At 68.9% G+C, this 111,503-nt stretch carries 107 protein-coding genes and 2 tRNA genes (2 of these 109 running past the window's edge); 58 read left to right on the top strand and 51 right to left on the bottom strand.

What is annotated here, in order from left to right:
- The 4 genes from B5X82_RS19235 to B5X82_RS19220 form a co-directional block, all read left to right on the top strand.
- On the top strand, positions 1-725 hold the 3' portion of the coding sequence (locus B5X82_RS19235) for an ABC transporter ATP-binding protein (RefSeq protein ID WP_079649791.1). Its footprint begins 61 nt before the window's first position; the window shows 725 of its 786 coding nt (coding positions 62-786); its start codon lies off the left edge, out of view; its stop codon occupies positions 723-725.
- A 51-nt stretch (positions 726-776) separates the two neighbouring features.
- Complete coding sequence (locus tag B5X82_RS19230) at positions 777-1,871, top strand: LLM class flavin-dependent oxidoreductase (protein ID WP_079649790.1); 1,095 nt, start codon at positions 777-779, stop codon at positions 1,869-1,871.
- Positions 1,868-2,830 carry an ABC transporter substrate-binding protein gene (locus tag B5X82_RS19225; protein ID WP_079649789.1) on the top strand — a complete coding sequence of 321 codons (963 nt, stop codon included), beginning with the start codon at positions 1,868-1,870 and terminating at the stop codon, positions 2,828-2,830. The genes B5X82_RS19230 and B5X82_RS19225 overlap by 4 nt, the downstream gene beginning before the upstream one ends.
- Before the next feature lie 99 nt (positions 2,831-2,929).
- Complete coding sequence (locus B5X82_RS19220; protein WP_079649788.1) at positions 2,930-5,458, top strand: TonB-dependent receptor plug domain-containing protein; 2,529 nt, start codon at positions 2,930-2,932, stop codon at positions 5,456-5,458.
- A 13-nt stretch (positions 5,459-5,471) separates the two neighbouring features.
- Here B5X82_RS19220 and B5X82_RS19215 read toward each other — a convergent pair whose 3' ends face one another.
- A complete protein-coding gene (locus tag B5X82_RS19215; protein ID WP_079649787.1) occupies positions 5,472-6,383 on the bottom strand; it encodes a LysR family transcriptional regulator in 912 nt (303 codons plus the stop codon).
- Positions 6,384-6,504: 121 nt separating this feature from the next.
- On the opposite strand from B5X82_RS19215, the gene B5X82_RS19210 reads away from it, so the two are divergent.
- Both B5X82_RS19210 and B5X82_RS19205 read left to right on the top strand, forming a co-directional pair.
- Positions 6,505-7,221 (top strand): SDR family oxidoreductase, encoded by a 717-nt coding sequence (locus tag B5X82_RS19210; RefSeq protein WP_079649786.1) that lies wholly within the window; start codon positions 6,505-6,507, stop codon positions 7,219-7,221.
- 15 nt (positions 7,222-7,236) lie between these two features.
- Positions 7,237-7,947, top strand: a complete 711-nt coding sequence (locus tag B5X82_RS19205) for an aspartate/glutamate racemase family protein (RefSeq protein ID WP_079649785.1) — start codon at positions 7,237-7,239, stop codon at positions 7,945-7,947.
- Positions 7,948-7,962: 15 nt separating this feature from the next.
- On the opposite strand, the gene B5X82_RS19200 is transcribed toward B5X82_RS19205, so the two are convergent.
- Both B5X82_RS19200 and B5X82_RS19195 read right to left on the bottom strand, forming a co-directional pair.
- Entirely contained in the window at positions 7,963-9,036 is a 1,074-nt protein-coding gene (locus B5X82_RS19200; protein WP_079649784.1) for an S-methyl thiohydantoin desulfurase domain-containing protein, read from the bottom strand.
- 13 nt (positions 9,037-9,049) lie between these two features.
- Positions 9,050-11,167, bottom strand: a complete 2,118-nt coding sequence (locus B5X82_RS19195; protein WP_079649783.1) for a TonB-dependent receptor — start codon at positions 11,165-11,167, stop codon at positions 9,050-9,052.
- A gap of 178 nt (positions 11,168-11,345) precedes the next feature.
- On the opposite strand from B5X82_RS19195, the gene B5X82_RS19190 reads away from it, so the two are divergent.
- A complete protein-coding gene (locus B5X82_RS19190) occupies positions 11,346-12,734 on the top strand; it encodes an FAD/NAD(P)-binding protein (protein ID WP_079649782.1) in 1,389 nt (462 codons plus the stop codon).
- 23 nt (positions 12,735-12,757) lie between these two features.
- On the opposite strand, the gene B5X82_RS19185 is transcribed toward B5X82_RS19190, so the two are convergent.
- The 3 genes from B5X82_RS19185 to B5X82_RS19175 are packed head-to-tail and all read right to left on the bottom strand — an operon-like array spanning position 12,758 to position 14,521.
- Positions 12,758-13,528 (bottom strand): hydroxyacylglutathione hydrolase, encoded by a 771-nt coding sequence (locus B5X82_RS19185; protein ID WP_079649781.1) that lies wholly within the window; start codon positions 13,526-13,528, stop codon positions 12,758-12,760.
- Entirely contained in the window at positions 13,528-13,971 is a 444-nt protein-coding gene (locus tag B5X82_RS19180) for an SRPBCC family protein (RefSeq protein WP_079649780.1), read from the bottom strand. The genes B5X82_RS19185 and B5X82_RS19180 overlap by 1 nt, the downstream gene beginning before the upstream one ends.
- Positions 13,972-13,999: 28 nt before the next feature.
- Positions 14,000-14,521 carry an Lrp/AsnC family transcriptional regulator gene (locus B5X82_RS19175; protein ID WP_079649779.1) on the bottom strand — a complete coding sequence of 174 codons (522 nt, stop codon included), beginning with the start codon at positions 14,519-14,521 and terminating at the stop codon, positions 14,000-14,002.
- On the opposite strand from B5X82_RS19175, the gene B5X82_RS27265 reads away from it, so the two are divergent.
- The 6 genes from B5X82_RS27265 to B5X82_RS19150 are packed head-to-tail and all read left to right on the top strand — an operon-like array spanning position 14,520 to position 20,058.
- Complete coding sequence (locus B5X82_RS27265) at positions 14,520-14,645, top strand: hypothetical protein (RefSeq protein ID WP_268878249.1); 126 nt, start codon at positions 14,520-14,522, stop codon at positions 14,643-14,645. The two genes, B5X82_RS19175 and B5X82_RS27265, sit on opposite strands and share 2 nt — an antisense overlap.
- 57 nt (positions 14,646-14,702) lie before the next feature.
- The gene (locus tag B5X82_RS19170) at positions 14,703-15,701 is read left to right on the top strand and encodes an aromatic ring-hydroxylating oxygenase subunit alpha (protein WP_079649815.1); all 999 of its coding nucleotides are present in this window, start codon (positions 14,703-14,705) and stop codon (positions 15,699-15,701) included.
- Between the two features lie 23 nt (positions 15,702-15,724).
- Positions 15,725-16,162 carry a hypothetical protein gene (locus B5X82_RS19165; RefSeq protein ID WP_079649778.1) on the top strand — a complete coding sequence of 146 codons (438 nt, stop codon included), beginning with the start codon at positions 15,725-15,727 and terminating at the stop codon, positions 16,160-16,162.
- A gap of 43 nt (positions 16,163-16,205) precedes the next feature.
- Positions 16,206-18,407: a TonB-dependent receptor gene (locus B5X82_RS19160; protein ID WP_079649777.1), complete on the top strand. Its 2,202-nt coding sequence runs from the start codon at positions 16,206-16,208 to the stop codon at positions 18,405-18,407.
- Positions 18,407-18,790 (top strand): RidA family protein, encoded by a 384-nt coding sequence (locus tag B5X82_RS19155; RefSeq protein ID WP_079649776.1) that lies wholly within the window; start codon positions 18,407-18,409, stop codon positions 18,788-18,790. Before B5X82_RS19160 ends, B5X82_RS19155 begins: the two co-directional genes overlap by 1 nt.
- On the top strand, positions 18,787-20,058 hold the full coding sequence (locus B5X82_RS19150; RefSeq protein ID WP_176152624.1) for an NAD(P)/FAD-dependent oxidoreductase: 1,272 nt from the start codon (positions 18,787-18,789) through the stop codon (positions 20,056-20,058). Before B5X82_RS19155 ends, B5X82_RS19150 begins: the two co-directional genes overlap by 4 nt.
- Here the strand turns inward: B5X82_RS19150 and B5X82_RS19145 are convergent.
- The 3 genes from B5X82_RS19145 to B5X82_RS19135 all read right to left on the bottom strand — a co-directional run bounded on the left by B5X82_RS19145 (position 20,055) and on the right by B5X82_RS19135 (position 23,124).
- Positions 20,055-20,897 carry an NTP transferase domain-containing protein gene (locus B5X82_RS19145; RefSeq protein WP_079649774.1) on the bottom strand — a complete coding sequence of 281 codons (843 nt, stop codon included), beginning with the start codon at positions 20,895-20,897 and terminating at the stop codon, positions 20,055-20,057. The genes B5X82_RS19150 and B5X82_RS19145 overlap by 4 nt on opposite strands.
- Positions 20,884-21,915 (bottom strand): D-alanine--D-alanine ligase family protein, encoded by a 1,032-nt coding sequence (locus tag B5X82_RS19140; protein ID WP_079649773.1) that lies wholly within the window; start codon positions 21,913-21,915, stop codon positions 20,884-20,886. Before B5X82_RS19140 ends, B5X82_RS19145 begins: the two co-directional genes overlap by 14 nt.
- Positions 21,916-21,978: 63 nt before the next feature.
- Positions 21,979-23,124, bottom strand: a complete 1,146-nt coding sequence (locus tag B5X82_RS19135) for a sugar-transfer associated ATP-grasp domain-containing protein (protein ID WP_079649772.1) — start codon at positions 23,122-23,124, stop codon at positions 21,979-21,981.
- 73 nt (positions 23,125-23,197) lie between these two features.
- Between B5X82_RS19135 and B5X82_RS19130 the strand changes: the two genes are divergently transcribed.
- The 3 genes from B5X82_RS19130 to B5X82_RS19120 are packed head-to-tail and all read left to right on the top strand — an operon-like array spanning position 23,198 to position 27,169.
- The gene (locus tag B5X82_RS19130; RefSeq protein ID WP_079649771.1) at positions 23,198-24,322 is read left to right on the top strand and encodes a glycosyltransferase; all 1,125 of its coding nucleotides are present in this window, start codon (positions 23,198-23,200) and stop codon (positions 24,320-24,322) included.
- Positions 24,319-25,614: a lipopolysaccharide biosynthesis protein gene (locus B5X82_RS19125; RefSeq protein WP_079649770.1), complete on the top strand. Its 1,296-nt coding sequence runs from the start codon at positions 24,319-24,321 to the stop codon at positions 25,612-25,614. The genes B5X82_RS19130 and B5X82_RS19125 overlap by 4 nt, the downstream gene beginning before the upstream one ends.
- Before the next feature lie 43 nt (positions 25,615-25,657).
- A complete protein-coding gene (locus B5X82_RS19120; RefSeq protein ID WP_079649769.1) occupies positions 25,658-27,169 on the top strand; it encodes a malonate--CoA ligase in 1,512 nt (503 codons plus the stop codon).
- 162 nt (positions 27,170-27,331) lie between these two features.
- Here the strand turns inward: B5X82_RS19120 and B5X82_RS19115 are convergent, their stop codons facing one another.
- On the bottom strand, positions 27,332-28,261 hold the full coding sequence (locus tag B5X82_RS19115) for a 2-hydroxyacid dehydrogenase (RefSeq protein ID WP_079649768.1): 930 nt from the start codon (positions 28,259-28,261) through the stop codon (positions 27,332-27,334).
- Positions 28,262-28,338: 77 nt separating this feature from the next.
- Between B5X82_RS19115 and B5X82_RS19110 the strand changes: the two genes are divergently transcribed.
- The gene (locus B5X82_RS19110; RefSeq protein WP_079649767.1) at positions 28,339-29,790 is read left to right on the top strand and encodes an MFS transporter; all 1,452 of its coding nucleotides are present in this window, start codon (positions 28,339-28,341) and stop codon (positions 29,788-29,790) included.
- A 63-nt stretch (positions 29,791-29,853) separates the two neighbouring features.
- Here the strand turns inward: B5X82_RS19110 and rnk are convergent, their stop codons facing one another.
- Complete coding sequence (gene rnk, locus B5X82_RS19105; protein ID WP_079649766.1) at positions 29,854-30,267, bottom strand: nucleoside diphosphate kinase regulator; 414 nt, start codon at positions 30,265-30,267, stop codon at positions 29,854-29,856.
- Positions 30,268-30,476: 209 nt separating this feature from the next.
- Positions 30,477-31,175 carry a peptidylprolyl isomerase gene (locus B5X82_RS19100; protein ID WP_079649765.1) on the bottom strand — a complete coding sequence of 233 codons (699 nt, stop codon included), beginning with the start codon at positions 31,173-31,175 and terminating at the stop codon, positions 30,477-30,479.
- Between the two features lie 187 nt (positions 31,176-31,362).
- On the opposite strand from B5X82_RS19100, the gene B5X82_RS19095 reads away from it, so the two are divergent.
- Positions 31,363-32,967, top strand: a complete 1,605-nt coding sequence (locus B5X82_RS19095) for an ABC-F family ATP-binding cassette domain-containing protein (RefSeq protein ID WP_079649764.1) — start codon at positions 31,363-31,365, stop codon at positions 32,965-32,967.
- Positions 32,968-32,974: 7 nt separating this feature from the next.
- On the opposite strand, the gene B5X82_RS19090 is transcribed toward B5X82_RS19095, so the two are convergent.
- The 3 genes from B5X82_RS19090 to B5X82_RS19080 all read right to left on the bottom strand — a co-directional run bounded on the left by B5X82_RS19090 (position 32,975) and on the right by B5X82_RS19080 (position 35,587).
- Positions 32,975-33,487, bottom strand: coding sequence for a phosphoribosyltransferase domain-containing protein (locus B5X82_RS19090; RefSeq protein ID WP_079649763.1), 513 nt, complete (start codon positions 33,485-33,487; stop codon positions 32,975-32,977).
- A gap of 15 nt (positions 33,488-33,502) precedes the next feature.
- Entirely contained in the window at positions 33,503-34,525 is a 1,023-nt protein-coding gene (locus B5X82_RS19085) for an adenosine deaminase (protein WP_079649762.1), read from the bottom strand.
- A 69-nt stretch (positions 34,526-34,594) separates the two neighbouring features.
- On the bottom strand, positions 34,595-35,587 hold the full coding sequence (locus tag B5X82_RS19080) for a bile acid:sodium symporter family protein (protein WP_079649761.1): 993 nt from the start codon (positions 35,585-35,587) through the stop codon (positions 34,595-34,597).
- A gap of 83 nt (positions 35,588-35,670) precedes the next feature.
- Here B5X82_RS19080 and B5X82_RS19075 point away from each other — a divergent pair, with 83 nt between their 5' ends.
- Positions 35,671-36,537 (top strand): alpha/beta fold hydrolase, encoded by an 867-nt coding sequence (locus tag B5X82_RS19075; RefSeq protein ID WP_125726342.1) that lies wholly within the window; start codon positions 35,671-35,673, stop codon positions 36,535-36,537.
- On the opposite strand, the gene B5X82_RS19070 is transcribed toward B5X82_RS19075, so the two are convergent.
- The 4 genes from B5X82_RS19070 to B5X82_RS19055 all read right to left on the bottom strand — a co-directional run bounded on the left by B5X82_RS19070 (position 36,518) and on the right by B5X82_RS19055 (position 39,645).
- Positions 36,518-37,540, bottom strand: coding sequence for a DUF2891 domain-containing protein (locus tag B5X82_RS19070; protein WP_079649759.1), 1,023 nt, complete (start codon positions 37,538-37,540; stop codon positions 36,518-36,520). The genes B5X82_RS19075 and B5X82_RS19070 overlap by 20 nt on opposite strands.
- Before the next feature lie 14 nt (positions 37,541-37,554).
- Entirely contained in the window at positions 37,555-38,496 is a 942-nt protein-coding gene (locus B5X82_RS19065) for a DUF979 domain-containing protein (RefSeq protein WP_079649758.1), read from the bottom strand.
- A complete protein-coding gene (locus B5X82_RS19060; RefSeq protein WP_079649757.1) occupies positions 38,493-39,146 on the bottom strand; it encodes a DUF969 domain-containing protein in 654 nt (217 codons plus the stop codon). Before B5X82_RS19060 ends, B5X82_RS19065 begins: the two co-directional genes overlap by 4 nt.
- A 184-nt stretch (positions 39,147-39,330) precedes the next feature.
- Positions 39,331-39,645 carry a DUF1905 domain-containing protein gene (locus B5X82_RS19055; RefSeq protein WP_079649756.1) on the bottom strand — a complete coding sequence of 105 codons (315 nt, stop codon included), beginning with the start codon at positions 39,643-39,645 and terminating at the stop codon, positions 39,331-39,333.
- 89 nt (positions 39,646-39,734) lie between these two features.
- Here B5X82_RS19055 and B5X82_RS19050 point away from each other — a divergent pair, with 89 nt between their 5' ends.
- From B5X82_RS19050 to B5X82_RS19015, 8 genes are all read left to right on the top strand, one after another.
- A complete protein-coding gene (locus tag B5X82_RS19050) occupies positions 39,735-40,136 on the top strand; it encodes a hypothetical protein (protein ID WP_079649755.1) in 402 nt (133 codons plus the stop codon).
- Positions 40,137-40,223: 87 nt separating this feature from the next.
- Complete coding sequence (locus B5X82_RS19045) at positions 40,224-42,269, top strand: TonB-dependent receptor family protein (RefSeq protein ID WP_079649754.1); 2,046 nt, start codon at positions 40,224-40,226, stop codon at positions 42,267-42,269.
- Between the two features lie 57 nt (positions 42,270-42,326).
- The gene (locus B5X82_RS19040; RefSeq protein WP_079649753.1) at positions 42,327-42,785 is read left to right on the top strand and encodes a copper chaperone PCu(A)C; all 459 of its coding nucleotides are present in this window, start codon (positions 42,327-42,329) and stop codon (positions 42,783-42,785) included.
- Complete coding sequence (locus B5X82_RS19035) at positions 42,775-43,401, top strand: SCO family protein (protein WP_079649752.1); 627 nt, start codon at positions 42,775-42,777, stop codon at positions 43,399-43,401. Before B5X82_RS19040 ends, B5X82_RS19035 begins: the two co-directional genes overlap by 11 nt.
- A gap of 103 nt (positions 43,402-43,504) precedes the next feature.
- A complete protein-coding gene (locus tag B5X82_RS19030) occupies positions 43,505-45,985 on the top strand; it encodes a PhoX family protein (protein ID WP_079649751.1) in 2,481 nt (826 codons plus the stop codon).
- 175 nt (positions 45,986-46,160) lie between these two features.
- Positions 46,161-47,387: a mechanosensitive ion channel family protein gene (locus tag B5X82_RS19025; RefSeq protein WP_079649750.1), complete on the top strand. Its 1,227-nt coding sequence runs from the start codon at positions 46,161-46,163 to the stop codon at positions 47,385-47,387.
- Positions 47,388-47,628: 241 nt separating this feature from the next.
- Positions 47,629-48,885, top strand: a complete 1,257-nt coding sequence (locus B5X82_RS19020) for a cytochrome P450 (protein ID WP_176152623.1) — start codon at positions 47,629-47,631, stop codon at positions 48,883-48,885.
- A 146-nt stretch (positions 48,886-49,031) separates the two neighbouring features.
- The gene (locus B5X82_RS19015) at positions 49,032-49,412 is read left to right on the top strand and encodes a nuclear transport factor 2 family protein (protein WP_079649748.1); all 381 of its coding nucleotides are present in this window, start codon (positions 49,032-49,034) and stop codon (positions 49,410-49,412) included.
- Between the two features lie 52 nt (positions 49,413-49,464).
- On the opposite strand, the gene B5X82_RS19010 is transcribed toward B5X82_RS19015, so the two are convergent.
- A tRNA-Ala gene (locus tag B5X82_RS19010) sits at positions 49,465-49,540 on the bottom strand.
- Between the two features lie 156 nt (positions 49,541-49,696).
- Entirely contained in the window at positions 49,697-50,017 is a 321-nt protein-coding gene (locus B5X82_RS19005) for a TIGR02300 family protein (protein WP_079649814.1), read from the bottom strand.
- Positions 50,018-50,133: 116 nt separating this feature from the next.
- Here B5X82_RS19005 and aroA point away from each other — a divergent pair, with 116 nt between their 5' ends.
- The 4 genes from aroA to B5X82_RS18985 all read left to right on the top strand — a co-directional run bounded on the left by aroA (position 50,134) and on the right by B5X82_RS18985 (position 54,734).
- Positions 50,134-51,480, top strand: coding sequence for a 3-phosphoshikimate 1-carboxyvinyltransferase (gene aroA, locus B5X82_RS19000; protein WP_079649747.1), 1,347 nt, complete (start codon positions 50,134-50,136; stop codon positions 51,478-51,480).
- Positions 51,477-52,103 (top strand): (d)CMP kinase, encoded by a 627-nt coding sequence (locus B5X82_RS18995; protein ID WP_079649746.1) that lies wholly within the window; start codon positions 51,477-51,479, stop codon positions 52,101-52,103. The genes aroA and B5X82_RS18995 overlap by 4 nt, the downstream gene beginning before the upstream one ends.
- Before the next feature lie 281 nt (positions 52,104-52,384).
- Positions 52,385-54,094 (top strand): 30S ribosomal protein S1, encoded by a 1,710-nt coding sequence (gene rpsA / locus B5X82_RS18990; protein WP_079649745.1) that lies wholly within the window; start codon positions 52,385-52,387, stop codon positions 54,092-54,094.
- Positions 54,095-54,203: 109 nt separating this feature from the next.
- A complete protein-coding gene (locus B5X82_RS18985; RefSeq protein ID WP_176152622.1) occupies positions 54,204-54,734 on the top strand; it encodes a GNAT family N-acetyltransferase in 531 nt (176 codons plus the stop codon).
- A gap of 49 nt (positions 54,735-54,783) precedes the next feature.
- On the opposite strand, the gene B5X82_RS18980 is transcribed toward B5X82_RS18985, so the two are convergent.
- The 7 genes from B5X82_RS18980 to B5X82_RS18950 form a co-directional block, all read right to left on the bottom strand.
- Positions 54,784-56,046: a capsule biosynthesis protein gene (locus B5X82_RS18980; protein WP_079649744.1), complete on the bottom strand. Its 1,263-nt coding sequence runs from the start codon at positions 56,044-56,046 to the stop codon at positions 54,784-54,786.
- Positions 56,043-57,584: a capsular polysaccharide export protein, LipB/KpsS family gene (locus B5X82_RS18975; protein ID WP_079649743.1), complete on the bottom strand. Its 1,542-nt coding sequence runs from the start codon at positions 57,582-57,584 to the stop codon at positions 56,043-56,045. Before B5X82_RS18975 ends, B5X82_RS18980 begins: the two co-directional genes overlap by 4 nt.
- A gap of 138 nt (positions 57,585-57,722) precedes the next feature.
- On the bottom strand, positions 57,723-58,301 hold the full coding sequence (ssb, locus tag B5X82_RS18970; protein WP_079649742.1) for a single-stranded DNA-binding protein: 579 nt from the start codon (positions 58,299-58,301) through the stop codon (positions 57,723-57,725).
- Between the two features lie 126 nt (positions 58,302-58,427).
- Entirely contained in the window at positions 58,428-60,293 is a 1,866-nt protein-coding gene (gene feoB, locus B5X82_RS18965) for a ferrous iron transporter B (protein ID WP_079649741.1), read from the bottom strand.
- A gap of 13 nt (positions 60,294-60,306) precedes the next feature.
- Positions 60,307-60,573 (bottom strand): FeoA family protein, encoded by a 267-nt coding sequence (locus B5X82_RS18960; protein ID WP_079649740.1) that lies wholly within the window; start codon positions 60,571-60,573, stop codon positions 60,307-60,309.
- 56 nt (positions 60,574-60,629) lie between these two features.
- A complete protein-coding gene (locus tag B5X82_RS18955) occupies positions 60,630-61,292 on the bottom strand; it encodes a COQ9 family protein (RefSeq protein WP_079649739.1) in 663 nt (220 codons plus the stop codon).
- The gene (locus tag B5X82_RS18950) at positions 61,289-62,224 is read right to left on the bottom strand and encodes a DMT family transporter (RefSeq protein WP_079649738.1); all 936 of its coding nucleotides are present in this window, start codon (positions 62,222-62,224) and stop codon (positions 61,289-61,291) included. Before B5X82_RS18950 ends, B5X82_RS18955 begins: the two co-directional genes overlap by 4 nt.
- Positions 62,225-62,280: 56 nt before the next feature.
- On the opposite strand from B5X82_RS18950, the gene B5X82_RS18945 reads away from it, so the two are divergent.
- Positions 62,281-63,336 carry an alkene reductase gene (locus B5X82_RS18945; protein ID WP_079649737.1) on the top strand — a complete coding sequence of 352 codons (1,056 nt, stop codon included), beginning with the start codon at positions 62,281-62,283 and terminating at the stop codon, positions 63,334-63,336.
- A 50-nt stretch (positions 63,337-63,386) separates the two neighbouring features.
- Here the strand turns inward: B5X82_RS18945 and ribH are convergent, their stop codons facing one another.
- The 6 genes from ribH to B5X82_RS18915 form a co-directional block, all read right to left on the bottom strand.
- On the bottom strand, positions 63,387-63,809 hold the full coding sequence (gene ribH / locus B5X82_RS18940; RefSeq protein ID WP_079649736.1) for a 6,7-dimethyl-8-ribityllumazine synthase: 423 nt from the start codon (positions 63,807-63,809) through the stop codon (positions 63,387-63,389).
- Between the two features lie 11 nt (positions 63,810-63,820).
- A complete protein-coding gene (ribB, locus tag B5X82_RS18935; RefSeq protein ID WP_079649735.1) occupies positions 63,821-65,095 on the bottom strand; it encodes a 3,4-dihydroxy-2-butanone-4-phosphate synthase in 1,275 nt (424 codons plus the stop codon).
- 60 nt (positions 65,096-65,155) lie between these two features.
- Entirely contained in the window at positions 65,156-65,773 is a 618-nt protein-coding gene (locus B5X82_RS18930; RefSeq protein WP_079649734.1) for a riboflavin synthase, read from the bottom strand.
- Position 65,774: 1 nt separating this feature from the next.
- A complete protein-coding gene (gene ribD / locus B5X82_RS18925; RefSeq protein WP_079649733.1) occupies positions 65,775-66,716 on the bottom strand; it encodes a bifunctional diaminohydroxyphosphoribosylaminopyrimidine deaminase/5-amino-6-(5-phosphoribosylamino)uracil reductase RibD in 942 nt (313 codons plus the stop codon).
- Between the two features lie 13 nt (positions 66,717-66,729).
- The gene (locus B5X82_RS18920; RefSeq protein ID WP_079649732.1) at positions 66,730-67,068 is read right to left on the bottom strand and encodes a hypothetical protein; all 339 of its coding nucleotides are present in this window, start codon (positions 67,066-67,068) and stop codon (positions 66,730-66,732) included.
- Positions 67,069-67,129: 61 nt separating this feature from the next.
- Positions 67,130-67,762: an energy transducer TonB gene (locus B5X82_RS18915; RefSeq protein WP_079649731.1), complete on the bottom strand. Its 633-nt coding sequence runs from the start codon at positions 67,760-67,762 to the stop codon at positions 67,130-67,132.
- A gap of 291 nt (positions 67,763-68,053) precedes the next feature.
- Here B5X82_RS18915 and B5X82_RS26820 point away from each other — a divergent pair, with 291 nt between their 5' ends.
- Complete coding sequence (locus B5X82_RS26820) at positions 68,054-68,221, top strand: hypothetical protein (RefSeq protein WP_176152621.1); 168 nt, start codon at positions 68,054-68,056, stop codon at positions 68,219-68,221.
- Positions 68,222-68,252: 31 nt separating this feature from the next.
- Positions 68,253-68,453, top strand: a complete 201-nt coding sequence (locus tag B5X82_RS18910; RefSeq protein ID WP_012048655.1) for a PspC domain-containing protein — start codon at positions 68,253-68,255, stop codon at positions 68,451-68,453.
- Positions 68,454-68,562: 109 nt separating this feature from the next.
- Here B5X82_RS18910 and gltX read toward each other — a convergent pair whose 3' ends face one another.
- On the bottom strand, positions 68,563-69,894 hold the full coding sequence (gltX, locus tag B5X82_RS18905; protein ID WP_079649730.1) for a glutamate--tRNA ligase: 1,332 nt from the start codon (positions 69,892-69,894) through the stop codon (positions 68,563-68,565).
- Between the two features lie 108 nt (positions 69,895-70,002).
- Between gltX and B5X82_RS18900 the strand changes: the two genes are divergently transcribed.
- The 3 genes from B5X82_RS18900 to B5X82_RS18890 are packed head-to-tail and all read left to right on the top strand — an operon-like array spanning position 70,003 to position 72,708.
- Positions 70,003-70,938: a ribose-phosphate pyrophosphokinase gene (locus B5X82_RS18900; RefSeq protein ID WP_047169929.1), complete on the top strand. Its 936-nt coding sequence runs from the start codon at positions 70,003-70,005 to the stop codon at positions 70,936-70,938.
- Positions 70,939-70,942: 4 nt separating this feature from the next.
- Positions 70,943-72,238, top strand: a complete 1,296-nt coding sequence (locus tag B5X82_RS18895) for an SDR family oxidoreductase (RefSeq protein WP_079649729.1) — start codon at positions 70,943-70,945, stop codon at positions 72,236-72,238.
- A complete protein-coding gene (locus B5X82_RS18890) occupies positions 72,235-72,708 on the top strand; it encodes a DUF2269 family protein (protein WP_079649728.1) in 474 nt (157 codons plus the stop codon). Before B5X82_RS18895 ends, B5X82_RS18890 begins: the two co-directional genes overlap by 4 nt.
- A gap of 9 nt (positions 72,709-72,717) precedes the next feature.
- Here the strand turns inward: B5X82_RS18890 and B5X82_RS18885 are convergent, their stop codons facing one another.
- On the bottom strand, positions 72,718-73,140 hold the full coding sequence (locus tag B5X82_RS18885; RefSeq protein WP_079649727.1) for a VOC family protein: 423 nt from the start codon (positions 73,138-73,140) through the stop codon (positions 72,718-72,720).
- A 56-nt stretch (positions 73,141-73,196) separates the two neighbouring features.
- Between B5X82_RS18885 and hisN the strand changes: the two genes are divergently transcribed.
- Entirely contained in the window at positions 73,197-73,961 is a 765-nt protein-coding gene (gene hisN / locus B5X82_RS18880; protein WP_079649726.1) for a histidinol-phosphatase, read from the top strand.
- 226 nt (positions 73,962-74,187) lie between these two features.
- Here hisN and B5X82_RS18875 read toward each other — a convergent pair whose 3' ends face one another.
- Positions 74,188-76,320, bottom strand: coding sequence for an AsmA family protein (locus B5X82_RS18875; RefSeq protein ID WP_079649725.1), 2,133 nt, complete (start codon positions 76,318-76,320; stop codon positions 74,188-74,190).
- Positions 76,321-76,486: 166 nt separating this feature from the next.
- Here B5X82_RS18875 and rpmI point away from each other — a divergent pair, with 166 nt between their 5' ends.
- The 5 genes from rpmI to pheT all read left to right on the top strand — a co-directional run bounded on the left by rpmI (position 76,487) and on the right by pheT (position 81,152).
- Positions 76,487-76,690 carry a 50S ribosomal protein L35 gene (rpmI, locus tag B5X82_RS18870; protein WP_022692209.1) on the top strand — a complete coding sequence of 68 codons (204 nt, stop codon included), beginning with the start codon at positions 76,487-76,489 and terminating at the stop codon, positions 76,688-76,690.
- 14 nt (positions 76,691-76,704) lie between these two features.
- Positions 76,705-77,082, top strand: coding sequence for a 50S ribosomal protein L20 (gene rplT, locus B5X82_RS18865; protein WP_012048646.1), 378 nt, complete (start codon positions 76,705-76,707; stop codon positions 77,080-77,082).
- A gap of 214 nt (positions 77,083-77,296) precedes the next feature.
- On the top strand, positions 77,297-77,578 hold the full coding sequence (locus B5X82_RS18860; protein WP_223811439.1) for a GIY-YIG nuclease family protein: 282 nt from the start codon (positions 77,297-77,299) through the stop codon (positions 77,576-77,578).
- Positions 77,579-77,694: 116 nt separating this feature from the next.
- On the top strand, positions 77,695-78,777 hold the full coding sequence (pheS, locus tag B5X82_RS18855) for a phenylalanine--tRNA ligase subunit alpha (RefSeq protein WP_079649724.1): 1,083 nt from the start codon (positions 77,695-77,697) through the stop codon (positions 78,775-78,777).
- Positions 78,774-81,152, top strand: a complete 2,379-nt coding sequence (gene pheT, locus B5X82_RS18850; protein WP_079649723.1) for a phenylalanine--tRNA ligase subunit beta — start codon at positions 78,774-78,776, stop codon at positions 81,150-81,152. Before pheS ends, pheT begins: the two co-directional genes overlap by 4 nt.
- 28 nt (positions 81,153-81,180) lie before the next feature.
- Here the strand turns inward: pheT and B5X82_RS18845 are convergent, their stop codons facing one another.
- Positions 81,181-81,825 (bottom strand): DNA-3-methyladenine glycosylase family protein, encoded by a 645-nt coding sequence (locus tag B5X82_RS18845; protein ID WP_079649722.1) that lies wholly within the window; start codon positions 81,823-81,825, stop codon positions 81,181-81,183.
- An 81-nt stretch (positions 81,826-81,906) separates the two neighbouring features.
- On the opposite strand from B5X82_RS18845, the gene B5X82_RS18840 reads away from it, so the two are divergent.
- Positions 81,907-82,224, top strand: coding sequence for a 2Fe-2S iron-sulfur cluster-binding protein (locus tag B5X82_RS18840; RefSeq protein ID WP_079649721.1), 318 nt, complete (start codon positions 81,907-81,909; stop codon positions 82,222-82,224).
- Between the two features lie 49 nt (positions 82,225-82,273).
- On the opposite strand, the gene rlmB is transcribed toward B5X82_RS18840, so the two are convergent.
- Positions 82,274-83,017 carry a 23S rRNA (guanosine(2251)-2'-O)-methyltransferase RlmB gene (rlmB, locus tag B5X82_RS18835; protein ID WP_079649720.1) on the bottom strand — a complete coding sequence of 248 codons (744 nt, stop codon included), beginning with the start codon at positions 83,015-83,017 and terminating at the stop codon, positions 82,274-82,276.
- Positions 83,018-83,142: 125 nt separating this feature from the next.
- Here rlmB and B5X82_RS18830 point away from each other — a divergent pair.
- Positions 83,143-83,228, top strand: a tRNA-Tyr gene (locus B5X82_RS18830).
- A gap of 65 nt (positions 83,229-83,293) precedes the next feature.
- Here B5X82_RS18830 and B5X82_RS18825 read toward each other — a convergent pair.
- Positions 83,294-83,539: a hypothetical protein gene (locus B5X82_RS18825; protein WP_079649719.1), complete on the bottom strand. Its 246-nt coding sequence runs from the start codon at positions 83,537-83,539 to the stop codon at positions 83,294-83,296.
- Between the two features lie 174 nt (positions 83,540-83,713).
- Between B5X82_RS18825 and B5X82_RS18820 the strand changes: the two genes are divergently transcribed.
- Positions 83,714-83,980, top strand: a complete 267-nt coding sequence (locus B5X82_RS18820; RefSeq protein WP_079649718.1) for a GlsB/YeaQ/YmgE family stress response membrane protein — start codon at positions 83,714-83,716, stop codon at positions 83,978-83,980.
- Between the two features lie 73 nt (positions 83,981-84,053).
- Here B5X82_RS18820 and B5X82_RS18815 read toward each other — a convergent pair whose 3' ends face one another.
- From B5X82_RS18815 to B5X82_RS18780, 8 genes are all read right to left on the bottom strand, one after another.
- Positions 84,054-85,826 (bottom strand): M61 metallopeptidase family protein, encoded by a 1,773-nt coding sequence (locus B5X82_RS18815; RefSeq protein ID WP_079649717.1) that lies wholly within the window; start codon positions 85,824-85,826, stop codon positions 84,054-84,056.
- 95 nt (positions 85,827-85,921) lie between these two features.
- The gene (locus B5X82_RS18810; protein ID WP_079649716.1) at positions 85,922-88,198 is read right to left on the bottom strand and encodes a TonB-dependent receptor; all 2,277 of its coding nucleotides are present in this window, start codon (positions 88,196-88,198) and stop codon (positions 85,922-85,924) included.
- A gap of 243 nt (positions 88,199-88,441) precedes the next feature.
- Positions 88,442-89,632: a pyridoxal phosphate-dependent aminotransferase gene (locus tag B5X82_RS18805; protein ID WP_079649715.1), complete on the bottom strand. Its 1,191-nt coding sequence runs from the start codon at positions 89,630-89,632 to the stop codon at positions 88,442-88,444.
- A gap of 80 nt (positions 89,633-89,712) precedes the next feature.
- Positions 89,713-91,059 carry an APC family permease gene (locus B5X82_RS18800; protein WP_079649714.1) on the bottom strand — a complete coding sequence of 449 codons (1,347 nt, stop codon included), beginning with the start codon at positions 91,057-91,059 and terminating at the stop codon, positions 89,713-89,715.
- Entirely contained in the window at positions 91,056-92,561 is a 1,506-nt protein-coding gene (locus B5X82_RS18795; protein ID WP_079649713.1) for a S10 family peptidase, read from the bottom strand. The genes B5X82_RS18800 and B5X82_RS18795 overlap by 4 nt, the downstream gene beginning before the upstream one ends.
- Positions 92,551-94,659, bottom strand: coding sequence for an amidohydrolase family protein (locus B5X82_RS18790; protein ID WP_079649712.1), 2,109 nt, complete (start codon positions 94,657-94,659; stop codon positions 92,551-92,553). Before B5X82_RS18790 ends, B5X82_RS18795 begins: the two co-directional genes overlap by 11 nt.
- Positions 94,656-95,624 (bottom strand): ornithine cyclodeaminase family protein, encoded by a 969-nt coding sequence (locus B5X82_RS18785; protein ID WP_079649711.1) that lies wholly within the window; start codon positions 95,622-95,624, stop codon positions 94,656-94,658. Before B5X82_RS18785 ends, B5X82_RS18790 begins: the two co-directional genes overlap by 4 nt.
- Before the next feature lie 17 nt (positions 95,625-95,641).
- Complete coding sequence (locus B5X82_RS18780) at positions 95,642-97,087, bottom strand: S10 family peptidase (RefSeq protein WP_223811168.1); 1,446 nt, start codon at positions 97,085-97,087, stop codon at positions 95,642-95,644.
- A gap of 289 nt (positions 97,088-97,376) precedes the next feature.
- Here B5X82_RS18780 and B5X82_RS18775 point away from each other — a divergent pair, with 289 nt between their 5' ends.
- Together B5X82_RS18775 and B5X82_RS18770 are read left to right on the top strand one after the other, a co-directional pair.
- The gene (locus B5X82_RS18775; protein WP_079649710.1) at positions 97,377-97,856 is read left to right on the top strand and encodes an Lrp/AsnC family transcriptional regulator; all 480 of its coding nucleotides are present in this window, start codon (positions 97,377-97,379) and stop codon (positions 97,854-97,856) included.
- A 90-nt stretch (positions 97,857-97,946) separates the two neighbouring features.
- Positions 97,947-98,948 carry an ATP-grasp domain-containing protein gene (locus B5X82_RS18770; protein WP_079649709.1) on the top strand — a complete coding sequence of 334 codons (1,002 nt, stop codon included), beginning with the start codon at positions 97,947-97,949 and terminating at the stop codon, positions 98,946-98,948.
- A 4-nt stretch (positions 98,949-98,952) separates the two neighbouring features.
- Here B5X82_RS18770 and B5X82_RS18765 read toward each other — a convergent pair whose 3' ends face one another.
- Entirely contained in the window at positions 98,953-99,318 is a 366-nt protein-coding gene (locus B5X82_RS18765) for a c-type cytochrome (RefSeq protein ID WP_079649708.1), read from the bottom strand.
- A gap of 261 nt (positions 99,319-99,579) precedes the next feature.
- Between B5X82_RS18765 and B5X82_RS18760 the strand changes: the two genes are divergently transcribed.
- From B5X82_RS18760 to B5X82_RS18735, 6 genes are all read left to right on the top strand, one after another.
- The gene (locus B5X82_RS18760) at positions 99,580-99,858 is read left to right on the top strand and encodes an integration host factor subunit beta (RefSeq protein ID WP_176152626.1); all 279 of its coding nucleotides are present in this window, start codon (positions 99,580-99,582) and stop codon (positions 99,856-99,858) included.
- Positions 99,859-100,448: 590 nt separating this feature from the next.
- Positions 100,449-101,087 (top strand): polysaccharide biosynthesis/export family protein, encoded by a 639-nt coding sequence (locus B5X82_RS18755; RefSeq protein WP_079649706.1) that lies wholly within the window; start codon positions 100,449-100,451, stop codon positions 101,085-101,087.
- Positions 101,088-101,119: 32 nt separating this feature from the next.
- The gene (locus tag B5X82_RS18750; protein ID WP_079649705.1) at positions 101,120-102,283 is read left to right on the top strand and encodes a porin family protein; all 1,164 of its coding nucleotides are present in this window, start codon (positions 101,120-101,122) and stop codon (positions 102,281-102,283) included.
- Positions 102,283-103,734, top strand: coding sequence for a GumC family protein (locus B5X82_RS18745; protein ID WP_079649704.1), 1,452 nt, complete (start codon positions 102,283-102,285; stop codon positions 103,732-103,734). The genes B5X82_RS18750 and B5X82_RS18745 overlap by 1 nt, the downstream gene beginning before the upstream one ends.
- A complete protein-coding gene (locus B5X82_RS18740; RefSeq protein WP_079649810.1) occupies positions 103,731-104,516 on the top strand; it encodes a CpsD/CapB family tyrosine-protein kinase in 786 nt (261 codons plus the stop codon). Before B5X82_RS18745 ends, B5X82_RS18740 begins: the two co-directional genes overlap by 4 nt.
- A gap of 49 nt (positions 104,517-104,565) precedes the next feature.
- Complete coding sequence (locus B5X82_RS18735) at positions 104,566-105,345, top strand: acid phosphatase (RefSeq protein ID WP_235862727.1); 780 nt, start codon at positions 104,566-104,568, stop codon at positions 105,343-105,345.
- Between the two features lie 96 nt (positions 105,346-105,441).
- On the opposite strand, the gene B5X82_RS18730 is transcribed toward B5X82_RS18735, so the two are convergent.
- Both B5X82_RS18730 and B5X82_RS18725 read right to left on the bottom strand, forming a co-directional pair.
- Positions 105,442-105,639, bottom strand: coding sequence for a hypothetical protein (locus tag B5X82_RS18730; protein WP_047166930.1), 198 nt, complete (start codon positions 105,637-105,639; stop codon positions 105,442-105,444).
- Between the two features lie 139 nt (positions 105,640-105,778).
- Positions 105,779-106,726 (bottom strand): MlaA family lipoprotein, encoded by a 948-nt coding sequence (locus tag B5X82_RS18725; RefSeq protein ID WP_079649702.1) that lies wholly within the window; start codon positions 106,724-106,726, stop codon positions 105,779-105,781.
- 134 nt (positions 106,727-106,860) lie between these two features.
- Between B5X82_RS18725 and B5X82_RS18720 the strand changes: the two genes are divergently transcribed.
- From B5X82_RS18720 to metH, 4 genes are all read left to right on the top strand, one after another.
- Positions 106,861-107,832: an ArsR/SmtB family transcription factor gene (locus B5X82_RS18720; RefSeq protein WP_079649701.1), complete on the top strand. Its 972-nt coding sequence runs from the start codon at positions 106,861-106,863 to the stop codon at positions 107,830-107,832.
- Positions 107,829-108,773 carry a methylenetetrahydrofolate reductase [NAD(P)H] gene (metF, locus tag B5X82_RS18715; RefSeq protein ID WP_079649700.1) on the top strand — a complete coding sequence of 315 codons (945 nt, stop codon included), beginning with the start codon at positions 107,829-107,831 and terminating at the stop codon, positions 108,771-108,773. Before B5X82_RS18720 ends, metF begins: the two co-directional genes overlap by 4 nt.
- Positions 108,770-109,831 carry a homocysteine S-methyltransferase family protein gene (locus B5X82_RS18710; protein WP_079649699.1) on the top strand — a complete coding sequence of 354 codons (1,062 nt, stop codon included), beginning with the start codon at positions 108,770-108,772 and terminating at the stop codon, positions 109,829-109,831. The genes metF and B5X82_RS18710 overlap by 4 nt, the downstream gene beginning before the upstream one ends.
- 110 nt (positions 109,832-109,941) lie before the next feature.
- On the top strand, positions 109,942-111,503 hold the 5' portion of the coding sequence (gene metH / locus B5X82_RS18705) for a methionine synthase (RefSeq protein ID WP_079649698.1). The gene runs 1,036 nt beyond the window's last position; the window shows 1,562 of its 2,598 coding nt (coding positions 1-1,562); its start codon is at positions 109,942-109,944; the stop codon falls past the right edge of the window.

Below are 111,503 nucleotides of genomic sequence, written 5' to 3'. Positions count from 1 at the left end.
TCACCCGCGCCTTCGGCGAGACCGTCGTCATCGACGGGCTCGACCTCGACATCGCGCCGGGCGAGTTCGTCGCGTTGCTCGGCCATTCGGGCAGCGGCAAGACGACGCTGCTGCGCACCCTGGCCAATCTCGACCAGGCTGATGGCCAGGACGTGACGATCCCGAGCGCGCGCGCCGTCGTCTTTCAGGATTCGCGCCTGTTGCCGTGGAAGCGGGTCTGGAAGAACGTCGTCCTCGGCCTGTCCCGCCGGGGCGCGCGCAAGAAGGCCGAGGCCGCGCTGGCCGAGGTGGGCCTGTCGCACCGCGTCGACGCCTGGCCGCTGACCCTGTCGGGTGGCGAGGCGCAGCGCACCGCGCTCGCCCGCGCGCTGGTCCGCGAGCCGCAACTGCTGTTGCTCGACGAACCCTTTGCCGCGCTCGATGCGCTCACCCGGCTGCGGATGCACGAATTGGTGCTCAACCTGTGGCGGGCGCATCGGCCTGCCGTGCTCCTGGTGACGCACGACGTCGACGAGGCGATCGCGCTCGCCGACCGGGTGCTGGTGCTCGCCGAGGGACGCTTCGTCGCCGAGGAGCGGATCGAGGCCGAACGCGGACGGCGCACCGCCAGCGTGCGCGACCTGCGCCGCCGGTTGCTCGCCCATCTCGGCGTCACCGCGCCGAGCGGCTCCTATGCCGACGCAGTCGCCGGCGCCGGTGCCGGCCTGCTCGAAGCGGCCGAATGACCGCGCCCCCTCTCACCCCATCCCTTTGATCGTCCCGCCAAGGAGACACCCATGCCCGTCAAGTTCATCGGCTATATCGGCTTCAACAATGAGAGCGAGATCCACAGCCTTCGCCAGATCCGCGCTCTCGACAAGGACTATGTCGAGGCTGCGGCCAGGGCACAGGAGGAGGGCGGCTTCGACCGCGTCCTGATCCCGTTCGGATCGAACAGCCCCGAAAGCCAGATCGTCGCAGCGCATGCAGCAGCGATCACCACGAAGCTCGGCTTCCTGATCGCGCATCGGCCCGGCTTCACCCAGCCGACCGTCGCCGCGCGCCAGCTCGCGACGCTCGACCAGCTGTCGGGCGGGCGGGTCGCGGTCCACATCATCACCGGCGGCGCCGACGCGGAGATGGCCAAGGACGGCGACGATTCGCACAAGGCGCAGCGCTATGCCCGCACCGACGAATATCTGACGGTGCTGCGCCGCGAATGGACGGCCGAGACGCCGTTCGACCATGACGGCGATTTCTACCGCATCCGCCAGGGCTTCGCCGCGGTGAAGCCGCAGAACCTGCCGGTCTTCTTCGGCGGCTCCTCACCCGAGGCGATCGACGTCGCCGGCCGCCATGCCGACGTCTACGCGCTGTGGGGCGAGACGCAGGAGCAGGTGCGCGAGGCGGTCGCCACGATCCGCGCCTCGGCCGCCCGCTACGGCCGCCGCCCCGGCTTCTCGCTGTCGCTGCGGCCGATCCTGGCCGATACCGAGGAGGCAGCGTGGAAGCGCGCCGACGAGATCGTCGAGATCGTCCGCGAGATCCGCGAGCGCAACGCCGTCGCGACCAGCGACCATGCTCCGCCCAACGCCGGATCGCAGCGGCTGCTACAGACCGCGCGTGCCGGCTATCGCGCCGACAAGCGGCTGTGGACCGGACTAGCCGCCGTGGCGGGCGCGCAGGGCAACTCGACCGGGCTGGTCGGCACGCCCGAACAGGTCGCCGATGCGCTGATCGACTATTATGACCTTGGCATCGACCATTTCCTGATCCGCGGCTTCGATCCGCTTGGCGACGCGATCCAATATGGCCGTGAGCTGCTGCCGCTGGTCCATGAGCGGGTGGCGCGCCGCGACGCCGAGCGCGGCGAGGAAAAGGCAGTCGCGTGAAGCGCGTCGGCAAGGCTTTCTTCGGCGCCCTCGCCGCCCTGCTGGCGCTCACGGCCTGTGGCCGCGACGCCGGCGGCGACACGACCGTGCTCCACGTCGGCAGCCAGCGCGGCGGCACCAGGGCGGTGCTGCTCGCCAGCGGCGCGCTCGAAGGCGCGCCTTACACGGTCGAATGGTCCGAATTCCCGGCGGCCCAGCATCTGCTGGAGGCGATCGGGGGCGGTGCGGTCGATGTGGGGGTGGTCGGCGACGCGCCGTTCATCTTCGCCTATCAGAGCGGCAGCCGGATCAAGGCGGTGGGCGCGCAGTTCGTCGAGGAACGCCCGGTCGGCGCGCTCGCGCTGATCGTGCCCAAGGCCTCGGCGGCGCGCTCGATCGCCGACCTCAAGGGCCGCAAGATCGCGACGACGCGCGGTTCGGTAGGCCATTATCTGGTCATCCGGGCGCTACAGCAGGCGAAGCTGCCGCCTGACTGGGTGAACTTCGTGTTCCTGTCGCCCGGCGACGCCAAGGCCGCGTTCAGCTCGGGTGCGATCGACGGCTGGGCGACCTGGGCGCCCTATCTGCTGCCCGCCTTCAAGGAAGGGGCCCGCACCATCGTCGACGGGCACGATCTGGTGAAGGGTTATGGCTTCGACGTCGCCAATGAGGCGGCGATCCGCGCCAAGCCGGCGATCCTCGCCGACTTCCTCAAGCGCGAGGCGAAGGCTCTGGCCTGGGCGCGGGCGAACCCAGGCCCCTATGGCGTGGTGCTCGCCCGCGAGACCGGCCTGCCGATCGAGATCGCCCGCGACTACGCGATCAAGAATGGGCGCACCCTGGTGCCGATCGACGACGCGCTGATCGAGGAGCAGCGGCAGGTGCTCGACGATTTCCACGCGGCCGGCGCCGTCAGGGGCGATCGCGCCCTGGCCGACGGGTTCGACCGCTCACTCTTCAGTGAGAAGGTCGCAAACTAGACGACCTCCATCCGACCAACAGGGGCCGACGACCGCGAAGCGAGGCGCTTCGAGGAGAGGCGGCGTGTGCCCCTACGACACGCAGATTGGGGACAAGACATGAAGACCATTCTCCTGACCGGCGCCGCGGCGCTGGCACTCGTCACTCCTGCCCTGGCCGGCGCGGCCGAGGCGCCCGCCGATGCCGTGGTACTTCCCGCCGACGACGCAGCGGCGGACGGCGGGACGATCATCGTCACCGGAACCCGCAGCCGCAGCGTCCGCACCGTCGCCGACAGCCCGGTGCCGATCGACGTGATCGAGCCTGCCGAACTGAAGGCGACCGGACGCACCGGCCTGAAGGAGGTGCTCGGCCAGATCGTGCCGTCGCTGACCATGCCCGCGCTCGGCGGCGGCGGCACCTCCGCCAGCGTGCGGCCGATCTCGATCCGCGGCCTGTCGGGCGACTATCTGCTGGTGCTGGTCAACGGCAAGCGGCGGCACACCACGTCGCTGATCAACAATCTCTCGCGCATCTCGGGCGGTTCGACTCCGGTTGACATCGATCTGATCCCGACCAACGCGGTCGGCCGGATCGAGGTGCTGCGCGACGGCGCCGCCGCCCAATATGGATCGGACGCGATCTCGGGCGTGATCAACATCATCCTCGACGACGCGCCCGAGGGTGGCGAGTTCAGCTCGACCGCGGGCCAGCTCTACGAGAAGGGCGGCGCGCTGCTCCAGCAGCAGATCGGTTATGGCACGCGGATCGGCGATGGTGGCTTCGTCCGCTTCGCGATCGAGGGCAAATATCACGATCGCGCCGACAGTTCGGCCGAGCCGGTGCCGTACATCTACCCCTTCATCAACGGCGCGCCCGACCCGCGCGAGGCCAATGCCGATCATCTGATCGCCGGCGGCTATGGCCGGTCGAACCGCGACAAGATCATCAACGGCTCGCTCAACGCCGAGCTGCCGGTGGGCGACGCGCTCAAGCTCTACAGCTTCTCGACGCTCAGCTATCGCGACATCGACGACAAGCGCGGCGCCGCCTTCGCCGCGCCGACCGGCTATGGCGGCCTCGCCAATGTCCAGGGCCAGACCGTGCTGCCGCAGCTCTATCCTTCGGGCTTCCAGGCGCGCCGGCGCATCCGCGAATGGGACGGGCAGGCGGCGCTGGGCCTGAAGGGGACGGTCGGCGCCTGGGACTTCGACATCTCGTCGAGCTATGGCCGCGACCATGTCCGGCTGGGCGCGGAGGGTACGCTCAACCCGTCGCTCGGGCCGTCGAGCAAGACCAGCTTCTTTATGGGCAAGCAGGTCCAGACGCTGTGGGTCAACAATGTCGATCTCAGCCGGGACTACGACATCGGCCTGGCCGAGCCGCTGTCGGTCGCGATCGGCGTCGAGCATCGCTGGGAGAAGTTCCAGAACATCGCCGGGGAACCCGACAGCTATCGCGACGGCGGCTATGTGATCCCGGCCGACGGCACCCCCTTCGGACAGCTCTATGGCGGGCGATCGCCGTCGCCGGGGCTGGTCTCCTTCACCGGCACCTCGCCGGCCGACCAGAGCTCGATCAGCCGCAACAACCTGGCTGCCTATGTCGACCTGTCGACCAGCATCATCAAGGGCTGGTTCGTGGGCGTGGCGGGGCGCTTCGAACATTATGACGACAGCGCCGGCGACACCGTGTCGGGCAAATTCTCGACCCGCTACGAGATCGCCCCCGGCTTCGCGCTGCGCGGCGGCGTCAACACCGGCTTCCGCGCGCCGTCGCTGGCCCAGACCGCCTTCTCGACCACGCAGAACACGGTGACGGTGATCGGCAACAACCGGGTCAGCACCATCTCCAAATTCCTGCCCGTCAACAGCGTCGCCGCGCTGGCGCTGGGCGCGAAGCCGCTCAAGCCCGAGAAATCGCTCAACTTCACCGGCGGCTTCACTTTCGAGCGGGGGCCGGTGCGGCTGACCGTCGACGCCTATCAGATCCGGGTCGACGACCGCATCGTAAAGACCGAGTTCCTGGGAACCGCGTCGAACGGCGGTACCGCGATCCGCAACATCCTGGTCGCCAATGGCGTCACCAATGTCGACAGCGCGCAATTCTTCACCAACGCGATCGACACCCGCACGCGCGGGGTCGACGTGGTGGCCGAGTATACGGTGCGCACCGCCGGGTTCGGCAGCTTCCGCCTCAACGCCGCCTATAGCTACAACAAGACGAAGATCCTGAAGGTGATCGACAATCCGGCGCAGCTCGCGCCGCTCAACGTCACCCTGTTCGGCCGCCAGGCGCAGCGCGACCTGGTCGCGGCGCTGCCGCGGACCAAGCTGGTGCTGTCGAACGACTGGAGCCTCGACCGCTTCCATGCGCTGCTTCGCGTCACGCGCTACGGCAGCTATGTCGAATCGAGCAACGTCGCCAGCGGCGACCGGAGGTTCGGCGCGAAATGGGTGACCGACCTCGACGTCAGCTACGATCTGAGCGAGCGGGTGACCTTGTCGGCGGGCGCCAACAACCTGTTCGACGTCTATCCCGACCGCAACGGGCTGATCGCCTATGACGGATCGGGCGCCTACGGCAATTTCGCGCCGTTCGGTCTCAGCGGCGGCTTCTATTATGGACGTGTGTCCGTCAAATTCTGACGGACACGCATGCTCAGAGGGCGGCGATCGATCCGAGCCGGGCGACCAGCGCGTCGACCGTCACCCTCACCCGCGGCGTCATGCCCCTGGATTCGAGCCACAGGGCATGGATCGGCAGGCGCGGCTGCGCAACGTCGAGCAGGATCGGCACCAGCCGCCCCTCGGCCAGGTCCTCATGGACCAGCCAGGTGGGAAGCTGGGCGATGCCCAGCCCGGCCCTGACCGCGTCGGCGATCGTGTCGAAGCTGCCGAAGCGATGGCGGCTCCGGACCGACAATCGCCGGAGGTCGCCCGCATCGCCGCGAAACGCCCAGGCTTCCTCCCGTCCCCGGCTGAAATGGGTGATGCAGGCATGGTCCGCCAGCGCGGCGGCCGAGGCCGGCGGCGGCGCCTTCGCGAAATAATCGGGAGCGCCGCAGATCACCAGGTCCTGGAAGCCGATCTTGCGGGCGATCAGGCCCAGGCTGTCGGACAGCGCGCCGATGCGGACCACCAGGTCGTAGCCCTCCTCCGCCAGGTCGACGAAGCGGTTCTCGAACGAGATTTCGAAGGTGAGCTGCGGATAGTCGCGGGCGAGGTCGAACAGGATCGGCATCACCCATTTCCGTCCGAACAGGTCGGGCAGGTTGACCCGCAGGCAGCCCGACGGCGATCGCTTGCGGTCCGCCAGTGCGGCCTCGGCCGCCTCCAGCTCGGCCAGGGCGCGGACGCAGCTCTGGTAGTAGGCGCGTCCCTCGTCGGTCAGGCTCAGGTGCCGCGTGGTGCGGTGGAACAGCCGCACTCCCAGCCGTTCCTCCATGCGGGCGACGGCCTTGCTGACCGCCGACTGGGAAAGGCCCAGCCGGTCGGCGGCGCGGGCGAAGCTGCCCGACAGTTCGGCCTGCACGAAGGCGCGGATGCCATTCAGCCGCTCGCTGGAGATCATCGGTTCACCTGATAGTTTTTGTCCTGATCATGATGATCCATTACCGCAAATACGATTTTCTTTCCATGATAGAGCTGCCTTGCGGCCGGGCGCCCATCGTCGGGGCCGGCAGGAGGATTCTATGTCATTGGAAAACAAGACGGTCGTGGTCATCGGCGGAGGCTCCGGAATAGGATTGCTGGTGGCCGCGAAGGCGATCGAGGAGGGCGCCCGGGTGGTCATCGGCGGGCGCGGCGAGGTGCGGCTGGCCGAGGCCGTGGCGCGTCTCGGCGAGCGATCGCGGGCGCATCGGGTCGACACCGCCGACAAGGGATCGATCCGCCGCTTCTTCGATGGTGTCGGGGCCTTCGACCATCTCTTCATCTCGGCGGCGACCTATGCGCTGGGGCCGATCGACCAGATCGACGACGAGACCGCCGAAAGCCCGTTCCGTTCCAAATTCTGGGGGCAGTACTGGTCGGTTCGCGACGCGCTGCCGCACCTCGCCAGGGACGGGTCGATCACCCTGATGGCCGGCGCGGCGGGAGCCCGTCCGCTCAAGGGAGCTTCGGCCTATGCCGCCTGCAACAGCGCGATCGAGGGGCTTGGCCGGGCGCTCGCCGTCGAGCTGTCGCCGATCCGGGTCAACACCGTGTCGCCGGGCACGATCGACGGCAATCTCTGGCGCCAGCGTCCGGCAGAAATCCGAGAGGCGGCCTTCGCGGCGATGAGCGAGATCTCGCTCATCGGCCGGCCGGGAACCGAGGAGGAGGTGGCGGACAGCGTCCTCTTCCTGATCCGGAACCGCCTGATCACCGGCTCCACCCTCTATCCCGATGGCGGCTATGTGTTGCGCTGAGCGGAGGACCGGACGGTGACGCCGCACATCCGGATCATCACGCCGCATGTGGCGCCAGTGCCGCGCAAGCTGGCCGAGGTCGACGACCTCGCCCGGCGGTTCGGCCTGCGGATCTCGCAGGCCAACATCGCCGAGGGCCCACGCGCGATCGAGAGCCGCCATGACGAGGCGCTGTGCGCGGCCGGCGTCGTCGCGGCGGCTCGGGCGGCGGAGGCCGAAGGCGTGGACGCGGTGATCGTCGACTGCTTCGCCGATCCGGCGCTGGACGCGGTCCGCGAAACGGTCCGCATCCCGGCCATCGGACCGGGCGAAGCCGGCCTTCACGCGGCCGCCCAGTTCGCCCGCCGCTTCGGTATCGTCACCATTCTCGACGCGGTCGTGCCGATGATCGAGGATCGGGTCCGCCTCGCCGGATTGTCGCACCGCCTGGCCGGGGTGCGGGTGATCGACACGCCGGTGCGGGAGATCGACGGCGATGAGGCGCGGCTCGCCGCCCGGCTGGTAGAGGCGGCGGCGCGGTCGGTGCTGGAGGATCGCGCCGACCTCGTCCTGCTCGGCTGCACCGGCTTCCTGGGGATCGACCGGGGCGTCGAGGCGGCGCTGCGCGAACGGGGGATCGCGGTGTCGGTGTTGAGCCCGCTGCGCGTCGCCGTCATGGCGGCGCTCCTCGCCCTGCAACTGGGCCTCCGGCACTATCCGACGCCCTGCTCGCCGGTGGTCGGCTGAGCCACCGGGCCTGGATCAGCCCAGCGGATCGGCATCGTCGGCCCATCCGTCCCCGGCGCGGGGCGGCAGGCCCAGCAGATCGCGGATCGGGTCGTAGAGCTCGACCATCGACATCGTCCTCGACAGGATCAGCCGCTCGCGGCGGACGAGACCGACCCTGACCGTTCGTCCCTGTGCCAGCCGGGCCGAGGGCAGCGGCTCGCCGTCCTCGCCGAACAGCATGATCAGGTGGGGAAAGCAGCTCCGTCGGCCGCCGGCCGTGACGAGCAGATATTCGTTGACGAAATCGACCCGGGTGCGGTGCCGGTCGTCGAGCACGACATGGCCGACATCGAGCCCTTCGCGTTGCCCGCAGACATATTCCGCGATCCCACCCTCGGCGATCCAGGCGAGACCCATGCCCGCCTCCAGCCCGGCCACCCCCTTGTCGAGGAATACGCGGCCGATGGCGATCGCGCGCGAGATCGCGCCGGGCGCGCCCTGCCGGGCCGCGAAGCCGATGTCGACCGGGTTGCGGGCTGCGGCGATGATCCCGCCTGCCTCGACCGCCGCGCGGGTGACGATCGCTGCGGCGCTCCCGAGCGGGCCGGTGACGACCCCTTCGACATAGCGCTCCTCCGGGCCGCCGGCGAAGGCCTGGAGCGACCGATGGTCCGGATGGCGATGGAGGCCGAGCGCCCCCATCAGCCCGGTCGGATGGGCCCGGCCGTTGCAGGCGAGATCGACCATCGGCAGGCCCGAGGACAACGACTGGAACCAGCCGTTGAGGGTCGTCTCCGCACCGTTCTCATTGGTGTTGAGCGCCGCCAGGCCGGGGCAGCCATGCGCGCGCAGCAGCGCCAGCGACCGATCGAGATGCGCGCCGCTCACCAGCGGATCGGTCGAGGAGGGCGCGCCGACCATGGCGACCGTCGCCGTGATCGCATCGACGGGGAATTCGTCGACGCTCCACAGCCAGGGCCGGCCGGCCGCCAGTGCCGCCCGCGCGCGGTCGAGCCCCGCCTCGACGAGGCCGCCGCCGCCGCCGCCGAGGATGCAGCCGCCGATCACGGCGGCATGGATATCATCGGAATCGAGCCGGTGCTTCATGGGTGGATATCGCTCAGAACTTCGCCGACAGCTCGATGCCGTAGGCGCGGGGCTGGTTCGGCTGGACGAAGGCGATCCCCGCCGCGGTCGGCGTGAAGTTCGACAGGAAGCGTTCGTTGGTCAGGTTCTGGACGAAGCCCGCGAGGCTCCAGCCGCCCCGTTCCAGCGCGATCCGCGCATCGACGAAGGTCTTGGGCGAGGTGGCGACCCGGTTGGCGAGATCGTAGAAGATCCGACCTTGGCGCCGCGCACCGACATGGAGCAGCGCGTCGACATCGGACGAGACCGGCAGGCGGTAGTCCGCGCTCGCGTTCATCGTGTAATCGGGGGTGTCGGGCAGGTCATTGCCGATGAACATGTCGGTCGCATCGAACCGCTTCACCCGGCCCAGCACCACCCCGTAGCTCGCCTGCACGGTCAGCCCGTCAACCGGTCGCGCCGAGAGGTCGATCTCCACGCCGTCCGAGGTCGCCGAAGCGATGGTGACGATGTTCTGCGAGCTGTTCCCGCCATCGGCGAGGAAGTAATAATAGGGCCTGTTGCTGAACTTGATGTGATAGAGCGAGGCGTTGAGCGAGACGCTGTTGTCGAGCAGGTCCAGCTTGGTCCCCGCCTCGTAATTGTCGGTCACCTCGGCGCGGATCAGCCGATCCGCCACCGACAGATAGGGGTTGAAGCTACCGCTGCGGAAGCCTTGCCCATAGGTCAGGTAGAAGAGCGCGTCGGGGGTGGCGTGGAAGGCCAGGCTCGCCTTGGGCTGGAGTCTGGCGAAGGTCTTCGTCGATCGCGACACCGGTCCGGCCGTCAGGCTCTCCGCCGTGCGGCGATCCTCGTCATAGCGGGCGGCCAGGGTCAGTTCCAGCCGATCGGTCAGCTTGTAGATCAGGTTGGCGAACAGCGCCCAGGACCGGCTTTTCGTGACGTCGAGGCCGTTGAGCAGGAAGGGACCCTGCAGCCGGGGATCGTCGAGCCGGGTCGGCACCGGACCGCCATCGTCGAGATAGGACGGGATCTGCGCGATGTTGAAGATGCGCCGCTTCTGGAAGAAGGCGCCGACGACGTAGCGCAGCGCCGACGATCCGTCGGAGGTGAAGCGCAGCTCCGAATTGAACGCGCGCACCCGGAAGCCGACATGCTGGGTGAGTATCTGCGCCGGGCCGAAATCGAGGTCGCCGAAGCCGGATTCGCGGCTGCGGCTGTAACCGGTCACCGAGGTGATGGTGCCCGCGTCCAGCGCATAGTCGAGCTTCAGCGACGTGCTGAACAGCCGGGTCCGCTCGCGCGAGGGAAGGTTGCTGCGGATCTTGAGATCGCTGACGTCGGGATCGATCCGGTCGGTCGTCGAATAGGGGATGATGGTTTCGTAGGCGAAGCCGTTCTTGGTGTCGGTATAGCCGATCCGCGCGTCGGCCTTGAAGTCGCCATAGACCGCGACGGTGCGCGCGCGGACGCCGTAGGCGCTGAAGAAGTCGGCCTTGGTGCCGAGCGTGACGTTGGGGATCAGGCCGTCGCTGTGGCGGCGGAAGCCGGCGACGCGGACGAAGAGGTGGTCGGGGACGATCGGACCGCCGACCCCGGCGGCAAGGCGATAGGTGTCGCCGTTGCCGTAGCTCGCCTTGGCGAAGCCCTCGAGGTCGTTGCCGGGCGCCTTGGTGTAGATGTTGATCGCGCCGGCCGACGCGCCCTGCCCGTAGAGCGCGCTCTGCGGGCCCTTCAGCACCTCGATCCGTTCGATGTCGAACAGGTCCTGGTTGATCAGGTCGAGCGCGGGCGCCTGGACGCCGTCGAAGTTGACGACGATCGGCGAGTCGCCGCCCTGCGGGGTGGAATCGCCGCGCGCGGTGAGGTTGAACACGCCCTGGCGGAAGGAGGGGAGCAGCGTGACGTTGGGCGTCAGCGCGACGAAATCCTTCACATTGTTGATGTTCGACCGGGCGATGACCTCCGCCGAGAAGGCGGTGATCGTGTCGGGAATGTCCTTCAGCTTTTCCGAGCGCATCCGCGCGGTGACGACGATGTCGGTCTGGTCGCCGGCCTCGGTGCCGCCGGCGACGGTCGTCTGCGCCTGAACCGTGCCGGCGGCCAGCGCGGCCAATCCGGCGGCGAACAGCATCTTGTATTTGGTTCGCATGTCGAGCCCCTCTTTTCTCCCATTGGAGGGACGAGTGTAGCGGCTGATCGAAATTCCTGTTTCCGCAAAGAAATCTCTTCAGTCGATACAAATAGTCTCGAATGCGGCTGGGGCCTTCCTTGCCGTCGGGCTCGATCGCGACTTTAATTATGGCGGGATTCCGTTAGGAATCAGTCTCATGAACGATATCGGCGCGCCGCCGCGCATAGAGCATGTCGCGATCATCGGCGCAGGGTTCTCGGGCAGCCTGCAGGCGATCAACCTGCTGCGGCACGACGGACCCCGCGTCACCCTGATCGAGAGGCGCGGCAGCTTCGCGCGAGGCGTCGCCTATTCGACGCCCGACGAGGCCCATCTCCTCAACGTCCGGGCCGCGAACATGAGCGCGCTGCCCGACGATCCCGACCATTTCGTCCGCTGGCTCGCCGCCGCCGGCAAGGGGCGGCCGCAGAGCTTCGCGTCGCGGCGCGACTATGGCCGCTATCTGGACGAGTTGCTCCAGGCGACGATGCGCGCCGCACCGGGGCGGCTCACGCTGCGGCGCGACGAGGCCGTCGAGCTGGCGGTGCGCGACGACGGCGTCACCGTCGGCTTCGCCGGTGGGGAGCGGCTGGCCGCCGACGCGGCGGTGCTCGCGCTCGGCAACCTGCCGCCGCACGACCCGCCCGGCTTTGCCGCCGCGACGCTGCCGGCCGACCTCTATGTCGCCGATCCCTGGGCCGGCCCCGAAGCAGGCGCGCTCGCCGCCGGGCTGGGCGCGGACGACACCGTGCTCGTCGTCGGCACCGGGCTGACCATGGTCGACGTCGTCTTGAGCCTCGAGGCGCAGGGCTTTCGCGGGCGGATCGTCGCCATCTCGCGGCGCGGGTTGGCGCCGCGCGTCCATGGCGATGCCACGATGCCGTCGTCGGCGCTGACGGAGAAGCCGGCGATGCACGGATCGGCGCTGGTCCGCTTCGTCCGCGAGCGGGCCCGCCAGGTCGGCTGGCGCGCGGCCGTCGACGAACTGCGTCCCCATACCCAGGCGATGTGGCTGTCCGCACCGCTCGCCGAGCAGACCCGCTTCCTGCGCCACCTGCGGCCCTGGTGGGACGTCCACCGCCACCGGCTCGCGCCCGAAGTGGCGGCGCGGCTCGACGCGCTCCGCGCTGCCGGCCATCTCCGCGTGATCGCCGGGAAGATCGATGCGGTCGAGGCCCGCGACGATCACCTCGCCATCGCCTGGCGGCCCCGCCATGGCGGGACGCCCGGGCACCTCCTCGTGCGGCGCGCGATCAACTGCACCGGGCCGCAGGGCGATCTGCTGCGCACCCGCGAGCCATTGCTGCTCGGGCTGCTGGCGGCAGGACAGGTCCGCCCCGATCCCCACCGCTTCGGCATCGACGTCACTGCGCAGGCCGAGACGATCGACGCGGCGGGCCGCGCCCATCCGCGCCTGCTCGCGCTCGGTCCGATCACGCGCGGCGCCTTCTGGGAGATCGTCGCCGTCCCCGATATCCGGGTTCAGAGCTGGTCGGTCGCCCGCCGGCTGAGCCATGCCCATTGGGTCGAGGGCGAGGGCCTCTGATCAGGCCGGCGGCCGGGTCCCGATCACCACAGGTCGCGCGCGCGGCGGATCGCCAGGAACCGCGCCTCCCGGCCGGCCTGGTCGAACGCCGCCCGCACCGCCGGCCGGTCGAGGCGGAAGAACAGGTTGATCTCCTCCTCCTCGGCCATGGTGGTGAAGCGCGGCGTTGCCCCGATGGTTTCGAGCAAGGCGCGCGCGGCCCGGTTGTCGGGTTCGTGCCGCAGGGTGAAGGCTAGGTTGCGGGCGAGATAGTCGTGGCCCGGATAGAGACGGGTGCGCGGGTCGAGCGTCCGGCGCAGCCGGTCGACCGTCGCGAACAAGGTGGGGCCGTGGCCGCCATAGCCGACATTGCCGACCCCGGCGCCGAACAGCGTGTCGCCGCACAGCAGGAAAGGCTCGCCCCCGCCCCAACCTTCGCCCTCGCCGAGCAGGCCGATGTGGGTCATGGTGTGGCCCGGCATCTCGATCACGCGCAGCCGGCAGCCCGTGCCGATGGCGATCTCGTCGCCTTCCGCCAGTGTCCGGTCGATCGTCTCGATCACACCGGCGGCGGCCTTCGGCGCAAGCACCTGGGCGCCGGTCGCGCCACGGAGCTGTGCGTTGCGGCCGGCATGGTCCCAATGCTCATGGGTGTTGACGATGTGGGTGACGGTCAGGCCGTTGGCGCGTGCCGTCTCCAGCACCAGGTCGATGGAATAGGGATCGATCGCGGCCGCCTCGCCGGTGTCCGCGCACCAGGCGAGATAGGCGACATGGGCGAAGGCGTTGCCGGTCGCGGTGGCGAGCAGCGGCATCAGGCCGCCTCGGCGACCACCGCTTTCACATTGTCGAAGAACAGCGCGAAGTTCATCTCCGACAGGCGCCTGGCCTCGTCCTCACCCATGTCGACCGGGATGAAGGTGGATCGCAGCAGCAGCACGCTGGCGCGGTCGCCGGCGGGGATCACCTTGGCGACGCCGCGATAGTCGGCGAAGGGGACGATCCCGCCGGTGTCGACGATCCGGTAGCGCATCTCCATCTCCGTCGCGTCGAAATGGTCGCAGCGTTCGACCACGACGCCGTCGCCGAGATGGCCTTGCGTCCGCATCCGGCGGACCATGCCCAGCCCGGCGCCAGTGAATGTCATCTCCCCGACGAAGCCGCGGCCCGCCAGCCGCTGTCCCTCGGCAGTGGAGACGAGTTCCCAGACCCGTGCCGCCGGGGCGTCGATTATCGAGGCGCGTTCGTTGACGACCATGTCGTTGCTCCCTTGGTGCTGCGTTGCATCAGCCGTTCAGGTCCCATTGCAGCTTCATCTTGTGGACCTTCAGGACCAGGCTGTTCTCGATTCCGGCGATGTCGGACTGCCCATAGAAATGGGTGGTCAGGAAGTCGCGATAGTCGTCCTGCGACTTGTGGTAGGTGGCGATGCTCAGGTCGAAGCGGCCGAGCACCATGATCAGGTAATAGACCTCCGGGATCGCCGAGAGCCGCTTCGCGACATCGTCGATCGAGGTGCCGGCGGCGACCTTGACGAAGGTCAGCCCGTTGAAGCCGTAGCCCATCGCGGCGGGCAGCGCCTCGGCCTGGATGGTGATGACATTGTCGTCGAGCAACTGGCGGACCCGGTTGCGTACCGTCCCCTCCGACACGCCGACCTGCGCCGCGATCGCAGAATAGGCCATGCGCCCGTCCTGCTGGAGCAGGGCGATGATCTTCCGGTTGAGCTCGATGCCCTCGGGCGAGCCGTCGTCGCCGCCGTCCCTGGGGGCGCGGCCGCGCTTAGGTGCGTCGGGATATATGGGCATGCGGGTGATCCTGCCTGAAGCCAATGGGGGTACTTTCTGTGCCTTACGTAGCTTTGATGCTCAATATCTGCGGAATCCGCCGAATAAAGTCAATATCATTGCGGATATCATATTTGAAGATTGACAATATGATCGAATCGTAGCCATAAGCTGAGAACATTGATGGATTCGTAGGGAAATGATGCAAGCCGTGGCCAAATCCGCCATCCAGCCCCGATCCGCTGCGCTTCTCCGCGAAGGCGAGGACGGGCTGTTCACCCAGAGCTGGTTTCCGCTCTGCCTGTCGGCCGACCTGAAGGCGGGCGAGGTGCGCGGCTTCGATTTCCTCGGCGGCCGGGTCGTCGCGCTGCGCGACGCCGACGGCGCGGCGCGGGTGTTGAGCGCCTATTGTCCGCACATGGGCGCCGATCTCTGCACTGGCGAGATGATCGACGGCACGGTGCGCTGTCCCTTCCACTTCTGGCGCTACGGGCCCGACGGGCGCTGCGTCGCGACTGAGTCCGGCGATCCGGTGCCGCCGACGGCGAAGCTGTTCGCCTTCCCGACCGCGGAGAAATATGGCTGCGTCTTCGTCTTCAACGGCACCGAGCCGCTGTTCGACCTGCCGGATTTCCCGAAGCCGCCCGAAGGGCTGGTCTGGAAAGTCGGCGAATGGGACGTCGAGATGCCGGTCGATCCCTGGGTGATCTGCTGCAACACGCCCGACATGCAGCATATCCAGGTGGTCCACGGCATCAGCTTCGACGAAGGCGAACCGCACCGGGACGTCGAATGGACCACCCATTCGATGAACTACCGCTTCCAGGGCAGGCTGCGCGATGGCACCCCGATCGGCTTCGCTGTCGGGATCTACGGCACCAGCATCTATTGGCAGCATGGCGAGTTCGACGGCCGCTGGTTCGGCTTCGTCGCGCCGATGGGCCTGCCCCGGCCGGGCCGGTCGCGCCTCTTCTTCGCGGTGGCGGTGGAGGACGATCCCGCCGATCCCGAAGGCACTCGCGCCTTCCTCGACGCGATGTACGATCTGGAGGTCGGCATCGCGACCGAGGACCTGCCGATCGTCCGGCGGGCGCGCTTCAAGCCGGGGACGCTGACCCGCAGCGATCGCACGCTGGCGCGCTTCTTCGATTATCTGCGCGCCCATCCGCGCGCCCATCCGTCCGCCAGCCACATCAGCTAGGCGACCGAAAAAGGGGAGGGGACATGAGCCTGCTGACCGAAACCGACCTTGCCGAGATCGGCGCCGTCCTGCCGCGCCTCTACGCGGCGGTTGGCTGGAACACGGCGAAGGCGCCCGACTGGGACGTCTTCCGCCGCTGCTGCCACCGCCAGGCGGTGCTGGTGCCCATGGGAAGCGGCGCGGCGACGCCGGTGCCGCTCGACGCCTTCGTCGCCGGCATGGAGGGGCAGCGCGCCTCCGGCGCGATCCGCAGCTTCGACGAGGTCGAGCTCGGCCATCGGATCGAAGGCTATGGCAACCTCGCCAGCGTGCGCAGCAGCTTCGTCGCGACGATCGACGGGATCGACCGGCGCGGCGTGACCTTCGCCCATCTGGTCCGGGAGGAGGGGCGCTGGCTGATCCTGGCGGCCGCCTGGGAGAATGAGCGCGAGGGGGCCCCGCTGCCGGCCGACCTGATCTGATCGCATCGACGCAAACCAACGCAGTCGAGGGGGGAGATTCGACATGGAACGACAGGGACATCACCGGCGCATCGTCGCCGCACTTCTGACCACGGTGAGCCTGGCGGCGCTGCCGTCGCCGGCCGCCGCCGCGCAGCCGGCCGAGGACCGGACCGGCGCCGACAATGGCGAGATCGGGACGATCGTCGTCACCGCGCGGCGCCGTGAGGAGAATCTGCAGAACGTCCCCGACACCATCACCGCCTTCTCGCCTGCGGTGATCCAGGAGCGCCGGCTCGATACGATCGGCGACTTCCTGCAGCTCACGCCCAACGTCAACATCACCGCCGACCAGGACGCCGCGACCAACAATATCTCGATCCGCGGCCTGGGATCGAACCGCAACCAGGCGGCGGCGGTCGCCTTCTCGGTCGACGGGGTGATCCTGCCCGACGCCGACGCCTTCACCATGGATTTGAGCGATGTCGAGCGGCTCGAGGTGCTCAAGGGTCCGCAGGGCGCGCTCTACGGCAAGGGTGCGATCGCCGGCGCGATCAATATCACCACGCCCCGTCCGACCGATAAAATCGAGGGCAAGGCCGAGATCGGCTATGAGAGCGGCGACATCTTCCGCGCCTTCGGCGCGATCGGCGGCCCGATCGCCGGCGACAAGATACTGGCGCGGCTGAGCGTCCTCTATCGCAACGGCGACGGCACGATCGACAACGACCTGATCGGCAAGCCCGCCAACCCGCAGGACCAGTTCCGCATCCGCGGCCGCGTGATCCTGCAGCCGAGCGACGCGCTGGAGGTCGACCTGCGCGCCTCCTGGTACGACGAGAAGGCGGGCTCGGTCTATTTCAGCGGCTTCGACGTGCTGGGTACGACGGGCGGCGCGATCACCGAGGATATCGCCGGCCGCAACCCTCGCTATGACGGCCCGTCGAGCACCCGGCGCAAGGTCGCCGACCTGTCGATGCTGGTCAATCTCGACACCGCGATCGGCACACTGACCGCGATCACCGCCTATGACGACATCAAGGTCGATTTCCACGAGGATATCGAGATATCGCCCTTCCCGCTGGTGCCCGACACCAACCAGCTCCGCCGCACCAAGGGCTTCAGCCAGGAGCTGCGCCTGACCTCGCCCGGGGACCAGAGGCTGCGCTACATCCTCGGCGGCTATTACCAGCGGACGACGCGCGCGATCCGCAACGTCGTCACGCTCGACCTCTGCCTGTTCGCCGGGGCCTGCTTCGCGCCGGGCGGCGGCTTCACCTCGGCCGGCGTGGTCACCGCGACGCTTGCCGACTATGCCTCGCGCACCAACCAATATTCGCTGTTCGGCCAGCTCAACTACGACCTGAGCGACCGGATCGAACTGACCGCCGCGCTGCGCTACGACACGATCGACGGACGGCAGAACGACAAGGCCGCCGGCATCGTCGACACGGCGACCTTCTCGCGGCTCCAGCCCAAGGTCAGCCTGTCCTATCGCCCGACCGACGACCTCACCCTCTACGGAACCTATTCGCAGGGCTTCAAGAGCGGTGCATTCAACCCGGTGTCGGCGGGCCCCGGCTTCCCGCGGGTCGTGGCGCCGGAGGTGTCGAAGAATTACGAGCTGGGCCTGCGCACCAGCCTGTTCGACCGGCGGGTACGCGCCAATGTCGCGGCCTTCTACACCCAGCATCTCAACCCGCAGATCTTCCAGCTCGACCCAGCGACCTTCGGGCAGGGGTCGCTCAATGCGAAGGAGGCGCGGATCAAGGGCTTCGAATTCGACGTCGTGGCGCGGCCGACCCGCTTCTGGGACCTCAACGTCGCCTTCGGCTATGTCGACGCGAAGATCCACGACTTCAACGGCGTCACCAACGCCTATGTCGGGCAGCAGCTTCCCAACGCGCCGAAATACACCCTCAACCTCGGGACCGGCTACCGCCTCCCCCTAAAAGACGACTTAAGCCTGCGGGTGCGGGCCGACTACAAGCTGACCGGACGCGAATCGTTCCAGGATTTCCAGTTGCCGACCAATCCCGATCTCTATCTGTACCAGAAGGCGTTCGGGCTGCTCGACGGGCAGATCGGGCTGGAGGCCGACCGCTGGGCGGTGACCCTGTTCGGGCGCAACCTGCTCAAGCGGCGCTACGCGACCTCGGCCTTCTCGCGCTACATCTTCTCGGTGGCGCTGGTGCCGCTGGGCACCGATGCGGTCCAGCCCGATCCCGGCCGGACCTTCGGCGTCGAAGCGCGGGTGCGCTTCTGATGGCGGCGCAGAGCTTCCACCTTCGCCCCGGCGGCGAGAAGGCGTTCGGCTACGCCCAGGCGGTGCGGGTCGGCGACACACTCCACATCGCCGGCTCGCTGAGCCTCGACGAGGATTTCGCGCCGCTCCATGCCGGCGACATGGGGCGCCAGATCGGCGCGGCCTATGACGCGATCCGCCGCACGCTCGCCGCATTCGGCGGGACGCTCGCCAATGTCGTGCGCGAGACGATCTACGTCACCGACATGGATGCATTCATCGCGGCGAACGACGTCCGCATGGAGGCCTATGCCGGCTGGCATCCGGCGACGACCGCGGTCGAGGTGCGGCGTCTGGCCTTCCCGGAATGCATGGTCGAGATCGAAGTGACGGCGGTCCTGTGACCTTACCCGGCCGGGTCTGGCGGGCCGATCCGCCGAGCATCCGGCCGGTGCCGCTGGAGGGCGATCTCGCCGCCGAGACGCTGGTAATCGGCGCCGGCTTCGCGGGTCTCGCTGCCGCGCTCGAACTGGCCGGGGCGGGGCGCTCGGTCGTGCTGCTCGAAGCGGGGGAGATCGGCGACGGCGCGTCGGCGGCCAGCGCCGGGCAGGTCGCGCCGCTGATGTACGGCGCGCGCCGTACCCCCGAACAGGTGGCGGCGACGCTCGGCGCCGTGCGCGGGGCGCGGCTCAACCGCAGGGTCGCGGCGTCGGGCCGCTGGCTGTTCGACCGGATCGTCGCGCTCGGCATCGACGCACAGGCGCGCCACGGGCTCGTCACCGTCCATCGCGGCGAGGCGAGCCTCGCCGCCGCCGCCGGTCTCTATGCGCAATGGGAGCCCTATGGCGCGCGGGTCGAGCCGGTCGATCGCGACGAACTGCGCGGGCTGGTCGGGTCGGATCGCTATGCCGGCGGCTATCGCTGGGTCGACGGTGGGATCGTCGATCCGGCGCGCCTGGTCGACGGGCTCGCATCCGCCGCCGCCCGCGCCGGGGCGATCATCCATACGCGCAGCCGGGTGATGGCGCTACGCCGGCTGGCGGCGGGCTGGGAAGCGCGCACCGCGGCCGGCGGCGTCGCCGCGCGCCACGTCATCGTCGCGACCGGCAGCGCCGGGCTGCCCGCCTGGCCAGACCTCGCCCGCACCGTCTATGCCGCGCCGGTCGCGATCGTGGCGACCGCTCCGCTTGCCGACCGGGCCGCCGCGTTGCTGCCCCGGGGCGGTCCGATCGCAGACCTCGACGACAAGGCGGTCTTCTCGCCGGCGGTGACGGCGGACGGGCGGCTGCTGGTCAGCTTCCTGATGAACGGGCTGCGCGCCGATCTCGATCGCGCCCCCGGCCCCGCCCGGCGTCGGCTCGCGCGCGCCTTTCCCGACTGGCCGCAACCGCCCTTCGAGACGCTGTCCTGGGGCCAAGTCGCCCTGACTCCCGACGGCCTGCCGCGATTGATCCGGGGCGGGGAGGGGCTGGTCGGCGTGACCGGGTGCAACGGTGCCGGGCTGACGCTGGGCATCCTCGCCGGGCGCGAGGCCGCGCGCTGGGCGATGGGCACGGCCGAGGACGAACTGGCCCTGCCGCTGTCGCCGGCCAGGCCCTTGCCGCTGGCGCGTGCCATGCCGGTGCTGCTGCGCAACCTGCTCGTGCCGATCGCGAACCGGATCGGCGCCTAGGCCGCCGCCTCGATCACGCGCGCCATCGTCCGCGCGCCGGGACGGGTGCCCTTCTCGCGCGCTTCGAGCAGCGTCGAGGCCACCTTCCAGGTCCGTTCGTTGTCGACGTCGATCGCGCAGGCGCCGTCGGGCAGGATGACCGGCTCGATGCGCAGCCGGAAGCGGCGGCCGATCCGCGCCAGCGCCCCCGCCAGCGACAACCGGCCGAGCAGCATCAGTGCGACATTGGCCAGGCCGGCGGCGGCCACCAATCGCAGCGGCTTCTTGGCGAACTGGCCGCCGCTGCGGAAGCTCTCCGCCGCCGTCACCGCCCGGCGGCCGGCGAAGGCGTAGAGATTGCAGTTCGAATAGGCGTCGTCGCGGAAGCGGTAGAAGCGCCGCTGCCCCTCGGGATGTGCGCCGAGCACCGCCGCCTGCGTCGCCATGGCGATCGCGACGTCGGCGCCGCGACCGAGCGTCTCGACCATGCGCCGCACCGCATGGGGGCGCAGCAGGACGTTGTCGGCGGTGGTGACGACGATCGGCCCCTCGATCCCGTCGGTCGCGGCGAACACGCTGTCGGCCAGATTGTCGGCCGCCGCGACGAAGTCGACCGGCGGCGGGCCGTCCTGCAGCAGGACGCGCAACGCGCCGAACATCGCCGGCTCGACGACGATGATGATGCGGCGGCAGCCCGGCGTAGCCGACAGCGCCGCCGCGACATGCGCGATCAGCGGCGCGCCGCCGACCGGCACCAGGCATTTGTGCGACAGGCCGTGTGCCGTGGCGAGTGGATCGACCCGGCCGGCGCGCTGCGCCGACAGGATGATCGCGGTGAAGCCTGCCTTAGGCTGCGACACGATCGGGGACCTGTCCGCCGAGCAGGCCGTGGCGGTCGAGGCTCTCGGTCAGGATCGTCTCGATCAGTTCGGCATGGCTCCAGCCGATCTGCGCCGCCGCCATCGCGATCGTCTTGCGCGACCAGAGGTTGCAGTTGAGGTTGACCTCCATGAAGCTCAGCGCGCCGGTTGCGGCGTTAAGGCGGAACTCGAAGCGGCCATAGTCGAAAGGCAGGAATTCCCTCATGATCTCGATCGACTGCCGCGTGGCCTCGATCCGGACGCGGTCGTCATCGAGCGGCCGGATCGCATAGGCCTGGTCGTCGATCAGGTTGCGCTTTTCCAGATAGGTGCGGAGATAGCCTGGGTCGTCCTGCTCGACGATCTGCACCGGCAGGACGAAGGGCTCGCCGTCGAGGGTGATCACCGACACCTCGATGTCGTGGCCGGGGATGAACGGCTCGACGATCACGTCATGGCCTTCCTTGTGGAGGCGGGTGACGGCGGCGCGGACATCCTCCAGGTCATGGGCGGCGCTGATCCCCCAGCTCGCCGAGGAGGCGTTGGGCTTGACGACGTGCCTGGCGGCCGGTGGGCAGAGCGACAGGTCGATCGGCGCGCCGCGCCGGAACAGCGCCCAGGGCGCGGTCGGCAGGCCGCGCGCGACCGCGACCCGCTTGGCGAGATGCTTGTCGTCGGACAGGCCGCGCAGGATCGGGCTGGCGCCGAGATAGGGGATGCCGCGCCGCTCGCAGAGCAGCGGCAGCAGCATCTCCGAATTGAGGAAGCCGCCGCGGTTGAGCAGCGGGAAGACGAAGTCGACGTCGGGCGCCGCGAACAGAGCCTCGTAGCCGTCGGCGAGGTGGAGATCGAGGCCCATCCCCTCCAGCACCGCGCGCATCTCGCGATGATAGGTGGCATGGGTGCCGTCGGTCGGGTGGAGCCCGCCGTCCCAATGGACGTGCCTGGCGATGAACATGATCCGCAGGGCGCGCTTGGCCGCCGCGGGAAGCGCACGGGGCGCCGCGATGCGAGTCATTCCGGTTCTCCAGGCCCGGCCCCCGGGCCGGGGCCATGGTAGGTGGGCGATGTGACGCCGCCGCTACGATTTGGTTGCGAGATGATGCGCCAGCAGCGCGCCGTAGCGGCCCTCGCCCAGCCCGCGCCGCGCCGCGCGCTGCGGCATCAGCACGCCGGGCTTGCCGTTGCCTTCGATCAGCAGCGGCCCCTGCGGCGTGAAGGCGACATCCCAGCCGATCAGCACATAGTCGGCGAAGGCGCGGGCATGGGCGTCGACCACCAGCGCAGTCGCCGCGTCCCAGTCGGGCAGCGTCCGGCCGGCGATCGGCGCGCCGGTCGCGGGGTGGATGTCATGGTCCTGCCCGCCATAGCCGAAGCAGGCGCGGCCGAGCGCGCCGTCGGCCAGCGCGACCGGCACGATCAGCCCGCCCGCCTTCATATTGTCGACCCGCGCGCGCGGGTCGGACGCGCAGCGGAAGGTGGCGCTGACCACCTCGGGCGTGCCGGCCTCGTCGATCATCGTCACGATCCGCACCGTCGGCAGCGCGCCCAGCGCGATGTCGGCGAGCGCCGGGTGGACAGTGATCAGCGGCTGGACAAGCATGTCCTGCTTCAGTCCCCGCAGCCGCGCACGAAGGGCGGCGCCGTCCGCCACCGGCCCCAGCATGTGCAAGCCCTCGCCGCCCTCGCCGCGCACCGGCTTGGCGATCAGCGGCCGGTCGGCGGGATCGGCCCGGATCTCGACCGCGCCGCCGGTCACCGTCGCCACCGTCTCGGGGCAGGGCAAGCCGGCCGCGCGGCAGCGCTCGGCGAAGCGGCCCTTGTCGGCGAGCGCGCAGCCGGCGGTCCAGCCGAGCGGGTTGATCCGCCTGTTGATCGCGGCGTCCTCGAACCGGCGGACATAGAGGTCGAGCTGGCCGGCCTCCTCGATCCGGAACAGCGCGATGTCGTTCGGGTCGGCGAAACGGGCGCGGGCGATCGCGATGGCGCGGCGGCGCCAGGCGTCGTCGAGGCCGAAGCGGCGCTGCACCCGCGCGGCGCGGCGCGGGATCCACAGGTGGAAGCCCAGGCCGACCACCGCGTCGACCGCCGCGCGCAGCGGCCCGCGTGCGGCGCGCCGCTCGGCATAATGCGGCGCCAGGAAGGGAGCGGCGACCGGACGGACGATGCCGGGGAAGAGCGGCCACGCCTTCCGCAGATAATAGAGCCTGTCGTAACCCGCCATCATCGACCCCGCAGCCGTCTCGCGGGATCGTCATATATGTCGGTTAGCGTGACGCTTTCGGGTCGGACCTGGGCGCATGGGCACTATCATCATCTATGTTCACGATCTGCGGTCGAGCGGGGTGGTCCGCGACGCGCTGATGCTGGCCGATCATATCGCCGGCCGTCACGAAACCATCCTCGTTGCCGGCCATGGCGAGGGCTTCTTCCGCGAAGAGGCCGAACGGGGCCGCTATCGGCTGGTGATCCTGAAGGATCGGCCGAGCCCGGCTGCCTCGCGCATCACCGCCGCGCAGCCGCTGCGCCGCTGGCTGCGGCACCAGCCGCCGGCGGTGCTGCTGTCGATGGGCAATCACGGCCATGCGACCGCCTATCTCGCCTGTCGCGGGCTCGGCCATGTCCGCCGCGTCTACCGGATCAGCAACGAGGTGACGCGCGGCGACGGCCTGCGCGGGGCGTTGCGGATGCACTGGATGGAGCGGCTGATCGCCGACGCGGCGCGGATCGCGATCGTCGGCACGGCGCTGCGTCGCGCGCCGATGCTGGCCCGTGCGATCGGGCGCGGCCAGGCGCTCGAGATAGCGAGCGGGGTCGACGGCGATCATGCGCGGGCGATGGCGGCGGCGCCTGCACCGCACCTCTGGCTCGACGCTGAGGTTCCCGTCGTGCTCGGCATCGGCCGGCTTCGCCCGCAGAAGAATTTCGACCTGCTGATCGAGGCGGTCGGCATCGCCCGCGCCGAACGGCGGCTGCGGCTCGTTATCCTCGGCGACGGCACCGGCGAAGAGCGCAGCCGGCTCGAACAGCTCGCCGCACGCGCCGGGCTGGGCGAGGATTTCCTGCTCGCCGGCGAAACCGCCAACGTCTTCGCCTGGGCGGCGCGTGCGGGCGTGTTCGTGCTGCCGTCGCGCTGGGAAGGCTCGTCGGTCGCGCTGCTCGAGGCGATGGCGGTCGGCGTCCCGGTGATCGCCTCGCGCCTCGCCGGTGACGCCGCGCAGGTGCTCGACGAGGGGCGCTACGGCCTGCTCGTCGGCGGAGATGACCGCACCGAGCTGGCGCGCGCGATCCTCGTCCAGCTCTCGGGCTATGCGGTGCGGCCGGGCGACCGCGCGTGCGCCTATGGCCTGCCAGGCGCCGCCTATCTCGACCTGATCGAGGCGGTGATGGCCGAGATGGACGGCACGGCGCGGGTCGCCGCATGAGCGCCAGCCTGGCGGCTCATCAGGGCGGGGCGGTCTTCGCGCGGATGGCGCGCAACCTCGCCTGGCTGCTCGGTGGCCGCGGCTTCCAGGCGGTGGCGAGCCTGCTCTATCTGGGGCTCGCCGCGCGCACCCTCGGCCCCGCCCGCTTCGGGGAGTTCACGCTGGTCCTCGCTTATGGCCAGGCGATCGCCAATGTCGCGCAATTCCAGTCGTGGCAGACGGTGATCCGCTACGGCACGATCCACATCGTCGCCGGCGCGCGTGACCGGCTCGGCCGGCTGCTCGGCCTCACCACCCTGTTCGATTGTGGAGGGGCGATCCTCGGCGCGATCGCCGCGGCGGCGGGGGTTGCGCTTGCCGCCGGCTGGCTCGGCTGGGACGCGGCCGAGCGGGGCCGCGCCGCCTGGTTCGGGGTCGCGCTGCTGCTGTCGATCGGCGCGACGCCGACCGGCATGCTGCGCCTCGTCGACCGCTTCGACCTCACCACCGGGTGCCAGACGGTCGGCCCGCTGGTGCGGCTGGCGGCGTCGATCGCCGCCTGGGCGACCGACGGCGGCATCGGCCTGTTCCTGGCCGGCTGGGCGGGCGCCGCGCTGCTCCAGCATGGCGCGACCTGGCTCGCGGCGCTGACCCGCACCGGCCTGCCGGTCGCGATCGGCCGGCGGCGCGCCCGGCGGGCGGTGTGCGAGAATGCGGGCATCTGGCGCTTCGCCCTCACCACCAACGCGGCGGGCACGATCGGGCTGCTCGGCGAACAGCTCGCGACGCTCGCGGTCGGCGGCGCGGCGGGGGCGACCGCGGCTGGCGGCTTCCGCATCGCCAGCAAGGTCGCCCGCGCGCTCGCCAAGCCGATCCAGATCGCCGCGCGCGTCCTCTATCCCGAACTGGCCCGGCTCCACGCCAGCGCCGATCATGCGACCCTCGACCATGTCATGGCGCGGGTGTCGCGCTATGCGATCGGCCTGTCGCTGGCGGTCGTCGTCGTCGCGCTGGCGGGCGGCGGGTTGCTGATCGGCCTGTTCGCTGGGCCAGGCTACGGCTTCGCGCGCGACATGCTGGCGGTGATGGCGATCGGCGTCGCGATCGACCTGTCGGGCTTCGCGCTCGAACCGTTGCTGGTCGCGCACGGCCGGGCGGGGACAGTGCTCGCCATCCGCGTCGCCGGCACCCTCCTGCTCGGGCTGCTGATCCTACTGTTGCTGCCCGGCCTCGGCGCGATGGCGGCGGCGGTCGCGACGGTCGCGGCGTCGCTGGCGATGCGGGTCGCTCTGGGTCGGGCCGCGGCCGCGTAACAGGATACTTCCACCCCGCGCGATCAGGCTCTAAGCCCGCGCGATGAGCAATCTCTATTCGCGCCTCGCCGCCGGCTTTCCCGATCCCGCCACCCCCTTCGCCCATCTGCCCGACGGCAGCGTCGTGACCTATGGCGACGTCGACCGGCGATCGGCGGCCTTCGCGCATCTGCTGCGCGGAGCCTGCGTCGGCATCGGCGACCGGGTCGCGGTGCAGGCGGAGAAGAGCATCGACATGCTGATGCTCTATCTCGGCGCGCTGCGGGCGGGGGCGGTCTTCCTGCCGCTCAACACCGCCTATACGGCGGGCGAGCTCGACTATTTCATGCGCGACGCCGAACCCGCGCTGTTCGTCTGCGATCCGGCCGCGTTGCCGGCGGTCGCGCCGCTCGCCGAAGCGGCGGGCGTGCCGCGGGTCGAGACGCTCGGCGCCGACGGCGGCGGCAGCCTCGCCGCGCTGCTCGCCGGCCAGCCGGAGAGCTTCGACGATGTCGCGCGGGACGACAAGGACCTCGCCGCGATCCTCTACACCTCGGGCACGACCGGCCGCTCGAAGGGGGCGATGCTCAGCCACGACAATCTCGGCTCCAACGCCTTCACGCTGCGCGAGGCCTGGGCCTTCACCGGCGGCGACGTGCTGCTCCACGCCCTGCCGATCTTCCACACCCACGGCCTGTTCGTCGCGACCAACACGATCCTCGCGGCGGGGGCTTCGATGATCTTCCTGCCGAAGTTCGACGCGGCCGAGGCGCTGCGCCAGCTTCCGCGCGCGACGGTGATGATGGGGGTGCCGACCTTCTATATCCGCCTGCTCGACGAGCCCGGCTTCACCCGCGACCATGTCGCGCACATGCGGCTGTTCGTGTCGGGATCGGCGCCACTGTCGGCCGACATCCACCGCGAGTTCCGCGAACGGACCGGCCACGCCATCCTCGAACGCTACGGCATGACCGAGACCAACATGAACATCTCCAACCCCTATGACGGCGATCGGATCGCCGGCACGGTGGGCTTGCCGCTGCCCGGCGTGTCGATCCGCATCGCCGATCCCGAGACGGGGGCGGAGGTGCCGCAGGGCGAGGTCGGCGTGGTGGAGATCGCCGGCCCCAATGTCTTCCAGGGCTATTGGCGGATGCCGGACAAGACCGCGGCCGAGTTCCGCGACGGCTGGTTCGTCTCGGGCGACCTCGGCCTGGTCGACGCGCGCGGCTATGTCACGCTGGTCGGCCGCGCCAAGGACCTGATCATCTCGGGCGGCTACAACGTCTATCCGGCCGAGGTCGAGACCGCGCTCGACGAGCTGCCGCAGGTCCATGAATCGGCGGTGATCGCCGTCCCGCACCGCGACCTCGGGGAGGCGCCGGTCGCGGTGATCGTGCCGCGCGACAAGGGCTATGCCGACGCCGATGCGATCCGCGCCGGCCTCGCCGACACGCTCGCCCGCTACAAGCAGCCGCGCGCCATCCTGTTCGTCGATGCCTTGCCCAAGAATGCGATGGGCAAGGTGCAGAAGGCGCTCCTGCGCGAGGAGCACAAGGATTTGCTGGCGGGGTAAGGGCGCCTGCCTGGCCCACCATCGTCATGCTGAACTTGTTTCAGCATCCGCCAGGCCGCTCAGGCTGGTCGGGAGGGAGTACGAGCCGCTGTTACAGGAACCGTTGGGGCAGGGCCCGGCCTCCCGGTGGATGCTGAAACAAGTTCAGCATGACGGCTCCGCTCAGGGCACCGGTGTCGGCAGCGGCTCGCCCGCGTAGAAGGCGGTGAGGTTGGCGAGCAGCATCTCCTTCATCCGCCGCACGGCCGCGTCGGTGGCGCCGCCGGTGTGGGGGGTGAGGATGGTGTTGGGCACGTCGGCCCAGCGCTCGGCCGGGGTCGGCTCCTGCGCATAGACGTCGAGCGCGGCGGCGCCGAGCCGGCCGTCGCGCAGCGCGGCGATCAGCGCGTCCTCGTTGACCACCTGGCCGCGCGCGACGTTGACGAGCAGCCCTTCGGGGCCGAGCGCGTCGATGACGGCAGCGGAGATCATCTTCTCATTGTCGTGATGCGCGCGCGCCGCGACGACCAATATGTCGCTCCACGCGGCGAGTTCCTCCAGGGTGTCGACGCGCGGCCAGGCGGCGTCGGGCTTGGGGTTCGGGCCCCACCAGCGCGTTTCCATCCGCATCACCTCGGCGCGGCGGGCGACGGCGGCGCCGATGCTGCCCAGCCCGACGATGCCGATCCGGGCGCCGTCGAGCGATCCGGTGATCATCTTCGCGCCCCGCTTCCATTCGCCGGCACGCACCATCCGGTCGCCCGCGACGATCGCGCGGCGCTGGGCCAGGATCATGCCGATGGCGTGATCGGCGACGTCCTCGTGATTGGCGTCGTGCGCATGGCAGACCTGGATGCCGCGGGCGCGAACGGCGGCGACGTCGACCCCGTCATAGCCGACCGTGAAGCAGGCGATCAGGCCCAGCTTCGGCATCTGGTCGATCAGCTCGGGCGGCAGCCGGAACTCGCCGGCCATGATCAGGGCGCTGACCTCCGCCAGCCGGGGCGGGTCCTTCTCCTCCCAGAGCGCGATCATGTCGTAATGCTGGGAGAGCTGGGGAACGAGCAGGCCGAGATGCGGCTGCACGACGGCGATGACGGGACGATCGGACATGGGGCCTGTCTAGGGTTCGCGTTCCCGAAAGGGAAGCGCCCCCCGCAACCGAGTGCCGCGACGGCGGTTACCCCTCCATGGAGACCCGGACCCAGCCCTCCGCCGCGCCGGTCGTCGAGACCGACGTGCCCGCCCGGCTCGATCGCCTGCCCTGGAGCCGTTTCCACTGGCTCGTCGTCATCGCGCTCGGCATCACCTGGATCCTCGACGGGCTGGAGGTGACGCTGGCCGGGTCGGTCGCGGGGGCGCTGCGCGAGAGCCCGGCGCTGCGCTTCTCCGCCGCCGACGTCGGGCTGGCGAACAGCGCCTATCTGGCGGGTGCCGTCGTCGGATCGCTGCTGTTCGGCTGGCTCACCGACCGGCTCGGGCGCAAGCGGCTGTTCAGCCTCACCCTGCTGCTTTACCTCGCCGCCACCGCCGGGACCGCCTTCGCCTGGGATCTGCCCAGCTTCGCGCTGCTGCGCTTCCTGACCGGTGCCGGGATCGGCGGCGAGTACAGCGCGATCAACTCGGCGATCCAGGAACTGATACCTGCCCGGCGGCGCGGTTGGACCGATCTCGTCATCAACGGCAGCTTCTGGGTCGGCGCGGCGCTGGCCGGCGGGGTGTCGATCGTCCTGCTCGACCCGCGCCTGTTCGATCCCGATCTCGGCTGGCGGATCGCCTTCTTCTCGGGGGCGGCGATCGGCCTCGCCATCCTGCTGCTGCGCCGCTTCCTGCCCGAAAGCCCGCGCTGGCTGATCATCCACGGCCGGCCGGCCGAGGCCGACCGGATCGTCGCCGGGATCGAGGCGCGGATCGTCGGGAGCGGCCAGGCGCTGGCGCCGGTAACGGGCAAGGCGCGGCTGCGCGGCCGCCGTTTCACACCGCTGGGCGAGGTGTTCCGCACCATAGTGTGTCGCTATCCCGACCGCGCCCTGCTCGGGCTGGCGCTGATGGCGGCGCAGGCCTTCTTCTACAACGCGATCTTCTTCACCTATGCGATGATGCTGACCGACTTCCACGGCGTCGCCGCCGATCGGGTCGGCTGGTACGTGCTGCCCTTCGCGCTCGGGAACGTGCTCGGACCGCTGCTGCTCGGCCGGCTGTTCGATACGGTCGGGCGCCGGCTGATGATCGTGTCGACCTATGCGCTGTCGGGGCTGCTGCTCGCAGCGACGGGGCTGCTGTTCCGGCAGGGGCTGCTCGACGCGACGACGCAGACCTTGTGCTGGAGCGTCACCTTCTTCTTCGCCTCGGCGGCGGCTTCCTCGGCCTATCTCACCGTCGCGGAGAGCTTCCCGATCGAGATACGCGCGCTGACCATCGCGATCTTCTACGCGCTCGGCACCGGGCTGGGCGGGGTGCTGGCGCCCTGGCTGTTCGGCCTGCTGATCGAGAGCGGATCGCGCGACCAGGTGCTGGGCGGCTATCTGCTCGCCGCCGCGCTGATGGGCGGGGCGGCGCTGCTCGCCTGGCGGCTCGGCCTCGCCAGCGAGCGGCAGCCGCTCGAAAGCGTCGCCCGCCCGCTGTCATGGCATGAGGATTGATCACCGCATCCGCTCCTCAGGATGAGCGGAGGTGGGGGCATCGGACCAGGACGCCGTTCGCCTTCAGGCTGCCTCGGCTTCCCGGCTCACCCTGGTGATGGTGAGCAGGCGGCGATGGCCGTCGCGGCCCGGCCACAGGATCGACTGGCCCTCGCGCAGGCCGATCAGCCCCGCGCCGACCAGGGTCAGGATCGAGACCTTGCCCGCATCGATGTCGGCGTCCTTGGGATAGACGAGCTGCACGGTGCGCGACGTCCCGTTCGCCTCGTCGACGAACTCGACGTGCGAGAGCATGGTGACGACGTCGGCGGGGATGCGCGCCGCCTTGTAGAGCGTGGCGCGCTCGATCTCCTCGAGCAGCAGCTCGCTGACCTGGGGAATGCGTTCCTCGGCGGCGACGGCCATGTTGGCGAGCGTCTCGGCCTCGGAATCGATCATATGGATGGCCGGACGCCGGCCCGCCTTCTTCTTCATCATGGTGCCTTTTCCGGATAGGGGTGCGCGCGCCATGGCGGCGCGCCGGTCAGTCGAAGGTTCGCCCCGGGCTCGGGGCGCGAGGCACCGGAACCCGGGGCTAGATGCCCGCGAGAAGCTGACCCGCTTGGTGGCGGAAACGGAAAAGGCAGCAGAAGCTCCGCATCAGGCCAAGATGGTGCCTGCGCCCATCTAAGTCAAATGCCGGATATTCAGGGCTGGGCTGGCTTGGCGACGGTGGGCTTGGGTGCCGCGACGCGGCGGACGCTGATGATCTTGATCGGAGCGGCGAGCATCTGGCCCTTCATCACCCCTTCGCCCAGCGTCGGGGAGCGCGGCGCGGCGAGGATCTTCTTCACCACGTCCATCCCCTCGACGACATGGCCGAAGGCGGCATAGCCGAGATTGTCGCCGGGGGCCGAGGGATTGGCGTCCATATAGGTCATGTCGCCGACCACGATGAAGAAGTCACCCGCCGCCGTGCCCGGCGCGTTGCGGCCCATCGATATGGTGCCGTCGACATGCTTGAGGCCGGTCTTGGTGGTCGGCTCGTGCGCGATGCCGGGAAGGACCTTCTTGGGATCGAACTTGATGCCGCCCTGGACCAGGCCCAGCTCGGGCGCGTTGGGCACCGCCACCGCGCGGTAGAAGGTCGTGTTGTCGAAGCGCTTGGTGTCGGCATAGCGCAGGAAGTTGTTGGTGGTGATCGGCGCGCGTTCCTTCTCCAGCTCCAGCAGGATCGGGCCCTCGCTGGTCAGGATGCTGACCTGCACCGTCGCCGGCCTGGGAGCGGCGGCGGCTGGCGGCGCGGCCGGCGCCGGTGTCATGGCGGGCTGAGCGGCTTCCTGCGCGAGGGCGGGAAGGGCGGAGAGGCACAGCAGGGCGCCGAGCGCGAGTCGATGGATCGTCATGGCGCGAGCTTAGCGCAGGAAGCGGCCGCGACAGAAGATGCAGGATGGCAGGAGGCTTGGACGCGCCGGCCGGAGCGCCTATATGGGCGGTACACGCGATGTGCGACGCGCTGTCAGATCGAGGACGAGACGATGGATTTCCACCCGACCGCAAAGCCCTTCCGCCTTGTCGTCCGGGATCATCCTCATGCCTGCCTCGATCACGCTTTCCCAATTGAGCTGGACCACGCCTGACGGCCGTCCGCTCCTCGACCATCTCGACATCGTCTTCGCTCCCGAGCGCTGCGGCCTGGTCGGCCGCAACGGCATCGGCAAGAGCACGCTGCTCCGCTTGATCGCGGGCGAGCTGGCGCCGCGCGCCGGGCGGATCGCGATCAACGGCACGATCGGCGTGATGCGCCAGATCGTCGACGTCGCCCCCGACGAGACCATCGCCGACCTGTTCGGCGTGCGCGACGCGCTCGCCCTGCTGGCGCGCGCCGAGGCGGGCACGGCGACCCTCGACGAGCTGGCCGAGGCCGACTGGACGCTCGGGGCGCGGACGCTCGCCGCGCTCGGCGCGGTCGGGCTCGACGCCGGGCCGGAGGCGCCGCTCGCGGCACTGTCGGGCGGGCAGCGCAGCCGCGCGGCGATCGCGGCGGCGGTGTTCGCCGAGCCCGATTTCCTGCTGCTCGACGAGCCGACCAACAATCTCGACCGTGCCGGCCGTGCCGCCGTCCACGATCTGCTTGCCGGCTGGCGCGGCGGCGCGATCGTCGTCAGCCACGATCGCGAGCTGCTCGACCATATGGACGCGATTGTCGAACTGAGCAGCCTCGGCGCGGCGCGCCACGGCGGCAACTGGACCGCCTATCGCGCGCGCAAGGCGATCGAGCTCGACGCGGCGCGGCACGATCTCGCCCAGGCCGAACGGCGCGCCGCCGAGACCGCGCGCACCGCGCAGGCCACGCGCGAGCGCCAGCAGCGGCGCGATGGCGCCGGCGCGCGCAAGGCGGCGCGCGGGGACATGCCGCGCATCGTCGCCGGCGGCCGCAAGCGGCAGGCGGAGGAGAGCGTCGGCGCGCAGGCGCGGCTGGCCGAACGGCAGCGGACCGAGACCGCCGAGGCGCTGTCCGCCGCCCGCGCGCGGATCGAGCGGCTCGAACCGATGCGGGTGACGCTCGCCTCGACCGGCCTGCCCGGCGACCGGATCGTCCTCCAGCTCCGCGGCGTCCGTGCCGGCCATGGACCCGGCCGGCTCGTGCTCGACGACGTCGACCTGGAGGTGCGCGGGCCCGAGCGGATCGCGCTGGGCGGCGCCAACGGTTCGGGCAAGAGCACGCTGCTCGCCGTCGTCACCGGCGCGCTCGCGCCGCTGTCGGGGGAGGTGCGCCGCGCGGCCGCCTGCGCCCTGCTCGACCAGCGGGTGAGCCTGCTCGATCCGGCGCTGTCGGTCGCCGCCAATTTCGCGCGGCTGCATCCGGGCGCCACCGACAATGGCTGCCGCGCCGCACTGGCGCGTTTCCGTTTCCGCGCCGAGGCGGCCGAGCAGATGGTGGAATCGCTGAGCGGCGGGCAGAAGCTGCGCGCCGGCCTGGCCTGCGTGCTGGGCGGCGAAACGCTGCCGCCGCTGCTGATCCTCGACGAGCCGACCAACCATCTCGACCTCGATTCGGTCGCCGCGATCGAGGCGGGGCTGACCGCCTACGACGGCGCCCTGCTGGTCGTCAGCCATGACGAGAGCTTCCTCGCCAATATCGGAATCGAGCGGCGGCTGGAGCTGTCGGACGGGCGGCTGGCGGAGGTGGGGTAGGACCGGTTCAGGCCAGCCGTTCGGGCACCACCGCCGCATCCTCGATCACCTTGTCGACCGGCGAGACCTGTTCCCAGGGGAAGACGAACCAGTCCTTGTTGGCGGTCCGGTCGATCGTGCGGAAGCGATAGTCGACCCGCTCGGCCGAGACGACATTGTCGATCAGCGTGGCGAAGCGGACATTGTCGAGCGTGCCGCCCGCGCCGCGCAGGGCCGCCTTGACATGGGTGATGGTGGTGCCGCTGTCGTTGATATCGTCGACGAACAGCAGCCGCTGTGTCGCGCTCATCGCCGCCAGCGTGACGAGCAGCCCGGCCGAGAAGTCGGGCAGGTGCGAGCTGTGATCGACCGACAGCATCGGGATGCTCGTCGCATGGCTCAGATACACCGCCGGGATCAGCCCGCCGCGGCCGATGCCGATGATGACGTCGGGTTGCCAGCCGCTTTCGCGGATGCGCGCCGCAACATAGTGGACGGCGGTCAGGAATTCGGGCTGGTCGACGGGGGTCAGGGTCGGCATGAACGGGTCCTTGGGTCAGGCGATGGCGGCGGCCGCGACATAGGCGTCGATGGTGTCGAGGTGCCGGGTCACCGCGACGTCGTCGAGGAAGGAGCCGAGGAAGCTGTTGCGCGCCAGCGTCGCGAAGTCGTGCGCGTCGAGCCGGCCGGCCGGGATCAGCGCGCGGTAATTGTCGTTCACATAGCCGCCGAAATAGGCGGGATCGTCCGAATTGACCGTCGCGCGCAGGCCGAGCCGCAGCATCCGCTCGATCGGATGCGCGTCGATATCCTCGACCACGCACAGCTTCAGGTTCGACAGCGGACAGACCGTCAGCGTCATCCCCGACCGCGCCAGCCGCGTGGTCAACGCCGCATCCTCCAGCGCACGATTGCCATGGTCGAGCCGGTCGATGTGGAGCAGGTCCAGCGCCTCGTGGACATAGGCGGGCGGCCCCTCCTCCCCGGCATGGGCGACGCGCAGCAGCCCCATCTCCCCGGCGCGGTCGAACACCCTGCGGAACTTGGACGGCGGATGGCCGACCTCCGACGAATCGAGCCCGACCGCGGCGATCCGGTCGAGCCAGGGCTCGGCGGCGGCGAGCGTCTCGAAGGCGGCGTCCTCGTCGAGATGGCGCAGGAAGCAGAGGATCAGCCGGCTGGTCACGCCCAGGTCGCGTTCGGCCTCTAGCATCCCCGCGAGCAGGCCGTCGGCGACAACCTGGAAGGGGATGCCGCGGTCGGTATGGGTCTGCGGGTCGAAGAATATCTCGGCATGGACGACGCTGTCGGCGGCGGCGCGGCGGAAATAGGCCAGGGCGAGGTCGTGGAAATCCTCCTCGGTGCGCAGCACGTCGGCGCCCTGGTAATAGATGTCGAGGAAGTCCTGCAGCCGGCTGAAAGAATAGGCGCCGCGCAGCTCCTCGACCGAGGCGAAGGGGATGGCGATGCGATTGCGCCGTGCCAGCTCGAACATCTGCTCGGGCTCCAGGCTGCCCTCGATGTGGAGGTGGAGCTCGGCCTTGGGCAGGCCCGATACGAAATGTGCGAGATCGGTCATGGCCCCCCATCCTTCCGCGCCGATCCTAACAGCGGATCGATGCGTGGCAATGGGGCGATGCGGCGCGCCTCAGGCCTCGACCGGGACGGCGGCGGTGCGGGCGTAGCGGGCGGCGACCAGCGCGCAGACGAACAGCTGGAGCTGGTGGAAGATCATCAGCGGCAGGATGATCACGCCGACCTGCGCCGGGGCGAAGATCGCGCCCGCCATCGGCACGCCGGACACCAGGCTCTTCTTCGACCCGCAGAACAGCAGGACGATCTCGTCGCCGCGCGGCAGGTGGAGGCGGCGCGCGACGAACAGGTTGACCGCCATGACGACAGCCAGCAGCACCGCGCTGAGGCCGAGGATCATCAGCAGGTCCGCTGCCTCGGTCCGCTGCCAGATGCCGTTGACCACGGCGGCCGAGAAGGCGGTGTAGACCACCAGCAGGATCGACGATCGGTCGACCGGCATGAGCAGCTTCCTGTGCCGGTCGAGGAAGCCGCCGATCCACGGGCGCAACAGGTGGCCCGCGACGAAGGGCAGCAGCAGCTGGAGCATGATCGCCTCGATCGCGTCGAGCGAGACGCCCGGTGCGCTGCCTTGCACCTCGATCAGCAATCCGACCATCAGCGGGGTCAGGACGATGCCGGTGATGTTGGACAGCGATGCGCTGCACACCGCGGCGGGGACGTTGCCGCCCGCCATCGCGGTGAAGGCGATCGACGACTGCACCGTAGAGGGGAGCAGCGACAGATAGAGCATGCCCGACAATATCTCGGGCGTGGTCAGCCCGCGCGCGCCCCACGCCAGCACCCAGCCGAGCAGCGGGAAGAGCAGGAAGGAGGCGGCGAGGACGAGCAGGTGGAGACGCCAGTTGCCGATCCCGGCAAGCACCGCCTGCCGCGACAGCTTGGCGCCGTGGAGGAAGAACAGCAGCACGATCGCCGCGTCGGTCAGCCCTTCGAACAGGCCGACGGCCACGCCCCGCGCGGGCAGCAGCGACGCCACCACGATCGTCAGGGTGAGAAGCACGAGGAAGGGGTCGAGCCCCTTCAGGAGGCGGACGATCAGGCGCATGGCCGGGGAATGTCGGCGCGCGGGGCCGCCGTCAAGCCGCGCGCGATTGTATCAGGCAGGCTGCTGCTCTACTGCCACGATCCATGATCGAGCCCCGCACCTACACGCTCGCCGTCCGGCGCCTGCAGCTCAACATCGTCGAATGGGGCGATCCGGAGGCGCCGCCGCTGATCCTCCAGCATGGCGGGCGCGATCATGCCCGGAACTGGGACTGGGTCGCGAATGCCTTCGCCGCAACCCATCGCGTCATCGCGCCCGACATGCGCGGCCATGGCGACAGCGAATGGTCGAGCGACGGCGATTATGAGATGCTCGACTATCTCGACGATTTCGCCGGCATCGTCGCCGCTCTCGATCTGCCGCCCTGCCCGATGATCGGCCATTCGCTCGGCGCCAACATCGTCACCCGCTTCGTCGGCCTCTATCCCGACCGCGCCACCCGGCTGGTCAACATCGAGGGGCTGGGCGATTCCCCCGAGGCGGCTGCCCGCCGCGCCGCGGCCGACCCGATCGAGGCGCTTCGCAAGTGGATAACGCGCCGTGCCGATGTCACCGCGCGGACGCCGCGTGACTTTCCCGACCGCGCGGCACTGGCGTCCCGGCTGCGCGAGGCCGATCACCGGCTCGATGAAGCGACGCTCGACCATCTCGCGACCCATGCCGCGCGCGCCAATGCCGATGGGTCGGTGCGGCCAAAGCATGATCCGGCGCTGGGCCCGACCTCTCCGATCGACATAAGCCAGGCGACCAAGGAGCGGCTCTGGGCAGCAATCGCCTGCCCGGTGCTGCTGGTCTATGGCGCGGAGAGCTGGGCGTCGAACCCCGCCGTCGACGGACGCGCCGGCCATTTCCGCGATGTCCGGGTCGAGCTGCTCGAAGGTGCCGGCCATTGGGTCCATCATGACCGGCGGGATGCATTCATCGCGCTGGTCAGGGCTTTCCTGGCCTGATCCCTTCCTGATCCTCCCCGTCGAGCGCGAGCAGCGCGAAGCTCGCCAGCCAGTGCTCGCCCATATAATGATCGGCCAGATGCGGCAGCGCGGCGGTGAGGTGGCGTTCGGCGGCGTCGCGCGCGACCGGGCCGACCGGATGATCGGCAGGCAGGCCGGCGGCGATCGCGCGCCAGCTCCAGGCGCGGCTGAGGTTGAGCCCGTCGAGATGGGCGATCTTGCCGTCGGTGCGGTCGGAGACGAAGGCCGGGGTCAGCAGCGTCGCCGGCACCTCGGGCAGGAAGGCGTCGAACCAGCGGTGGAAATCGGCTGGGGCGAGCACGGCGCGCATCAGATGCGCCTCGGTGAGCGCGGGCGAGAGGAACTCGTCGCCGCCCGGTTCCCACGCCTGGCAGCCGCGGTCGGCGCCGAACCATCCGACGGCGCGCGCGGCGACCAGAGCGGCGAGATCGGGATCGTGGCTGGTCGCCCAGCGATGCGCGTGGAGCAGGGCGAAGCTGCTGTTCGGATGCGCGCCGACGCGGATCGGATAGGTCAGTCGGGGCAGGTAGGCCTTGAACCGCTCGGCGAAGGCGCGGGCGAGCGGATCGAGTGCCTGCCACCAGTGCCGGTCCGCATGGCGGCCGAGTTCGTCATGGAGCGCGAGCAGCCAGGCCCAGCCATAGGGCCGCTCGAACCCGGCCGAGGCGGGCCGGTCGAGATAGGCCAGCTCGCCCGCGACCTTGTCGGGCACCAGCATCGCATCGGCACGGGCGCGGATCTCGGCGGCCTGCGGCAGATCGGGGAAGCGGCGCAGCAGCCGCATCACCTGCCACCAGCCATGGACGCAGCTGTGCCAGTCAAAGCTGCCGTGGAAGATCGGGTGGAGCGCCGAGGGTGGCAGCACATCTTCAGGCCCCGCCATCACATGGTCGAGCTTGAACGGCCATTCCAGGCCGAGATGGCCGAGTGTGAGTGCGGCGAAGCGCGCGGCGAGGTCGGGGGTGAGGGTGGTGGTGTGCATCGTCTTCCCGCCCGTCACCGGAACGCCAGCCAGTAGAGCAGCCCGATGTTCACCGCCAGCAGCGGCAGCGCGGTGGGAATCTGCGCGCGGATCACGCCGTGGCGGTCCTTGAGGTCGAGCAGCGCGGCGGGGACGAGGTTGAAGTTGGCGGCCATCGGCGTCATCAGCGTGCCGCAGAAGCCAGCGAGCATCCCGATCGCCGCGACGATCGCCGGGTCGCCGCCGGCGCCGTGGATCAGCACCGGGATGCCGACCGCCGCGATCATCACGGGGAAGGCGGCAAAGGCGTTGCCCATGACGATGGTGAACAGCGCCATGCCGAGCGCATAGGCGAGCACCGCGCCGAACAGGCTGCCCTCCGGGATCAGCCGCCCCATCAGCCCGCCGACCACGTCGCCGACCCCGGCGAGCGCGAAGACCGCGCCGAGGCTGGCGAGCATCTGTGGCAGCGCTGCCGCCCAGCCGACCCCGTCCATCAGCCGCCGGCCCTCGTCGAACGGCGTCATCGCGCGCGGCCGCAGCCAGGCATAGCCGATCGCCAGCGCGATCGTGACGCCCAGCGTCAGCGCGACCAGCGTCGCCTGCTTGGGATCGACCAGCGCCGGCATCTGCTTGAAGGCCAGCGTGCCGGCGAGCGCGGTCGCCGGGATCGCCAGCGCCGGCAGGAACAGCCGGTTGCGCCGCGCCGCCGCCTCGGCTGCGCGCTCGACGGGCGAGGTGGTGGCGGCGTTGCCGCGCCCCATCAGCCCGAAGCCGGCGATCGCGACGAGGCCCAGCACCAGCACGCCGTTGCCGAGATCGCCGAGCCGGTCCCCGGCGAGCAGGCTGAGCGCGATCAGCGCGTAGAACAGCGCATTGCCGATCCGCTTGCGATGGCTGCGATCGCGCAGCGCCGATCCGGCGAAGGCCAGGAAGATCAGCCCCGCGAAGGGATAGACGAGGTCCAGGCCGATCATGGACGCCGCTTCCGCCGGTCGAACAGCATCAGCCGGACGCCGTGGATGACGAAGGCGGCGATCGCGGTCGGGATAGCCCAGACCGACAGGTGGAACGGCTCGATGACGATGCCATAGCCTTCCAGCACGCCCTTCATCAGCAGGATCGACCCGATCGCGATGAAGATGTCCTCGCCGAAGAACAGGCCGACATTGTCGGTCGCGGCGGCCATCGCGGCGGCCTCCTCGTCGCGCTCCTCGTCGCCGCTCTGCTGCTGGGCGGCGGCCTCGGCCATCGGTGCGACCAGCGGGCGGACCGTCTGGGCATGCCCGGCGACCGAAACGAGGCCGAGCGCGGCGGTGACCTGGCGGAACAGCAGATAGCCGAGCAGCAGCCGGCCGACGGTGAAGCCGCGCAACCCCGCGATCAGCGTCCGGGCGCGCTCCTGCAGGCCGTGGCGTTCGAGCAGGCCGATCACCGGCAGCACCATGTAGATCACGGTCACATAGCGGCTGTCGTTGAACGCCTTGCCGAAGGCGGCGAGCAGGTCGAGCGGTCCGATCCCCGCCGCGAGTCCCGTCGCCAGAGCCGAGACCAGCACGACGAGCAACGGGTTGAAGCGCAGCACGAAGCCCGCGACGATGATCAGGATGCCGGAGAGGACGAGCATCAGTCCGTCCCCCCGATAATGTCGTCATGCCAGCCCCTCGACTGCCTGCAAGGCAGGCGCTCGGGATGAACTTCAGCCAAAGGCTGAAGGCTGGCATCCATGTCTGTTGTCTTCTCAGATGTCCTCTGGCCGATGAGAGACATGGACCCCAGCCTGCGCTGGGGTGACGGCCGGAGGAAGGGATTCAGATCGCGAGGGATAGGCTCACCTCGTCGCCGGCGGCGATCCCCTCGCGTTTCCGGACCGACGCCTTGAGCGGCAGGATATAGCCGCCGCTGTCGCGGTGCGGGAAGATCGAGGTGCGCCAGCAGGTCGTGCCGATCCGCACCTCGACCGGGATCGACCCGAAACCGCCGGTGCGGCCGAGCGCGGCATAGCGGATCTCGGCCGAGGTCTGCCCGTCGATGGTCAGGAAGTGCCACGCCATCGGCCGTTCCTTCCCGGCCGATCGCCACAGCCAGACGGTGGCGGTCAGCGTGAAGGTCTCGTCTCCGGTCATGGCGGGAAGAGTGCCGCCGGGCGCGGCGGGAATCAATCCTGCGACGCGGGCGATGGACTTGGCCCGGCCCTGCGGCTAGACGCGCCGCCATGACCGGGGCGGATCTCGATCGGGGACAAAGGGGCGGCAGGATCGCGTTGATCCTCGTCGCGCTGGCGCTGTTCATGCGCCTGCTGGTCCCCGCCGGCTGGATGCCCGCCGCCGATCGCGGCCTGGCGATCACGCTCTGCACCGGCGCCGGCGCGCAGCAGGCCTGGATCGACGAGCAGGGCAATATCCACAAGGGCAAGCCCGGCGAAGGCCAGGCCGACCACCCTTGCGTGTTCGGTGGCTTCGCGGCGGTGCTCGACCTGCCGTCGGGCCTCGACACGCTTGCGGCGCCGCTGCCGGCCGCGGCCGCGCTGCCCGCGCTCGCCGTCACCGCGGTCGCGATCGGCCGCGGCCTCGCCGCTCCGCCACCGCCCGCGACAGGACCACCCGCCCGCCTCTGATCCGGAGCTGACCGACCGCCTCCGCGCGGCCGGTGATCTGTCCATGGGCGGCCCGTGATCGGGCGCGCCCGATCGAGGCCATTTTCCATGAATCGCACCTTCCATTTCGCTTGCGGCGCCTCGGCGCTCGCGCTGCTCTGCCTGTCCGCCGCCGCCTTCGCCGAGGAGGCCGAGGCCGATCGCGCGATGATCGTCGTCAATGCCCAGACCGTCGCCGACGACGCCCGCGCGGCGGTCGAGAGGCGGCCGGGCGGCATCGACGTCGTCGAGGCATCGGCCTTCGCCGACAAGGTCGCCGTCAGCCTGCGTGACGCGCTCGCCTTCTCGCCCGGCGTCTACACCCAGCCGCGCTTCGGGCAGGAGGTCCGCCTGTCGATCCGCGGATCGGGGCTCAGCCGCGGCTTCCACATGCGCGGGCTGACGCTGTTGCAGGACGGCATCCCGATCAACCTCGCCGACGACAATGGCGACTTCCAGGAGCTCGACCCGCAGGTGTTCGAGCGGATCGAGGTCTATCGCGGCGCCAACGCGCTGCGCTTCGGCGGATCGACGCTGGGCGGCGCGATCAACGCGGTCACGCCGACCGGCCGGACCGCCCCGCGCTTCGAGCTGCGCGTCGACGGCGGCAGCTATGGGACGCTGCGGACCAAGGCGGCGGCGGCGTTCGCCGATGCGCGCGGCGACGCCTATGTCGCGCTGACCACCGATCGCTCGGACGGCGACCGTGACCATGCGAAGCGCGACGCGATCCGCTTCAACGGCAATGTCGGCCTGCGCCTGACCGACGCGATCGAGACGCGCTTCTATGCGACGATCAGCCATATCGACCAGGACCTGCCGGGCTCGCTGACCCTGGCGCAGGCGCTGTCGACGCCGAAGCTGTCGCTGCCCGCCAACATCGCGATGGACCAGGAGCGCGACGTCGATTCGGTCCGCCTCCAGAACCGCACCACGGTCGATCTCGGCAACGGGCGGCTGAGCTTCGGCGGCTTCTTCAACGCCAAGAAGCTGTTCCACCCGATCTTCCAGGTGATCGACCAGAAGAGCAACGACCGCGGCGTCTTCGCCAGCCTCGACCTTGCCGGCGAGCTGGGCGGCCTGCCGTGGGAGGCGACGTTCGGCACCCAGGCGCGGTTCGGCACGGTCGCGGCGAAGCAGTTCGTCAACGTCGCGGGACGGCGCGGCGCGCCGACCGCCGACCAGCGCCAGACCGCGCGGACGATCAACAGCTATGGCGAGCTGCGGCTCCGGCCGATCGAGCCGCTGACCCTGATCGCCGGCGGCATCTACACCAGCGGCGAGCGGCGGATCGTCAACCGGCTCGCCCCGGCGCGCAGCGGCGAGGCCGATTTCGACGCCTTCGCGCCCAAGCTCGGCCTGCTCTACGCGCCGTCGGCGGCGGTGCAGGTCTTCGCCAATGTCAGCCGCTCGGTCGAGCTGCCCGGCTTCAACGAGCTGAGCCAGACGCCGAACACCGGCCTGCCGGGCTTCAGCCCGGTCGGGGCGCAGAGGGCCTGGACGGTCGAGATCGGCACGCGCGGCCGCCACGGCATCGCGGCGTGGGACATCAGCCTCTATCGTGCCGACCTGAAGGGCGAGATGCTGCAATATGCGGTGAGCCCGGTCATCCCGGCGGCGACCTTCAACGCGGGGCGCACCCGTCATCAGGGGATCGAGGCGGGGCTCGATCTCCAGCTCGGCGCCCTGATCCGGCTGCGGCAGGTCTACCAGTATAACGACTTCCGCTTCCGCGACGACGCCGTCTACGGCGACAACCGGCTGCCGGTGATCCCCCGGCATCAGTATCGCGCCGAACTGCGGTTGGGCTTCGAGGGGCTCAACCTCACCCCCAATGTCGAATGGGTGCCCCAGGGCGCCTGGGCCGACTATCGCAACACGCTCCGCGCGCCGGGCTATGCGACGGTCGGCCTGGGGGCGGAGGCGCGGCTCGCGCCCGGCATCACCCTGTTTCTCGACGCGCGCAACCTGACCGGCAAGAAGGCGGTCGGCGATATCAGCGCGCTGGTCGCCTATGCGCCCGACAACCGCGCGACCCCGGCCGACGAGGGCAGCGTCGCCTTCTACCCGATCGAGCGCCGCGCCTTCTACGGCGGGCTGCGCATGACCTTCTGACAATCCCGGCGCGGGGCAGCCGTCGCGCCGCTCCGCGTCGCTTCGTGGAGAATCCCGATGATCAAGACGATGACGATCGCGTTGGCGATCGCCGCCATCGCCGCGCCGGCCGTTGCCGCGCCGGTACGGATCGAAACCCCCTGGCTGCGCGAGACGCCGCCCGCCGCCAGGACCGGCGCGGGCTATGCGCTGATCCGCAATGCCGGCACAAGCGAGGACCGGCTGCTCGACGCCCGTTCGGCGGTCGCCGAGCGCGTCGAGGTGCACAGCATGACGATGGACGGCGGCATCATGCGGATGCGGCCGGTGACCGGCGGGCTCGCCATCCCCGCCGGCGGCGCGGTGGCGCTGCGGTCGGGCGGCTATCACCTGATGCTGACCGACCTGAAGCGCCCGCTGCGGCGCGGCGATGTGGTCGAGATCCGGCTGCGCTTCGCCCGTGCGGGCGAGCTGCCCGTCCGCTTCCGGGTCGAGCCGATCGACTTCCGGCCGGAGGGAGGGCGGCATGGCCAGTGAACCCCGGGGGCCCCTGTTCCCGCTGCGCGTCCTGTTGTGGGCGGCGGTCGCGGCGGTGCTGCTCGGCTATGCCGGGCTGACGCTCTGGCCGCGCCTGCGCCCGCCGGCCGATCCGCACGCCGGCTATGCCGCCGCCTTCGGCGGGCCGTTCAGCCTGACCGACCAGAGCGGCCGGACCATGACCGAGGCGAGCCTGCGCGGCCGGCCCTTCGCCATCTTCTTCGGCTTCACCCGCTGCGCGGAGGTCTGTCCCACCACCCTTCAGACCATGGCGCGGCTCAAGCGGGCGCTGGGCCCGGCCGGCGAGCGGCTCGACCTCGTCTTCGTGTCGCTCGATCACGGGCGCGACCGGCCGGCCGACATCGGCCATTACCTGACCCTGTTCGATACGCCGATCATCGGCCTGACCGGATCGGCGGCGGAGATCGACCGCATCGTCCGCGCCTATCACGTCTATTACAAGAAGGTACCGGTCGACGGCGGCGACTATGTCATCGACCATACCGCCACCGTCTTCCTGATGGACGCGGAGGGGCGCTTCTTCGGGACGCTGGCGCATGACGAGGGCGACGCGCCCCGGCTGGCCAAGCTGCGGAGGCTGGTCGGGGCGGCATGACGCGGAAATGCCACATCATGTTCACTCCCGCGTAAGCGGAAGCGCACAAATCTTTCGCGCGCCATTGTTAGCGAGCCGGCTTCTCACCAAGGGGAGCAAGCCCATGACTGACGTGGTTCGTGACGGCTATTCGGACGGTGTCGTCGACTGCAATCCGACCGACAACCCGACGCTCGAAAGCATCGCCGCCGAGCGCTATTCGCGCCGCCAGACGCTGTTCGGCGGTATTTCGGCGATCGCCGCCGCCAGCTTCGGCGGGCTGCTGCTGACCGCCTGCGGCAGCGACAATGACGCGCCGGTCGTCAATGCCGGCGCCAACGGCCAGTCGAGCTCGGGCAAGCTGGTGACGCTGGCCGGCACCGCCACCGACAAGGATGCGCTGACCGTCTCCTGGACCCAGGTCTCGGGTCCCACCGTGACGCTGAGCAACGCCAACACCAACAGCGCGACCTTCATTGCGCCGGCGGTGTCGGCGGTGACTCCGCTGGTGTTCGAGTTCAAGGCGACCGACGACCGCAGCAAGTCCACCACCGCGCAGACCACCGTCACCGTCTCGCCGGCGGTGCTTGGCTTCACCAGCGTCGCCAAGAGCCTCGACGATGTCGTCAAGGTGCCCGAGGGCTATTCGGTCTCGGTGCTCTATCGCCTCGGTGACCCGCTCAATGCGGCGACCTCGGCCTATGCCAACAACGGCACCGACACCGGCTTCTCGGCGCGCGGCGGCGACCATCATGACGGCATGCATTATTTCGGGCTCGCCGCGACCGGCTCGGCGCGCGACGATGCCAGCAACACGCGTGGCCTCCTGGTGATGAACCATGAGAACATCACCCAGGTCTATCTGCACGCCAACGGCCCGACCTCGACCGGTGGCGTCCGCCCAGAGGGCGAGGCGCTCAAGGAGATGGAGGCGCATGGCGTCGCCGTGGTCGAGGTCGCCCGTGCCGGCTCGGGCGCCTGGAGCTATGTCCAGGGCAGTGCGCTCAACCGCCGCATCACCCCGCTGACGCCGGCTGTGTTCAGCGGCCCGGTGCGCGGCAACGCGCTGCTCCGCACCCGCTTCTCACCCGCCGGGACCGACGGCCGCGGCACGATCAACAATTGCGCCAACGGCTTCACCGCCTGGGGCAGCTACCTGACCTGCGAGGAGAATTGGGCGGGCTATTTCCGCCGTGCGACGGGCGACGATACCGCGCGCGGCGGCGCCGCCGCCAGGTCGGTGGTGGCGCTCAAGCGCTACGGCATCCCGGAGGGCGCCGGCGGCAGCTATGGCTGGGCTTCGGTCATCCCGTCCGATGCGACAAGCACCATCTATGCGCGCTGGAACGCGAGTGCGACCGGCGCGGCCGCCGACGGCACCGCCGATTTCCGCAACGAGCCGAACCAGTTCGGCTGGGTGGTCGAGATCGATCCCTACGACCCGACCAAGCCGCCCCGCAAGCGCACCGCGCTCGGCCGCTTCGGCCATGAAGGCTGCTGGCCGTCGGCGTTCGTCGCGGGCCGCAGGCCGGCCTTCTACATGGGCGACGATTCGCGCGGCGAATATCTCTACAAGTTCGTTTCGGCCCAGCCCTGGGCGGCGGCGGACGCCAGCGCGAGCGACCGGCTCGCGATCGGCGACAAATATTTTGACGCCGGCACGCTCTACGTCGCGAAGTTCAACGCCGACGGCACCGGCACCTGGATGCCGCTGGTCTTCGGCACCGGCCCGCTGACCGCCGCCAACGCCACCTACGCCTTCGCCGACCAGGCCGACGTGCTGACCAATGTCCGCCTCGCCGCCGACGCGCTGGGCGCGACCAAGATGGATCGGCCGGAATGGACGACGATCAACCCGGTGACCGGCGAGATGTACCTGACGCTCACCAACAACAACGCGTCGGTCCGGCCGCTCGACGGTACCGACGCCGCCAACCCGCGCCACTACAACGACCCGAAGGGTGCGGCGAACACCGCGCAGCGCGGCAATCCGAACGGTCATATCGTGCGCCTGCGCGAGACCGGCGACACGTCGGAGGCGACCGGCTTTAGCTGGGACATCTACCTGTTTGGCGCCGACTCGGCCGATTCCGATCCGGCCAACGTCAACCTGTCCGGCCTCGATGCCAGCAACGACTTCTCCAGTCCGGACGGCCTGTGGTTCGGCCGGCCCAGCAACGAATCGGGCCAGGTCAGCCCGCTGCTGTGGATCCAGACCGACGACGGCGCCTTCACCGACCGGACCAACAACCAGATGCTGGTCGCGCTTCCGGGCAAGGTCGGCGACGGCGGTGCGAGGACGATCACCAACAAGGGGGCCGATGGCGCCACGCGCACCCAGGCGACGATCGTCGGCAAGACGGCGACCGGCGCGACGCTCAAGCGCTTCCTGGTCGGCCCCAAGGGCTGCGAGATCACCGGGATCGATTCGACGCCCGACGGCCGCACCCTGTTCGTCAACATCCAGCATCCCGGCGAGGACGGCGGCCTGACCGCGCTGCAGAGCAGCTGGCCGGCGACCCAGGGCGGCACCAGCTCGACCGCGCGCCCGCGCTCGGCGACGATCGTAATCACCAAGAATGACGGTGGCGTCGTCGGTCTCTGACCCCATCGCTAGCGACGGAACGAGAAAGGGGGGGGCGCAGGCGGCCGCGTCCCCCCTTTCGCCTCTTGACCGGGTCGCGGATTTGACAGCCCGGACCGGGGCGGGCAGGTTCGGCCATCCCTTCCACAGCCAAGGAGCAGACGCCTGTCGCCCGGCGACAGCGATATTTTCCCTGATGACCGACCTTGCCTCGATCCCGACCGGCCTGTCCCTTCTTCCCGAAGGCGCGCCCTGGCTCGAAACGGTGATTGGCCTGTGCGTGCTCGCCGCCGTCGCCTTCCTCGCCCATCTTCTCGTCCGGAAGATCATCCTGCGGCTGGCGCTGCGCCTGCTACCCGACGACGGCGGCGCGCTGGCGGGAATCGCCGGGCGGCTCTCCGCGATCGTCCCGGCGATCATCGTCGCGCGCGGCATCGGCGCCGTCCCGCATCTGCCCGACGCGGCGGCGACCGTCGCGCGCAACGTGGTCAGCGCCTTCGTCATCCTGACGGTGATGCTGGCGGTCAACGGCGCGCTCGACCTTGCCAACCAGCTCTACCAGCGCCGTCCCGACGCCGCGAGCCGCCCGATCAAGGGCTATGTCCAGGTGGTCAGGATATTGCTGTTCGCGGGCGCCGCGATCCTGATCGTCGCCGCGTTGATGGAACAGTCGCCATTGCTGCTCCTGTCGGGTCTCGGCGCGATGGCCGCGGTGCTGATGCTCGTGTTCAAGGACACCATCCTGTCGCTGGTCGCATCGGTCCAGCTCACCTCCAACGACATGTTGCGGGTCGGCGACTGGATCGAGATGCCGCAGCTCAATGCCGACGGCGACGTCATCGACATCGCGCTGCACACGGTGAAGGTGCAGAACTGGGACAAGACGATCACCACCATCCCCACCCATCGCCTGATCGCGGAAAGCTACAAGAATTGGCGGGGCATGCGGGATGCTGGCGGGCGCCGCATCAAGCGGTCGTTGTCGATCGACCAGACCAGCATCCGTTTCCTGACCGGCGAGGAGCAGCAGGCGATGCGCCGCTTCGCGCTGATCGACGATTATCTCGACCGCAAGCGTGCCGAGCTGGACCGGTGGAACGAGCAGCTGGCGGCAGCGGGGCGCGATCCGGTGAACGGCCGCCGCGCGACCAACATCGGCACCTTTCGCGCCTATGTCGTCGCCTATCTGCGCAGCCATGCCCGCGTGTCGCAGGACATGACGATGCTGGTCCGCCAGCTCCAGCCCGGGCCGCAGGGCCTGCCGCTCGAGATCTACTGCTTCACGGCGACCACCGCCTGGGCGGACTATGAGAGCATCCAGGCCGACATCTTCGACCATCTGCTCGCCATCCTGCCCGAGTTCGGCCTGCGCCTGTTCCAGGAGCCGAGCGGACAGGACGTCCGCAGGCTGCTGGCGGCATAGACCTCGCCGGGCCGGCCTCGGCCTGATCGTCCGTGGCGGAAAGGGAAGGCGCCCGTGGACGGCGGCGTCCCTTTTCCTGTTTAGGTGCTTCCGCCCCCAATCCCGCGCGAGCGACGCCTAAACCGTCCGCGGCGGCTGCTTTATGCTCGACGGGTCGGGCCGGCCAATGAAGCGACAAAGATCGCGACGCCCGCCAGGCAAGGTGCCAACGTCCCAAAGTTCCAGATCATGGAGAGCGAACATGTCCGATCAAGCGGCACTGCACCGGGAGGTGCCGATCGAGTCACCGCAATTCTATCTGGACGATCCCTGGCCCACCTTCGCTTGGATGCAGCGCGAGGCTCCCTTTTATCATTATGCGCCGCTCGACACCTTCGTCATCACGCGGCACCGCGACATACGGACGATATCGTCGCGCGCCGACATCTTCAGCAATGCCCGTGGCATCTTCCTCAACGAGATCAAATATCGCGACGCGGCCGGCGGCACCAATTTCTCGGAGGGATTCTGGCCCGAGGGCGGTGAGCAGATCGGCAATACCGATCCGCCGCGCCACCAGGAGCTTCGCCGCGTCAGCCAGGGAGCCTTCACGATTCCGGCGATCCAGTCGCTGCAGGAAAGGCTGACGGCGCATGTGGGGCACGGGCTCGATGCGCTGGGGGAGCGCGGCGACGTCGATTTCTGGGAATTCGCCGCAGGCGTTCCGGTCGAAGCCGCCTGCCACCTCATCGGTCTGTCCGCGACGGACCGGGCGCGCGTGCAATTCTGGAGCGACGAGCTCGAGAAGCTGGGCGCGGACATCTCGTTCGAGGAACTGCAGGCGGCGGTCGCGGAGTTCGACAGCCTGAAGGACTATATCACCGAGAATGTCGAGCGCCGCAAAGCCGAGCGCGCCGCCGGCGACACGCAGGGTCTCGACCTGATCTCGGTCCTGCTCGATGCCGAGCTCGACGGGCAGAAGGGCGTGAAGCTGCCCAACGTCATCACCTTCGCGATGACGGCGATCGCGGCGGGGGCCGACACGACGCGCGCGCTGTTGCTCGGCCTGCCCTATTATCTCGCCCAAAATCCCGACCAGTGGCGCCTGCTCAAGGAGGACCGCTCGCTGGTGAAGAACGCGATCGAGGAGACGCTGCGGCTGGTGACGCCGGCGCGGGCCTTCCTGCGCTACGTCGCCGCCGATACCGAGGTGGACGGACAGGCGATGAAGGAGGGCCAGCACGTCTACCTCATGTACATGGCGGCGAATCGCGATCCCGACGTGTTCCCGGACCCGCACGGATTCGACGTGCGGCGCGCCACCGCCTCGCGCCAGCTCGCCTTCGGTGCGGGTCCGCATCTCTGCCTTGGCCAGCGCCTGGCGCGGATGGAAGGTGCGCTGGTGCTGGAGGCGATGCTCGATCGCTTCGAGCGGATCGAGCTGACCGGCGAACCGGTTCCGGTCGTCCACATCATCCGCAACAGCTGGGAAACGATGCCGGTGCGCCTGGTGCGGTGAGACGCTGCGGGGCGGTCGAGCCGGGGCACGGGCCCGGCGCGTCGAGGATGTCCGTCGTTCAGTATCGGCATGACGACCATTCAAATGACTTGGCGCCGGTCGCGATATAGCCTGGCCCTCCACGATGGTTCGGGAGGGATGTTCGCATGGATGAGCAATCGTTGATCGCCGCCGAGCACCGGCGGCGGCGGCTTTCGGTCGAGGGCGACGCCGCCGGGCTGGAAGCGATGATGGCGGACGGCTTCTACTATGCGCATCTCAACGGGCTGACCGACGACCGCGAGTCCTATCTGGCGCGGATCAGGGCCGGCGAGGTCCATTATACGACGATGACGGCCCACGACCTCGACGCGCATCTGATCGGCTCCGCCGGCTGGATCCGGGGTGTCTCCCGCGTCGGCTATCGCCGGCCGGACACTGGCGAGGAAGGCTTGGCCGAGACACTGTTCCTCTCGGTCTGGGCGCACGAGGACGGAGGGTGGCGGATCGCCGCCTATGCCTCGACGCAGCTTCCGGCGCAGGGCTAGCCCGTCGGCCGCTTCACTGGGTGAAGGTGATGTTTCGTGGGGAATGGGAAAATGGTGGAGCCGAGGGGGATCGAACCCCTGACCTTCGCAATGCCATTGCGACGCTCTCCCAGCTGAGCTACGGCCCCGTGCCATTTTCGGTCGCTCGCCGGTTGGGCCCGGCGGCGGAGCGCGCCCTTTAGGTCAGGTTGCGGGGCCCTGCAAGAGCCCTTTTGCATGACGGACGGCTTTTTCGGTGAAAGGGCGCCGGAATGCCGCATCGCTGGGCATTCCGGCGGGCCCGATCAGTTCTCGTCGTCGTCGTCGGCCGTGTTCAGGCCGATATCGTCGTCGCCGCCCAGGTCGACGTCGTCGTCCGGATTCTCCTCGGCGTCCTCGTCAATGTCCAGATCGTCGTCGGACAGGTCGGAATCGACCGCCTTCGGCTCGGGGCCTTCCTTCTTGGGCGCGTCGAACGGCAGCGGCTGCTTCGACTTCAGGATGGGATCGGGCTCCCACGCCGTGCCGCATTCGATGCAGGTGACGGGATCGTCCTTTTCCAGGTCATAGAAGCGGGTGCCGCACTTCGGGCAGGTCCGCTTGGTGCCCCATTCCGGTTTCACCACGGTCGACAAACTCCAGATCGAAAATGAAGATGAATTCCCGGCCTCCCGAGTCAGCGGAAAGCCTAAACGCCGGGCGCCTTGCCATAGCGGAGCGCCGCTGTCAAAAGCCGCGCCCTATGCATGCACCCTCGCCCCGACCCGCCAGCTTCTCGGCTCCCGGCCCGCTTCGCGGCAGCATTGCCGTGCCGGGCGACAAGTCGATCTCGCACAGGGCGCTGATGTTTTCGGCGCTGGCGATCGGCGAGAGCCGGGTCGAAGGGCTGCTGACCGGCGAGGACGTCCTCGCCACCGCCGCCGCCCTGCGTGCCATGGGCGCGCAGATCGAGCGCGGCGAGGACGATGTCTGGCGCATCCACGGCGTCGGCGTCGGCGGGCTGCTCCAGCCCGAGGGCGCGCTCGACATGGGCAATTCAGGGACGTCGACGCGGCTGCTGATGGGCCTCGTCGCCAGCCATGCGATCACCGCCACCTTCACCGGCGACGCCTCGTTGTCGAAGCGGCCGATGAACCGGGTGATCGAGCCGCTGTCGCTGATGGGCGCCGACGTGACCGCTACCCCGGGCGCCCGGGGCGGCACGCTGCCGCTGATGCTGCGCGGGATCAGTCCGGCGGTGCCGATCGACTATCGGCTCCCGGTCGCCTCGGCGCAGGTCAAGTCGGCGGTGCTGCTCGCCGGGCTCAACACCCCCGGCATCACCCGCGTGATCGAACCGGTAGCGACCCGTGACCATAGCGAACGGATGCTCAGGGGCTTCGGCGCCGAACTCGACGTCGAGCAGGGCGCCGACGGTGCCCGGATCATATCGATTCGCGGCGAGGCCGAGCTGCGGCCGCAGCATATCGTCGTGCCGGGCGATCCCTCCTCGGCGGCTTTCCCCGCGGTCGCGGCGCTGCTCGTGCCCGGGTCCGAGGTGACGATCGCCAATGTCGGCCTCAACCCCACCCGCGCGGCGCTGTTCGACGTGCTGCGGATGATGGGCGGCGACATCCAGTTCGCCAATCCGCGCGAGGTCGGCGGCGAGCCGGTCGCCGACATCGTCGTGCGCCATTCGGCCCTGAAGGGCATCGAGACCCCGGTCGACACGGTCGCCTCGATGGTCGACGAATATCCGATCCTGTTCGTCGCGGCGGCGCTGGCCGAGGGGCGCACCGTCGCGCGCGGGCTGGAGGAGCTCCGCGTCAAGGAATCGGACCGGATCGCGGTGATGGCCGAGGGGCTGCGCGCGATCGGCGCCCGCGTCGAGGAGCTCGAGGACGGGCTGATCATCGACGGCACCGGCGGCGATCCGCTGCCCGGCGGCGCGACGATCGCAGCGCGGCTCGATCATCGCATCGCGATGAGCTTTGCGGTCGCGGGACTGGTGTCCAGGGCGGCGGTGACGATCGACGACATGGGCCCGGTCGCGACCAGCTTCCCGGGCTTCACCCGATTGATGGGCGAACTGGGGGCGGTAGCGGCATGATCATCGCGGTCGACGGGCCGGCGGCATCGGGCAAGGGCACGATCGCCAGGGCGCTCGCGCGCCACTACGGGTTGCCGCATCTCGACACCGGGCTGCTTTATCGCGCGGTCGGCGTGTCGGTGGAGCGTGCGGGCGGCGATCCCGCCGATCCGGCCGATGCGCTCGCCGGCTGCGACTTCGATCCCGCGCTGCTCGGCGATCCGGCGCTCAAGACCGAATCGGCGGGACGGGCGGCTTCGCTCGTCTCGGTCCATCCGCCGGTGCGCGCGGCGCTGCTCGACCGGCAGCGCGCCTTCGCCGGCCAGCCGGGTGGCGCCGTGCTCGACGGGCGCGACATCGGCACGGTGATCGCGCCGCAGGCCGACGCCAAGCTGTTCGTCACCGCCAGCAGCCGGGTGCGTGCCGAGCGCCGCTTCCACGAACTGGAGCGGATGGGCGCGGACGTGCCGTTCGAAGCGGTGATGGCCGACATCATCGCCCGCGACCAACGCGATGCCGGACGGTCCACCGCACCGCTGCGGCAGGCCGACGATGCCGACTTGCTCGATACCAGCGATCTCGGTATAGACGCGGCCGTCCAACGGGCGATTTCGCTCGTGGAGGCCCGGACGGCAGACCGCTAGAAGGCGATCGCCAGCAGGCGCGACAGGGGGTCGGCAACAGCCGATCCTTTGCCGTGCCTTTTATGCTTTCGGGGCTTCGCGATCGGAATCGTGCGGCGGATGCCGCGGAGGCATGGGGCTTCCGGGGCGGTTCTGGCCCACGATCTTGATCGAGCCGAGAATGAGCTCGGCTCGTGAATCACGATCGCAAATCCCGATGAAAGCCTGATCCCGATCAGGCTTTTAGACCTCCGGAGACAACCGGATGGCCGGAATAAATCGAAACAGGAAGACATTCGTCTATGGCCACTACGGCAAATCCGACCCGCGACGATTTCGCGGCTATGCTCAATCAGACCCTCGGCGGCGAGAATGAAGGCTTCGAAGGCCGCGTCGTCAAGGGCACCGTCACCGCGATCGAAAACGACATGGCCGTCATCGACGTCGGCCTGAAGTCGGAAGGCCGCGTGGCGCTGCGCGAATTCGCGCCCGCGCCCGGCCAGAAGGCCGACCTCAAGGTCGGTGACGAGGTCGAGGTCTATGTCGACCGCGTCGAGAACGTCCATGGCGAAGCGATGCTGAGCCGCGACCGTGCCCGCCGCGAAGCCGCCTGGGACAAGCTCGAAGCCGAATTCTCGCAGTCCAGCCGCGTCGAGGGCGTGATCTTCGGCCGCGTCAAGGGCGGCTTCACCGTCGACCTGAACGGCGCCGTCGCCTTCCTGCCGGGCTCGCAGGTCGACATCCGTCCGGTTCGCGACGTCACCCCGCTGATGGACATCCCGCAGCCGTTCCAGATCCTGAAGATGGATCGCCGCCGCGGCAACATCGTCGTGTCGCGCCGCGCCGTCCTCGAAGAGACTCGCGCCGAGCAGCGTTCGGGCCTGATCCAGTCGCTCCATGAGGGCCAGGTGATCGAGGGTGTCGTCAAGAACATCACCGATTACGGCGCCTTCGTCGACCTGGGCGGCATCGACGGCCTGCTGCACGTCACCGACCTCAGCTACAAGCGCGTCGGCCACCCGAACGAGATGATCAACATCGGCGATGTCGTGAAGGTGCAGATCATCCGCATCAACAAGGACACGCAGCGCATCTCGCTCGGCATGAAGCAGCTCGAGAGCGATCCGTGGGAGGGTGCGGCCGCCAAGTACCCGATCGGTGGCAAGTTCACCGGCCGCGTCACCAACATCACCGAATATGGCGCCTTCGTCGAGCTCGAGCCGGGCATCGAGGGCCTGGTCCACGTCTCGGAGATGAGCTGGACCAAGAAGAACGTCCATCCGGGCAAGATCGTCTCGACCAGCCAGGAAGTCGAAGTCGTCATCCTCGAGGTCGACGCCGACAAGCGCCGCATCTCGCTGGGCCTCAAGCAGGCGATCACCAACCCGTGGGAGGCCTTCGCCGAAGCGCACCCGGTCGGATCGGTGGTCGAGGGCGAGGTCAAGAACGCGACCGAGTTCGGCCTGTTCGTGGGTCTCGACAACGATGTCGACGGCATGGTCCACATGTCGGACATCGCCTGGGGCGTGACCGGCGAGGAAGCCCTGTCGCTCCACCACAAGGGCGAGACCGTCAAGGCGATCGTGCTCGACATCGACTCCGAGAAGGAGCGCATCTCGCTCGGCATCAAGCAGCTCGAGCGTGGCGGCGTCGGCGCGGCGACCGCGGACGGCTCGAAGCTCAACAAGAACGCGATCGTCACCGTCACGGTCCTCGCGATCACCGACGGCGGTCTCGAGGTGCAGGCCGGTGACGACGGCGCCGCCGGCTTCATCAAGCGCAGCGACCTCGGCCGCGACCGCGACGAGCAGCGTCCGGAGCGCTTCCAGGTTGGCCAGAAGTTCGACGCGATGGTGACCGGCTTCGATCGCTCGAAGAAGCCGACCTTCTCGGTCAAGGCGATGCAGATCGCCGAAGAGAAGCAGGCTGTCGCGCAGTACGGTTCGTCGGACTCGGGTGCTTCGCTCGGCGACATCCTCGGCGAAGCCCTCAAGGCCCGCCAGAACAGCTAAGCCTGTTCCACCGGAAAGGATCGGGGCGCGGAAGACATGCTTCCGCGCCCCTTTTCTTTTGCCCGCGACAGGCTTGACCTCGGCCCCCCGTCGCCTCCAGTCAGGCGGGATGACCGCAACGATCCGCATCGCCCGGCCCGAGGACGCCGCCGCGCTGGCCGCGCTCAAGCTCCGCACCTTCCGCGAGACCTTCCTGGAGGAGGGCTTCGCCATTCCCTATCCCCCCGCCGACCGCGAGGTCTTCGAAACGGCCTCCTATTCGGCGCTGGCAGTGGCGGCGGAACTGGCCGATCCAGCCAGGCGGACCTGGGTGGCCGATAGCGGCGACCGGCTGCTCGGCTATGCGCAGGTCGGTCCGTGCAAGCTGCCGCACCCCGAAGCCGGCGAGGAGCAGGGCGAGCTTTACCAGCTCTATGTGCTGCGCGAGGCGCAGGGGATGAAGCTCGGCAAGGCGCTGCTCGACGCCGCGCTCGGCCATCTCGCGGAGGCGCGACCGGGGCCCGTATGGCTCGGCGTCTGGTCGGGCAACGACAAGGCGCAGGCCGTCTATGCCGCGCGCGGCTTCGAGAAGGTCGGCGACTACCGCTTCAAGGTCGGCAGCTGGTACGACGAGGAGTATATCCTGCGGAAGGATCGCTGACGCTTGGCCGCCATGCCGGCGGAGGCCGGCATGACGGATTACTGGAGGCCTACTCCGCCGCCTGCGCCGCGCCTTCCAGATAGCGGTTCAGGTCGATGATCTTCGATGCCTCGACCAGGCGGGCGATCGATCCTTCGACCAGCATCTCGATCCCTTCGTCGCTGGCGAAGCCGCCATAGACGAGGCAGCGGGCCTGGAGCACGCGCGAGAAGGCATCCCAGATGCGCGGATCGGGAGGGGTCGGGTTGCTCCAGAAGGCGTCGAGCGGGCCTTCGAAAGTGATGCCGGGGATGTTGTAGACCGCCTGGCCCAACGCGATCACGGGGATGCCGCAGGCCAGCGCCAGCGTGCCGGTGGTGCTGTTGACGGTGACGACGCCCAGCGAATTCTCCACGATGTCGTCGATCTTGCCGCCCTTGGCGAAGATCACCCGGTCCTCGACATTGAGCCGCCGTGCCTCGCGCCGGATGAAGCGGCGCCAGCTGAACAGGCTGCTGTCGAGCGGATGTTCCTTGACCAGCAGATAGGTGTCGTCGGGCGCCGAGCGGGCGAAGCTCTCGATCACGTAGGAGGCACCGGCCTGCATCGTGCCGAACAGCGAATGGACGCGGATTTGGTGGTCCGAGGACAGCTGCAGCGGCAGCGCGAAATAACGCTTGCCCTCGAGCTTCGCGAGCGCAGTCTCGGCCTGCTCCTCATGGACGCTGCGCAAGGCGAACTGCTTGAGCCAGCCGAGCGCCTCGGCCGGGGCGGAGCGGTCGCGGTGCGACTTGTAGTGCGGGAAGCGCCAGCGGCCCATCGAGGTCCGCGCATAATAGCTCGTCGCCTCCTGCGCGCGTCGGCGGAAGCGCGACGGTACGGTCGGCAGCTTGGCGAGCGGCGGCAGGGTGCGCGCCGCGTCGAGATACCATTTGGGATCGCGCGGCAGCGAGCTGTGGCCGTTGACGCCGTCGAGCTCCAGCGTCGCCCAGTCGGGGCGGATATAGCCTTCCTCGAAGACATGGACCCGGACACCGCGCAGCCGCGCCATGCCGCGGGCGGCGTTGTGGAGCGGACGGCAGTCGCCGAACAGGATCACGTCGGTGATCGCATGCTGGACCAGATAATCGTCGACGAAGCTCGGCCAGCGTTCGGCGGTGCCGCGATAGTCGATCGCGGGCCCGGTCCAGGAGGCGACGTCGCCGGCGTTGAGGTTGATGCGGTGGACCGCATGGCCGAGCGCGCGCAGCGCCGCGCCGAGCCGGTCGAAGAAGGGGCCGGGCGGGCCCTGCAGGAACAGGAAGCGCTGCTTGGCGACGTCGTGCAGCTTCATGCCCGGCCTCCCGCGGCGGCCAGGCCACGCCGCAGCCGGCCCTGCAGCCGCCGCAGCCGGGTCAGGATGGTTTCCTGGGGAACGGGTTGGGCCGCCAGCCGCTCGACCAGTATTTCGGGAGGGCAGGGGAGCTTGGTAACCGGATCGAGATAGCGCGGGTACAGGATCAATGTTGCCGCCACAAGCTGCGCTTTCGTTATGTTGCGGCCCCGTCGGCGTTCAATGGGCGGAGCCATGTCCCGCGTCAATCCCCAACCTGCATAGAAGGGTTGCCCATGCGTAACAACCTCGCAGCCGCGGATCAGCGCCTCGAACCCCGATAGGGAGGTGAGCACGTGGATCGCGTCGACGCTGTCGAGCAGCGACGCCATCGGCACGTCGCGCAGCACCAGGTCGACATGGGCGAGCGCCTCCGCGTCGGGGACGGCGCCGCGCCGGTGGCCGGCGTCGACATCGGGATGCGGCTTGAAGATCAGGAAGGCGTCGGGCTCGGCGGCGCGGGCGCGCCGGATCAGGTCGAGATTGCCTTCGACCCCCGCCGCGCCGAGGCGGACGGACAGGTCATCCTCGACCTGGCCGGTCACGAGCACCAGCCGGCGGCCCTTGACCGGCCGCTCATAGGGGCGACCGCCGCTGGCATATTTGCTGATCCCCTTTTCGACCAGGTCGCGCATCAGCCGCTCGGCGCGGGCGATCAGCACGGGATTGTCGATCGGAGTGGCGATCAGCCGCTCCAGCTCGGAAGGACGGCTTGGGTCGAGGTGGAGCCCCTCGCGGTCGAGGATGATCGAATGGGGCGGATGGCAATCGCTGCCGAGGCCGGTCGAGCGCAGGAAGCCGTCCTCGACCGGGTGAAGGGGGATGCCGTGGGCGGCGGCCTCGGCGTCGAGTCCGCGCGGCGCCTTGGACGGCCACACCGCGATCATGCCGGCGGCGGTGCGGGCGGCGCGGACGGCGTCGTCGGCCGAGCGGGCGAAATGCAGCGGCTCGCCCGGCCACAGCATCGCCTCCACCTCGCGCCGCTTCCATCCGGCGATGCCGGCGGCGACGGCGATGCCGCGGTTATGGTCGATCGTCTGGCGCCAGAAGGCGAGCTGCTCCACCGCCGCTTCGATCGATACTGGCCGGCCCGAATAGGGATCGCGATATTCGACGGCGTCGATCAGCCAGCTCGTGATCGCGCGTTCGAGCGGATCGGGAGCGCCGTCGCGGGCGATGTCGGCGAAGCGGCCGTCGCTCAGCCAGTCGATCTCCGCCCCTGCCATCCAGGCGAGCAGCCCGATCTCGTCGTCACCCCGTGCGGCGACCGGCGATCCGGTGGCGATCCTCGCCCAGCTATTGCCGGCGCCGGGGCTCCAGAAGTCGCCTCCGATCCGTTCCGCGACGATCCGTTCGACCAGCTGCCGGGCGCGCTCGATCTCCGCCGTCGACAGCTCGCTGCGCGGCGCCGCGGGCGGCACGGCGCGGCTCACCGCTGCGGTGTCGGACGGCGTGCCCGGAAAGGGAGGGGACCGAAGGACCGGCGCGAGGAGTTTCATCTCATCGTTCAGCGCGCAAGTTTGTTCATCGCGGGAAAATACGCCCCCGTCACATTCGATCAACCGCCTGAACGACGCCGGACCCCTGATCCGGGGCGGTTCGTCCTGATTCGGGGAAGGTCCCGGCCGAAGCGACCGTTAGAAAGGCACGTCGTCGTCGAGATCGCCGGCATCGAACGGGTCGGACTTGCGCGCGCCGCCGCCGCTGCTCCCGCCCCGGCTACCGCCGCCGAAATTGCCGCCGCCGCTACCGCCGCCGAAGCCGGCACCGCTGCCATAGCCGTCGTCGTCGCCCCAGGCGCCGCCCGAGCCCATGCCGCTGCCCGTCGCGCCGCCGCCACCGCCGAAATTGCCGCCGCCGCCTTCGGGGCGGTCGAGCAGCACCATCACGGCGTTGAAGCCCTGGAGCACGACCTCGGTCGAATAGCGCTCCTGGCCCTGCTGGTCGGTCCATTTGCGGGTCTGGAGCTGGCCTTCGAGATAGACCTTGCTGCCCTTGCGCAAATAGCGCTCGGCGACATTGGCGAGCGCTTCGTTGAAGATCGCGACCGAATGCCACTCCGTCTTGTCGCGGCGCTCGCCGGTGTTGCGATCCTTCCACTGCTCCGAGGTGGCGACGCGCAGGTTCACCACCTTGCCGCCGTTCTGGAAGCTCCGCGACTCGGGGTCGCGACCCAGATTGCCGACCAGGATGACCTTGTTCACGCTGCCTGCCACGGCATTCTCCTTAAGGGTTCGATCGACAGCCGGAACCGCCCCCGGGACGGCTTCCAACGACTGTCGGCAAGACATGTCGGGTAGCGCGGGCAAGGGGGGCGTGCAAGGCCCCCGACGATCGTCGCCTCAAAGCCCGAGGGCGACGGCCGTCCAATAGGTGGCGCCCGCCGCGACATAGGCGAGGGTGAAGAGATAGGCGAGCATGAAGCCCGTCCATTTCCACCCATTGGTCTCCCGCCGGACCACGGCGATCGTCGATATGCACTGCGGCGCGAATACGAACCAGGCGAGGAAGGCGAGCGCGGTCGGCAGCGACCAGCGACCGCGCAGCCGCTCGACCAGCGACTTCTCCTGCACGGTCTCGTCGGCGGCGTCGACCGCATAGACGGTGGCGAGCGCCGACACCGCGACCTCGCGCGCCGCCATCGCCGGGATCAGCGCCAGCGCCATGTCGCGGTTGAAGCCGATCGGGCGGAACACCGGTTCGAGCCCGTTCGCGATCCGGCCGGCGACCGAATAGTCGATCGACGGCAGATCATAGTCGGCGGGCGGCTTGGGGAAGGAGACGAGCAGCCACAGCACCACCGTGGTGAAGGCGATGATCGTGCCGGCCCGTTTGAGGAAGATCAGCGCGCGCTGCCACAGCCCCAGGGCGATGTCGCGCAGGATCGGCATCTGGTAGCGCGGCATCTCCATCATGAAACCCGGCGGCGGCCCCTTGGTGACTGTCCGGCGCAGGACGTAGGCAGCGAGCATCGCACCCGCGATCCCGGCGATGTAGAGCCCGAACAGGACCAGGCCCTGGAGGCCGATTCCCGGCCCCACGTCGCGTGCCGGGATGAACGCGCCGATGATCACCGCATAGACCGGCAGCCGTGCCGAGCAGGTCATCAGCGGCGCGATCAGGATCGTCGTCAGCCGGTCCTTGGGATCGTCGATCGTGCGGGTCGCCATGATGCCGGGGATGGCGCAGGCGAAGGAGGAGAGCAGCGGAATGAAGGCACGCCCCGACAGCCCGACCCGCGCCATCAGATGGTCCATGATGAAGGCCGCCCGAACCATGTAGCCCGACGCCTCGAGCAGCAGGATGAACAGGAACAGGATCAGGATCTGCGGCAGGAAGACGATCACCGCGCCGACACCGGCGATCAGCCCCTCGACGATCAGCGACCTCAGGAAGCCGTCGGGCATCGCCGCCGTCACCGCGTCCTGGAGGTCGATGAAGGCGCCGTCGATCATGTCGACCGGCGCGGCGGACCAGGCGAACACCGCCTGGAACATCACGAACAATATGGTGGCGAGCAGGATCGGGCCGAGTATCGGATGCAGGGCGACCGCGTCGGCGCGATGCGTCCAGCGGCGCTTGAAATTCTCCTCGGTGGTCGCGGTGACGGCGATCGCGCGGGCGCGCCGCTGCAGTTCGACGATGTCCTCGTGCAGCGCCGGATGGTCGGCATCGACGCGGACCGCGCCGCCGCTGGCCGACAACATGCCGATCGCGGTCTTGAGCTCCTCGATCCCCCGACGACGCACCGCAACGGTCGGGATGACCGGCACACCCAGCTCGGCCGACAGCTTGGCGGCATCGATCGTCAGGCCGTCGCGCTCGGCCATGTCGACCATGTTGAGCGCCACGACGGTCGGCAGGCCCAGCGCAATGAGCTGCAGCGCGAAGCGCAGATGGTTGTCGAGGTTGGTCGCGTCGATCACGACCAGCAGCGCCGACGGCAGCCGCTCGCCCTCCTGCTTGCCGAGCAGCACATCGTGGGTCACCGCCTCGTCGGGACTCGACGGCTGCAGGCTGTAGGTACCCGGCAGATCGAGCAGCTCGACGGGCCGCCCGTCCGCCAGGCTCATCCGCCCCGATTTGCGCTCGACGGTGACGCCGGGATAGTTGCCGACCTTCTGGCGGGCGCCGGTCAGGGCATTGAACAGGGCGCTCTTGCCGGCATTGGGATTGCCGGCCAGCGCGACCAATGGTGTGGGGTTCATCGGCTCTGGCAGCTCATTTGCTTTTGAGAGGGCCGACAGCGATCGCGGCGGCCTGGGCGCTGCGCAGCGCCACCGTCATGCGGCCGATCCGGCAGGCGATCGGGTCGACGCCGAACGGCCCCTTGTGCAGCTTCTCGACCGGTACGCCTTCGTCGACGCCCAGTTCGCGCAGCCGGCGGGCGTCGCGCTCGCTGAGCCGGTCCCAGTCGATCCCGACGATCGCGCCGCCGCTTCTCAGCGGCAGCTTGTCGAGGGTGGTCGGTGCGGCATCATCGGTCATGCTGCAAGTGATTATCAATAACTGCTGGCGAAAGCCAGCGCTAAGGTGCGCGCCGTCTATCCCTCGATGCGGTAGCGCAGCCGGCCGAGAAAGCGGGCCGGGCTGAAATGCCGATCAGGATCGGGCTTCAGCCGCGCCTTGAGCTTCTCGATCTTCATGACGTCGTCGATTCGCCGGTCGAGAAAGGCGCGGGTGTCGGCGAAACCTTCGCTGTCGTCATCCATCCACGCCGTCATCGTCGCCACATAGAGCGCGGTCAGCGTGGCGCGCTTGCTGTACCAGGCGGCATCGACGCTGGCGTCGCCGATCGCGCGCCACATGCCGTCCGCTGCGCGCCAGGCGAGCTTGCCCGCGCGCGCGACATGCATGGGACGGGCGAGGATGGCGAGCGCGCGGCGCAGCGCGTCGGGATGGCGGGTGGCCTCGTCGAGGCGGGCAAGCAGCGCGGCCCGGATGCGATCGCGGATCTTCATCGACGGCAGGTCGAGTGCGGCGAGCTTCGCCGCCATCGCCCGGTCGATGCTCTCGAACCAGGCGTCGATCATGTCGACCGCACCCTTCGGGAAGCACAGCGCGGCGCGATCGGCGGGAACGTCGAGTTCGGCCGCGGCGCCGGCGATCGCCACCCCGCCCCAGCCGTCGAACGCGGCATGGGCGGGTAGCGCGTCGGCCAGTGCCATCCGCAGCTCGTCCAGGGTCATGTCGGTCGGTGCGATCATGGAGCGGGTTCTACGACCGGGCGGCGCGCCTGACCAGCCCCGCCCGCGCGGACCAGCACCAGCGCGGCGCAGATGGCGAGGCCGCCGGCGATGTCGAGCGCGCCCAGCCGCTCGCCATATTGGAGGCTGCCGATCAGGGCCGCGATGAACGGCTGGGTCAGCAGGCCGAGACCGATGATCAGCGGCGACAGGTGGCCGATCGCGTAGATCATGCAGCCCTGACCGATCACCTGGCTGCCGATCGCGAGCAGCAGCAGCGGGGTCCAGTCATGGGGCAGCACGCGCCCGCCGTCGGCCAGCGCGAACAGCAGCAGCGGCACCATGCCGGCGAGCGTCGATATCAGCAGCACCGGCATCGGCTGGAGCAGCCCGCGCGCCCGCGTCATCGCGATCAGATAGCCGGTGTAGAGCACCCCCGCCGAGATGCAGAGCAGGTCGCCGGTCAGGTAGCGCGTGTCGAGCTGGTAGGAGCGGCCGAGCAGCAGGATCGTGCCGAGCGCGGCGAGCACCAGCGCCGCCGACTGGAAGCGGTCGGGCAGGGTGCGGGTGGTGACCAGCACATAGGCGGCGAGCAGGAAGCTGGCGAGGTTGCCGAACAGGGTCGCATTGGCGAGCTTGGTGTGGAGGATGCCGATGTGCCAGGTGCCGAGATCGGCGGCGAAGCACAGCCCGCCGACCGCAATCACGCCCAACATGGCGGGCGACAGGCGCGGGATCGGCTGGCGGGCGAGCCGGGTCAGCAGGAACAGGAAGGGCGCCGCGAGCGCGAGCCGCCAGAAGGCCGAGGACAGCGAGGAGACGTCGGCAAGCCGGACCAGCCACGGCCCGAAGGCGAGCGCGACATTGCCGACCACCATCGCCGCATAAGCGCGGATCGCGACAGCCCGGCTTTCGTGGGGGCGAGCAAATCTTGTCTGATCGGGCGGATGCATCGCCCGCCGGCTCGTCCTACCTTTTGCTCCATCACGCAAGTGCGAAAGGTTCCGGCATGCCGACTTTGTTCGATCCCATCCGCCTCGGCGCCATCGAGGCGCGCAACCGCATCATCATGGCCCCGCTCACCCGCGCGCGGGCGACGCGCGCGGCGGTGCCGGTGCCGATCATGGCCGAATATTATGCGCAGCGCGCCTCGGCCGGCCTGATCATCAGCGAGGCGACCGGGATCAGCCGTGCCGGGCTCGGCTGGCCCCATGCGCCCGGCATCTGGAACGAGGAGCAGGTTGCCGCCTGGCGGCCGGTGACCGAGGCGGTCCACGCCGCGGGCGGACGGATCGTCAGCCAGCTCTGGCACATGGGCCGCGTCGTCCATCCGTCGGTCAGCGGGCAGCAGCCGGTCTCCGCCTCGGCGATCACCGCACCCGACCTCGCCATGACCTATGAGGGCGAGCAGCCCTATACCGAACCCCGGCCGCTCCGCATCGACGAGGTGCCGGCGCTGCTCGCCGACTATGCGCAGGCCGCCCGCAACGCGATCGCGGCTGGATTCGACGGGGTGCAGATTCACGCGGCGAACGGCTATCTGATCGACCAGTTCCTGCGTGATTCGTCGAACCATCGCACCGACATCTATGGCGGGTCGATCGAGAACCGGACCCGCCTGCTGGGCGAGGTGACGCGCGCCGTGGTCGATGCGGTCGGCGCCGAACGGACCGGCGTGCGGCTGTCGCCCAACGGCGCGATCCAGGGCGTCGACGACAGCGATCCCGAACCGCTGTTCACCGCGGCGGCGGCGCTGCTGTCCGACATCGGCATCGCCTTCCTCGAAATCCGCGAACCGCGCGGGCTCGACCATCCCCCGGTCGGGCCGGCGATGCGGCGCGCCTTCGACGGGCCGTTCATCGTCAACGCCGGATACGACGCTGCGGGCGCGCAGGCCGCGCTCGACAGTGGGGCGGCCGATGCGGTCAGCTTCGGCAAGCCGTTCATCGCCAATCCGGACCTGCCGCAGCGCTTCAGCAAGGGCCTGCCGATCCTGCGGGCCGACGTGGCGACCTTCTACGCGCAGGGCCCGGAGGGCTATATCGACTATCCCAGCGCGGCGTAGGACAGCCCTGAGACGTCATCCCGGCTTTCGCCGGGATGACGGTTGCGGCCTCAGCCCGCGAATTTCTCGCGCAGCTCCATCATCCGCAGCGCGGCCTTGGCCGCCTCGCCGCCCTTGTCCTTCTCGGTGCGGCGGGCGCGGGTGAGGGCCTGGGCCTCGTTCTCGACCGTCAGGATGCCGTTGCCGATCGCGAGGCTGTCCATCGACAGCGCCATCAGCCCGCGTGCGCTCTCGTTCGAGACCACCTCGAAATGATAGGTCTCGCCACGGATCACCACGCCCAGCGCGACGAAGCCGTCATAGCGGCCGCTTTCCGCCGCCATCGCGATCGCGCCCGGCACTTCGAGCGCGCCGGGGACGGTGATCGTCTCATGCTTGTGGCCCGCCTCCTCGATCGCGGTGCGCGCGCCGTCGAGCAGCAGGTCGTTGAGATGGTCGTAGAAGCGCGCCTCTACGATGAGCAGCTTGGCCATGGTCTCGCTTTCTATTCCGCCGGAAGGATCGGACGCTCGCCTACGATCGACAGGCCATAGCCGTCCAGCGCGATCAGCGTGTGGTGCGAATTGGTCAGCAGGATCATGTCGTGGACGCCCAGCTCGGTCAGGATCTGCGCGCCGACACCATAGTCGCGCAGCTCGTCCATCACTGACTTGTCGCCGGTGTTGCGCGCCTCGACCGCACGGCTCATCCAGCCGCCGACCCGCCGGTTGAGGATGACGATCACGCCGGCGCCTTCCTCCGCGATGATCTCCATCGATCGCTGGATCAGCTTCGAGCGCGGGCCTTCCTCGCCATAGATGTCGGTAAAGGGCGACAGCAGATGCATGCGGACCAGGGTCGGGGTTTCGGGGTCGATATGGCCCTTCACCAGCGCGGTCTGCTCGGTGCCGGTCGCCTTGTTGAAGAAGGTGATCATCTTCCACTCGCCGCCCCAGCGGCTGTCGAAGCGCGCCTCGGCGCGGCGCTCGACGAGATGGTCGTGCTTGCGGCGATAGGCGATCAGATCGCGGATTGTGCCGATCTTCAGCTTGTGGGTGCGCGCGAACTCGACCAGCGAATCCATCCGCGCCATCGTCCCGTCGTCGTTCATGATCTCGCAGATCACGCCCGACGGGTTGAGCCCGGCGAGCCGCGCGACGTCAACCGCCGCCTCGGTATGGCCGGCGCGGACCAGCACGCCGCCGGGCTTGGCGACCAGCGGAAAGACATGGCCGGGCGTGACGATGTGCTCGGCGCCCTTGGCGGCGTCGATCGCCACCGCGACGGTGCGGGCGCGGTCGGCCGCGGAGATGCCGGTGGTCACGCCGTCCTTCGCCTCGATCGAAACGGTGAAGGCGGTTTCGTGCCGGGTGCCGTTGTTGCGGCTCATCAGCGGCAGGCCGAGCTGGTCGACCCGCTCCTGGGTCATCGACAGGCAGATCAGGCCGCGGCCGTAGCGGGCCATGAAGTTGATCGCATCGGGGGTCGCCATCTGCGCCGGGATGATCAGGTCGCCCTCATTCTCCCGGTCCTCGTCGTCGACCAGGATGAACATCCGGCCGTTGCGCGCCTCGTCGATGATCTCCTCGATCGGCGACAGGCCCGAATAGGACAGGTAGCTTTCGAGCTTCTTGAGCGTCTCCGCCGTCGGGTTCCAATCGGGGTCGTCGAGCGACCGCAGCGAATTGGGATGGAGGCCTGCGGCGCGGGCGATGCCAGAGCGGGAGACGCCGCGTTCGGCGACGGCTGTGCGGATGCGTTCGATCAGTTCGGTGCTCATGCGGCGTGAATATCACACCGCAATATGGCCTACAATCGAAGAATCACATTATAATGTGATTTACCGCTTCGCCAGCGACCGGAGCTGCTCCATTCGCCCGAGATAGCGGGCGAGGACGTCGATCTCGAGATTGACGCCGTCATGGACGGCCATCGTCCCCAGCGTCGTCACGGCGGCGGTGTGCGGGATGATGTTGAGCCCGAAGACGGTGCTGCCGTCGGGCTGGTCGGTGACGCTGTTGACGGTCAGCGAGATGCCGTCGACCGCGATCGAGCCCTTGGCCGCCAGATAGGGCGCGAGCTCGGCGGGTGCGCGGATCTCCAGCCGGGTCGAGTCGCCCTCGGCGGCGATCGACACGATCGTGCCGACGCCGTCGACATGGCCGGTGACGATATGCCCGCCCAGTTCGTCGCCGACCTTGAGCGAGCGTTCGAGGTTGAGCTTGCGGCCTGTCTCCCACCGGCCCGGCGCTGTGCGCGAGACGCTTTCGTGGCTGATGTCGACCGCGAACCAGTCGGGGCCCAGCTCGACGACGGTCATGCAGGCGCCCGAGCAGGCGATCGAGGCGCCGATGTCGATGGTGCCGGTGTCGTAGCCGCAGGCGATCCGCACATGCAGGTCGCCGCGCATCTCGGTCGCGCTGATCGTGCCGACGTCGGTGATGATGCCTGTGAACATGTCAGATGCGCTCGTAGATGGAGAGGCGGTCGATGCCAAGCGTCCGCGTGTCGGCGAGCCGCCAGCGATCGTGCGCGGCGGCGAGGTCAGCGAGTCCGATGTCGCCGATCGCGGAGCGGCCGGCGCCGACGACGATCGGTGCGGTGTAGAGCAGCAGCCGGTCGACCAGGTCGGCGGCCAGGAAGGCGGCGGCGGTGCCCGCCCCGCCCTCGACGAACAGATGGTCGACCCCGTCGAGACCGGCGATGGCGGTCGGGTCGCGCAGCGCCGTCCAGCCCTCGGGCGCCGCGCCATGGCCCAGCACCGCGCGGCGCGGGCTGCGTCCCTCGAGGCCGGGCAGGCGCACGTCCAGCGTCGGCGAATCGGCCTCCAGCGTGCCGCGCCCGACCAGGATCATCTCGTGTCGGGCGCGTTCGAGATGGGCGTGGGCGCGGGCAGCGGGGCCGGTGATCCAGCGGCTCGACCCGTCGGGCAGCGCGATCCGCCCGTCGAGCGAGGTGGCGAGCTTGAGCGTGACGTGCGGCCGTCCCTTCGACCGACGCGTCAGGAAGCCGGCCATCGACGCGCGCGCCGCGGCGGCCTCGACGCCGGTGGCGACGGCGATCCCCGCCGCCTCGATCCGGGCGATGCCGCGCCCATCGGTGCGCGGATCGGGATCGCGCAACGCGATCGCCACGCGCGCCGGCTTCGCCGCGACGATCAGGTCGGCGCAGGCGGGGCCGCGCGCCGAGACATGGGCGCAGGGTTCGAGCGTGACGTAGAGCGTCGCCCCGGCGACGTCGCCGGCGGCCTCGATCGCGATCGCCTCGGCATGGGGGCGGCCGCCCGCGCCGGTCCAGCCGCGCCCGATCACCCGCCCATCGCGGACGATGACGCAGCCGACATTGGGATTGGGCGCGGTCCGTCCGCGGCCGCGCCCCGCAAGGGCCACGGCCGACAGCATCCAGCGATGATCGTCAGCGCTTGGGCTGCTCATAATCAATGCCGAGATTGTCGGCGAGCCGCTGGTAGCCCTTGCGCTTCTCGGCGAGCTGGGCGTCGCGGATCTTCTGGTCGGCGATGTTCTGCTTGATGATCTCGGCGTCGGTGCGGCTGGCGGGCCAGCTCTGCGCATAGATGATCTGCGCCTTGGGCGGGTCCATCTTCGAATCGACGTAGAAGCCGGTGACGATGATCGCCGGCATCAGGATCGAGGCCAGCGCGATCAGCAGCTTGTGCCGTTCCTGCTGGCGCAGCAGCGCCTTTAAGTCGGCCCAGACGGCTGAGGGTTTCGAGGGGCGGGGGAAGACGGCCATGGCCGCTAGATAGTGGCCGAAGGCCCGCCGCGCCAGCCCGGGGCGCGACGGGCCGGGGCAATCAGTCCTTGAGGGTGAAGCGCACCGTCATCGTCCGCCAGCTTTCGGTGGCGATGCCGTCCTTCGTCGCCGGACGGAATTTCCAGTGGCGCAGCGCCTGCCGCTTCGTCGCGTCGAAGAAGCCGGGATGGGTGGCGCTGACCAGCTCGACCGCCTTCACCCGTCCATCGATGCCGATCAGTATCCGGACGGTGGCGCTCCCCTCCAGCTCGGCGCGGACCAGTTCGGATGGATAGTCCGGCTGGAAGCGCGCCATCGCCGCGGGATCGATCGTCGCCGGCAGCATCGCCGGTTCCGACGCTGGCGGGATCTGCGGCAGCACCGGCGGCAGCGGCCGGGGTGGCAGCGGCGTCAGATCGATCGGCCGCACCGGATCGCCGGCCTGGACGATCGGATCGACTCTGGTCGGCTGCGTCCGCTCGGGCTGGGCGGCCGGCGGGGGCGGCGGCTCAGCGGGTGGCGGCGCCGCCTCCCGGATGCTTTCGACGATGGTGGGAAGATAGACGATGCGTTGGATCGCCTCGGGTGGCGCCAGGGCGAGCGCGGCGAGGACCGCCGCATGGCCGGCTATGACGAGCGTCAGGCCGATCTTGTTGGTCGTTTTGCCTTGTTCGAGAAAACCTCCATGGGTCATGAACGCCTCCTACTCCAGTGCGTCCGCGCTGACGGCGGATCGCGGAGGCAATGATACATCATTACGACGCGCTTGGCGCGGAAATCCTGCCGGTGCCGCAACGATGGCGGCATTGGCGCGGTTTCCCATGGCAAATTGGTGAATTTTCCCACCTGTTGGCATGATCGTTGCGCTCTGCGCGCGATGCATTGGGGAAAATGCCCGCATTCCGGCCTTTTGGCGATTTGGCACGGCTCCTGCAAACGTCCTGGCATCGGCCGTAAGGGTGGCCGTGACGAAGGGAGCAAGACGATGATCGACACCAACCTCAGCCTCGGCGAAGCCCGGCGCTTCCTGCTCGCGGTCGGCGGCGGTCTTCTGTTCAGCCTCGCCTGCCTCGCGACCGCGCTCGGCCCGGCCAACGCCAACTGCTTCTGCACGGCGGCCTCGGTCTCGCTGGACCGGCCCGCCCTGCTCTGACCTCCCCTCCCATCCGCAAAGGGAAATTGCCATGTCCGTCCGCAGCAACAGCTTCCGCCTCAACAAGAGCGAGGGCAAGATCATGGGCGTATGCGCCGGTCTTGCCGACTATAGCGGCATCGACCTGATGCTGGTCCGCGTCCTTGCCGTCCTGCTCACGCTCTGCGGCGTCGGTTCGACGATCATCCTCTACCTGCTGGTCGGCCTGATCGCCCCGTCGAACCGGTACTGAGCCTCCCTTCTCAAACGTCATCCCGGCGGAAGCCGGGATCTCGGGAGAGAGGAGAAGAGGTCGAGGCAGGAGCCTTCCGAGATCCCGGCCTCCGCCGGGATGACGGACTTTAACTGGCCGCCGCCCGCAGCCTCTCCACCGCCCGCTCCCTGCCGATCAGCGGCAGCAGCGCGTTCATGTCGGGGCCGTGCTCGCGGCCGGTCAGCGCCAGGCGCAGCGGCAGGAACAGCGCCTTGCCCTTGCGGCCGGTCGCGGCACCGAGCGTGGCGGTCAGCGCCTTCCACGCGCCATCGTTCCAGTCGATCGCCGTCGCCTGCTCGGCGGCCTGTGCCACATAGGCGCGGTCCTCGGGTGCGATCTCGGCCGATACCGGGCCTTCGACCACCGTCCACCAGCCGGCGGCTTCGTCGATGCGGTTGAGGTTCGGACGGATCGCCTCCCAGCCCGCTTCGTCGATGCCTGCGGGCAGGCGGCCGGCTACCGCCGCATAGGGCAGCATGTGGATGATCCGCGCGTTGAGCGCCTTGAGCTCGTCGAGATCGAAGCGCGCCGGCGCGCGGCCGAAGCGGGCGAAGTCGAAGCCGTCGAACAGCGCCGCCGGATCGGCGACCGGCTCGACCGGCAGGCTGGTGCCGATGCGGGCGAGCAGCGCGATCAGCGCGACCGGCTCGATTCCCTCGTCGCGGAAGGCGTCGCAGCCGAGCGAGCCCAGCCGCTTCGACAGCTTGCCTTCGCTCCCGACCAGCAGCGCCTCATGTGCGAAGGCCGGTTCGGACGCGCCGAGCGCCGCGAACATCTGCAACTGCAGTCCCGTATTGGTGACGTGATCCTCGCCGCGCACGACATGGGTGACGCCCATCACGATGTCGTCGATCACGCTCGGCAGCATATAGAGCCAGCTTCCATCGGCGCGGCGGACGACCGGATCGGACAACAGCCTGGGATCGAGATGCTGGGGGCCGCGGATCAGGTCGGTCCAGGCGATCGGCGACTCATGGTCGAGCAGGAAGCGCCAGTGCGGGCGGCGCCCCTCGGCTTCGAGGGCCGCGCGCTCGGCGTCGGAGAGGGCGAGCGCGGCGCGGTCGTAGATCGGCGGCAGGCCGCGCCCGGCGAGGATCTTGCGCTTGAGCTCCAGTTCCTCGGCGCTTTCGTAGCAGGGATAGACCCGGCCCTGCGCCCGCAATTCCGCGAACCGCGACTCGTAGAGCGCGAAGCGGTCCGACTGCTTCGCCTCGGCGTCGGGATGCAGGCCGAGCCAGCCGAGATCGGCGCGGATCGCCGCGGCATTCTCCTCGGTCGACCGTTCGCGGTCGGTGTCGTCGAGCCGCAGCAGGAAGCGCCCGCCATGGGCTCGCGCCCACATCCAGTTGTGAAGCGCGGTGCGGATATTGCCGACGTGAAGGCGGCCCGTGGGGGACGGAGCGAAGCGGGTGACGACCATGGCGGCGGGCTTTAGGCCCATATCATCCTTTCAGCCACCCTCTTCCCCATCGGGCACCTTGCGACTAAGAGCCCCCGAGTCTCGGCCACCGCCCTCGGGGATCTGTCCATGAAACTTCTTGCCGGCAATTCGAACCAGCCGCTCGCCAAGGCGATCGCCGCCTATCTCGAACTGCCGCTGACCGATGCCAGCGTCCGGCGCTTCGCCGATGAGGAGGTGTTCGTCGAAATCCACGAGAACGTCCGCGGCGAGGACGTGTTCGTGATCCAGTCGACCGGCTATCCGGCCAACGACAATCTGATGGAGCTGCTGATCTGCATCGACGCGCTGAAGCGTTCGTCGGCGCGCCGGATCACGGCGGTCATCCCCTATTTCGGCTATGCCCGGCAGGACCGGAAGCCCGGCCCGCGCACCCCGATCTCCGCCAAGCTGGTCGCCAACCTGCTGGAGACGGCGGGCGCCAGCCGCGTCCTCTCTGTCGATCTCCACGCCGGCCAGATCCAGGGCTTCTTCGACATCCCGACCGACAATCTCTACGCCGCGCCGGTGATGTCGGCGGACATCCAGGCGCGCTTCGGCGGGCGCAACATCATGGTCGTGTCGCCCGACGTCGGCGGCGTCGTCCGCGCCCGGGCGCTGTCCAAGCGTCTCGACAACGCCCCGCTGGCGATCGTCGACAAGCGCCGCGAGCGCGCCGGCGAATCGGAAGTGATGAACATCATCGGCGACGTGTCGGGCCGCTTCTGCATCCTCGTCGACGACATCGTCGATTCGGCCGGCACGCTCTGCAACGCCGCCGCCGCGCTGCGCCAGGCGGGTGCGGAGGACGTCGTCGCCTATGTCACCCACGGCGTCCTGTCGGGCGGCGCGGTCGCCCGTGTCGAGGGCTCGGAGCTGCTCGAGCTGGTGATCACCGACTCGATCGGCGCCTCGCCAGCGGTCGCCGACGCCAAGAAGATCCGCCACCTGACCATCGCCCCGCTGCTCGGCGAGGCGGTCAAGCGCATCGCCGACGAAAGCTCGGTGTCGAGCCTGTTCGACTGATCCGATGCATGTCCTGCTGATCGGAGCCTATGGCTTCATCGGCAGTGATGTCGCACGTGGCCTGACCGCCCGCGGCCATCGGGTGAGCGGCGTGGGCCGAGACCTCGCCTATGGCCGTCGAATCCTGCCCGCCATCAATTGGCACTATGCCGACCTGGTGACGATGACCGATCCGGTGCGGTGGCAACCGCTGCTCGCCGGGGTCGATGCGATCGTCAACGCCAGCGGCTTGTTGCAGGACGAGGCTGGCCATGCCGTGCAACGGGTCCAGGCCGATGCCATCGTCGCACTGATCGCCGCGGCCGAGGCGACCGGAGTTACGCGTTTCGTTCAGATTTCGGCCGCCAATGCCGAAGCGTCGGCGACCAGCATCTTTCTGCGCAGCAAGGCAGAGGCCGATCGGACCCTTGCCAACTCCTCGCTCGCCCATGTCATCCTGCGGCCGGGTCTCGTTATCGGCCGCAACGCCTATGGCGGCACCGAACTGATCCGGATGGCTGCCGCGATGCCTTTGGTGACGCCGCTGCCATCCGCGACCGGATCGATCCAGTGTATCGGCATTGACGATCTGGTTGTGGCGGTCGTGCGAGCCGTAGAGGGTGATGTGGCGACGGGTAGCCATGACCTGGTCGAGGCGCGTCGGCGCACGCTGGGGAACATCGTCGCGCTGCATCGGGCCTGGCTGGGTTTCGATCCGGCGCGGCGGACGATCCGGATGGGTGGCATGGTGATGGCGCTGATCGTCGGCGGCGCCGACTTGCTCAGCCGGCTGGGCTGGCGATCACCGCTTCGCCATAACGCCGTCGCCGCGCTCGCGGCCGGGATTTCCGGCGATACCGATGAAGCCGCGGTATTGCTCGGCCGGCCGGTGCGACCGCTCGAATCGGTGCTGGCCGTCTTGCCTGCCGGCAAGCAGGATCGAGTCGCGGCACGCCTCGCCCTGTTGATGCCGGTGATGCTCGCCTCGCTCTTCCTGCTCTGGATGGGAACGGCGATCGCCACCTCCCTCCGTTTGGACGAAGCGGCCGGACTGCTCCGCATGGGAGGGTTGGACGATCGACTGGCGCGGTTGCTCGGCGGGGGAGGGGCGATCGTCGATGGTTTGCTCGCGCTGCTGATGCTGCATCGGCGGACGGTGCGCTTCGCCCTTCTCGGAACGGTCGCCGTGACCGTCGTCTATCTGCTCGGCGCGACGATCGTCCGGCCCGATCTCTGGTTCGATCCACTCGCGCCGCTGCTCAAGGTGATTCCGGCGGCCATGTTGTCGTTGACCGCCTATGTCCTGCTGGCCAGGCGATGACCGTCACGCTCGAACTGCTGCTGCGTTGGGCGCATGTGATCGGCGCGACGGTGCTGCTCGGAACCGGCGCGGGCATCGCCTTCTTCATGCTGATGGCCCATCGCACCCGCGATGCGGCGCTGATCGCACATGTCGCCTCGACGGTCGTGATCGCCGATTTCCTGTTCACGGCGACCGCCGTCCTCGTCCAGCCCGTCACCGGCGTCTGGTTGGCGCATCTGGTTGGCTGGTCGCTCGGCAGCCCGTGGATCCTTGCCTCCGTTGGACTCTACATCCTGATCGGCTGCTTCTGGCTGCCGGTGGTCTGGATGCAGATGCGGATGCGCGATCTGGCTCGCGTGGCGGCGTCGGAAGGAACTCCGCTACCGCCGGCCTATTTCCGCCTCTACCGCTTGTGGTTTCTCAGTGGCTTTCCGGCTTTCTTCGCGATGCTCGGGATCATCTGGCTGATGTTGGCCCGGCCGACCTGACCCTTGACCTTACACCGCCCAGGGGTCGTAGCTGCCGAAGTTCCAGACATTGCCCTCCGGGTCGCGCGCGTCATAGCTGCGGCCGGGATAGCCGGGGTTGTCGTGGGGCTCGGTGACGATCTCGGCGCCGGCTGCCTTGGCGCGGGCGTGGTGGGCGTCGGGGTCGGCGACATAGGCGCTGACGCACATGGTGATGCCGTCCGCTTCCCGCGCGGTCTTCCAGCGGTAGCGCTCGGCCACCTCGCTGGGCCGGGCGGAGCCCAGCATCACCATGCCGCCGTCGAGGATGAGCTGGGCATGGTGGATGATCGAGGGATCGTCCGGGTCGGCATAGACGGCGTGGCGCGCGAAGCCGAAGGCGTCGCACAGGAAGGCGATGGCGGCGGGGGCGTCGTCATAGCGCAGGCAGGGTATCAGGCGCGATTTGGTCATGGCTATTCCTCCTCGGCAGGCTTGCACTTTGCACCGGACGCGGGGATGACGCCAGCATGACCAACGACGACATCATATTGGCCAATCGCCTGGCCGAGGCGGCGGGCGAGGCGATCCGGCCCTTCTTCCGCGCGCGCTTCGACCTGGAGACCAAGGCCGACGCCTCGCCGGTCACCGAGGCCGATCGCGCGGCCGAGGCGGCGATGCGCGCGATCATCGAGGTGGAACGGCCCACCGACGGGATCATCGGCGAGGAATATGGCCGCGAACGGGAGGATGCCGACCGCGTCTGGGTGCTCGATCCGATCGACGGCACCCGCGCCTTCATCGCCGGGCGGCCGCTGTTCGGCACGCTGATCGCGCTGGTCGAGGACCGGCAGCCGGTGCTCGGCGTGATCGACCAGCCGATCGCGCGCGACCGCTGGGTCGGGGCCTCGGGGCAGCTCACCATGTTCAACGGCGTGCCGGTGCGGAGCCGCGCCTGCGCGCGGCTGGCTGACGCGCATCTCGGCAGCACCTCGCCCGCCCTGTTCGCGGCGTCGGATTACGACCGCTTCGCGCGGGTGAGCGCCGCCGCCGGCGACGTGCTGTGGGGCGGCGATTGCCACAATTACGGGCTGACCGCCTCGGGCCATCTCGACGCGGTGATCGAGTCGGGGCTCAAGCTCTACGACTTCGCCGCGCTGATCCCGGTGATCGAGGGCGCGGGCGGGCGGATGACCGACTGGCAGGGCCGCCCGCTCGACGCGAACAGCGCGGGCGACGTGATCGCCGCGGGCGACGACCGGCTGATCGAGCAGATCGTCGCGCTGCTGAACTAGGGCATCGAGCGTTTTAGCTCCGCTCCATCAGAGTCTGACGCAAAAGTCCCCGCTCACCCTGAGGAAGCATTGAGCCTGGTCGAAATGCTGTCTCGAAGGGGCGTTCGAGGCTGGAGATATCCTTCGATATGGGCCTTCGCCAGGCTCAGTCCCTCCTCAGGATGAGCGGTAAGGCGCTTTCCGGTCAGACGCTCAGGATGTGCGGTCAGGCCCGCCGTTCCCAAACCTACATCCCCAGCTTGTCGGGCTGCTTGCGGTCGCCGGCCTGGCGGCGGTTCTCGCGGGCCGATCCGACATCCTTGCGCGGCTTGCCTTTCGTCGTCCGCATCGCGCTGGCCTGCGCGCCCGCCAGCACCGGGCCGCAGGCGGCCGCCTTGGCGTCGCCGACGTCGACGAAGGCGAGCACCGCGGCGAGCGGGCTCGCCACCGCGCCGAGCGCGAGCCCCGCGCCGCCGCGCGCCAGCAGCTGCGGGCTGATGATGTTGATGCCGGGCTGCGCGAAATAGCCCTTGATGCCCACCGGCGACTGACCGGAGAACAGGCTGAACTTCTTGGAATCGGCGCGGAAGCGCATGTCGAGCGACTCGTCCTTGAAGCTGAAGCCGCCTTTTGCCGTCATCACGTTCTTGTCGGTATCGATCAGGATCGGGTCGGCCGCCGCGACGCCGTCGCGCACGGTGAAGCCGAGCAGGCCGCAATTGATCTGCACCGGCTTCTTGAGCTTGTCCTGCAGCAGCTTCTGCAGGAACACGCCGATGTCGAACTCGGAGAGCTGGATATATTGCGTCCAGAAGGTGCCGCGCGGCAGGATGATCGCGATCCGGCCGTTCGACGTGGCGAGCGAGTCGCGCAGCGTATCGCCGGTTCCCTTCATTCGGATGCGCGCCTTGATCGTGCCGGTGGTTCCCGCCTGATGGACCCCGAAGCCGGCGAACAGCTTGGCCATCGGCGTCGGCGACAGGCGGATGTCATAGTCGGTGACCACCGCCGGCACCCGCGCGTCGATCGTGATGTCGGAGGCGAGGTGGCCGCCGGCGATCTCGAAGCTGAACGGCGACAGCTTCATCAGGCTCCTGTTCAGGTCGAAGGTCAGGTCGACATTGCTGATCGGGAATTTCGGGTTCCGGAAATCCTTCACCTTATAGAGGATATGTGCATCGAAATTGCGGATCGATTCGATCCGCAGCGGCGCGTCGGGCAGGATGCGCGGGGTGCCGCCGGTCTGCGCGACCGCCGCCTGCGCGCCCTTCGCCGCCAGCGCCTCGGGTTCGTAGCCGATGAACGGCCCGACATCGATGATGTCCACCCGGTTCGAATCGAGCACCGCGTCCAGGAAAAGCCGATCGTTGGGCAGGCTGATCGTCATGCGGCCGTGAAGGTCGCTCGCGCCGTAGCGGCCGTTGATCCGGGTGAAGCGCCACTCGCCGCCGGCCTTGGTCAGCTTGGAGGTGAACCAATAGGCCCGCGTATCGGGCGCGGCGACGCCGAGGAAGTCGAACAGCAGGCGGATATTGGGACCGCGTACCTTGAGGTTGAGATCCGATCCTTCGATCTGCGTCGCCGCCGGCAGCACGCCGTCGAGGTCGAGCCGGGTCGCGCCAGACCGCGCGTTCATCGTGAACTGGGTCCTTCCGAATGCCACCGTCGAGTTGGGCGAGAGCAGGGCCCCTTCCATGGTGAAGGGCTTGCCGCGCAACGTGCCGGTACCGGTGAAGGGCACCTTGCCGGCGATGCGGGTATCGCCCGCCGCGATATCGCCGACCTTGACGTCAGTGCGCAGCTGCAGCGCCGGATCGATGTAACGGACCTCGCTGTCGGTCACCCGGGCGCGGGCGATCGTCGGCCAGCGGAAGGGCTCGCCCTTCTTGTTCGGATCGCCGAAGGTCCAGCTGTTCCGTTTCTGCGCGTCCCATTCGGCGTCGACCCGGCCGCCGTCGAGCACCAGCCACTCGGCCTTGCGTTCCCCCAAGACCAGCGGGATCGTCTTGATCCGCGCGGCGATGTGGCGCGCTTCGAAGAAATTGGGGCGGGTGGTCCATTTCGGGTTGGAGATGGTGAGGCCGTCGGCCAGGAAGCGCGCGTCGATGATGTCGAAATAGAACTGGAAGTCGCCCGCCACCTTCACCTGCCGTTCGGTCATTCGGCTGGCGACCGATTCGAAGGTCGGTTTCAGGAAGCGGCCCTTGGTGACGTAGAGGACGAACCAGGCCAGCACGACCAGGCCGATGACCGTCGCCACCACCGCGAAGCCCGCCGCCAGCGTCCAGTTGGCGGGATCGCGCCGCCGCGGAGCCGGTTTCGGCGCGCTGTCCGAAGCCCCCTCGGGGACCTCGATCGGGGGATGGGGTTCGACTACCATGACCTGGAGAAACCCCCGGCAGGCGGGGGGGGTTCCGATTCCATCCCCGACGGGTTGCAATCCGGCCCTGCGCCCCTTATAGGCCCGCGCTTCCGCGATTTGATGGACGGTCCGGCTGTATGGGCTGCCGTGGCTGTCTGCAAACGTCGCATATCAGGAGACGAAAATGCCCAAGCTCAAGACCAAGAGCGGCGTGAAAAAGCGCTTCAAGCTCACGGCCACCGGCAAGGTGAAGCACGGCGTCGCCGGCAAGCGCCACCGGCTGATCAGCCACAATGCCAAATATATCCGCACCAACCGCGGCACCACCGTTCTCGCCGAGGCCGATACGGCCCGCGTGAAGCTGTGGGCCCCGTACGGCCTGAACTGAGGGAGGACCGCTAGATGGCACGCGTCAAGCGCGGTACGACCACCCACGCCAAGCACAAGAGGATTCTTGGCGCGGCGAAGGGCTATTATGGCCGCCGCAAGAACACCATCCGCATCGCGCGTCAGGCCGTCGAGAAGGCCGGCCAGTACGCCTATCGCGACCGCAAGGTTAAGAAGCGCTCGTTCCGCGCGCTCTGGATCCAGCGCATCAACGCGGCTGTCCGCGCCGAAGGTCTGACCTACGGCGTGTTCATGCACGGCCTCAAGCTGGCGGGCATCGAGCTGGACCGGAAGGTCCTGGCCGACATCGCCATGCACGAGGGCGAGGCCTTTAGCGGCATCATCGCCCAGGCCAAGGCCGCCCTCCCCGAAGGCGCCCGCATCGCGGCGTAAGTCTTCGGACAAGAGACAGGAGGGGCGCGGTGGCCATGGTCACCGCGCCCTTTTTGTTTTCGGCGTTTTCGTCCAACAATTCGTCATTCCCGCGAAAGCGGGAATCCACGGTTACGGGACATGCGATCTCCTGCGGGCCGCCGTCCATGGATTCCCGCTTTCGCGGGAATGACGATTGGGGAAGCGAATAGAGAAGCAGCCCAGCGTGTACATCATGGCCAGCGGCAGGCACGGCACATTGTACATCGGGGTGACCTCCGATCTGCTTGGACGAGTTCATCAGCATCGGGAAAGCTTGATCAAGGGCTTCACGAGCCGCTACGGGGTCTCGCGCCTCGTCTACTATGAAGGCTTCGACGACATGATCACGGCGATCACGCGGGAGAAGCAGCTCAAGAAGTGGAACAGGGCGTGGAAGATCGAGCTGGTCGAGGCGCGGAATCCCGATTGGGACGATCTCGCCGTGACGACGTTCGGATTTCCGCCGGGGCCGTGAACCCCCTTCCGTCATTCCCGCGAAAGCGGGAATCCACGGATACGGGACGCTGAATACCGGACGCTTCGCCGTCCATGGATTCCCGCCTGCGCGGGAATGACGAATGTGGGGTTGCAGTGACGACAGAGAATCAGGACGCGCTTTCGGAGATCGCATCGGCGGCGACGCTCGCCGATCTGGAGGCGATTCGCGTGCGCACGCTCGGCAAGTCGGGGACGATCACAGCGCTGCTCAAGACGCTGGGCGGGATGACGCCCGAGCAGCGCCAGGTCGAGGGGCCCAGGATCCATGCGCTGCGCGAGGCGGTGACCGCCGCGATCGCCGATCGCAAGGAAAGCCTGGAAGACGCCGCGCTCGAGGCGCGCCTCGCGACCGAGACGCTCGACATGAGCCTGCCGGTGTCGGCCGGCATGCAGGGATCGGTCCATCCGGTCGCCCAGGTGATGGACGAGTTGGCCGAGATCTTCGCCGACCTGGGCTTCGCGGTCGCGACCGGTCCCGAGATCGAGGACGACTGGCATAATTTCACCGCGCTCAACATCCCGGAGACGCATCCGGCGCGCGCGATGCACGACACCTTCTATTTCCCCGACCGCGAGGACGGGAGGAAGATGCTGCTGCGCACCCACACCTCGCCGGTGCAGATCCGTACGATGATGACCGACAAGCCGCCGATCCGGATCATCGCGCCGGGGCGGACCTATCGATCGGACTCGGATGCCACCCACACGCCGATGTTCCACCAGGTCGAAGGGCTGGTGATCGATCGCGGCATCCATATGGGCCATCTGAAATGGACGCTGGAGACCTTCGTGAAGGCCTTCTTCGAGCGCGACGACATCGTCCTGCGCCTGCGCCCCAGCTTCTTCCCCTTCACCGAGCCCTCGGCCGAGGTCGACGTCGGCTTCACCTGGGAGAAGGGACGCCGCGTGATCGGCGGCGATCCGGCGGCCGGCAACGGCGGATGGATGGAGATTCTCGGCTCGGGAATGGTGCATCCCCGGGTGATCGCCAATTGCGGCCTCGATCCGGACGAATGGCAGGGCTTCGCCTTCGGCTGCGGCATCGATCGGCTCGCTATGCTCAAATATGGGATGGACGACTTGCGCGCCTTCTTCGACGGCGATCTCCGCTGGCTCAGGCATTATGGCTTCGCCGCGCTCGACGTGCCCACGCTGTCGGGAGGAGTCGGCGCATGAAGTTCACGCTGAGCTGGCTCAAGGAGCATCTGGACACCGAGGCGAGCCTCGACGCGATTGTCGAGGGGCTGACCCGGGTCGGGCTGGAGGTCGAGGGCGTCGAGGACGCGGCCGAGAAGCTGGGCGCCTTCCGCATCGCCCGCATCCTGACCGCGGCGCCGCACCCGCAGGCCGACAAGCTGCAGGTCCTGTCGGTCGACGCCGGCGACGGCGGTGAGCCGCTGCAGATCGTCTGCGGCGCGCCTAACGCCCGCGCCGGGCTGGTCGGTGTGCTCGGCCGGCCGGGCGACTATGTGCCCGGCATCGACGTGACCCTGAAGGTCGCGGCGATCCGCGGCGTCGAATCGCGCGGCATGATGTGCTCGATGCGCGAGCTGGAACTGAGCGACGCGCATGACGGGATCATCGAGCTGCCGGCCGACGCGCCGGTCGGCGCGGTCTATGCCGACTGGGCGGGGTTGTCCGATCCGGTCATCGACGTCGCGATCACCCCGAACCGGCAGGACTGCATGGGCGTGCGCGGCATCGCGCGCGACCTGGCGGCGGCGGGCCTCGGCACGCTGAAGCCGCTCAACCTGCCGACCATCGCGGGCCAGGGCGAATGCCCGATCGAGATCGCTACCCTCGATCCCGAAGGCTGCCCCGCCTTCTTCGGCCGGGCGGTGCGCGGCGTCGTCAACGGCGACAGCCCCGAATGGCTGGCCAAGCGGCTGATCGCGGTCGGCCAGCGGCCGATCTCGGCGCTGGTCGACATCACCAACTATGTGATGCTCGACCATGGCCGCCCGCTCCATGTCTACGACCTGGCCAAGCTCAGCGGCCCGCTGGTCGCGCGCAAGGCGACGCCGGGCGAGGAGGTGCTCGCGCTCAACGGCAAGGTGTATACGCTCGACGAGACGATGACCGTGATCGCCGACGCCAACGGCCCCGACGACATCGGCGGCATCATGGGCGGCGAGAAGACCGGCGTCACGGCCGCGACCACCGACGTGCTGATCGAATGCGCCTATTTCACGCCCGAGGCGATCGCCCGCACCGGCCAGAAGCTCGGCCTGACCTCTGACGCGCGCGCGCGGTTCGAGCGCGGCGTCGATCCGCAGTTCCTTGAAGCCGGCCTCGCCATCGCAACCCGGCTCGTGATCGACCTGTGCGGCGGCACTCCGTCCGCGGTCGTCCAGGCGGGCACCCCGCCCTCGGGCACAAAGGCGCTGCGTTACGATCCGGCGCTGACCGAGAAGATCGCCGGCCTTGCGGTCGAGCCCGATCGCCAGCGCACCATCCTGTCGGCGCTCGGCTTCGGCATCGACGCGGTGTGGAACGTCTCGGTGCCGAGCTGGCGCCGCGACGTCGACGGCCCCGCCGACCTGGTCGAGGAGGTCGTCCGTATCATCGGCATCGACAACATCCCGTCGACCCCGCTGCCGCGCGGCGAGGGCGTCGCCCGGCCGACCGCGACCCAGGCGCAGAAGGTGGAGCGGCGCGCCCGCCGCACCGCCGCCGCGCGCGGCCTGAACGAGGCGGTGACGTGGAGCTTCATCAGCGAGGCGGAAGCGAAGCCGTTCGGCGGCGGTGCCTGGACGCTCGCCAACCCGATCAGCGAGGATCTGAAGGTCATGCGGCCGTCGCTGCTGCCCGGCCTTGTGGCCGCAGCGCGGCGCAATGCCGACCGCGGCGCCGGCAGCATCCGGCTGTTCGAGGTCGGCCGCCGCTATCTCGCCGACGGCGAGGGGCTGACGCTCGGCCTGCTGCTGGCCGGCGACCGCACCCCGCGCGACTGGCGCAGCGGCAAGGCGCAGGCGTTCGACGCGTTCGACGCCAAGGCCGAGGCGGTGGCGATGCTCGGCGCGGTCGGCGCGCCCGTCGACCGGCTGCAGCTGTTCGAGACGGTTTCGAGCGGAGTCTATCATCCCGGCCGCTCGGGCTCGTTGCGGCTGGGGCCGAAGACGGTGCTGGCCGAGTTCGGCGAGCTGCATCCGAGCGTCGCGCGCGCCTTCGATATCGACGGCACCGTCGTCGCGGCCGAGATCTTCCTCGACGCCGTGCCGGTCAAGCGCGCCTCGTCCGACCATATGCGCGAGGCCTACGCACCGCCCGCGTTGCAGGCGGTGCGCCGCGACTTCGCCTTCCTCGTCTCCGCCGACCGGGCGGCCGACGAGCTGCTTCGCGCGGTGCGCGGCGCCGACAAGGCGGCGATCACCGAGGCGCGGCTGTTCGACCTGTTCCAGGGCCAGGGCGTCGGCGAGGGCGAGAAGTCGGTGGCGATCGAGGTGGTGCTCCAGCCCAGCGAGAAGAGCTTCACCGACGCCGATCTCCAGGCGATCTCCGAGAAGATCGTCGCCGCCGCAGCCAAGCTGGGGGCCAGGCTCCGGGGCTAAAGCCGCAGGGCGAGGATAGCGGCGGAAGCTACAGCGGCGTCTTGTCGGTCTTGGCCGCGCTGGCGCGCGCGTTGTAGCTGTGCCAGGCGAAGATCGCGGCGGCGCCGCGGTGCGGGCTCCAGCCCTGCGCCAGGCGGCGCGTCTCGCGCTCGCTCGGCCGTTCGGGCAAGCCGAGCAGGCGGCCGACCTCGATCTGTACGGCGAGGTCGCCGGCGGGCCAGACGTCGCCACGGCCTTCGGCGAACAGCAGGTATATCTCCGCCGACCAGCGTCCGATCCCCTTGATCGCGGTCATCTGCGCGATCGCCTCCTCGTCGTCGGCGGGCAGCCGGTCGAAATCGATCGTGCCGCTCGCGACATGCTCGGCCAGGCTCCTGGCATAGGCGATCTTCTGCCGCGACAGGCCGGTGGCGCGGAGCAATTCGTCTGGGGCGGCTGCGACCGCCTCGGGGGCAAGGCCGGCGCCTATCATCGCTTCCATCTTCGCCCAGATCGCATTGGCGGCGGCGACGCTGACCTGCTGGCCGACGATCGTCCGCAGCAGCGTCTGGTAGCCGCGGTCGCGGATGCGCGGCGGGGGATAGCCGATCGTCTCCAGCATGCGCGCGATGGCGGGTTCCATGCCGGCCAGCGCATCGATGCTGCGGTGGAGCTGCTCGGCGGAAAGGCTCATTTCGGTTCCTGCTCTTGATTTCACCGGTCCCGCGCTACATAGGCGCGCGGAATCCGGATTATGCAAATCGGGGGAGTGGTAATGCCCAAATTGGTTGTCGTTACGCGTGAGGGTGAGGAATCGGTCCTCGAAGCCGAGACCGGCCTGTCGGTGATGGAAGTCATCCGCGACGCCGGAATCGACGAGTTGCTGGCGCTGTGCGGCGGCTGCTGCTCCTGCGCGACCTGCCATGTGTTCGTCGATCCCGCGTTCAACGGCCTGCTCCCCGATATGAGCGACGACGAGAACGACCTGCTCGACAGCAGCGACCATCGCGACGAGCGTTCGCGCCTGTCGTGCCAGCTCACCATGACCGACGAGCTCGACGGCCTGACCGTCACGATCGCGCCGGAAGATTGAGCTGTTAGGATCGGGCCTCGGCCCGATCCTCCCGATTCTTGCTTTTGTTCTAGCCCCGCACCGTGATCGCGTAGAGCGCGATCGCGGCGGCGTTCGAGATGTTCAGGCTCTCGACCTTGGGGCTGATCGGCAGCCTGGCGAGCTCGTCGCAATGCGCTTCGGTGTTCTGGCGCATGCCCTCGCCCTCGGCGCCGAGGACGATCGCGATCCGCGAATCCCCCATCACCTGCGCGAGCGTCCCCTTGGCGTGGCCGCTCAGCCCGATCCGCCAGAAGCCCGCCTCGGCGATCTCGTCGAGCGCGCGGGCGAGGTTGACCACCCGTACCCACGGCACCAGCTCCAGCGCGCCCGAGGCCGAGCGGGCGAGCGCGCCCGATTCTGGCGGCGCGTGGCGGTCCTGGGTGACGATGCCGACCGCGTCGAAGGCGGCGGCCGAGCGCAGCACCGCGCCCACGTTGTGCGGATCGGTGACCTGATCGAGCACGACGAGCGGACGGCGATCGTCCTGCACCTCTTCCAGCAGGTCGCCCAGCCAGATGTCCGGCAGCGGATCGACCTCGATCACCAACCCCTGGTGCGGCGCGTCGTGCGGCACCAGGCGGCCGAGATCGGCGGCGTCGGCATAGGTGACCGGGATGACCGGCGGGAGGTCGAGCGCGCTCACTGCCTCGCGTGTGCCCCACAGCCGCTTGACGGTGCGGTCGGGGTTGGCGAGCGCCGCGATCACGGCGTGGCGGCCCCAGAAGCGGGGACGGCCCTGGGCGGGCTGGGACGGACGATGGCCTCTGCGCATGGTCCTGCCTTACCGACGGTGGGGCGTTTCGCGCAAGCATTGCGGCGACAGAGATTTTTCCGGGCTTCGGGCGTTGACAGCCGGGTCCCGATTGGCCATTGAGCCGCCTCGCTTCAGGCGCCTTTGGAAGGGTGGCCGAGTGGTTAAAGGCAGCAGACTGTAAATCTGCCCGCGTGAGCGTACGCTGGTTCGAATCCAGCCCCTTCCACCATCAGCATGACATCGCGAGACGATCAGCCGGGGCAGCGGCCCGGTGATCCGGCCTGCCGTCCAGGGTCAGGCCGTCGCCGTCCGCACCCCGAGCAGCTCGGCCAGGCGTTCGAAGTCATAGCCCGAGAAGGCGCGCCGAGGCGGGCCGAACATCGGTACGCTCAACAGCCGATCGCTACGGAAATAGGCGCGCAACCGGGCGCGTGCGTCCAGCTGGTTCCAGAGCGCGACGGCTTCCTTGAGCCGCATATCGGCATAGCGCTCGCCGGCGACGACGAGCGTGCCGATGGCATTCGATAAGTCGGTGATCATGCTGCCCTCCCTGCATATCGGTGACGATGGGTGCCGGAGACGGCGGCCGCAACGATTGGTCGACAGCCCGAGCCCGGGAGGGGGTGGACCGATCCCGCGAATTTCCGATCGGTGGCCGTGGCTCGATTTGCGGTTTCGATCGTTGGGGCATCGAATCAAAGAGGGAGAAGTGCCATGGGTTGGATCATCGCGCTCATCGTCGGCGGCATCGCGGGCTGGCTCGCCAGCATCGTCATGAACCGCAACGCATCGATGGGAATCTTCTGGAACATCGTTGTCGGCTGCATCGGATCGGTGATCGGCAACGCGCTGGCCGGCCCGCTGCTGGGTGTCCGCGGCAGCGTCCAGCAATTCTCGCTGGTCGGCCTGCTGATCGCCTTCGTCGGCGCGGTCGTCCTGCTCGCGATCGTCAACCTGGTCCAGCGCAACACGGTTCGCTAGGGCGATTTCCAGGCAGATGGAAACATCTGCCCGACCCGGAAATCGCGGGTAAACAATAGGCCGGACGCGTGGGTCAGAGCGCGCAGCTCTGGCCCTCGCTGCCCGGTACGCGTTCCCACTGCCAGGCGTCGACCGTCTCGCCACGCGGCAGGTAGACGAGCGGGAAGACCTTGTCCTCGCGGCGGATGCGCAGGCGGATCAGCTCGTTCTGCTCGCCCTGGATGCTGTCCTGCGGTACCGGGTCGACGATCTCGTCGCCGTCCCGCAGGCCGGCGAGCGCGGCCGCCGATCCCGGCACCAGGCCGCGGACGATGCGCTTCGTCTGGGCGAGCACGTCGGTCGCGAAGCCCAGCTCGTATCGGCGCAGCTTGCGGGTGGTCCTCCGGAAGCAAGGACCGAAGGCGTCGGACGCCGGCAGTGGCATCGCGCCGCCCAGGAAGGCGCGGAAGTCATCGACCGCCCTGGGGCCGAGGTGCTGCGCCAGCAGCGCCTCCCAGTCGGCATTGCCAGTGGTCTTGCCCGCTTTCTCTACCGCCAGCATCGCGAGCATCAGGTCGTCGAGCGATTTCCGGCCGCCCGACGCCCTGCGCATCGCGTCGTCGACCGTGACGAAATAGAGCATGCCGCGATCATAGGGCAGCGTCCGCACCCTCGTATCGGCCCAGAAGCGCTTCGGCACCTCGCTGTTCGGCACGGTCGCCATCGCGCTGGTATAGTAGCGCGCGGCCGTCCAGTTGATGTCGGCGAGATAGGCCTCGGACGACAGCATGCCGAAGCGGAAGGGGAGGCGCGCCTGGTAGAAGGTCGCCAGCCCCTCTCCGAACCAGGAGGATTCGAGCCCAGCCGGCGTGGCGATGAACGGCTGGAAGGTGTGGAACATCTCGTGCGCCAGGGTCAGCCGGATTCGGCCGACATCCGATCCGTGCCCCTTGCCGAAGGTGGTGACGAACGCATGGTAGAGGCCGACGCCCCCGCCCGCGTTGATCGGGTTGTAGCGCAGGAAGACTCCATAGGGCGGCGATTCCTTCTGGCCGAAGAAGCGCGCATAATGGTCGTAGAGCGTGCCGGTCCAGGCGAGCAGCGCGGCGGCGTCGAAGCCGGGGTCGCCCTGCCAGGCGCCGAAGAAGCCGCCCGAGGGCAGCCTGGGCGGATAGGTGCCGATGCGCCCCGCCATGAAGAAGCTCATCCGCAGTTGCGCGCCGTCGAGCGGCTCGGCGGCGGTGACGGTGCCCTCGCCGAGCGAGCTGACCCCGCGGCTGCCCCTGGGCGCGCGGGCGAGATCCCAGCCATAGGTGGTGCGATAATGATGGTCGCCGGGTGGCAGCAGCAGGAAGACATGGCCCGCCGCCGACACGCCGCCGCCATCGGCCGAAAAGGCGAAGGGCGGCGCCGGCCCGCGCGGCGGCAGGCTCGCCTCGGCGGGGACGCTGTAGCGGACGGTGAGAGGACCCTCCACCGCACGGTCGGCCAGCCATTCGCGCGACGGGCCGCCGCCGACCGCATCGCGCATCCCGGCCTCGGGGAGGTCGACGTCGCGGCTGGTGAGGCGGAGCGGCCCCCTGGCGTCGCGCGCGCTGATCCCGGCGATGACGGTCGCGACCGTATCGACATTGCTGCTGACCATCGGCAGCCGGAGCAGCGGCTCGCCCTTGTTCGCGGTGACGCCGTCGAAGCGCAGGGTGACGCCGACGGTGCCGACCCTCGTCGGGGCGGCGGGTGCGGCGATCGGCGCCAGCGTCACGGCAAGGGAACCGTTCGATCCCGCCGCACCCGCCATGGAGGCGGTGGCGAGGGCGAGAGCCGTTGCGAGGCCCATCAGTCCGACCCTGATCGATCTCCGCTCCATCGCTCTCGCCTCGATAATATCTATACAAAGATGCGCAGGGCGTCGGGGCCCTGCGCATCTCCTTTCTCAGCGCAGGCGACGATCGCCTGCCATCGTCAGAAGGACCGCGCCAGGGTCACGCCGAAGGTACGCGGCTGGATGAACAGCGCGGTCGGCACGTTGACACCGTTGCGGTTGTCGGCGGCGGCGACGCCGCGCTTGTCGAACAGGTTGCGGACGTAGAGGTTCGCGCTCCAGACCTCGTCGAAGGTCAGCCCGCCGCGGATGTCGACCGTGGTATATTCGGGCAGCAGCATGCGCGGACGGGTCGCGTTCGCGGCATCGGTGACGAAGGTGCCGGCGCGGTCGCCGACATAGACGAGCGTGAAGCCGACATTGCCTTCCAGCCGGTCGGTCAGCGGGAAGACCTGCTGCGCCGTGACGTTGGCCGCCACCTTGGCCGAGAAGGGCAGGCGATCGCCGTTCAGGCCCTTCAGCCCGGTCGCGTTGGCGATGGTCGGCAGGTCCTCGGTCAGCGTCGCATCGGTGAAGGTCAGGCTGGCGTCGATGCTCATGCCCTGCCACGGCGTCAGGCTGGCCGCGAATTCGAGACCGCGGCTGCGCGCCTTGCCGCCGTTGGTCAGGAAGGTCAGCGAGCTGATCGAATCGGTGCCCTGGAGCTGGATGTCCTTCCAGTCGATCTGGAACAGCGAGGCGTCGAGCGTCAGCAGGCCGGGAACGACCTTGCCCTTGAAGCCCAGTTCGTAGTTGATCACCTTGTCCGAGCTGAACGACTTCGCCACCGACGGCGGGGCGGCGATGTTCGGACCGCCGGGGCGATAGCCGGTGGCGACACGGGCATAGGCGATGATGTCGCGCGAGAAGTGATAGCTCGGTGAGATCAGCCAGGTGAAGGCGCTGTCGCTCGAATCGGCGATGGTGGTGCCCGAACCGAACACCGGCGCGGTCTCCGGCGAGGTGTTCAGGGTCGACTCGTTGTGCTGCTTGTTGTGCGCGTAACGGCCGCCGACCTGGATATCGAGCTTGTCGGTCGCGTGCCAGGTGAGGTCGGCGAAGCCGGCATATTCGCGATAGGTGCCGGGGCCGGTGCCGATATAGGGCGTCGCGGTCAGGCTGCCGGAGGCGATCAGCGTCTGGTCGGTCGCGGCATGCTCGACGGTGTAGAAGCCGCCGGCCAGCCAGGTGAAGCTGGTGCCGATGTCGCCGCCGAGGCGCAGTTCCTGTGAGAATTTATGGGTGCGGTCGGCATTGGCGATTTGCACGGTCGGTGCCGTCGGCAGGCCATAGACCGCCTTCAGCAGGCCGCCGAACACCCTGCTCACGTCGCTGGTGATGACATTGTCGGCGCGGCTCCAGGCGCTGATCGAGGTGATGTTGACCCCGCCCAGTTCGAGCTCGGCGCGCGCCGAATAGAGCTGGAACTTCGCCTTATTGATCGAATCGAGCGAGTTGATCGTCAGATCGCCATAGACCGGCTCGAAGGTGGTGACCGCCGTCGCCGCGTTCGGCGAGCTGGGGAGCGTGCAGGCCGCGCAGACCGGAACGCCGCCGGCGGTGATCGCCAGGTCGCTGTTCATCGCGTCGGTCTTCTGGCGGAGCGCCGAGAGGACGATGCGGAAATTGTCGGCCGGCTTGATCAGCGCCGCGCCGCGGAAGCCCCAGACGTCGCGGCTGTTGACGTCCTTCGCCTTCAGCGCCTGCGGGTTGGCGTTGTTCAGATAGGCGGCATCCTCGCGCTTGAAGCCGCTGCCCAGCACCGCCAGCCAGTCGTTGATCGGGATGTTGACCGAGCCGCGCACCGCATAGCCGGTGTCGCCGTGCGAGACGGCGGTGCCGCCCAGCTCGATCCGGCCCGAGAACTCCTTGGTGTCCGGCTCCTTGAGGACGTACTTGATCAGGCCGCCGAGGCTCGACGCGCCGTAGAGCGTGCCCTGCGGACCGCGCAGCACCTCGACCCGGCTGACCGCACTGGCGTCGAAATCGGGCAGCGGCGGCTGGCCGGTGCCGGTGGTGCCGCCGAACTGGACGTCGTCGACGAGCAGCGCGACGGTCGGCGAGGTCGCGCCGCCGGTGGTGACGCCGCGCAGCGCCAGGCCCGAAACGCGCTGGTTCGAATATTGCAGGCCGGGAACCCGGTCGAAATATTCCGACAGGCGGTTGATGTTCTGGGTGGTCAGCGCGTCGGCGGAGATCGCGCTGATCGCGACCGGCACGTCGATCAGACGCTCGGCGCGCTTCTGCGCGGTGACGATGATCTCGCCCGCGGAGGCGCCGTCCTCGGCAACCTGGGCGTCCTGCGCCAGGGCCGGCATCGACGCCGCGAGCGCGACGGCCGCGGTCGACACCGAGATGACAAGCTTGAGAGTCTTCATTCTTCTGGTCTCCACTGAACCTGTTCGGATGTCCGCTCCGCCCGCGCGGGCGGTCCATCTGGTTTGACCTCTTCCTCCGGCCCAGGGGGTGCTCCCCGACGAGCCCCCTTTTTCGAGGCCGGATCAGGTTACCGGCGCACCTGCGCCATATTTATTCTGATTCGAGCCTCGCGAACCCGTTCGTGCATAAACTTTCGCCGATCATGGCCATCGCCGAGCAAGATTTCCCGGCCCTGGCGGCCGTCAGCGGCCGATCGCCGGCTGCGGCCGGCGGGCATAGGCGCGCAGCCCTTCCTCCAGTCCGCGCAGCCCGGCATCGAGCTTGTCGTCCTCCTGGCAGAAGCCGATCCGGACATGGCCCGGCGCGCCGAAATATTCGCCGGGCGCGACGATCACGCCGGAGCGCTCGATCAGCCATTCGGAAAAGGCGCGGCTGTCGGCGATGCCGGGCAGCGACGGGAAGCAGATGCAGCCGTCGTCGGGCAGCGCGCCGCCCATAAGCCCCTCGGCGGTCATCGCGTCGAACCACGCCTCGAAGCGGGGGCGGCAGCGCTCGACATAGCGGCGCGAGTTCGCCTCGAACAGCTCGGCATCGGACAGGACGTGCGCGGCGATCGCGTGCGACAGGGTGGAGATGCCGAACTCGATCCGGCCGTTGAGCCGGCGGAGCTGCTCCACCACCGCGTCCGCGCCGACGATCCAGCCGCAGCGCAGCACCGCCAGCCCGTAGATCTTGGTCAGGCTCGACAGGCTGATAACCGCGGGCGACAGCGTCGCGGCGGCGGCGGGCCGCCGCTCCTTCGACGCATAGTCGCCATAGACCTCGTCGACGACGAGCAGGAAGCCGCGCCGCTCGGCCAGCGCCGCGAGCTTGCGCAGCACGTCCTGCGGGACCGACATGCCCGAGGGGTTGTGCAGGTCGGACAGCACCACCAGCCGGGTCTCGGGGCGCAGCATCGCCTCGACCTCGGCGACGTCGATCTCGAAGCGCTCGCCATGGCGGCGGAAGCGGTCGATCGCCGCGCCCGACGCCTCGGCCAGATAGCCGAACAGGTCGAAGCCCGGGGTCTCGATCAGGACATGGTCGCCGGGACGGACGAAGGTGCGGTAGATCAGCGACAGGCCGCCGGTCGCGCCGGTGGTGCACAATATCCGGTCGCGGTCGACGCCGTAGCGCGCGGCCAGCATGTCGCGGACGAACGGGTTCCCGTCGCCGAACGCGCTGACATAATAAGGCGAGAAGGCCGGATCGACCGCCTCGAGCACGGTGTTGCGCAGCAGCTCGCGCGGCTCGGGGATCGAGCTTTCGAACAGGCTGACCGCCTGCCCGTCGCGCCCGCGGGCCATGGCGAGCGCGCCGCGGACCCATTGCGCATAGCTTTCCCCTTCGGGGGGCGACGGCCGTGCCGCCGGCAGATGTTGTTCGTTGGACATGCGCCCTCTCTACCGGCGCCCGCGGGCACTAATTATTCTATCTCGGAGACGGGAGCCGTCCTTGCGCATAATTTGATCGCTTATTCGGCCAAAGCGCGCATGGCTTGGTCGGCGGAGTCGCGGCGGCCCTTGAGGAACCAGTAGGCGAGCCCGACGATCAGCCAGCCGCCGACCAGCAGATAGGGGCGCGGATCGGCCTCGACCCCGAAGACGCCGACCAGCAGCGCGCAGACCACCCCGGCATAGCCGACCGCCACCACCGCCGGACGCGACAGGCGGAGCTGCGACCGCTGGTGGAGTTCGGGATGGCGGCGGGCGACGACGGTCGCCGAATAGGAGCAGGCCATATATTTGAGCATCGTCGGCACGTTGACCGCGAGCAGCAGGAAGATGAGGCTCGGCGGCAGCAGCAGCCCCGACATCGCGCAGGCATAGCCGAGCAGGATCGCCCGGTGCGGCGTGCCGAAGCGCGGGTGGATCGTCCCGATCGCGCGCGGCAGCGCGCCGTTGCGGCCCATCGCGAACAGGCTGCGCGAGAAGGTGAGGGTGGCCGCGTTCATCGACTTGACGATCGAGAAGCAGGCGGCGCCGACGATCAGCGGCACCGCGAGGTCGCCCAGCACCACCTTCGCCGCGTCGAGCAGCGGCGCCTGGCTGACGGCGAGTGTCCCGGGTCCGACCAGGCCGAGCGCGGTGAGCGCGACGAGGCCGTAGACCAGGGCGGTCAGCCCGATCGCCAGCGCGATGCCGAGCGGCACGTTGCGCCGCGCGTCGCGCACCTCCTCGCCGATCTCGACCGCCGATTCGATCCCTAGGAACAGGGTGATCATCAGCGGCACGACGGCGAGGATCGCGAGCGGCGGCGTGTCGAGCGGGTTGCCGACCAGCGACGGATCGAAATGCGGCAGCCCGGTCGCGACGAAGATGGCGAGGATGATCAGCAGCAGCGCCATGAGCTGCGCCTGCACCTTCGCCGCCATCGACACGCCGACATAGTTGAGCGCGAACACCGCGGTGATGGTCAGCGCCATGGCGGGCTTGAGCGGCACCGGGAAGACCATGCCGAGATAGCTGATCATCACCTGCGACAGGATCGTCAGCGCGCCGACGTTGGAGACGATGCGCAGCCAGGCGATGATGAAGCCGACGCCGGGATGGATGAAGCGGGTCGGCCATTCGTAGGACGCCCCCGATACCGGCAGCGCCGAACCGAGATAGGCATAGGCGACCGCGAAGACGAGCATCGGCAGCGCCGCGACGCCGATCGCCGCGAGCAGCCCCGATCCCGCCACTTGCGCCGTCGGCTGGAGGATCGAGAAGATGGAGACGCCGATCGCGGTGCCCGCGCCGAAGGTGACGACGCCGACCAGCCCGACGCTCTTGCGCAGGCTGGGACGCTCACCGGGGACGGCGGCCGGGGCGGTCACTTGGCCGGGCTCACAAAAGCGCGGAGATCGTGGACCAGCGCAGTGCGCGCCTCGACCCCCAGATAGGGGCCGTGGCCTGACGGATAGCCGTGAAAGCTGGTCCGGGCGAGCGGGATGCCGGCATGGGCGATCACATAATCGGCGCTGCCGAGCGGCGTGACGAGGTCATAATAGCCGGTGCCGACCATCAGCCGCATCGCCGGGTTGCGATTCATCGCCGCGGCGAGGTCGAGCGCATAATTTCTCCCCACCGGGACGCCCGGGCCGAAGCCGAAATCCCAGCGGCCGTTGACGTCACGGAAGGCGATCGGCTCGTAAGGGATGTCGAGGTCGACCTTCAGTGTCCTCCGCGCATAATCGTTCCAGGCGCCGACGAAGCCGGGGACATATTGCCCCATCGCCGGATCGTCGCCGACCGGATCGCCGCCCGCGCCCTGCAGCGGCAGGGTGAAGCGCGCATCGTACATGCCGAGGCGCTGGCCTTGGTCGGCGAGCAGCAGCCTCGCGAAGGCCGTACCCGAGATGCGCAGGTCGGCGGCGAGGATGTCCTTTTCCGACAATCCGATCAGTGCGGCCATCTCGCGCGCCACTGCGGTCTTGCGTTCGGCTGGCAGGCGCGATCCGGCATGGAGTGCGGAGAGATAGTCGCTCTCGATGAAGCGCCTCGCCGCCGCGACCTGCCCTTCGGGCGTGCAGCCGGCCGCGACCTTGCCGAAATGGCAGGCGGTGGCGGCGAGCGAGGGAAGGATCGCGACATAGCCGCGGTCTTCGCCTTCGCCGCGCGCCATCTCCATCGCCTGGCCGAGCAGGACGACGCCGTTGAGCGTCAGGCCGTCCATCGTCCCGGTCTGGGTCGGCCCGCCCGCCATCAGCCGTGCCATGACGGCGGCGCGGACCGTGCCGTAGCTTTCGGAGACGAGATATTTGGGCGAATTGACGCGGCCGTGGCGGCGCAGCCACTGCTCGACGACCTGGACCATCGCCTTGGCGTCCTGCTCGACCCCGTAATATTGCTCGGGCTTGCCGCCGGGCAGGATGCGGCTGTAGCCGGTGCCGGGCGGATCGATCAGCACGATGTCGGCGACGTCGAGCGGGCTGTCCGGGTTGGCGACGGTAGCGAAGGGCGCGACGGTGCGTGGCCGGGTCGGATCGTCGAAATCGACCCGGCGCGGGCCCATCACCCCGAGGTGCAGCCAGAGCGATGCCGACCCCGGCCCGCCGTTGAACGCGAAGATGACCGGCCGGCTGCCGGAATCCCTGACGTCGCTGCGGACATAGGACGTGACGAAGATGCTGGCGCCGGGCAGCAGCACCTCCTCGACCGCCGCCGCATAGCGCAGGCGGACGCCGCCGAAGTCGCCTTGCCCCTCCGACCGGAAGATGCGCGGCTGCGCCGCTGCGGCGGTGGCGGCAGCGGCGGGTGCCGGCGCGGCCGGCGCGGGGTTCGCCGGCAGTGCCGCGAGCGCCAGCGCCAGTCCGATTAGCGTGCGATCAATCCCCATGGAAATGCTCCCCATAGCCGAAGCCGACGGCGTCGCCGCCCGCGTCCTCGCGCGCGGCGACCTTCGCCGCCGGCCGGATCGCGGGCGCGGTGGTGAAGGGGGTGATGCCGAGCGCGGTGTAGATCTCGGTCGGGAAGTAGATCACCCCGCCCTTCATCACCATGCGCGGCCGGCGGATCGCGCTGATGTCCCTGGTCGGATCGCCGGGCACCAGCACGAGATCGGCGAGCTTGCCGCGGGCGATGCTGCCCAGCCGGTCGGCCCGGCCAAGGAACTCCTCGGCCCCCAGCGTCGCCGCGCGCAGCGCCTCGGCCGGGGTCAGCCCCGCCTTCACATAGAGCTCGACCTCACGCTGGACCGAGAAGCCGGTCGCGTCGTCGGTGCCCGGCAGCAGGCGGATGCCCGCCTTGTGGAGCATCGCGATCGTTTCGAGCATCTTGTCGTAGCCGGCCTGATAGGCGTCGGCCTCGGCCTTGTCGGCGATCGTGACGAAGGAGCGCTTGCGGTAGCGCTGGAAGCCGATCGGCATGTGCGACAGGAAGTCCTCCTGTCCCATTGGCACCTGCCGCGCCCGGCTCATCATCAGCTGCTCGAGGGTCACGGCGGTTGTGTCGAGCGCGATGTTGCGCTGCTTCATCAGCCGCACCGTGGCCTGGACCTTGTCGGACGCGAGGTCGAGCGATCCCGCGCGCGCCATCGCGGTCAGGCGCAGCGGCGTGCGGCTGTCCTCCTCGGGCCGCAATATCCAGCCGAGCATGAGCTGGTTGAGGTGGGCGATGGAGTCGTAGCCGTCCGCGATCACCCGGTCGGGCGTATCGAAGGCGGGGACATGGCCGGTGACGCGCAGCCCCAGCCGGTGCGCCTCGGCGGCGATCGGCTTCACCCAGTCGGGGTTCATCGAATTGTAGATCTTGATCTCGGCATAGCCGCGGTCAGCGTACCAGCGCACATCCTTCAGCGCCTCATCGACCGAGGCGGGGATGAAGCCGAAGCGCGCCGAATAGGGGCTGCGTCCCTCGATGAAGCCGTTGGGGACGATGCGCGGCCAGGCGACCTGCCCGGCGTCGATCTTCGACAGCAGGTCCTGCAGGAAGCCGTTGTCGTTGCCCATGTCGCGGGTCGCGGTGACGCCGGCGGCGAGGTACATCAGCCCCGACGGCAGCGTCGCGTGCGAATGCATGTCGTGCAGGCCGGGGTAGAGGGTGCCGCCCTCGCCGTCGATCACCACCTCGTCCTCGGGCTGTGGCAATCGGTCGTCGGCGATCACCTGGGTGATGGTGTCGCGCATGACGACGACGGTCGACAGGGGCGACAACGCGCCGCTGGCGGGATCGAACACCCGCACGTTGCGGATGCGGACCGGGGTGTCGAAGCGGTGCGCCAGCTTCTGCTGGAGCTGGAAGGCGCGCTCGGTCTCCAGTTCGGCGCCGAGCTTGCCGAGCATCGGAACCGCCGCCTCATGGCCGGCGCGGATCGTCGTGCCGTCGGCGCCTGGGCCGAACAGCGCGAACAGCTTGCGGTCCTTGTCGAGCAGCAGATAGCTCGGGTTGAGCTGCACCCCGGTGAGCCGCCACGCCGTCACCTCGGTCGCGGCGTCGCCCTCGCCGACGGTCAGCGTCCTGAGCTGTTCCAGCGCGATGCGGCCGGCGGGCAGGACGGCGATGCTGTGATCGGGCTGGGCCAGCGCGGCGCGGGCATAGACCCAGATCGCATAGGGACTGTCATCGTTGACGACGTAAAGCGGCGGCTGCTTCGCCTTGGCGCTGCCCTGGTCGGCCTGGCTGCTCCACTGCGCGCGGCCGGCGGACCAGCGATAGCTCTCGTCGACGGTGCCGCCCATCAGCGACGTGCCCTTGATCGTCCAGGCGGTGGGGATGCCGCCCGCGCCGAAGGTCAGCTCCTCGCGATGCTTGGGGCCGCGGCCGTTATTGTCGACCCGATAGTCGACGGTGGCCCGGTCGCCTTCGCCCTCGACGACGATCGATCCGACCGTCTCGCCGTTCGAGACGATCGACAGCTGCTCGGTCGCGGCGAAGGCTGCCGCCGACATGCCGAGCAGCAGCGAGGGGAACAGGGTCTTGAGGAGCAGTCGGTTCACGTGGCGATGCCTTCCGAAAGGGCGCGTCGATGGAGATAGGCCGTGGCGGCGAGGTCCTGCACGACATGGCCGAGCGATTTGTAGAGGGTGATCTGGTCCGGACTCTCGCGGCCCGCGAGGGTGCCGGCGAAGACCTCGCCGATCTCGCCGACGACATGGTCGTCGGTGACGAGGCCGGCGTCGCGCGCGACCGCCAGCTCCGACGCCTGGGCGAGCGCGCCGGGCCGATAGTCGGCGATGTAGCGGCCGGCGGCGACGAGGGCGCCGTCGACCTCGACCGGCCCGAGCATGCTCGACCCGACCAGGTTGACATGGGTCCCCTCGCGGACCCAGGCGCCGAACAGGATCGGCTCGGCCGAGCCGCTGACGGTGCAGATGACGTCGGCTTCGCCAGCGGCTCGCCGGCCGTCGGTGGTCGCCTCGACGGCGATCCCCAGGTCCCGCGAGAGCCGCGCCGCGAGCGTCGCGGTGCTGTCGGCCGATCGACCCCACAGCAGGATGCGGTCGAAGTCGCGGACGTGGCGCAGCGCGCGGATGTGCGTCTCCGCCTGGGTGCCCGCGCCGAACACCGCCAGCACCCGTGCGTCGGGCCGCGCCAGCGCGTCGGTGGCGGCGGCGGTGGCGCAGGCGGTGCGGATCGCGGTCACCGCCTCGGCGTCGGCGATCGCCTCCACCTCAGCGCTGTCGGCGGCATAGGCGACGACCACGCCGCGGTGGCGCGAGCGGCCGGGGCGGGCGGGATCCTCGGCGACGCTGACCAGCTTGGCGCCGAAGCTGCCGATCGCCGCGAGGTCGCCCGGCATCACCCCGAACATCGTCTTCTCGGCGATCCGCACGATCTGGCGCAGCGGCTGCGCCTTGCCGCTTTCCGACAGGCTGCGCATCGCCTGGCGCACCGCCGCGATGCAGCCCGGATAGTCGAGCAGCCGTTCGACCTGCTCCGCGTCATAATAGGCGATGTTCATGATGGCCCTTTCCGTGTTCAGCGGACCAGGGCGCGGATATCGTCGCCGATCGCCCTGGCCGTCGCCGCGACGGAATAGCCGGTATGGCCGCCATCATAATAGCGCAGCGTGACGCGGGCCGGGTCCCAGCCCGACTGGGTGGCGAGCAGCTCGGCCGCGCCCATCGTCGTCTGGGTGTCGTAGATGCCGTTGCCGATGAGCAGGCGGAAGCGCGGGTTGAGCGTCATCATCCTGCTGATGCCCTTGTAATAGGGCCAGTCGCCGAACGGGCTGGCGCTGTCACCCCAGTTCCAGTCCTCGAGGCTGGTGATGCCGATCGCCGGGACATAGGCATCCTTCCAGTCGACCTTCAGATCGTCGCGCAGATAGAGGGGGAAGAATTTCTGCACCCCCTGCATCAGCACGTCGGAGGGGTCGGGCGCGCCGCCCTTGTCGGTGATCGGCGCGGTGTAGCGCGCGTCGGCGCGGCCGAGCAGCAAGCCCCGGTCCTTGAGCAGCTCAACCCGATAGCGTTCCTTGGTGATCTTGAGGCCGTTGGCGAGATACCAGTCGGCGGGGATGCCGCTGAACTCGGCCAGCCGACCGGCGATCCGCCGCTTGTCGGCGTCGGATGCGGCGCTGCCCTGATAAAGGACGGTCAGATAGTCGCCCTTGGCGAAGGCGCGCGCCTCGGCGAGGAAGGCGTCGAGCGGGCGGCCCTTGCGGTCGGCGCGGCCATGGTACCAGCCGATCGCCGCGATCGTCGGCAGCGAGGCGACATAGCTGGTGATGTTGGCCGGCCGCTGCGAATATTCGATGATGTTGGCGGCCTGCCCGTAGAGGAAGATGCCGGCGAGCGGCAGCGGATCGGGGCCGTCGGCGAGCTGCCCGGCGATCTCGGCGGCGCGGTTGGTGCCGTAGCTTTCGCCGGTCAGGTAGACGGGCGACCGCTCACGCCCGTGTTGCTTCAGCCAGGCGCGGATGAACGCCGCGAACTGGCGCGCATCGGCCTTGACCGAGAAATAGGCCCTGGGATCGGTGCCCGGTGCGACGCGGCTGAAGCCGGTCGAGGCGGGATCGACGAACACCATGTCGACCGCGTCGAGCGGCGAATAGCCGTTGTCGACCAGCGCGAAGCTCGACGGATCGGCGGTGACGTCGTCGGGATAGGCGACCCGCTTCGGCCCGATCCCGCCGATGTGGAGATATTGCGCGGCGACGATCGGCCCGCCGTTGAACAGGAACATCACCGGCCGCGTGGCGGGATCGGCCTTGTCGCGGGTGTAGGCGAAGCTGACGATGCGGGCGCCTTCGTCGGCGCCGGTCGACACGGCGATGCCCTCGACGGTCGCGGTATAGGCGATCGCCTGCCCGCCGAAGCGGCCCTTGTGCCTGGTGACGACGACGGGGTGGTCGACCTGGTCGACGACGGCGACCGGCCCGGCCTGCTGGGCGGCGGCGGGAGCGGCAGCCAGAGCGATCATGAGCGCGATTGCGGGCGTGAGTACGAATGGATTGAAAGCGGCTTTCATTCTCATCTGCGGCGGGCCCTCCATATGTCCAATCTATGGGTGCCCTTGCGAAATGGTTATGCGAAGATTCGCGCCCTGTGCCGTGCCGCCGCATAGAATTTTCTCGGGAGGGGATGGGGCGCCCTGGCCGGGCGCTCCGGCGAGGGGATAATGTTAGCCGCCGATGGCTGCTTGCCCGGCAAATTTATGTTGCGCCGGACCCGCCTCCCCCGTCACATGTCCGCAACAGAATGAGGGGCCCATGACCGAAGCGCTGACGCCGATCGACATCAAGATCTTGGAGCAGGTGCAGAAGGACGCCGCGCTGTCGACCACCGAGCTGGCCGAACGGGTCGGCCTGTCGCAGTCGCCCTGCTGGCGCCGGCTCCAGCGGTTGCGCGAGGAGGGCTATATCGTCGGCCAGGTCGCGGTGCTCGATCGCAGGAAGTTCGGCGAGAGCCTCTACATCTTCGCGACGCTCAAGATGGTCACGCTGAGCGACGAGCAGCGCGCCGAGTTCAACCGCAAGATCGAGAATACGCCCGAGATCATGGAATGCCACACCATCTTCGGCGAACGCGACGTGCTGCTGAAGATCATCGCGGAATCGCTCGACTGGTATCAGAAGTTCATCTTCCGGGTGATCCTGAAGCTCCCTGGCGTGCAGGACGTCCAGTCGACCGTGACGCTGTCGGAGATCAAGCAGACCACGGCGATCCCGGTGCGCAAGACCCGTCTCTGACCCGCGAGGGCCGGCGAATACCGTTTTACATCGCGAATCCGCCGGGCCACATGGGGGCGCAACCCTCCCCTTCGGGACCTCAATCCTGCCATGCCATCGCCGATCCAGATCGAACGGACCCGCGTCGCCTATCTCTTCGGTGGCGATGCGCAGAGTGGCCTCGTCCGTAGATCCGGCGAGGACGTCCTCAACCTGGGCAGCACCGACATCTGGCGGCTGCGGTCCGATCCCGAAAATTTCGTGCGCCTCCACATACCGGGCAATTTCCACCGCGTTCGGGTGCGGCCGCGGCTCGACAATATCGCGACGATCCTCAACCTTGTCACCGATCCCGAGCTCAATCCCAAGGTGCTGGAAGCGGCGGACCGTTTCCTGCGCGGCTTTCCCGGCCGGATCATCAACGCGCCCGCCGCGGTGCTGGCGAGCGGACGCGACCGGGTCAGCCGGTTGCTCGTCGGAATCGAGGGACTGATCGTCCCGCCGGTCGCCCGCTTCAAGGGGCGGTCGCACCTCGCCCAGGCGGCGATCGAGCGGGCCGGCGTCACCTTTCCCGCGATCCTGCGCCTCCCCGGCACCCACAATGGCGAGGTGGTCGCGCTGCTGTCCGGGCCCGAGGAACTCGAAGCGCGGCTCGATCCGGCGAAGACCTATCTGCTGACCAGCTTCGTCGATGCGCGCGGGGGCGAGCCGCTCTACAACAAGCTCCGGCTCTATTGGTTCGGCGACGCGCCGCTGATGCGCCACCGGCTGGTGTCCGATCGATGGAACGTCCACGGACCCGACCGCGAACGCTTCATGCCGAGCCAGCCGCACTGGATCGAGGTGGAGCGCGACCTGCTCGCGCGGGGGCTGGACGGCCTGCCCGAGCCGGCGCGGTCGGCGATGCGCGCGATCCGGGCGCGGATGCCGCTCGACTATTTCGGGATCGATTTCGCGTTGCTGCCCGATGGCCGGGCGCTGCTGTTCGAAGCGAACGCTACGATGAATTTCTTCCCGCTGTCGACAAACCCGCTGTTCGATTACACCGCCGCCCCGATCGAGGCGGCAGCCCGTCCGCTGTTCGATCGGCTGATCGCAGCGGACGGGCGCTGAACCTTTACTTCAGCGACAGGATATAGTCGGCGATCTTCGCGGCCGAATCCGGGTTCTTGAGGCCGCCGAACGGCATGCGGTTGCCCGGCACCGTCTTCTGCGGCTCCTGGATGAAGGCGATCAGGTTGGCCCGGGTCCACTTGATCGGCGACTTCTTCATCGCGGGCGAGAAGTTGAAGCCCGCGACCTCGCCGGCCTTGGTGTTGGCGATGCCGAACAGATTGGGGCCGATCCCGTTCGGCCCGCCCTTTTCCACCTTGTGACAGGTGCCGCACACGCCGAAGACCGGCGGCTTGGGCAGCGGCGCGGCCAACGCGGGCGCCCCCAGCGAAGCGGCGACAATCGAGGCAAGTGCAAGGCGCTTGAGCATTGAAGACCCTTTCCAGCCCGCGCGGCCGCCATGGCCGCTCGCGGCGTCGGACCGTCTATTGCGGCCGTCCGCCTGTCGCAAGGCTGAACGACGCCCTTGCGGCCCGGCCCGGCTCCCTTAACTCCGATTGATTTGATCGCGTTTTTATAGCTAGATGGAATCGGAACGGGCCTGAATGGGGCAGGTTTCGTCGGTGGCGGCGGCTATTCGTACCCGATGAGCATTTGCCGGTTTGACCATGACGTCGAAGGGGGTCGCTTTGTGATCAGATCAGAACTGGTACAATTGCTGTCGCAGGACAATCCTGACCTTTCTCCCAAAGAAGTGGAGAAGATCGTCGCGACCCTGTTCGACGCGATTACCAAGCGGCTGGCCGAAGGCGGCCGTGTCGAGCTTCGCGGTTTCGGCGCCTTTTCTACGCGGGCACGGAGCGCGCGGATCGGGCGAAACCCCAGGACTGGCGATACCGTGCCGGTCTCGGCCAAGCGCGTGCCTTATTTCAAGCCCGGAAAGGAAATGCGGGTCCGCCTGAACGTCTGACCGCAGGGCCGGCCGATTCGCGCTTGGCGCGCCCGGCGGGGCTGGTTATGCACCGCGGCTGCGGCGCTGCGGGCGTGGCGAAACTGGTAGACGCAACGGACTTGAACCTATGTCGAGTGCCCGTCGGGAAACCGGCGGTGCAGAACTGCTCAAATTCGGGGAAGCCTGTTTCCTGGTGATCCCGAGCCAAGCCGTCGGTCCTGCGGACCGCGGAAGGTGTAGAGACTAGACGGGCAGCGCCTACGTCCGCCCCTCCTTCTGGAGGTGGCGGATAGGGTGAAGGGATAGTCCAGACCACGAACGGCACCGGCCCGCGCGGCCCGGACCGGCGGCGAAAGTCGAAGTGGTACGAAAATCCGTAAGGTCGCGAGACCTGTGGGGGTTCGATTCCCCCCGCCCGCACCATTCCCCCGCTTCGGACGTCCGCCTTCGACCTTGGTCGACCATCGGCAATTGTTAGCATGTGCAAAGTCGTGGTTTGCATGGGCTTTTTCTGTTTCGTCCGCCGGGCTTTTGGGGCAATTGTCGCAAAAGCCCGGGCGCCGGCTCGCCCGTCCGGAGCCGCCGCGGCGGGAAGCTATGGTGCTGTGATGCGTAAAGGGGGCATGGTGAAGGGGATCGTTTCGGTCATGGCGGGAGCGTTGCTCGGTCCCGCGTCGGCGTTCGCGGCCGCGCCGCCGGCACCGGTCGCCGCGCCTGCGGCCGTGGCGACGACCGCGCCGCTCAAGCCCTATCGGATCAATCCCGGTGACGAGATCGAAATCTACGTGTGGGGCGACGAACGCCTCCAGCGGGTGCTGAAGGTGCTGCCCGACGGCAGCGTCTCCTTTCCGCTGGTCGGGCGGATCGACGCGCTCAACAAGCTGCCCACCGACCTGGAGGGGGTGATCGCCGCCGGGCTGGCCGACCAGTATCGCAACACCGTCCCGCGGGTGACCGTATCGGTGAAGAATCCGAGCGGCCTCAGCTTCTCGGTCGCGGGCAAGGTGCGCGCACCGGGCGCCTTCACACCGGGCCACTACGTCAACGTGCTGGAAGCGATCAGCGTCGCCGGCGGACCGACCGAGTTCGCCGACCTCAGCCGGGTGAAGATCTATCGCAAGCAGGGCTCGCAGATCCAGGTGATCGACGTCCGGCTCGACACCGCGATGAAGGGATCGCCGTCGGCCGCCGATCTGCGCGGCGCGATCGTCGAGCTGCAGAGCGGCGACACCGTGGTGGTGCCATGAACGACGGGGGGCATCGGGGGATGCATTGGTCTTTGCCGATTCTGGCCGGCGTCGCCGCCGCCGCGAGCGCCCCGGCGCTGTCGGCGACGACCCGCTTCACGATCGAGACCGACTATCGACTGGGCTACGACACCAATCCCTTCCTCTCGGCGGGGAGCGATCTCTCGGCCACCTATATCGAAACCAGCATCGCGCCGAAGCTGGTCCGGCAGTCGGAGAAGGGACAGGTCGCGCTGTCGGGTCATTTCGACCGGACCGGCTATCTCGAACATTATGGCAAGGCCGACAGCTATGGCGGCGAGCTGGAGATGCAGCAGCGGCTGTCGCCCAAGCTCAACGCCTTTGCGGCGCTGCGCTACGACAGCTCGATCATCGGCCAGGGCGACGACAGCGTCACCGGCAATCCGGTCGACAATCCCGACGTCAACCTGATCGGCCTGCGCCGCCGCGCCGATATTTTCAGCGCCAGCGGCGGGTTCGAATATCAGGTCGGCTCCAAGGACTCGATCTCGGTCGACGGCGGCTACACCGCGACCCGCTACCGCAACGGCCCGCCCGGCAACGATTCGGACAATTATGGCGGGCGCGTCGGCTGGAAGCACGCGATCAGCGCGCGGTCGAAGATCGGCATCAGCGGATCGATCTACAAGATCGACTATGACACGCCGGGCCTCAGCACGCTGATCATGCAGCCGTCGGTGACCTTCTCGTCGCAGCTCAGCCCGACCTGGACGATCGACGCCTCGCTGGGCGTGTCGTTCAGCGACCTGTCGCTGCCCTTCACCGTGCCGGGTGCCGCGCGCAGTGCGTCGAGCACCGGCCTGTCGGGCTCGCTCCAGCTTTGCCATGCCGGCGTGAAGGACCAATTCTGCTTCTTCGGCGACCGCTCGGTCAGCGCCTCGGGGGCGGGCGGCACGGTCGAGCAGACCCAGCTCGGCGTAAACTATCGCCGCCAGATGACCGAGCGGGTCGGCGTGAGCTGGACCGGCAGCTACGTGCGCAGCAAGTCGCAGGCGGCGCTGCTCGGTGGCACCCGGCAGTTCGTCACCGGCGTCGCAGGCGTCGACTGGCGGGTGTTCCGCAGCCTCACCGTCGGAGCCCAGGGCCGCTATCGCGACGTCTATGGCGCTGGCCTTCCGATCAAGGCCGACATCGGCGGAGAGGTCTTCGCCCGGCTGAAGCTGACGGCCCGCTGATGAACGATCAGGTCGATCCGATCGGCGACGTCGAGCTCGCGGACGGCCTGCTCGCCTATCTGCCGCAGATCCTCGTCCAGCGCCGCTGGCTCGTGCTGATTCCGTTCATCGTCTCGGCGGGGACCGGCATCGGCCTGGCCTACGGCCTGCCGGCGCATTACCAGTCCTCCGCCACCGTCATCGTCGAATCGAAGGAACTGCCCGAGGCGATCGCCGCCACCACGGTCAACGACCTGATCGACCAGCGCATCGCCCGGATCAAGCAGCAGATACTGAGCCGGCCCGGCCTGATCGAGCTGATCCAGCAGAACGACCTCTATCGGTCGCAGCGCCGCTCCAAATCGCTTTCCTCGATCATCGACATGATGCGCGACGCGACCGCGATCACGCCGGTGACGGCGGGCATCGACAAGCTCGCCGAACGGCGCGGCACCTCGAACACCATCGCCTTCTCGGTGGCCTTCACCTATTCGGACCCGGCCAAGGCTCAGGCGGTGACGCAGCAGTTCACCGAAAGGCTGCTCAAGCTCGACAGTACCCAGATCTCGGCGCAGGCCGACGCCACGGTCGGCTTCCTGCGCGACCAGGCCGGCCAGATGCAGAGCCAGATCGGCGAGATCGAGGGCAAGATCGCCGAGATCAAGTCGCGTAACGGACTGGCGCTGTCGCGAATCGGCGGCTTCATCCCGTCGACCTCCAACTACGACGTCCAGATATCGCAGCTCCAGCGCGAGAACAGCGAGCTACAGGCGCGGCTCAACAGCGGCAGCACCAATGCCGACGAGCGGGTGTCGCAGGCCGAGGCGGGCCTCGCCGCCGCCCAGGCGCTTTATTCCGACAACCATCCCGACGTGATCGCCGCGCGGCAGCGGCTGACCGAGGCGCGCGCCGCGGCCAAGGCCAATACCGGCCCGCGCAACAACCCCGCAGTCAGCGCGCAGATCGCCGCCAACAACCGCACGATCGCCTCGCTCAACAGCGCCAAGTCGGCCGACATGTCGCGTGCCAGCGCCGCCGTATCGGCGCAGAGCGCGGCGCCGGTGATCGAGGAGAGCATCCGCCAGCTCGAGGCCAAGGCCGAGGGGCTGCGGTCCAATTATGACCGCATCTCGGGCAATCTGCTGGCGGCCGAGGCGGCGCAGAAGATGGCGGCCGAGCAGCGCGGCGAGCGGCTGGTGCTGGTCGATCCGCCGACCCTGCCCGACGAACCCAATTCGCCCAATCGCGGGCTGCTGATCATCGGCGGCTTCGCGGTCGGCATCACCGTCGGCCTCGCCCTGGCGCTGCTCGTCGAGCTGCTGCGCCGGCCGATTCGCGGCGCCGCGGCGCTGCAGTCGCTGCTCGGCGTCGGCCCGCTGGTGGTGATCCCGACCCTCAAGTCGAAGCAGCGCGGCAAGACCCGTCGGCGCAAGGGCGGTTTCCTGTGGCGCCGCAGGGCGGCCCGGACATGAGCTATGTCCCGCCCGAGCCGGTCGAGCCGGCCGCGTCCGTGCCGGGCGATGCCGATCGGGCGACCGGCTTCGAGAAGCTGCGCGAGACCGGCATCTACGGTTTCGACAGCCGCGACGTGCGCTCGCGCCCCTTCACCCTGTTGCGCGCGCAGCTGCTGCGCATCGCCCGGGCGCGTGGCTGGCGGATCATCGGCATCACCTCGCCGACGCCGAAGGTCGGCAAGAGCTTCGTCGCGTCCAACCTCGCCGCGGCGCTGGCCCGGACGCCCGACCTGCATACCTATCTGTTCGACTTCGACCTGCGCCGCTCGACCATCGCCGGCAATTTCGGGCTGAAGGGTGAGGTCGGCGTGTCGCACTATCTCGACGGCACGATCAACGACCTGCGGCAAGTGGCGCGGACCATCCCCGGTGAGCAGCTCACCATCTTCCCCAGCTATCGCAATGCCGCCGCGTCGGACGAGCTGATGGCGTCCACCCGGATGGATTCGCTGATCGCGGCGATGCGCCAGCTTCCCGAGAACAGCTTGTGCCTGTGCGACCTGCCGCCGGTCTTCGCCAATGACGACGCTGTCATCGTGAGCCAGAAGATCGACGCCTATCTGATGGTCGTCGAGGACGGCGTCACCACCCGCAAGCAGGTCCGCGACAGCTTCCGGCTGCTCACGCCCGCGCCGTGCATCGGTACCGTGCTCAATCGCTACAATGCCGGGTTCGCGGCCGACGACTATGGCTATGGCTATGGCCAGGCCAAGCGCTATGGGGGCTATTACAACGATTGATCCGCCGCCCCTCGGCGCGGATCAGGACGGGGGCGACGGAATGAAGGGAATGGGTCGGGCCTGGAAGCTGGCCGTGCTCGCCGGGGCCGCCGGCATTGCGGTCGCGGCGGCGCCGCAGGCGACGACCTTCCTCGATCCCGGCTATCTCAATCTCGCCGACGTCATCCCGCCCGCGCCAATCCCGGAGGAGGCGCGCGGCGTCGCCGACCGCGAAGTGTTCAAGCTCACCCGCGCCCTGAAGGGGACGCCGCGCTGGGACATGGCGATCGCCGACGTGCCGGGTGACACGGCGTCGATGATGCGCGGCTTCTCCTGCGCCACCCGGATCGCGATGACCCCGACCAACGCGCCGCGGACAGCGGCGCTGCTCGAGCAGGCGTCGCGCGATTCCCGGCGCGAGACCAACCAGCTCAAGGCCTTCTACAAGAAGAAGCGGCCCTTCCTGATCGATTCGGGGGAGACCTGCGAGCCGCAGACCGACGCGCTGGCGCAGAGCTACGACTACCCGTCGGGCCATGCGACGCGGGGCTGGACCTGGGGCCTCGTCCTGGCCGAGGTGCTGCACGAGCGCGCCGGGCCGATCCTGGCCCGCGCCCGCGCCTATGGCGAGAGCCGGATCGTCTGCGGCGTCCACAATATGAGCGCGGTGGAGGCAGGCCGGATGGTCGCGTCATCGACGCTTGCAGTGGTGCGTACCGAACGGGCCTATGCCGATATGGTCGTGGCGGCGCGCGCCGAGCTCGCGGCGCTTCCGAAGCTCGACGATGCGGCTTCGGCACAGGCCTGCTCGGCGCAGGAGCTGCTCGTCACCCAGCCGATTTTCCGCTGATTTCCGAGCATTAAAGTCAACGAAAAAGGCCGCGCCCGGTGGGGCGCGGCCTTCCGAATCGCATATGGCGGCCGCCGGGGGCGGCCACCCGCTGGATCAGAGCGCGTTCGAAGCGTTGTCCGCCGGAGCAGCCGCGTTCGAGTCCGCCAGAGCGGCGTTGGTGTCGGCCATCGCGTCAGCGGCGTTGTCGACAACAACGGTGTTGTTCTCGGCGGGGGCTTCAGCCTTGGGCTTGCAGGCCGCGACGGTCAGCGAAGCAGCAGCGATAAGCGAAAGGGCAACGATCTTCTTCATGATCGAATTCTCCGGAAGTGAATTAAAAAAGAGAGTGGCTCGAACGATTCCAATCACGTTCAGGCTTGTTTCCCCCCGAAACAGGCTCGGACTTCTTACAGTTTTGCGCAGTGCGATGCAATGTCTCTTGTTCCGGTAGTTAATTCGGCTGCTTCGGCTGCTCGGAAGTGACGGGAACATCGGGCTCCCCGGCCGTTTCGGAGCCGTCCGGAGAGGGCGGCGCGGCGGCCGGCTGGTCAGGGGACGGAGCCGTATCGGTTCCCGGAATTCCGGCATCCGCGTCGGCCGCTCCGAGCCCATCGTCGGCGATCGGATTCGCCGCCGCATCGTCGGCAGCGGCCGCCTCCGCCGACGCGTCGTCGCCCTCCTGGTCGAGGATTTCGGCGCGCCGACGCTGCAGGAAGGCCGACCGCGCCGCGGCATAGGGATCGAGCGCGGACTCCAGGAAGCTGTCGGCGCCGGTCGCGATCAGGCCGTCGCGGACGCTGATGACCTCCAGTACGTTCATGCCGGTCGGCAGGCCCTTGGGCAGGCCGCATTCGCGCAGGCAGACCCGATAGGGGTCGGCGAGCTGCGACACGCCGGTGCCGACGCCGTCGCGCAGCGTCGACGGCCCGAGCAGCGGCAGGATCAGATAGGGGCCGCCATTGGCGCCCCAGGCGGCCAGCGTCTGGCCGAAATCCTCCGTCGCCGGGCGCACGCCCATGCGGCTCGCCTGGTCGAACAGTCCGCCGATGCCGACCGTGGTGTTGATCAGGAAGCGGCCGAGGTTGCGGACCGCGCGGTCGCCCTTGCCTTGCAGGATGTTGTTGATGAAGGAGAAGGGCTCCCCGACATTGGCGAAGAAGTTGCGGACGCCGTCGCGCGCCGGTCGGGGCGTGACCGCCCGGTAGACCTGGGTGACCGGCTTGACCACGACCTTGTCGGCGCCGCGGTTGACCGCCCAGACGGCGCGGTTGAAGCCTTCCAGCGGATCCTTCTCGGCCAGCCGGTCCGTGCCCACCCGGGTCGTGGTGCAGGCCGACAGGGTCAGGCCAAGCGCGACGACGCCGATCATCCTGGCCAGGGTTGGCCGCGAAGCATGCATTGTCGATGTCCCCTTTCGGGCGGATGGAGCCGCCAACCGTCTACTCCTGAAACGCGACGCAAGTCCGCGCCGCAACCGCATGCCCCGCACCGTTCGCCTGGGCAAGCGCCTTGACCACATATAAAGATTTCTTTATGTCTGCATATATGCCTTCCGACGCGCTCGCCATCTTCCGTGCCCTGGCCGATCCGACGCGGCTGCGCATCTTCCACCTGCTGCGCGCGATGGAATTGTCGATCGGCGAGCTGGCCCAGGTGCTGGGGCAGAGCCAGCCGCGCGTGTCGCGTCATGTGAAGATCCTCGCCGATGCCGGCCTGGCCGAGCGGCGCAAGGAAGGGAGCTGGGTGTTCCTCGGCCTCGGCAAGGACGATTGCGTCGCGCCGCTGTTCGCCGCGATGGACGACTGGAGCCGCGACGGCGACGACGCCTGGGTGGTCGCCGACCGCGCCCGGCTTGCCGCGGTGCGGGCCGACCGTGCCGCCGCCGCCGCCCGCTATTTCGCCGAGCATGCCGAGGAATGGGACGCGATCCGCTCGCTGCATGTCCCCGAAAGCGCGGTCGAGCAGCGCATCCTGGCGATGCTGTCAGACGGCCCGATCGGTCATATGGTCGACATCGGCACCGGCACCGGCCGGATGATCGAGCTGGTCGGAGGACGGGCGAGCTCGGCGCTCGGCATCGATCGCAGCCCCGAGATGCTTCGCCTCGCCCGGGTGAAGATCGCCGAGGCCGGACTCGACCATGCCGAGCTGCGCCAGGGCGACATGTATGCGCTGCCGCTGGGCGACGGTTCGGCCGATCTCGTCATCCTCCACCAGGTGCTCCACTTCGCGCAGCATCCGGCGGCGGCGATCGCGGAAGCGGCGCGGCTGCTGGGCGCGGGCGGGCGGCTGCTGATCGTCGACTTCGCCAGCCATGAGCTGGAGGACCTGCGCACCCGCGACGCGCATGTCCGCCTCGGTTTCGCCGATCACCAGATCGACGGCTGGTTCCAGGCGGCCGGGCTCGGCTTCGACCGGGTCGAGGAGCTCGTCGGCGACGCGCTGACGGTCAAATTATGGTTGGGCGTGCGCGGCCGACGCGCGGAGTTGAAGGCGGTATCATGACAAGCGTTCCCCTGAGCCAGCTCGAAGAAGCGCGCCGCGCGCTCGACACCCCGCTGTTCGCCGACCTGGCGGGCGATGCGGCGGTCTCGTTCGAGTTTTTCCCGCCCAAGACCGAGAAGATGGAGGAGACGCTGTGGAGCGCGATCCAGACGCTCGCGCCCCTGCGCCCGCGCTTCGTGTCGGTCACCTATGGCGCGGGCGGCTCGACCCGCGAGCGGACCCACCACACCGTCGCCCGCATCGCCGGCGAGACGGCGATCCCGGCCGCCGCGCACCTGACCTGCGTCGAGGCGAGCAAGGCCGAGATCGAGGAGATCGCCCGCGAATATTGGGCGGCCGGCGTCCGTCACATCGTCGCGCTGCGCGGTGATCCGCCGACCGAGGGCGCCCGCTTCACACCCCACCCGGACGGCTATCGCAACGCGGCCGAGCTGGTCGCCGGGCTGAAGGCGATCCACCCGTTCGAGATTTCGGTCGCGGCCTATCCCGAATGCCATCCCGAGGCGGAGAGCTTCGACAGCGACATCGCCAACCTCAAGGCGAAGTTCGACGCCGGCGCGACCCGCGCGATCACCCAGTTCTTCTTCTCGCCCGAAGCCTATTTCCGCTTCTGCGACAAGGCCCGCGCGGCGGGGATAGAGGGTGAGATCGTCCCTGGCATCCTGCCGGTGTCGAACGTCGCCCAGACCCGCAAGTTCGCCGGGCTGTGCGGCGCTGCGATCCCGGCCTGGATGGACCGGCTGTTCGAGGGGCTGGACGACCATCCCGCCGCCCGCCAGCTCGTCGCCGCGACCGTCGCCGCCGAGATGTGCCGCCGTCTCTATGCCGGCGGAGTCCGCCAGTTCCATTTCTATACGCTCAATCGCGCCGAGCTGTCCTACGCGATCTGCCACCTGCTGGGGCTGCGCGCCAAGGCTGACCGGCTGGAGAATGCCGCATGACCCTCCGTCGTAGCGAAGCCGCCGCCATCTTCCGCGATCAGGCAAAGCAGCGCATCCTGCTGACCGACGGCGCGTTCGGCACGATGATCCAGAGCTACAGGCTGGAGGAGGCCGACTATCGCGGCTCCTATGACCTGTCGTGCGACCAGAAGGGCAACAACGACCTGCTGGCGCTGACCCGCCCCGACGTGATCGATGCGATCACGCGGCAGTATCTGGACGCCGGGTCGGACATCGTGTCGACCAACACGTTCAACGCCAACATCATCAGCCAGGAGGATTATGACGCGGTCCGCCTGGTCCGCGAGATCAACCTCGCCGCCGCGCGCATCGCCCGCAAGGCGGCCGACGATTATGCGGCGAAGGATGGGCGCCCGCGCTTCGTCGCCGGCGCGATCGGCCCGACCAACAAGACGCTGTCGCTGTCGCCGGACGTCAACGATCCCGGTTATCGCGCCGTCGACTTTGACACGATGCGCGACGTCTATCAGGACCAGACGGCGGCGCTGCTCGACGGCGGCTGTGACTTCATCCTGATAGAGACGATCTTCGACACGCTCAACGCCAAGGCCGCGATCATGGCCGTGCTCGACGAGCAGGCGAAGCGCGGGGTCGAGGTGCCGATGATGATCTCGATGACGATCACCGACATGTCGGGCCGCAACCTGTCGGGCCATTCGGTCGAGGCCTTCTGGCATGCGGTGCGCCACGCCCATCCGCTGACGATCGGCCTCAACTGCGCCTTCGGGGCGGATCTGCTGCGCCCGCACGTCCAGGTGCTGTCGGGCCTCGCCGATGCGCTGGTGATGATCTATCCGAACGCCGGCCTGCCCAACGACCTGGGCCAGTATGACGAGCAGCCGGCGACCACTGGCGGCTTCATCCGCGACTGGGCGGAGCAGGGCCTGGTCAACGTCGTCGGCGGCTGCTGCGGATCGACCCCCGCGCACATCGCGGCGATGGCCGACGCGGTCGCCGGCAAGCCCGCGCGCGAGCTGCATGCCCATGATCATCGAACGCGCCTCGCCGGCCTCGATCCGATGACGATGGCGGCCTGACGGCGCCTGAACCCACCAAACCCGTTCGTGTCGAGCGAAGTCGAGACACGGTCCGGGAGCCAGCGTCCCTCGACTTCGCTCGGGACGAACGGAAGATTGAAGACAAGACGATGACCACCGCCTCCACCGCCCAGTTCGTCAACATCGGCGAGCGCACCAACGTCACCGGGTCGGCAGCCTTCAAGAAGCTGATCATGGGCGGCGACTATGCCAAGGCGGTCGAGGTCGCGCGGCAGCAGGTCGAGAATGGCGCGCAGATCGTCGACGTGAACATGGACGAAGGCTTGCTCGACGCTGAGCTGGCGATGACGACCTTCCTCAAGCTGATCGCCGCCGAGCCCGACATCGCGCGGGTGCCGGTGATGATCGACAGCTCGAAATGGTCGGTGATCGAAGCCGGGCTGAAATGCGTATCGGGCAAGCCGATCGTCAACTCGATCAGCATGAAGGAGGGCGAGGAGGCCTTCCTGGCCCAAGCGCGCAAGTGCCGCGCCTATGGCGCCGCGGTCGTGGTGATGGCGTTCGACGAGGTCGGGCAGGCCGACACCAGGCAGCGCAAGGTCGAGATCTGCGAGCGCGCCTACAAGCTGCTGGTCGGCGACGGCTTCCCGCCCGAGGACATCATCTTCGATCCGAACATCTTCGCGGTGGCAACCGGGATCGACGAGCATCGCCGCTACGCGATCGACTTCATCGAGGCGACCGCCGAGATCAAGAAGCGCTGCCCGCACTGCCATATTTCCGGCGGCGTATCGAACCTCAGCTTCTCCTTCCGCGGCAACGAGCCCGTGCGCCGCGCGATGCACAGTGTCTTCCTCTACCATGCGATCCAGGCGGGGATGGACATGGGCATCGTCAACGCCGGCCAGCTCGACGTCTACGACGCGATCGACCCGGTGCTGCGCGAAGCGTGCGAGGACGTGATCTGGGACCGGCGTGACGACGCGACCGAGCGCCTGATCGAGCTCGCCGAAAGCTACAAGGGCAAGGACGCCGCCGCCGAGAAGGCCGCCGAGGAATGGCGCGGCTGGGACGTCGCCAAGCGGCTCGAACATGCGCTGGTCAAGGGTATCGACGCGCATGTCGTCGACGATACCGAAGAGGCGCGCCAGCATTTCGCCCGCCCGATCGAGGTGATCGAGGGGCCGCTGATGGACGGGATGAACGTCGTCGGCGACCTGTTCGGATCGGGCAAGATGTTCCTGCCGCAGGTGGTGAAGTCGGCCCGGGTGATGAAGAAGGCGGTGGCCTATCTGCTGCCCTTCATCGAGGCGGAGAAGGTGCAGGGCGAGCGGTCCAAGGGCCGGATCGTCATGGCGACAGTCAAGGGCGACGTGCACGACATCGGCAAGAACATCGTCGGCGTGGTGCTCCAGTGCAATGGTTATGAGGTGATCGACCTCGGCGTGATGGTGCCGTGGACCGACATCCTGAAGGCCGCCAACGAGAACGACGCCGACATCATCGGCCTGTCGGGACTGATCACCCCCTCGCTCGACGAGATGGTGACCGTCGCGACCGAGATGGATCGCGCGAAGATGGCGCTTCCCCTGATGATCGGCGGCGCCACCACCTCGAAGGTCCACACCGCGCTGCGGATCGCGCCGGCCTATGCCGGCCCGGTCATCCACGTCCTCGACGCCAGCCGCGCGGTCGGCGTCGCATCGACCCT

The organism is Rhizorhabdus histidinilytica, assembly GCF_900167915.1.
Lineage (GTDB): Bacteria > Pseudomonadota > Alphaproteobacteria > Sphingomonadales > Sphingomonadaceae > Rhizorhabdus > Rhizorhabdus histidinilytica.
The sequence above is the reverse complement of the archived record's forward strand: the minus strand, read 5'-3'. Positions and strand labels throughout refer to the sequence as shown.

Bases quoted from the DNA above. Each gene is read 5' to 3' on its own strand.
- B5X82_RS19230 (WP_079649790.1), top strand. From the start codon at position 777: ATGCCCGTCAAGTTCATCGGCTATATCGGCTTCAACAATGAGAGCGAG.
- B5X82_RS19220 (WP_079649788.1), top strand. From the start codon at position 2,930: ATGAAGACCATTCTCCTGACCGGCGCCGCGGCGCTGGCACTCGTCACT.
- B5X82_RS19215 (WP_079649787.1), bottom strand. From the start codon at position 6,383: ATGATCTCCAGCGAGCGGCTGAATGGCATCCGCGCCTTCGTGCAGGCC.
- B5X82_RS19210 (WP_079649786.1), top strand. From the start codon at position 6,505: ATGTCATTGGAAAACAAGACGGTCGTGGTCATCGGCGGAGGCTCCGGA.
- B5X82_RS19200 (WP_079649784.1), bottom strand. From the start codon at position 9,036: ATGAAGCACCGGCTCGATTCCGATGATATCCATGCCGCCGTGATCGGC.
- B5X82_RS19195 (WP_079649783.1), bottom strand. From the start codon at position 11,167: ATGCGAACCAAATACAAGATGCTGTTCGCCGCCGGATTGGCCGCGCTG.
- B5X82_RS19190 (WP_079649782.1), top strand. From the start codon at position 11,346: ATGAACGATATCGGCGCGCCGCCGCGCATAGAGCATGTCGCGATCATC.
- B5X82_RS19185 (WP_079649781.1), bottom strand. From the start codon at position 13,528: ATGCCGCTGCTCGCCACCGCGACCGGCAACGCCTTCGCCCATGTCGCC.
- B5X82_RS19180 (WP_079649780.1), bottom strand. From the start codon at position 13,971: ATGGTCGTCAACGAACGCGCCTCGATAATCGACGCCCCGGCGGCACGG.
- B5X82_RS27265 (WP_268878249.1), top strand. From the start codon at position 14,520: ATGCGGGTGATCCTGCCTGAAGCCAATGGGGGTACTTTCTGTGCCTTA.
- B5X82_RS19175 (WP_079649779.1), bottom strand. From the start codon at position 14,521: ATGCCCATATATCCCGACGCACCTAAGCGCGGCCGCGCCCCCAGGGAC.
- B5X82_RS19170 (WP_079649815.1), top strand. From the start codon at position 14,703: ATGCAAGCCGTGGCCAAATCCGCCATCCAGCCCCGATCCGCTGCGCTT.
- B5X82_RS19165 (WP_079649778.1), top strand. From the start codon at position 15,725: ATGAGCCTGCTGACCGAAACCGACCTTGCCGAGATCGGCGCCGTCCTG.
- B5X82_RS19160 (WP_079649777.1), top strand. From the start codon at position 16,206: ATGGAACGACAGGGACATCACCGGCGCATCGTCGCCGCACTTCTGACC.
- B5X82_RS19155 (WP_079649776.1), top strand. From the start codon at position 18,407: ATGGCGGCGCAGAGCTTCCACCTTCGCCCCGGCGGCGAGAAGGCGTTC.
- B5X82_RS19140 (WP_079649773.1), bottom strand. From the start codon at position 21,915: ATGACTCGCATCGCGGCGCCCCGTGCGCTTCCCGCGGCGGCCAAGCGC.
- B5X82_RS19135 (WP_079649772.1), bottom strand. From the start codon at position 23,124: ATGATGGCGGGTTACGACAGGCTCTATTATCTGCGGAAGGCGTGGCCG.
- B5X82_RS19130 (WP_079649771.1), top strand. From the start codon at position 23,198: ATGGGCACTATCATCATCTATGTTCACGATCTGCGGTCGAGCGGGGTG.
- B5X82_RS19125 (WP_079649770.1), top strand. From the start codon at position 24,319: ATGAGCGCCAGCCTGGCGGCTCATCAGGGCGGGGCGGTCTTCGCGCGG.
- B5X82_RS19120 (WP_079649769.1), top strand. From the start codon at position 25,658: ATGAGCAATCTCTATTCGCGCCTCGCCGCCGGCTTTCCCGATCCCGCC.
- B5X82_RS19115 (WP_079649768.1), bottom strand. From the start codon at position 28,261: ATGTCCGATCGTCCCGTCATCGCCGTCGTGCAGCCGCATCTCGGCCTG.
- B5X82_RS19110 (WP_079649767.1), top strand. From the start codon at position 28,339: ATGGAGACCCGGACCCAGCCCTCCGCCGCGCCGGTCGTCGAGACCGAC.
- rnk (WP_079649766.1), bottom strand. From the start codon at position 30,267: ATGATGAAGAAGAAGGCGGGCCGGCGTCCGGCCATCCATATGATCGAT.
- B5X82_RS19100 (WP_079649765.1), bottom strand. From the start codon at position 31,175: ATGACGATCCATCGACTCGCGCTCGGCGCCCTGCTGTGCCTCTCCGCC.
- B5X82_RS19095 (WP_079649764.1), top strand. From the start codon at position 31,363: ATGCCTGCCTCGATCACGCTTTCCCAATTGAGCTGGACCACGCCTGAC.
- B5X82_RS19090 (WP_079649763.1), bottom strand. From the start codon at position 33,487: ATGCCGACCCTGACCCCCGTCGACCAGCCCGAATTCCTGACCGCCGTC.
- B5X82_RS19085 (WP_079649762.1), bottom strand. From the start codon at position 34,525: ATGACCGATCTCGCACATTTCGTATCGGGCCTGCCCAAGGCCGAGCTC.
- B5X82_RS19080 (WP_079649761.1), bottom strand. From the start codon at position 35,587: ATGCGCCTGATCGTCCGCCTCCTGAAGGGGCTCGACCCCTTCCTCGTG.
- B5X82_RS19075 (WP_125726342.1), top strand. From the start codon at position 35,671: ATGATCGAGCCCCGCACCTACACGCTCGCCGTCCGGCGCCTGCAGCTC.
- B5X82_RS19070 (WP_079649759.1), bottom strand. From the start codon at position 37,540: ATGCACACCACCACCCTCACCCCCGACCTCGCCGCGCGCTTCGCCGCA.
- B5X82_RS19065 (WP_079649758.1), bottom strand. From the start codon at position 38,496: ATGATCGGCCTGGACCTCGTCTATCCCTTCGCGGGGCTGATCTTCCTG.
- B5X82_RS19060 (WP_079649757.1), bottom strand. From the start codon at position 39,146: ATGCTCGTCCTCTCCGGCATCCTGATCATCGTCGCGGGCTTCGTGCTG.
- B5X82_RS19055 (WP_079649756.1), bottom strand. From the start codon at position 39,645: ATGACCGGAGACGAGACCTTCACGCTGACCGCCACCGTCTGGCTGTGG.
- B5X82_RS19050 (WP_079649755.1), top strand. From the start codon at position 39,735: ATGACCGGGGCGGATCTCGATCGGGGACAAAGGGGCGGCAGGATCGCG.
- B5X82_RS19045 (WP_079649754.1), top strand. From the start codon at position 40,224: ATGAATCGCACCTTCCATTTCGCTTGCGGCGCCTCGGCGCTCGCGCTG.
- B5X82_RS19040 (WP_079649753.1), top strand. From the start codon at position 42,327: ATGATCAAGACGATGACGATCGCGTTGGCGATCGCCGCCATCGCCGCG.
- B5X82_RS19035 (WP_079649752.1), top strand. From the start codon at position 42,775: ATGGCCAGTGAACCCCGGGGGCCCCTGTTCCCGCTGCGCGTCCTGTTG.
- B5X82_RS19030 (WP_079649751.1), top strand. From the start codon at position 43,505: ATGACTGACGTGGTTCGTGACGGCTATTCGGACGGTGTCGTCGACTGC.
- B5X82_RS19025 (WP_079649750.1), top strand. From the start codon at position 46,161: ATGACCGACCTTGCCTCGATCCCGACCGGCCTGTCCCTTCTTCCCGAA.
- B5X82_RS19020 (WP_176152623.1), top strand. From the start codon at position 47,629: ATGTCCGATCAAGCGGCACTGCACCGGGAGGTGCCGATCGAGTCACCG.
- B5X82_RS19015 (WP_079649748.1), top strand. From the start codon at position 49,032: ATGGATGAGCAATCGTTGATCGCCGCCGAGCACCGGCGGCGGCGGCTT.
- aroA (WP_079649747.1), top strand. From the start codon at position 50,134: ATGCATGCACCCTCGCCCCGACCCGCCAGCTTCTCGGCTCCCGGCCCG.
- B5X82_RS18995 (WP_079649746.1), top strand. From the start codon at position 51,477: ATGATCATCGCGGTCGACGGGCCGGCGGCATCGGGCAAGGGCACGATC.
- rpsA (WP_079649745.1), top strand. From the start codon at position 52,385: ATGGCCACTACGGCAAATCCGACCCGCGACGATTTCGCGGCTATGCTC.
- B5X82_RS18985 (WP_176152622.1), top strand. From the start codon at position 54,204: ATGACCGCAACGATCCGCATCGCCCGGCCCGAGGACGCCGCCGCGCTG.
- B5X82_RS18980 (WP_079649744.1), bottom strand. From the start codon at position 56,046: ATGAAGCTGCACGACGTCGCCAAGCAGCGCTTCCTGTTCCTGCAGGGC.
- B5X82_RS18975 (WP_079649743.1), bottom strand. From the start codon at position 57,584: ATGAAACTCCTCGCGCCGGTCCTTCGGTCCCCTCCCTTTCCGGGCACG.
- feoB (WP_079649741.1), bottom strand. From the start codon at position 60,293: ATGAACCCCACACCATTGGTCGCGCTGGCCGGCAATCCCAATGCCGGC.
- B5X82_RS18960 (WP_079649740.1), bottom strand. From the start codon at position 60,573: ATGACCGATGATGCCGCACCGACCACCCTCGACAAGCTGCCGCTGAGA.
- B5X82_RS18955 (WP_079649739.1), bottom strand. From the start codon at position 61,292: ATGATCGCACCGACCGACATGACCCTGGACGAGCTGCGGATGGCACTG.
- B5X82_RS18950 (WP_079649738.1), bottom strand. From the start codon at position 62,224: ATGCATCCGCCCGATCAGACAAGATTTGCTCGCCCCCACGAAAGCCGG.
- B5X82_RS18945 (WP_079649737.1), top strand. From the start codon at position 62,281: ATGCCGACTTTGTTCGATCCCATCCGCCTCGGCGCCATCGAGGCGCGC.
- ribH (WP_079649736.1), bottom strand. From the start codon at position 63,809: ATGGCCAAGCTGCTCATCGTAGAGGCGCGCTTCTACGACCATCTCAAC.
- ribB (WP_079649735.1), bottom strand. From the start codon at position 65,095: ATGAGCACCGAACTGATCGAACGCATCCGCACAGCCGTCGCCGAACGC.
- B5X82_RS18930 (WP_079649734.1), bottom strand. From the start codon at position 65,773: ATGTTCACAGGCATCATCACCGACGTCGGCACGATCAGCGCGACCGAG.
- ribD (WP_079649733.1), bottom strand. From the start codon at position 66,716: ATGCTGTCGGCCGTGGCCCTTGCGGGGCGCGGCCGCGGACGGACCGCG.
- B5X82_RS18920 (WP_079649732.1), bottom strand. From the start codon at position 67,068: ATGGCCGTCTTCCCCCGCCCCTCGAAACCCTCAGCCGTCTGGGCCGAC.
- B5X82_RS18915 (WP_079649731.1), bottom strand. From the start codon at position 67,762: ATGACCCATGGAGGTTTTCTCGAACAAGGCAAAACGACCAACAAGATC.
- B5X82_RS26820 (WP_176152621.1), top strand. From the start codon at position 68,054: ATGATCGACACCAACCTCAGCCTCGGCGAAGCCCGGCGCTTCCTGCTC.
- B5X82_RS18910 (WP_012048655.1), top strand. From the start codon at position 68,253: ATGTCCGTCCGCAGCAACAGCTTCCGCCTCAACAAGAGCGAGGGCAAG.
- gltX (WP_079649730.1), bottom strand. From the start codon at position 69,894: ATGGTCGTCACCCGCTTCGCTCCGTCCCCCACGGGCCGCCTTCACGTC.
- B5X82_RS18900 (WP_047169929.1), top strand. From the start codon at position 70,003: ATGAAACTTCTTGCCGGCAATTCGAACCAGCCGCTCGCCAAGGCGATC.
- B5X82_RS18895 (WP_079649729.1), top strand. From the start codon at position 70,943: ATGCATGTCCTGCTGATCGGAGCCTATGGCTTCATCGGCAGTGATGTC.
- B5X82_RS18890 (WP_079649728.1), top strand. From the start codon at position 72,235: ATGACCGTCACGCTCGAACTGCTGCTGCGTTGGGCGCATGTGATCGGC.
- B5X82_RS18885 (WP_079649727.1), bottom strand. From the start codon at position 73,140: ATGACCAAATCGCGCCTGATACCCTGCCTGCGCTATGACGACGCCCCC.
- hisN (WP_079649726.1), top strand. From the start codon at position 73,197: ATGACCAACGACGACATCATATTGGCCAATCGCCTGGCCGAGGCGGCG.
- B5X82_RS18875 (WP_079649725.1), bottom strand. From the start codon at position 76,320: ATGGTAGTCGAACCCCATCCCCCGATCGAGGTCCCCGAGGGGGCTTCG.
- rpmI (WP_022692209.1), top strand. From the start codon at position 76,487: ATGCCCAAGCTCAAGACCAAGAGCGGCGTGAAAAAGCGCTTCAAGCTC.
- rplT (WP_012048646.1), top strand. From the start codon at position 76,705: ATGGCACGCGTCAAGCGCGGTACGACCACCCACGCCAAGCACAAGAGG.
- B5X82_RS18860 (WP_223811439.1), top strand. From the start codon at position 77,297: ATGGCCAGCGGCAGGCACGGCACATTGTACATCGGGGTGACCTCCGAT.
- pheT (WP_079649723.1), top strand. From the start codon at position 78,774: ATGAAGTTCACGCTGAGCTGGCTCAAGGAGCATCTGGACACCGAGGCG.
- B5X82_RS18845 (WP_079649722.1), bottom strand. From the start codon at position 81,825: ATGAGCCTTTCCGCCGAGCAGCTCCACCGCAGCATCGATGCGCTGGCC.
- B5X82_RS18840 (WP_079649721.1), top strand. From the start codon at position 81,907: ATGCCCAAATTGGTTGTCGTTACGCGTGAGGGTGAGGAATCGGTCCTC.
- rlmB (WP_079649720.1), bottom strand. From the start codon at position 83,017: ATGCGCAGAGGCCATCGTCCGTCCCAGCCCGCCCAGGGCCGTCCCCGC.
- B5X82_RS18825 (WP_079649719.1), bottom strand. From the start codon at position 83,539: ATGATCACCGACTTATCGAATGCCATCGGCACGCTCGTCGTCGCCGGC.
- B5X82_RS18820 (WP_079649718.1), top strand. From the start codon at position 83,714: ATGGGTTGGATCATCGCGCTCATCGTCGGCGGCATCGCGGGCTGGCTC.
- B5X82_RS18815 (WP_079649717.1), bottom strand. From the start codon at position 85,826: ATGGAGCGGAGATCGATCAGGGTCGGACTGATGGGCCTCGCAACGGCT.
- B5X82_RS18810 (WP_079649716.1), bottom strand. From the start codon at position 88,198: ATGAAGACTCTCAAGCTTGTCATCTCGGTGTCGACCGCGGCCGTCGCG.
- B5X82_RS18805 (WP_079649715.1), bottom strand. From the start codon at position 89,632: ATGTCCAACGAACAACATCTGCCGGCGGCACGGCCGTCGCCCCCCGAA.
- B5X82_RS18795 (WP_079649713.1), bottom strand. From the start codon at position 92,561: ATGGGGATTGATCGCACGCTAATCGGACTGGCGCTGGCGCTCGCGGCA.
- B5X82_RS18785 (WP_079649711.1), bottom strand. From the start codon at position 95,624: ATGAACATCGCCTATTATGACGCGGAGCAGGTCGAACGGCTGCTCGAC.
- B5X82_RS18780 (WP_223811168.1), bottom strand. From the start codon at position 97,087: ATGATCGCTCTGGCTGCCGCTCCCGCCGCCGCCCAGCAGGCCGGGCCG.
- B5X82_RS18775 (WP_079649710.1), top strand. From the start codon at position 97,377: ATGACCGAAGCGCTGACGCCGATCGACATCAAGATCTTGGAGCAGGTG.
- B5X82_RS18770 (WP_079649709.1), top strand. From the start codon at position 97,947: ATGCCATCGCCGATCCAGATCGAACGGACCCGCGTCGCCTATCTCTTC.
- B5X82_RS18765 (WP_079649708.1), bottom strand. From the start codon at position 99,318: ATGCTCAAGCGCCTTGCACTTGCCTCGATTGTCGCCGCTTCGCTGGGG.
- B5X82_RS18755 (WP_079649706.1), top strand. From the start codon at position 100,449: ATGCGTAAAGGGGGCATGGTGAAGGGGATCGTTTCGGTCATGGCGGGA.
- B5X82_RS18745 (WP_079649704.1), top strand. From the start codon at position 102,283: ATGAACGATCAGGTCGATCCGATCGGCGACGTCGAGCTCGCGGACGGC.
- B5X82_RS18740 (WP_079649810.1), top strand. From the start codon at position 103,731: ATGAGCTATGTCCCGCCCGAGCCGGTCGAGCCGGCCGCGTCCGTGCCG.
- B5X82_RS18735 (WP_235862727.1), top strand. From the start codon at position 104,566: ATGGGTCGGGCCTGGAAGCTGGCCGTGCTCGCCGGGGCCGCCGGCATT.
- B5X82_RS18730 (WP_047166930.1), bottom strand. From the start codon at position 105,639: ATGAAGAAGATCGTTGCCCTTTCGCTTATCGCTGCTGCTTCGCTGACC.
- B5X82_RS18725 (WP_079649702.1), bottom strand. From the start codon at position 106,726: ATGCATGCTTCGCGGCCAACCCTGGCCAGGATGATCGGCGTCGTCGCG.
- B5X82_RS18720 (WP_079649701.1), top strand. From the start codon at position 106,861: ATGTCTGCATATATGCCTTCCGACGCGCTCGCCATCTTCCGTGCCCTG.
- metF (WP_079649700.1), top strand. From the start codon at position 107,829: ATGACAAGCGTTCCCCTGAGCCAGCTCGAAGAAGCGCGCCGCGCGCTC.
- B5X82_RS18710 (WP_079649699.1), top strand. From the start codon at position 108,770: ATGACCCTCCGTCGTAGCGAAGCCGCCGCCATCTTCCGCGATCAGGCA.